Origin of the sequence: Parazoarcus communis (assembly GCF_003111645.1) — a bacterium.
GTDB classification, from domain to species: Bacteria; Pseudomonadota; Gammaproteobacteria; order Burkholderiales; family Rhodocyclaceae; genus Parazoarcus; species Parazoarcus communis_A.
Window position 1 is genome coordinate 1,774,768 of record NZ_CP022187.1, and the last position, 115,343, is coordinate 1,890,110.

At 63.6% G+C, this 115,343-nt stretch carries 105 protein-coding genes and 1 pseudogene (2 of these 106 only partly in view); 54 read left to right on the top strand and 52 right to left on the bottom strand.

Annotated elements, in window-relative coordinates:
• Window positions 1-551, top strand: the 3' portion of a protein-coding gene (locus CEW83_RS08065; protein WP_108948880.1) for a YbhB/YbcL family Raf kinase inhibitor-like protein. Its footprint begins 79 nt before the window's first position; only the last 551 of its 630 coding nucleotides appear in the window; its start codon lies beyond the left edge, outside the window; it ends in the stop codon at window positions 549-551.
• On the opposite strand, the gene ggt is transcribed toward CEW83_RS08065, so the two are convergent.
• From ggt to CEW83_RS08105, 8 genes are all read right to left on the bottom strand, one after another.
• The gene (ggt, locus tag CEW83_RS08070) at window positions 552-2,288 is read right to left on the bottom strand and encodes a gamma-glutamyltransferase (RefSeq protein WP_234419022.1); all 1,737 of its coding nucleotides are present in this window, start codon (window positions 2,286-2,288) and stop codon (window positions 552-554) included.
• Window positions 2,289-2,315: 27 nt separating this feature from the next.
• On the bottom strand, window positions 2,316-3,554 hold the full coding sequence (locus CEW83_RS08075; RefSeq protein ID WP_108948881.1) for a 6-phosphofructokinase: 1,239 nt from the start codon (window positions 3,552-3,554) through the stop codon (window positions 2,316-2,318).
• 92 nt (window positions 3,555-3,646) lie between these two features.
• Window positions 3,647-4,300: an adenylate kinase gene (gene adk / locus CEW83_RS08080; RefSeq protein ID WP_108948882.1), complete on the bottom strand. Its 654-nt coding sequence runs from the start codon at window positions 4,298-4,300 to the stop codon at window positions 3,647-3,649.
• Window positions 4,301-4,407: 107 nt separating this feature from the next.
• Window positions 4,408-5,175, bottom strand: a complete 768-nt coding sequence (kdsB, locus tag CEW83_RS08085) for a 3-deoxy-manno-octulosonate cytidylyltransferase (protein ID WP_108948883.1) — start codon at window positions 5,173-5,175, stop codon at window positions 4,408-4,410.
• Window positions 5,176-5,183: 8 nt separating this feature from the next.
• Window positions 5,184-5,372, bottom strand: coding sequence for a Trm112 family protein (locus tag CEW83_RS08090; protein ID WP_108948884.1), 189 nt, complete (start codon window positions 5,370-5,372; stop codon window positions 5,184-5,186).
• The gene (lpxK, locus tag CEW83_RS08095; protein WP_108948885.1) at window positions 5,353-6,366 is read right to left on the bottom strand and encodes a tetraacyldisaccharide 4'-kinase; all 1,014 of its coding nucleotides are present in this window, start codon (window positions 6,364-6,366) and stop codon (window positions 5,353-5,355) included. The genes CEW83_RS08090 and lpxK overlap by 20 nt, the downstream gene beginning before the upstream one ends.
• A gap of 10 nt (window positions 6,367-6,376) precedes the next feature.
• On the bottom strand, window positions 6,377-6,799 hold the full coding sequence (locus CEW83_RS08100; RefSeq protein ID WP_108948886.1) for an ExbD/TolR family protein: 423 nt from the start codon (window positions 6,797-6,799) through the stop codon (window positions 6,377-6,379).
• A gap of 9 nt (window positions 6,800-6,808) precedes the next feature.
• Complete coding sequence (locus tag CEW83_RS08105) at window positions 6,809-7,417, bottom strand: MotA/TolQ/ExbB proton channel family protein (protein WP_108948887.1); 609 nt, start codon at window positions 7,415-7,417, stop codon at window positions 6,809-6,811.
• 316 nt (window positions 7,418-7,733) lie between these two features.
• On the opposite strand from CEW83_RS08105, the gene xseA reads away from it, so the two are divergent.
• The 4 genes from xseA to tal all read left to right on the top strand — a co-directional run bounded on the left by xseA (window position 7,734) and on the right by tal (window position 11,813).
• Window positions 7,734-9,074 carry an exodeoxyribonuclease VII large subunit gene (gene xseA / locus CEW83_RS08110; protein ID WP_108948888.1) on the top strand — a complete coding sequence of 447 codons (1,341 nt, stop codon included), beginning with the start codon at window positions 7,734-7,736 and terminating at the stop codon, window positions 9,072-9,074.
• A 177-nt stretch (window positions 9,075-9,251) separates the two neighbouring features.
• Window positions 9,252-9,836, top strand: coding sequence for a superoxide dismutase (locus CEW83_RS08115; protein ID WP_108948889.1), 585 nt, complete (start codon window positions 9,252-9,254; stop codon window positions 9,834-9,836).
• Between the two features lie 108 nt (window positions 9,837-9,944).
• Entirely contained in the window at window positions 9,945-10,694 is a 750-nt protein-coding gene (locus CEW83_RS08120; RefSeq protein WP_108948890.1) for a pseudouridine synthase, read from the top strand.
• A 39-nt stretch (window positions 10,695-10,733) separates the two neighbouring features.
• Window positions 10,734-11,813 (top strand): transaldolase, encoded by a 1,080-nt coding sequence (gene tal, locus CEW83_RS08125; protein WP_108948891.1) that lies wholly within the window; start codon window positions 10,734-10,736, stop codon window positions 11,811-11,813.
• A gap of 79 nt (window positions 11,814-11,892) precedes the next feature.
• Here tal and CEW83_RS08130 read toward each other — a convergent pair whose 3' ends face one another.
• The 13 genes from CEW83_RS08130 to CEW83_RS08190 form a co-directional block, all read right to left on the bottom strand.
• Window positions 11,893-13,794 (bottom strand): chemotaxis protein CheA, encoded by a 1,902-nt coding sequence (locus CEW83_RS08130; protein WP_199915241.1) that lies wholly within the window; start codon window positions 13,792-13,794, stop codon window positions 11,893-11,895.
• Window positions 13,795-13,859: 65 nt separating this feature from the next.
• Complete coding sequence (gene cheZ, locus CEW83_RS08135; RefSeq protein ID WP_108948893.1) at window positions 13,860-14,732, bottom strand: protein phosphatase CheZ; 873 nt, start codon at window positions 14,730-14,732, stop codon at window positions 13,860-13,862.
• 32 nt (window positions 14,733-14,764) lie between these two features.
• Window positions 14,765-15,166 carry a chemotaxis response regulator CheY gene (gene cheY / locus CEW83_RS08140; protein WP_108948894.1) on the bottom strand — a complete coding sequence of 134 codons (402 nt, stop codon included), beginning with the start codon at window positions 15,164-15,166 and terminating at the stop codon, window positions 14,765-14,767.
• A gap of 27 nt (window positions 15,167-15,193) precedes the next feature.
• Window positions 15,194-16,153 (bottom strand): chemotaxis protein, encoded by a 960-nt coding sequence (locus CEW83_RS08145; RefSeq protein WP_108948895.1) that lies wholly within the window; start codon window positions 16,151-16,153, stop codon window positions 15,194-15,196.
• Window positions 16,154-16,162: 9 nt separating this feature from the next.
• On the bottom strand, window positions 16,163-17,131 hold the full coding sequence (locus CEW83_RS08150; RefSeq protein ID WP_108948896.1) for a chemotaxis protein: 969 nt from the start codon (window positions 17,129-17,131) through the stop codon (window positions 16,163-16,165).
• Between the two features lie 137 nt (window positions 17,132-17,268).
• Complete coding sequence (locus CEW83_RS08155; RefSeq protein WP_108948897.1) at window positions 17,269-18,945, bottom strand: methyl-accepting chemotaxis protein; 1,677 nt, start codon at window positions 18,943-18,945, stop codon at window positions 17,269-17,271.
• A 137-nt stretch (window positions 18,946-19,082) separates the two neighbouring features.
• The gene (locus CEW83_RS08160; RefSeq protein WP_234419023.1) at window positions 19,083-19,694 is read right to left on the bottom strand and encodes a chemotaxis protein CheB; all 612 of its coding nucleotides are present in this window, start codon (window positions 19,692-19,694) and stop codon (window positions 19,083-19,085) included.
• Window positions 19,695-19,703: 9 nt separating this feature from the next.
• The gene (locus tag CEW83_RS08165; protein ID WP_108948898.1) at window positions 19,704-20,639 is read right to left on the bottom strand and encodes a CheR family methyltransferase; all 936 of its coding nucleotides are present in this window, start codon (window positions 20,637-20,639) and stop codon (window positions 19,704-19,706) included.
• A gap of 60 nt (window positions 20,640-20,699) precedes the next feature.
• Window positions 20,700-21,719, bottom strand: a complete 1,020-nt coding sequence (gene motB, locus CEW83_RS08170) for a flagellar motor protein MotB (protein WP_108948899.1) — start codon at window positions 21,717-21,719, stop codon at window positions 20,700-20,702.
• A gap of 67 nt (window positions 21,720-21,786) precedes the next feature.
• Window positions 21,787-22,641 carry a flagellar motor stator protein MotA gene (gene motA, locus CEW83_RS08175; RefSeq protein ID WP_108948900.1) on the bottom strand — a complete coding sequence of 285 codons (855 nt, stop codon included), beginning with the start codon at window positions 22,639-22,641 and terminating at the stop codon, window positions 21,787-21,789.
• A 136-nt stretch (window positions 22,642-22,777) separates the two neighbouring features.
• Window positions 22,778-23,335, bottom strand: a complete 558-nt coding sequence (flhC, locus tag CEW83_RS08180; protein WP_108948901.1) for a flagellar transcriptional regulator FlhC — start codon at window positions 23,333-23,335, stop codon at window positions 22,778-22,780.
• 12 nt (window positions 23,336-23,347) lie between these two features.
• Window positions 23,348-23,665 (bottom strand): flagellar transcriptional regulator FlhD, encoded by a 318-nt coding sequence (flhD, locus tag CEW83_RS08185; protein WP_108948902.1) that lies wholly within the window; start codon window positions 23,663-23,665, stop codon window positions 23,348-23,350.
• A 147-nt stretch (window positions 23,666-23,812) separates the two neighbouring features.
• Window positions 23,813-25,789, bottom strand: coding sequence for a diguanylate cyclase (locus tag CEW83_RS08190; protein WP_108948903.1), 1,977 nt, complete (start codon window positions 25,787-25,789; stop codon window positions 23,813-23,815).
• A 163-nt stretch (window positions 25,790-25,952) separates the two neighbouring features.
• Here CEW83_RS08190 and CEW83_RS08195 point away from each other — a divergent pair, with 163 nt between their 5' ends.
• The 28 genes from CEW83_RS08195 to CEW83_RS08330 all read left to right on the top strand — a co-directional run bounded on the left by CEW83_RS08195 (window position 25,953) and on the right by CEW83_RS08330 (window position 60,299).
• Window positions 25,953-26,495 (top strand): NUDIX hydrolase, encoded by a 543-nt coding sequence (locus CEW83_RS08195; protein WP_108948904.1) that lies wholly within the window; start codon window positions 25,953-25,955, stop codon window positions 26,493-26,495.
• A gap of 123 nt (window positions 26,496-26,618) precedes the next feature.
• Window positions 26,619-27,254, top strand: a complete 636-nt coding sequence (locus CEW83_RS08200; protein ID WP_234419024.1) for an HNH endonuclease — start codon at window positions 26,619-26,621, stop codon at window positions 27,252-27,254.
• A 132-nt stretch (window positions 27,255-27,386) separates the two neighbouring features.
• The gene (xdhA, locus tag CEW83_RS08205) at window positions 27,387-28,955 is read left to right on the top strand and encodes a xanthine dehydrogenase small subunit (RefSeq protein WP_108948905.1); all 1,569 of its coding nucleotides are present in this window, start codon (window positions 27,387-27,389) and stop codon (window positions 28,953-28,955) included.
• Window positions 28,942-31,260 (top strand): xanthine dehydrogenase molybdopterin binding subunit, encoded by a 2,319-nt coding sequence (xdhB, locus tag CEW83_RS08210; RefSeq protein ID WP_108948906.1) that lies wholly within the window; start codon window positions 28,942-28,944, stop codon window positions 31,258-31,260. The genes xdhA and xdhB overlap by 14 nt, the downstream gene beginning before the upstream one ends.
• Window positions 31,257-32,339 carry a xanthine dehydrogenase accessory protein XdhC gene (xdhC, locus tag CEW83_RS08215; RefSeq protein WP_108948907.1) on the top strand — a complete coding sequence of 361 codons (1,083 nt, stop codon included), beginning with the start codon at window positions 31,257-31,259 and terminating at the stop codon, window positions 32,337-32,339. Before xdhB ends, xdhC begins: the two co-directional genes overlap by 4 nt.
• On the top strand, window positions 32,336-33,928 hold the full coding sequence (locus tag CEW83_RS08220; RefSeq protein WP_108951277.1) for an ABC transporter ATP-binding protein: 1,593 nt from the start codon (window positions 32,336-32,338) through the stop codon (window positions 33,926-33,928). Before xdhC ends, CEW83_RS08220 begins: the two co-directional genes overlap by 4 nt.
• On the top strand, window positions 33,915-34,979 hold the full coding sequence (locus tag CEW83_RS08225; protein WP_108948908.1) for an ABC transporter permease: 1,065 nt from the start codon (window positions 33,915-33,917) through the stop codon (window positions 34,977-34,979). Before CEW83_RS08220 ends, CEW83_RS08225 begins: the two co-directional genes overlap by 14 nt.
• A 9-nt stretch (window positions 34,980-34,988) precedes the next feature.
• The gene (locus CEW83_RS08230; RefSeq protein ID WP_108948909.1) at window positions 34,989-35,921 is read left to right on the top strand and encodes an ABC transporter permease; all 933 of its coding nucleotides are present in this window, start codon (window positions 34,989-34,991) and stop codon (window positions 35,919-35,921) included.
• 375 nt (window positions 35,922-36,296) lie between these two features.
• Entirely contained in the window at window positions 36,297-36,692 is a 396-nt protein-coding gene (locus CEW83_RS08235) for a sugar 3,4-ketoisomerase (protein WP_234419025.1), read from the top strand.
• The gene (locus tag CEW83_RS08240; protein ID WP_108948911.1) at window positions 36,689-37,549 is read left to right on the top strand and encodes a sulfotransferase family protein; all 861 of its coding nucleotides are present in this window, start codon (window positions 36,689-36,691) and stop codon (window positions 37,547-37,549) included. Before CEW83_RS08235 ends, CEW83_RS08240 begins: the two co-directional genes overlap by 4 nt.
• Before the next feature lie 109 nt (window positions 37,550-37,658).
• Complete coding sequence (locus CEW83_RS08245; RefSeq protein ID WP_108948912.1) at window positions 37,659-38,759, top strand: DegT/DnrJ/EryC1/StrS family aminotransferase; 1,101 nt, start codon at window positions 37,659-37,661, stop codon at window positions 38,757-38,759.
• Window positions 38,756-40,054 (top strand): ATP-grasp domain-containing protein, encoded by a 1,299-nt coding sequence (locus tag CEW83_RS08250; RefSeq protein WP_108948913.1) that lies wholly within the window; start codon window positions 38,756-38,758, stop codon window positions 40,052-40,054. The genes CEW83_RS08245 and CEW83_RS08250 overlap by 4 nt, the downstream gene beginning before the upstream one ends.
• 1 nt (window position 40,055) lies before the next feature.
• Window positions 40,056-40,985 (top strand): hypothetical protein, encoded by a 930-nt coding sequence (locus CEW83_RS08255; protein WP_108948914.1) that lies wholly within the window; start codon window positions 40,056-40,058, stop codon window positions 40,983-40,985.
• A complete protein-coding gene (locus tag CEW83_RS08260; RefSeq protein WP_108948915.1) occupies window positions 40,982-41,914 on the top strand; it encodes a GNAT family N-acetyltransferase in 933 nt (310 codons plus the stop codon). Before CEW83_RS08255 ends, CEW83_RS08260 begins: the two co-directional genes overlap by 4 nt.
• Window positions 41,911-42,699 (top strand): class I SAM-dependent methyltransferase, encoded by a 789-nt coding sequence (locus tag CEW83_RS08265; RefSeq protein ID WP_159099418.1) that lies wholly within the window; start codon window positions 41,911-41,913, stop codon window positions 42,697-42,699. The genes CEW83_RS08260 and CEW83_RS08265 overlap by 4 nt, the downstream gene beginning before the upstream one ends.
• Window positions 42,700-42,794: 95 nt before the next feature.
• Window positions 42,795-44,132, top strand: a complete 1,338-nt coding sequence (locus CEW83_RS08270; protein WP_234419026.1) for a hypothetical protein — start codon at window positions 42,795-42,797, stop codon at window positions 44,130-44,132.
• Window positions 44,133-44,250: 118 nt separating this feature from the next.
• Entirely contained in the window at window positions 44,251-45,852 is a 1,602-nt protein-coding gene (locus CEW83_RS08275; protein WP_108948918.1) for a class I SAM-dependent methyltransferase, read from the top strand.
• A 67-nt stretch (window positions 45,853-45,919) separates the two neighbouring features.
• Window positions 45,920-50,554, top strand: coding sequence for a glycoside hydrolase family 99-like domain-containing protein (locus tag CEW83_RS08280; protein ID WP_108948919.1), 4,635 nt, complete (start codon window positions 45,920-45,922; stop codon window positions 50,552-50,554).
• Window positions 50,555-50,835: 281 nt separating this feature from the next.
• Window positions 50,836-52,476: a flagellin gene (locus CEW83_RS08285; RefSeq protein ID WP_108948920.1), complete on the top strand. Its 1,641-nt coding sequence runs from the start codon at window positions 50,836-50,838 to the stop codon at window positions 52,474-52,476.
• A gap of 188 nt (window positions 52,477-52,664) precedes the next feature.
• Window positions 52,665-54,305, top strand: coding sequence for a flagellin (locus CEW83_RS08290; protein WP_108948921.1), 1,641 nt, complete (start codon window positions 52,665-52,667; stop codon window positions 54,303-54,305).
• Between the two features lie 77 nt (window positions 54,306-54,382).
• Window positions 54,383-54,811 (top strand): flagellar protein FlaG, encoded by a 429-nt coding sequence (locus tag CEW83_RS08295; RefSeq protein ID WP_234419027.1) that lies wholly within the window; start codon window positions 54,383-54,385, stop codon window positions 54,809-54,811.
• A 28-nt stretch (window positions 54,812-54,839) separates the two neighbouring features.
• Entirely contained in the window at window positions 54,840-56,261 is a 1,422-nt protein-coding gene (fliD, locus tag CEW83_RS08300; protein ID WP_108948922.1) for a flagellar filament capping protein FliD, read from the top strand.
• A gap of 14 nt (window positions 56,262-56,275) precedes the next feature.
• Window positions 56,276-56,680 (top strand): flagellar export chaperone FliS, encoded by a 405-nt coding sequence (gene fliS / locus CEW83_RS08305; protein WP_108948923.1) that lies wholly within the window; start codon window positions 56,276-56,278, stop codon window positions 56,678-56,680.
• 11 nt (window positions 56,681-56,691) lie between these two features.
• Window positions 56,692-57,015, top strand: a complete 324-nt coding sequence (locus CEW83_RS08310) for a flagellar protein FliT (RefSeq protein ID WP_108948924.1) — start codon at window positions 56,692-56,694, stop codon at window positions 57,013-57,015.
• 36 nt (window positions 57,016-57,051) lie between these two features.
• Complete coding sequence (locus tag CEW83_RS08315; RefSeq protein WP_108948925.1) at window positions 57,052-58,188, top strand: flagellar hook-length control protein FliK; 1,137 nt, start codon at window positions 57,052-57,054, stop codon at window positions 58,186-58,188.
• On the top strand, window positions 58,175-58,510 hold the full coding sequence (locus CEW83_RS08320) for an EscU/YscU/HrcU family type III secretion system export apparatus switch protein (RefSeq protein ID WP_108948926.1): 336 nt from the start codon (window positions 58,175-58,177) through the stop codon (window positions 58,508-58,510). The genes CEW83_RS08315 and CEW83_RS08320 overlap by 14 nt, the downstream gene beginning before the upstream one ends.
• 113 nt (window positions 58,511-58,623) lie before the next feature.
• Window positions 58,624-59,403, top strand: coding sequence for a flagellar brake protein (locus CEW83_RS08325; protein ID WP_108948927.1), 780 nt, complete (start codon window positions 58,624-58,626; stop codon window positions 59,401-59,403).
• A 116-nt stretch (window positions 59,404-59,519) separates the two neighbouring features.
• Window positions 59,520-60,299 (top strand): flagellar brake protein, encoded by a 780-nt coding sequence (locus CEW83_RS08330; protein ID WP_108948928.1) that lies wholly within the window; start codon window positions 59,520-59,522, stop codon window positions 60,297-60,299.
• Window positions 60,300-60,335: 36 nt separating this feature from the next.
• Here the strand turns inward: CEW83_RS08330 and CEW83_RS08335 are convergent, their stop codons facing one another.
• The 11 genes from CEW83_RS08335 to CEW83_RS08385 form a co-directional block, all read right to left on the bottom strand.
• The gene (locus CEW83_RS08335) at window positions 60,336-63,788 is read right to left on the bottom strand and encodes a pyruvate carboxylase (protein ID WP_108951279.1); all 3,453 of its coding nucleotides are present in this window, start codon (window positions 63,786-63,788) and stop codon (window positions 60,336-60,338) included.
• Between the two features lie 19 nt (window positions 63,789-63,807).
• Window positions 63,808-65,190 carry an NAD(P)(+) transhydrogenase (Re/Si-specific) subunit beta gene (locus CEW83_RS08340; protein ID WP_108948929.1) on the bottom strand — a complete coding sequence of 461 codons (1,383 nt, stop codon included), beginning with the start codon at window positions 65,188-65,190 and terminating at the stop codon, window positions 63,808-63,810.
• Entirely contained in the window at window positions 65,187-65,492 is a 306-nt protein-coding gene (locus CEW83_RS08345; RefSeq protein ID WP_108948930.1) for an NAD(P) transhydrogenase subunit alpha, read from the bottom strand. Before CEW83_RS08345 ends, CEW83_RS08340 begins: the two co-directional genes overlap by 4 nt.
• A gap of 11 nt (window positions 65,493-65,503) precedes the next feature.
• On the bottom strand, window positions 65,504-66,628 hold the full coding sequence (locus CEW83_RS08350) for an NAD(P) transhydrogenase subunit alpha (RefSeq protein ID WP_108948931.1): 1,125 nt from the start codon (window positions 66,626-66,628) through the stop codon (window positions 65,504-65,506).
• A gap of 91 nt (window positions 66,629-66,719) precedes the next feature.
• The gene (locus CEW83_RS08355; protein ID WP_108948932.1) at window positions 66,720-67,709 is read right to left on the bottom strand and encodes an Ldh family oxidoreductase; all 990 of its coding nucleotides are present in this window, start codon (window positions 67,707-67,709) and stop codon (window positions 66,720-66,722) included.
• A gap of 10 nt (window positions 67,710-67,719) precedes the next feature.
• Window positions 67,720-68,649: a hydroxyacid dehydrogenase gene (locus tag CEW83_RS08360; protein ID WP_199915242.1), complete on the bottom strand. Its 930-nt coding sequence runs from the start codon at window positions 68,647-68,649 to the stop codon at window positions 67,720-67,722.
• A gap of 47 nt (window positions 68,650-68,696) precedes the next feature.
• Entirely contained in the window at window positions 68,697-69,161 is a 465-nt protein-coding gene (locus CEW83_RS08365; RefSeq protein WP_108948933.1) for a tripartite tricarboxylate transporter TctB family protein, read from the bottom strand.
• Entirely contained in the window at window positions 69,148-70,656 is a 1,509-nt protein-coding gene (locus CEW83_RS08370) for a tripartite tricarboxylate transporter permease (RefSeq protein WP_108948934.1), read from the bottom strand. Before CEW83_RS08370 ends, CEW83_RS08365 begins: the two co-directional genes overlap by 14 nt.
• A gap of 56 nt (window positions 70,657-70,712) precedes the next feature.
• Window positions 70,713-71,672 (bottom strand): tripartite tricarboxylate transporter substrate binding protein, encoded by a 960-nt coding sequence (locus CEW83_RS08375; protein ID WP_199915243.1) that lies wholly within the window; start codon window positions 71,670-71,672, stop codon window positions 70,713-70,715.
• A gap of 101 nt (window positions 71,673-71,773) precedes the next feature.
• Window positions 71,774-72,943, bottom strand: a complete 1,170-nt coding sequence (locus CEW83_RS08380; protein ID WP_108948936.1) for a UxaA family hydrolase — start codon at window positions 72,941-72,943, stop codon at window positions 71,774-71,776.
• A gap of 53 nt (window positions 72,944-72,996) precedes the next feature.
• The gene (locus CEW83_RS08385) at window positions 72,997-73,278 is read right to left on the bottom strand and encodes a UxaA family hydrolase (protein WP_108948937.1); all 282 of its coding nucleotides are present in this window, start codon (window positions 73,276-73,278) and stop codon (window positions 72,997-72,999) included.
• 275 nt (window positions 73,279-73,553) lie between these two features.
• On the opposite strand from CEW83_RS08385, the gene CEW83_RS08390 reads away from it, so the two are divergent.
• Window positions 73,554-74,297 (top strand): GntR family transcriptional regulator, encoded by a 744-nt coding sequence (locus CEW83_RS08390; protein ID WP_108948938.1) that lies wholly within the window; start codon window positions 73,554-73,556, stop codon window positions 74,295-74,297.
• Between the two features lie 3 nt (window positions 74,298-74,300).
• Here the strand turns inward: CEW83_RS08390 and CEW83_RS08395 are convergent, their stop codons facing one another.
• Window positions 74,301-75,071: a GntR family transcriptional regulator gene (locus tag CEW83_RS08395; RefSeq protein ID WP_234419028.1), complete on the bottom strand. Its 771-nt coding sequence runs from the start codon at window positions 75,069-75,071 to the stop codon at window positions 74,301-74,303.
• Window positions 75,072-75,253: 182 nt separating this feature from the next.
• Between CEW83_RS08395 and CEW83_RS08400 the strand changes: the two genes are divergently transcribed.
• Both CEW83_RS08400 and CEW83_RS08405 read left to right on the top strand, forming a co-directional pair.
• Window positions 75,254-76,282 carry a YeiH family protein gene (locus tag CEW83_RS08400; protein ID WP_234419029.1) on the top strand — a complete coding sequence of 343 codons (1,029 nt, stop codon included), beginning with the start codon at window positions 75,254-75,256 and terminating at the stop codon, window positions 76,280-76,282.
• Entirely contained in the window at window positions 76,279-77,100 is an 822-nt protein-coding gene (locus CEW83_RS08405; RefSeq protein ID WP_108948940.1) for an inositol monophosphatase family protein, read from the top strand. Before CEW83_RS08400 ends, CEW83_RS08405 begins: the two co-directional genes overlap by 4 nt.
• Before the next feature lie 46 nt (window positions 77,101-77,146).
• Here CEW83_RS08405 and CEW83_RS08410 read toward each other — a convergent pair whose 3' ends face one another.
• Entirely contained in the window at window positions 77,147-78,205 is a 1,059-nt protein-coding gene (locus CEW83_RS08410) for a LacI family DNA-binding transcriptional regulator (protein WP_108948941.1), read from the bottom strand.
• Window positions 78,206-78,402: 197 nt separating this feature from the next.
• Between CEW83_RS08410 and CEW83_RS08415 the strand changes: the two genes are divergently transcribed.
• The 7 genes from CEW83_RS08415 to CEW83_RS08445 all read left to right on the top strand — a co-directional run bounded on the left by CEW83_RS08415 (window position 78,403) and on the right by CEW83_RS08445 (window position 84,939).
• Entirely contained in the window at window positions 78,403-78,681 is a 279-nt protein-coding gene (locus CEW83_RS08415) for a hypothetical protein (RefSeq protein ID WP_108948942.1), read from the top strand.
• On the top strand, window positions 78,678-79,838 hold the full coding sequence (locus CEW83_RS08420; protein WP_108948943.1) for a TRAP transporter substrate-binding protein: 1,161 nt from the start codon (window positions 78,678-78,680) through the stop codon (window positions 79,836-79,838). Before CEW83_RS08415 ends, CEW83_RS08420 begins: the two co-directional genes overlap by 4 nt.
• A gap of 11 nt (window positions 79,839-79,849) precedes the next feature.
• Window positions 79,850-80,404 (top strand): TRAP transporter small permease, encoded by a 555-nt coding sequence (locus CEW83_RS08425; protein WP_108948944.1) that lies wholly within the window; start codon window positions 79,850-79,852, stop codon window positions 80,402-80,404.
• Between the two features lie 11 nt (window positions 80,405-80,415).
• Entirely contained in the window at window positions 80,416-81,729 is a 1,314-nt protein-coding gene (locus tag CEW83_RS08430) for a TRAP transporter large permease (RefSeq protein ID WP_108948945.1), read from the top strand.
• Window positions 81,730-81,849: 120 nt separating this feature from the next.
• Complete coding sequence (hisD, locus tag CEW83_RS08435; RefSeq protein WP_108948946.1) at window positions 81,850-83,160, top strand: histidinol dehydrogenase; 1,311 nt, start codon at window positions 81,850-81,852, stop codon at window positions 83,158-83,160.
• 1 nt (window position 83,161) lies between these two features.
• On the top strand, window positions 83,162-83,923 hold the full coding sequence (locus CEW83_RS08440; protein ID WP_108948947.1) for an SDR family NAD(P)-dependent oxidoreductase: 762 nt from the start codon (window positions 83,162-83,164) through the stop codon (window positions 83,921-83,923).
• A gap of 17 nt (window positions 83,924-83,940) precedes the next feature.
• The gene (locus CEW83_RS08445) at window positions 83,941-84,939 is read left to right on the top strand and encodes a galactitol-1-phosphate 5-dehydrogenase (protein ID WP_199915245.1); all 999 of its coding nucleotides are present in this window, start codon (window positions 83,941-83,943) and stop codon (window positions 84,937-84,939) included.
• A 157-nt stretch (window positions 84,940-85,096) separates the two neighbouring features.
• Here the strand turns inward: CEW83_RS08445 and fliE are convergent, their stop codons facing one another.
• From fliE to CEW83_RS08460, 3 genes are all read right to left on the bottom strand, one after another.
• The gene (fliE, locus tag CEW83_RS08450; protein ID WP_108948948.1) at window positions 85,097-85,417 is read right to left on the bottom strand and encodes a flagellar hook-basal body complex protein FliE; all 321 of its coding nucleotides are present in this window, start codon (window positions 85,415-85,417) and stop codon (window positions 85,097-85,099) included.
• 132 nt (window positions 85,418-85,549) lie between these two features.
• The gene (locus tag CEW83_RS08455; RefSeq protein ID WP_108948949.1) at window positions 85,550-87,016 is read right to left on the bottom strand and encodes a sigma-54-dependent transcriptional regulator; all 1,467 of its coding nucleotides are present in this window, start codon (window positions 87,014-87,016) and stop codon (window positions 85,550-85,552) included.
• On the bottom strand, window positions 87,013-88,185 hold the full coding sequence (locus CEW83_RS08460; RefSeq protein WP_108951283.1) for a sensor histidine kinase: 1,173 nt from the start codon (window positions 88,183-88,185) through the stop codon (window positions 87,013-87,015). The genes CEW83_RS08455 and CEW83_RS08460 overlap by 4 nt, the downstream gene beginning before the upstream one ends.
• A gap of 162 nt (window positions 88,186-88,347) precedes the next feature.
• Between CEW83_RS08460 and fliF the strand changes: the two genes are divergently transcribed.
• From fliF to guaD, 6 genes are all read left to right on the top strand, one after another.
• Window positions 88,348-90,027, top strand: a complete 1,680-nt coding sequence (gene fliF / locus CEW83_RS08465) for a flagellar basal-body MS-ring/collar protein FliF (RefSeq protein WP_108948950.1) — start codon at window positions 88,348-88,350, stop codon at window positions 90,025-90,027.
• Window positions 90,024-91,025, top strand: a complete 1,002-nt coding sequence (gene fliG / locus CEW83_RS08470; RefSeq protein WP_108948951.1) for a flagellar motor switch protein FliG — start codon at window positions 90,024-90,026, stop codon at window positions 91,023-91,025. Before fliF ends, fliG begins: the two co-directional genes overlap by 4 nt.
• 24 nt (window positions 91,026-91,049) lie before the next feature.
• The gene (fliH, locus tag CEW83_RS08475) at window positions 91,050-91,802 is read left to right on the top strand and encodes a flagellar assembly protein FliH (RefSeq protein ID WP_108948952.1); all 753 of its coding nucleotides are present in this window, start codon (window positions 91,050-91,052) and stop codon (window positions 91,800-91,802) included.
• Entirely contained in the window at window positions 91,799-93,199 is a 1,401-nt protein-coding gene (gene fliI, locus CEW83_RS08480; protein ID WP_108951284.1) for a flagellar protein export ATPase FliI, read from the top strand. Before fliH ends, fliI begins: the two co-directional genes overlap by 4 nt.
• Window positions 93,200-93,262: 63 nt before the next feature.
• Window positions 93,263-94,351, top strand: coding sequence for a BMP family ABC transporter substrate-binding protein (locus CEW83_RS08485; RefSeq protein ID WP_108948953.1), 1,089 nt, complete (start codon window positions 93,263-93,265; stop codon window positions 94,349-94,351).
• A 129-nt stretch (window positions 94,352-94,480) separates the two neighbouring features.
• Window positions 94,481-95,797 carry a guanine deaminase gene (gene guaD, locus CEW83_RS08490; RefSeq protein WP_108948954.1) on the top strand — a complete coding sequence of 439 codons (1,317 nt, stop codon included), beginning with the start codon at window positions 94,481-94,483 and terminating at the stop codon, window positions 95,795-95,797.
• Between the two features lie 91 nt (window positions 95,798-95,888).
• Here the strand turns inward: guaD and CEW83_RS21745 are convergent, their stop codons facing one another.
• The 4 genes and pseudogenes from CEW83_RS21745 to CEW83_RS08505 all read right to left on the bottom strand — a co-directional run bounded on the left by CEW83_RS21745 (window position 95,889) and on the right by CEW83_RS08505 (window position 99,574).
• Window positions 95,889-96,242, bottom strand: a complete 354-nt coding sequence (locus CEW83_RS21745; protein ID WP_420094098.1) for a CZB domain-containing protein — start codon at window positions 96,240-96,242, stop codon at window positions 95,889-95,891.
• 114 nt (window positions 96,243-96,356) lie between these two features.
• A pseudogene (locus CEW83_RS21615) lies at window positions 96,357-97,376 on the bottom strand (methyl-accepting chemotaxis protein); the annotation flags it as partial.
• A gap of 19 nt (window positions 97,377-97,395) precedes the next feature.
• Window positions 97,396-97,923, bottom strand: a complete 528-nt coding sequence (locus tag CEW83_RS08500; RefSeq protein ID WP_234419030.1) for a PAS domain-containing protein — start codon at window positions 97,921-97,923, stop codon at window positions 97,396-97,398.
• A 199-nt stretch (window positions 97,924-98,122) separates the two neighbouring features.
• Window positions 98,123-99,574 carry a mannose-1-phosphate guanylyltransferase/mannose-6-phosphate isomerase gene (locus CEW83_RS08505; protein ID WP_108948957.1) on the bottom strand — a complete coding sequence of 484 codons (1,452 nt, stop codon included), beginning with the start codon at window positions 99,572-99,574 and terminating at the stop codon, window positions 98,123-98,125.
• Between the two features lie 261 nt (window positions 99,575-99,835).
• Here CEW83_RS08505 and cysD point away from each other — a divergent pair, with 261 nt between their 5' ends.
• Window positions 99,836-100,747, top strand: coding sequence for a sulfate adenylyltransferase subunit CysD (gene cysD / locus CEW83_RS08510; protein WP_108948958.1), 912 nt, complete (start codon window positions 99,836-99,838; stop codon window positions 100,745-100,747).
• Window positions 100,747-102,657: a sulfate adenylyltransferase subunit CysN gene (gene cysN / locus CEW83_RS08515; protein WP_108948959.1), complete on the top strand. Its 1,911-nt coding sequence runs from the start codon at window positions 100,747-100,749 to the stop codon at window positions 102,655-102,657. The genes cysD and cysN overlap by 1 nt, the downstream gene beginning before the upstream one ends.
• Window positions 102,658-102,753: 96 nt before the next feature.
• On the opposite strand, the gene rfbC is transcribed toward cysN, so the two are convergent.
• The 5 genes from rfbC to CEW83_RS08540 form a co-directional block, all read right to left on the bottom strand.
• Window positions 102,754-103,299, bottom strand: coding sequence for a dTDP-4-dehydrorhamnose 3,5-epimerase (gene rfbC, locus CEW83_RS08520; RefSeq protein WP_108948960.1), 546 nt, complete (start codon window positions 103,297-103,299; stop codon window positions 102,754-102,756).
• Window positions 103,299-104,186 (bottom strand): glucose-1-phosphate thymidylyltransferase RfbA, encoded by an 888-nt coding sequence (rfbA, locus tag CEW83_RS08525; RefSeq protein WP_108951285.1) that lies wholly within the window; start codon window positions 104,184-104,186, stop codon window positions 103,299-103,301. Before rfbA ends, rfbC begins: the two co-directional genes overlap by 1 nt.
• A gap of 88 nt (window positions 104,187-104,274) precedes the next feature.
• Entirely contained in the window at window positions 104,275-105,162 is an 888-nt protein-coding gene (gene rfbD / locus CEW83_RS08530; RefSeq protein ID WP_108948961.1) for a dTDP-4-dehydrorhamnose reductase, read from the bottom strand.
• Window positions 105,159-106,238 carry a dTDP-glucose 4,6-dehydratase gene (rfbB, locus tag CEW83_RS08535; RefSeq protein ID WP_108948962.1) on the bottom strand — a complete coding sequence of 360 codons (1,080 nt, stop codon included), beginning with the start codon at window positions 106,236-106,238 and terminating at the stop codon, window positions 105,159-105,161. Before rfbB ends, rfbD begins: the two co-directional genes overlap by 4 nt.
• Window positions 106,239-106,386: 148 nt before the next feature.
• The gene (locus CEW83_RS08540; protein ID WP_108951286.1) at window positions 106,387-107,895 is read right to left on the bottom strand and encodes an acetyl-CoA hydrolase/transferase family protein; all 1,509 of its coding nucleotides are present in this window, start codon (window positions 107,893-107,895) and stop codon (window positions 106,387-106,389) included.
• A 230-nt stretch (window positions 107,896-108,125) separates the two neighbouring features.
• Here CEW83_RS08540 and gcvA point away from each other — a divergent pair, with 230 nt between their 5' ends.
• Window positions 108,126-109,091, top strand: coding sequence for a transcriptional regulator GcvA (gene gcvA / locus CEW83_RS08545; protein WP_108948963.1), 966 nt, complete (start codon window positions 108,126-108,128; stop codon window positions 109,089-109,091).
• On the opposite strand, the gene CEW83_RS08550 is transcribed toward gcvA, so the two are convergent.
• The 5 genes from CEW83_RS08550 to CEW83_RS08570 all read right to left on the bottom strand — a co-directional run bounded on the left by CEW83_RS08550 (window position 109,062) and on the right by CEW83_RS08570 (window position 112,312).
• Window positions 109,062-109,331 carry a hypothetical protein gene (locus CEW83_RS08550; protein ID WP_108948964.1) on the bottom strand — a complete coding sequence of 90 codons (270 nt, stop codon included), beginning with the start codon at window positions 109,329-109,331 and terminating at the stop codon, window positions 109,062-109,064. The genes gcvA and CEW83_RS08550 overlap by 30 nt on opposite strands.
• Window positions 109,332-109,338: 7 nt before the next feature.
• Window positions 109,339-109,674: a helix-turn-helix domain-containing protein gene (locus tag CEW83_RS08555; RefSeq protein ID WP_159099421.1), complete on the bottom strand. Its 336-nt coding sequence runs from the start codon at window positions 109,672-109,674 to the stop codon at window positions 109,339-109,341.
• A gap of 29 nt (window positions 109,675-109,703) precedes the next feature.
• Complete coding sequence (locus CEW83_RS08560; protein WP_108948966.1) at window positions 109,704-110,051, bottom strand: hypothetical protein; 348 nt, start codon at window positions 110,049-110,051, stop codon at window positions 109,704-109,706.
• 43 nt (window positions 110,052-110,094) lie between these two features.
• Window positions 110,095-111,507, bottom strand: coding sequence for an MBL fold metallo-hydrolase RNA specificity domain-containing protein (locus CEW83_RS08565; RefSeq protein WP_108948967.1), 1,413 nt, complete (start codon window positions 111,505-111,507; stop codon window positions 110,095-110,097).
• Between the two features lie 139 nt (window positions 111,508-111,646).
• Window positions 111,647-112,312, bottom strand: coding sequence for a PEP-CTERM sorting domain-containing protein (locus CEW83_RS08570; protein ID WP_108948968.1), 666 nt, complete (start codon window positions 112,310-112,312; stop codon window positions 111,647-111,649).
• Between the two features lie 338 nt (window positions 112,313-112,650).
• On the opposite strand from CEW83_RS08570, the gene CEW83_RS08575 reads away from it, so the two are divergent.
• Together CEW83_RS08575 and CEW83_RS08580 are read left to right on the top strand one after the other, a co-directional pair.
• Window positions 112,651-113,484 (top strand): PEP-CTERM sorting domain-containing protein, encoded by an 834-nt coding sequence (locus tag CEW83_RS08575; protein ID WP_108948969.1) that lies wholly within the window; start codon window positions 112,651-112,653, stop codon window positions 113,482-113,484.
• Window positions 113,485-113,858: 374 nt separating this feature from the next.
• Window positions 113,859-114,632 carry a PEP-CTERM sorting domain-containing protein gene (locus CEW83_RS08580; protein ID WP_108948970.1) on the top strand — a complete coding sequence of 258 codons (774 nt, stop codon included), beginning with the start codon at window positions 113,859-113,861 and terminating at the stop codon, window positions 114,630-114,632.
• Window positions 114,633-114,766: 134 nt separating this feature from the next.
• Here CEW83_RS08580 and CEW83_RS08585 read toward each other — a convergent pair whose 3' ends face one another.
• Window positions 114,767-115,343 carry the 3' portion of a sugar phosphate nucleotidyltransferase gene (locus tag CEW83_RS08585; protein WP_108948971.1) on the bottom strand. The gene runs 527 nt beyond the window's last position, so 577 of the gene's 1,104 nt are visible here — the last part of the coding sequence; the start codon falls outside the window, past its right edge; it ends in the stop codon at window positions 114,767-114,769.

A 115,343-nucleotide genomic window follows, 5' to 3' on the forward strand; every position in this document is an offset into this window, starting at 1 on the left:
GCCATGTGCAGCTCGGCCAGAACCTGAACCCCCACTTGAGCTGGTCCGACGTGCCCGCGGGTACCCGGTCCTTCGCCCTCATATGCCACGACCCCGACGTCCCGAGCAGCGGAGAGGACGTCAATCAGGAAGGGAGAAGCGTTCCGGCCAGCCTGCCGCGGGTCGATTTCTTTCACTGGATCCTGGTGGACATCCCGGCACATCAGCGCGAAATCGCGCAAGGCAGCTTCTCGAGCGGCGTCACCCCCGGCGGCAAGCCCGGCCCGGACGCCGCGCACGGAACGCGTCAGGGCGTCAATAACTACACCGAGTGGTTTGCGGCTGACGAGTCGATGCGTGGCAACTACCATGGCTACGACGGTCCCTGCCCGCCGTGGAACGACGAACTGATGCACCGCTATGTATTTACGCTGTTCGCGCTCGATGTCAATCGCTGCCCGACAGAAGGCCGCTTCACGGGCCCCGAAGTCCGGGCTGCGATTGCAGGACACGTACTCGCGCAGGCCAGCATCACCGGCACCTACACATTGAACCCGTCCGTCAGCGACTGATTACAGGCCAGCGGCCATTCCTTCCCGACGAGGATCGGCCGCGCCGGCCCAGCCTTCCCCGCTGCGCAGCACCAGACTGGTCCCGCTGGTAAGTTCGCGCACCACGGCTTCATGCCCGAACAGGGCGAGCCGAGCCGCAAGCGCCTCGCCATCGGGGCGGCGCTCGACTTCGGTCGCCCCATTACGACTGGCCGCGTGCGGACGGGCAAGCACTGCATCGGGCGCCATCCCCCAGTCGACCAGACCGGTAATCGCCGACGCCACGTAATTGATGATTGCGCTGCCACCCGGCGAGCCGAGCACCGCATGCAGGCGTCCATCGGGCGCGAACACCAAGGTCGGCGCCATCGAACTGCGCGGGCGCTTGCCCGGCCCCACCCTGTTGGGGTGCAGGCCACGCGCATCCCGTGGCGCAAAGGAGAAATCGGTCAGCTGATTATTGAGCAGCATGCCCCGCACCATGCGCCGACTGCCAAAGGCGTCCTCGATCGACGCCGTCATCGACACCGCATTGCCATCGGCATCGACGATCGAGACATGCGTCGTCGACGGGCGCTCGGGCGTCGCTGCCGGCACCGGCTCATGCGCGGACGACGGATTGCCCGGCTGCGCACGACCAAGACTGCTGTCGAGCGAGATCAGCGCGGCACGCTGCGCCAGATAGCCAGGTTCGAGCAGCCTCGCAGGCGCAAGCGGCATCGACACCGGATCGCCGTACCAGGCGTCGCGATCGGCGAAAGCAAGTCGCCCGGCCTCGGCAAACAGGTGGGTGGCAAATGCGCTTTCCGGATCGATCTCTGCCAGGGGAAAACGCGTCAGCATGCCGAGCATGGCCAGCACGGTTGCACCGCCCGAGCTTGGGGGCGGCATGCCGCACACCCGCCAGCCGCGGTAGGGGCCACACACGGCTTCGCGCCCGACCACACGGTAGGCTGCGAAATCCTCAATCGACAAGGTGCCGGGATTTTCACCCGCACCCACCGCTGCAACGATGTCGGCAGCAATCTCCCCCCGATAGAATGCCTCGCCGCCCTCCTTCGCCAGCAGGCGCATGACATCGGCCAGCGCCGGGTTGCGCAAGCGCGCACCGATCGCCAGCGGCGCACCATTGCCATCGAAAAACAGCGCCTTCGCCGCGCCATCGCCCGCGAGAAAGCGGTCTTTTGCAATCAGCGCATGAAGGCGGGGCGACACGGCAAAGCCCTCGTCCGCCAGACGAATGGCAGGCTCGAAGAGCTGTGCCCACGGCAGGCGCCCATGCTGCCGATGCACCTCGGCCAGGAGCAGCGGCAGCCCGGGAACACCGACTGCGCGCCCGCCCACCGCAGCAGCGTGAAACTGCATGGGCTTGCCGGCCGCATCCAGGAACAGGGCGTCGTCGACCGCAGCCGGCGCAGTCTCACGCCCATCCCAGGCCACCATCCTCTTCTGCGCGGCATCGAAATGAAGCAGAAAACCACCGCCACCCAGCCCCGAGGACTGTGGCTCGACCACATTCAGGACCAGCGCCGCCGCGATTGCGGCATCTGCGGCAGAACCACCCGCACGCAGCACGCCCAGCGCCGCCTCGGTCGCATGAGGATTGGCCGTCACCACCATTGCATGCGGCGCATATGCGGCCGGACGCGGCTCAAAGCCGGTCGCAGCCTCGGGCTGTGCCGGCGTCTGCGCACCAAGCGGCAAAGGGGCGGCAAACAGGCTCAGCATGCCGATGCAAATACTGCGTTTGCAGCTCATGACCATGGCAAAACCTCCGGCGGAAATTCAGGCAGCGTAAGGCGGCAACTGGCGGGGAAGCAAGGGCTGGTCGATGACGTAATGCGCGGGCAGGCCATCGACGCAAGGAATGGACAGCTCACCACAGATAAGCGGCCGAATATAGCGCCGCCCGGCTTCGTTGAGCCCCATTCCGTCCGCCGCGATGAAGTCGGCGGGAAGTTTGCGTTCAAGGTTGGCGATTCCGGCCGCGTCCACCGGAACCACATCCCAGGTGTAGGGCGCGTCCGCCACACGTCGGATCGCGGCAGTCACCCCGTCCTGGCCTTCGAGGGCATAGCCGACCGCCGCACGACCGACTGCCACCGCCTGCGCATGGTCGGTTGCCGAAATCCAGTGACCGGCCGCACGCTGCAGATAATCCGGCACGGAAAAATGCTGCTTGTAACCCAGGCGCTCGTGCACCAGATGCGCAATGGCCTCGCCCGCCCCACCCAGCTGGACATAGCCTTTTGCATCCCGGTCCTGCTTCATCAGCACACCACCATCGGCACCGCGCAGCCCTTCAGCCACCGTCACCGCGCAATAGCCCAGCCGCTCCACCACGGCCTGCACCCGGGCAAGAAAGGCGACTTCGTCAAACGCAACCTCAGGCAGAAGCACGATGTGGGGAGCCTCGTCGGGTGTGCGCGCCGCCAGCGCCGTGGCTGCCGCCAGCCAGCCGACATTGCGCCCCATCACTTCCATCACGAAGACCCGGCCCTTGCGTCCGGTCATCGAGGCCACATCGCGTCCGGCCTCGCGCATCGAGGTCGCCAGGTACTTGGCCGCCGAACCGTAGCCAGGGCAGCAGTCGCTACCCTCGATGTCGTTGTCCACCGTCTTCGGCACGCCCACACAGACCAGCGGAAACGAACGCCGGCGCGCCGCGCCCGAGAGCCTGCCGATGAGGTCCATCGAGCCGTTTCCGCCGTTGTACAGCACCGCGCCGATGTCATGGGCAGCAAGCACGGCAAACAGCCGGTCGTAGAGCGCGGGCTGTTCGTCCTCCGGAGGCAGATCGAAACGACACGAACCGAAGGCGCCGCCGGGCGTATGCGCCAGCGCAACGGTATCGACGGCGGCGGTGTCGTAGATGTCTTCGGCCAGCAGACCGAGAATGCCATGACGCGCCGCCAGCACCTTGCCGATCCGGCCGGGATGCTCACGCGCAGCATCAATCACCCCTGCAGCACTGGCATTGATGACGGCGGTCACGCCACCGGACTGGGCATAAAGCAGGTTCATGGACGGCGTTTCCGAAGAAAAGGGGAGCACGAAGACAAACGCGGCCGGCACCGCAAAACGGCACCGACCGCGCTGGATACGGCAGGGACTGCTTACTTCAGGGCGTCAAAGGCGCGGGCAGTGATCTCCTCGACAGCACCCAGACCCAGGATCTTGCGAACCTTGGGCGCATTGGCGGCACCCGAGGCAGCCCAGTCGCTGTAGTAGGCGACCAGCGGCTTGGTTTGAGCGTGATAGACGTCGAGACGCTTCTTGACCGTCTCTTCCTTGTCGTCGTCACGCTGCACCAGATCCTCACCGGTCACGTCGTCCTTGCCCTCGACCTTGGGCGGGTTGTACTTGACGTGGTAGGTGCGACCCGAAGGCAGGTGGGCACGACGACCGCTCATGCGCTCTACGATTTCGCTGTCGGGAACGTCGATCTCGAGCACGAAATCGATCGGCACGCCGGCATCCTTCATCGCGTCGGCCTGCGGAATGGTGCGCGGAAAACCGTCGAACATGTAGCCGGACTTGCAGTCGTCCTGCTGCAGGCGATCCTTGACCAGACCGATGATGATGTCGTCGGACACCAGACCGCCGGCATCCATCACCTTCTTGGCCTCGATACCCAGCGGGGTTCCCGCCTTCACGGCAGCACGCAGCATGTCGCCCGTGGAGATCTGCGGAATGCCGAACTTCTCCTTGATGAAGTTGGCTTGCGTTCCCTTGCCGGCGCCCGGCGGTCCCAGAAGAATCAGTCGCATACACCCTCCCCGAAAAATGCGTCCGCCATCCGGCGGCATGGTCTTATTGGTTCAAGGCCGAAACTTAACCGACAAGTCCCGACCGGTCAAACACGATCGCGAATGCCTCAACCTGCGGAGAACACCGCCCGTACCCGGATCAGATCTTCGAGCGTATCCACGCCGGCCGCTGGTGCGGCGTCCAGGCGCAGCACCCGGATCGGGAATCCGTGCCACAGCGCGCGCAACTGCTCCAGCGCTTCCCAGTGCTCCACCGGCGCAGGCGTGAGCGATGCATAGCGCTTGAGAAATCCGACCCGGTAAGCATAGAGCCCGACATGGCGCAGCACCGGCAACTCGGGCGGCAGCACCTGGCGCGTGTCCGCCCAGGCATCGCGTGCCCACGGAATGGGCGCACGTGAAAAATACATCGCACGCTCACGCGCGTCGCACACCACCTTGACCACGTTCGGGTTGAACATCTCGTCTGCAGCATGGATCGGGTGCGCAGCAGTGGCAATCGCGGCATCGGCATCGTCGGCGAGGGCGTTCGCGACCGCAGCGATCAGCGCCGGGTCGATCAGAGGCTCGTCGCCCTGCACGTTGACCACGATGTCGTCGTCAGCCCATCCGAGCGCAGTCGCCACCTCGGCCAGGCGGTCGGTACCGCTCGGGTGGTCGGCGCGCGTCATCTGCACCTTGCCCCCGGCCGCAAGCACCGCGTCGCGCACGCCTTCATGGTCGGTTGCGATCCAGACCTCGCTTGCGCCCGCGGCACTCGCACGCTCCAGCACCCGTACCACCATCGGCTTGCCGGCGATGTCCGCCAGCGGCTTGCCCGGCAGACGGGTGGACGCGTGGCGCGCCGGCACCACGACTCGAAAAGCAGTCTTCATCGGCCGCCTCAGCGCAGGGCGTCGACGTCTTCAGCGCTCATGACACGCGCTTCCTCCTCAAGCATCACCGGGATGCCGTCGCGAATCGGGAAAGCGAGTCGATCACCCTTGCACACCAGCTCCTGGCTGCTCTTCAGGTAATCAAGCGGCCCCTTGCAAATCGGACAAACGAGAATCTCAAGCAGTCTGGCGTCCATTGTTCAGCTTCTCCAGGATGCGTTCGGCAGCACCCGAACCAATTGAGGCCTGCACCGGGAACTCCCAGGCATTGTCAGGCGCGAAAGGGGCGCATTTTACCGCATCCTTGCTCGTCATCAGTTTTGCTTCATCGGGCGCGAAGTCGAGATCGGCCGCGGTGAAGCGATGATGATCGGGAAAGGGGTGCTCAACCACGTCGAGGCCCATCGCACGCAGCTGATCGAAAAAGCGTTCCGGGCGCCCGATTCCGGCCAGCGCATGCACGCGCCGCCCTCGAAATACCGAGGCCTCGCAGGTGTCAGCCGGGCGGCGCAGCGAACGGAAACTGGCACCTTCGAGCGTCATGGAGGCCACTGCGACGCCGCCAATCGCCGCACTGACGGGCGGGGAAAGCGCACCGTGCGCAATCACCAGATCGACGTTGCGCAAGCGTCCGAGCGGCTCACGCAAGGGGCCGGCCGGCAGCAGGCGGCAATTGCCCAGCGTTGCCTGATCGACCACCGCGATCTCGACATCCCGCGCCAGCCGGTAATGCTGCATGCCGTCGTCGGACACGATGAGGTCGCATTCCGGGTGCGCTGCGAGCAGGCCCTGCGCCGCAGCCGGGCGATCCCGACCGACTGCGACCGGACAGCGGGTCAGCCTGGCCAGCAGCACCGGTTCGTCACCACACAGGCTTGGGTCGCTGTCCGCGCTCACCAGGCCGATACCCTCGACCGTACCGCCATAACCGCGCGACACGATTCCAGGAGACCATCCGGCCGCGCGCAACTGCCTGACCAGCCAGTCGACCGAGGGCGTCTTGCCGCTGCCGCCGACCGCGATATTGCCAACCACGATCACCGGCACCGGCAGGCGCACCGTGCGCAGCACGCCCATCCGGTACAGGGCTCGTCGCAGCGACGCCAGCAGACCGAACAGCAGGGACAAGGGAGACAGCAGCAGCGCCCGTCCTGAACGCTGCTGCCAGAAGGCCGGCGCCCGGGCTGCCATCGATGCCGCCTCAGCGCGGAGGCGTCTGGATGGCGAAAGTGATGTGGGCCAGACCGGCGCGCTGCGCAGCCTGCATCACATCGACCACACTCTGGTGGGCGGCCTTGGCATCGGCGTTGATCACCACCACCGGCTCCTTCTGTCCGCCCGGCCGGGCCTTGCCCAACGCTTCGGCAATCGCTTCGATGCCCTTGTCGGCCACCGGATTGCGATTGACGATGACGTCGCCCGCTGCCGTCACGGCGACGACGATCTCGTTGCTCACCGCTTCGTCGCCGGTGGCTTCGGCGGTCGGGAGGTTGATCTCAAGGCCGCTGGTCTGGGTGAAGGTCGTGGTCAGCATCAGGAAGATGATGATGACCAGCACCACGTCGATCAACGGGATGAGGTTGATCTCGGGTTCTTCATGGCGAACGGCACGACGAAAGTTCATGGTCGGTGCTCAGCCACGGCGCTCGCCATGGGCGACTTCAACCAGCTTGATCGCCTGCTGCTCCATATCGACCACGAAGTCATCGATCAGACGGCGAAAGTGGCGCCAGAAGATGGTCGCCGGAATGGCAATGATGAGGCCGAGACCCGTGGTGTACAGCGCAATCGAAATGCCCTTGGCCAGCTGTGCCGGATTGGCGCCGTTGACACCCTGCGAGGCAAAGATGTCGATCATGCCGACGATGGTCCCGAACAGGCCCAGCAGGGGGCTGATCGCGGCAATCGTGCCCAGCGTGGTGAGGAAGCGTTCGAGATCGTGCACCACGGCACGCCCCGACTCCTCGATCGACTCCTTCATGATCACCCGGGTGCTCGTCACATTGCGCAGGCCCGCCGCCAGCACACGGCCGAGCGGAGAATGGGCTGCAACGCGGCTCACCATCTCAGGCGAGCTGCCATGCTGACGCAGATCGGCAATGACGTTGTCGAGCAGGCCGGCGGGCACGACGCGCGCCCGGCGCAGGCTGACCGAACGTTCGATGATCAAAGCGACGGCAATCACCGACGCAAACAACAAGGGCCACATGGGCCAGCCGGCGGCCTGAATGATCGCGAACACGCGTATCAACCTCGAATCAGCAAAAGCGGAACTCTAGCCTTGCCGCGCAAGCAGGGCAAGCCGGCTCGCAGCCCAAGCAATCCACAGAAGCTGTGGATAAGTTTGTGGGGCATTTCTGAATCCTGCCCGCAATCCCGGTAACGGCGCGGCTTGTCTTACTCCGATGAAAATTTGTGCAACATCTTTTATCAACAAAAACAATGACTTAAAAATAAGCCTTTGTTTCATCAAGGACTTGCATGACGACGCCCGAAGTACTTGACAGGCTGTGGATTCCGCTACAATCCGGCCTCCGGAAACCGACCCTCACGCCCGCATGCCCGCAGAAATCCCAGCAGCACAGGTACTTGGCGTCTCGGCGCTCAACCGTCTTGCGCGTGAAACACTGGAAACCGGCATTCCCCTGCTCTGGGTTGGCGGAGAGGTTTCCAATCTGACCCGGGCCAGCTCGGGCCACATCTACTTCACCCTCAAGGATGCGCAGGCGCAGGTGCGGTGCGCAATGTGGCGCAACCGGGCCCAGCTGCTGGCGTTCCGCCCTGAAAACGGCATGAAGGTCGAGGCCCGGGCACTGGTCACGCTCTACGAGGCGCGCGGGGACTACCAGCTCAACGTCGAAGCCCTGCGTCCGGCGGGCATCGGCAACCTGTTCGAAGCCTTCAACCGGCTCAAGGACAAACTGTCGGCCGAGGGGCTGTTCGACCCCGAACGGCGTCGCCCCCTGCCGCGCTTTCCCCGCGGCATCGGCATTGTCACCTCGCCCGCCGCCGCCGCCCTGCGCGACGTCATCGCGACCTTGCAGCGGCGTTGCCCGCAATTGCCGCTGGTGCTCTATCCGGCACCGGTGCAGGGCGCTGACGCCCCCGCCCGGCTGCTCGAATCGCTGCAGCAGGCTGGCCGACGGGCCGGGTCCGACGGCATCGACCTCATCCTGCTGGTACGTGGCGGCGGCAGCATCGAAGATCTGTGGGCCTTCAACGACGAGGCCCTGGCGCGCGCGATCCGGGCCTGCCCGGTGCCTGTTGTCAGCGGCGTCGGCCATGAAACCGACTTCACCATTGCCGACTTTGCCGCCGACCTGCGCGCCGCCACTCCGACCGGTGCCGCGGAGCTCGCCAGCGCCGGTTATCACGCCGCACGCAGCGAATGCCAGACACTCGAGATGCGTCTGACACGCACCCTGCAGCGCAGGCTGGAAACCCTCGGACAGCAGCTGGACCGCTGCGCCCTGCGCCTGGTGCACCCGCGCGAGCGCCTGCGCCGGGCAGCAGAAACCGTGAACGGGCTGCGAAAGGGCCTGCAGCGCGCCATGCGCACCCAGCTGGAACGCAGCGCCCATCGCCAGGCCCAGTTCGCGGTCAGGCTGCAGAACCGGCGTCCGGACCCTGCCCACTCGAAGCAGCAGGTCGATCAACTCGGCGACCGGCTGCGACGAGCCGCCCGCGGCAGGCTTGACGCGCACAGTCATGGCATCGCCGCGCTCGCCGCCCACCTCCAGCATCTGGCGCCCGAGGCGGTGCTGGCCCGGGGCTACAGCATCACCCGCGACGCGGCCGGCAACATCCTGCGCTCGGCCACGACGGCCGGCATTGGCGACACCATTCATGTGCAACTGGCTGAGGGCGAACTGAGCGGAAAGATTACCGGCAAGCGCTGATCTGCCGGCGCGCACACCTTGCCGGCCAGTTTCCATGCTCCACGGATAGGCTTATGATCATGGCCCTCAGGATTGTCACTTCAGACCAATCCCGACTAGAATGGTCAGGCTTTGAATCATCGGCATTCCTCATTGACTGACCGATTGACGCTTCGACAATACCGACTGGAGAACTCGATGGAACATACTCTTCCCGCTCTGCCCTATGCCAAGGATGCCCTGGCTCCGCATATCTCTGCTGAAACCCTGGAGTTTCACTACGGCAAGCACCATCAGGCCTATGTCACCAACCTGAACAACCTGATCAAGGGTACCGAGTTCGAGAACCTCGACCTCGAGGCCATCGTCAAGAAGGCCCCCGCCGGTGGCATCTACAACAACTCCGCCCAGGTCTGGAACCACACCTTCTTCTGGAGCAGCATGAAGCCGAACGGCGGCGGCGAGCCGAGTGGCGCGCTGGCCGACGCAATCAAGGCCAAGTGGGGCTCGTTCGACGACTTCAAGAAGGCCTTTACCGCTTCGGCCGTGGGCAACTTCGGTTCGGGCTGGACCTGGCTGGTCAAGAAGGCTGACGGCGCAGTGGACATCGTCAACATGGGCGCCGCCGGCACCCCGCTGACCACCGGCGACAAGGCACTGCTCTGTATCGACGTGTGGGAACATGCCTACTACATCGACTACCGCAACCGTCGTCCGGACTTCGTGGCCACCTTCCTCGACAAGCTGGCCAACTGGGAATTCGCGGCGAAGAACTTCGCCTGATCCCTGCCGTCCCGCTCCCTTCGGGGAGTGCAGACTCGCAAAGCGATCCCGGCCTCCGGGGTCGCTTTTGTTTTCTCGGACGCCCGAAGCACAAGGCCATACCCTCCGATGCTTGACATCCTCTATCGCGACGATCACCTGATCGCGATCCACAAGCCCTCCGGCCTGCTGGTTCATCGCACCGGACTTGACGCGCGCGAGGAGCGCTTCGCGGTACAGTTGCTGCGCGACCAGATCGGCCGCCACGTCCATCCCGCTCACCGTCTCGACAAGGGCACGTCGGGCGTACTGCTGTTCGCACTCGATCGCGATACGGCCGCGCGTGCCGGCGCGCTGTTCGAGAATCAGCAGGTATCGAAACGCTATGTTGCTGTCGTGCGCGGTCATCCGCCCGCAGCCGACGTCATCGATCATCCGCTGGTGCGCCGTTTCGACCCCGCGGAGCGCAGGTCTGCGCGCGCAGAAACCTTGCCGCAGAGCGCCATCACCCGCTACCGCCGACTGGCCACGGCCGAACTGCCCTACCAGGTCGACCGCTACCCGAGCAGCCGCTATGCGCTGGTCGAGCTGGAACCCGAGACCGGCCGCCGCCATCAGCTGCGCCGCCACCTGAAACATGTCTCGCACCCGATCATTGGCGATGCAACATTTGGCAAGGGCCGCCACAACCGGCTGTTCCAGACCCTCTTCGGCAGCGACCGCCTGCTCCTTGCGTGCACCGGACTCGCCTTCCGCCACCCTTTGAGCAACACCCCATTGCAGATCGACTGCCCCCTGGCGCAGGACTTTACGAAGGTACTGACGGCACTCGGTTGGCATTTGCAGGCTGACGGACTTTCGGCCACGGGCGATTCATAGCAGAATGAGGGTCCGATCCGTCACCCGCCCGCAGGTCACATGAATCCGCTTCTGCAAGTTCGCGAACAGGGTCAGCAAATCTGGCTCGACAACCTCTCCCGCACGCTGCTCAATGAAGGGCATCTGGCACGCTTCATAGCCGAGGATGGCGTCGCTGGCGTGACGACCAACCCGGCAATCTTTTACAAGGCCATTGCCGGCGGACGATACTACGAAGACGATCTGGCGGCGCTCAAGCGCCAGCCCATCGGTGCCGAAGCGCGCTATGAACAGCTGGTGATCCCCGACGTGCAGCGCGCCTGTGACCTGCTGCTGCCACTGCACCACGAATCGCACGGCAATAAGGGCTATGTGAGCCTGGAGGTGTCACCCGACCTGGCCGACGACGCCGCAGGCACCCTGGAAGCCGGCCTGCGGCTCAAGGCTGCGGTCGATCGTCCCAACCTCCTGATCAAGGTTCCCGCAAGCGCTGCAGGACTGAAAGCGATCGAACAGCTCATCGGCGCCGGCGTCAGCGTCAACGTCACCCTGATGTTCTCGCTCGCCCATGTCGATGCGGTCGCCGCCGCCTATGTGCGTGGCCTCGAACGTCTGCGGGCCGCGGGCGGAGACGTTTCCAGCGTGATGTCGGTGGCGAGCCTGTTCCTGTCGCGGGTCGATACCCTGGTCGACAAGCAGTTGGAAGAACTCGGCGGCGAGGCGCTTGCACTCCGCGGCAAGGCTGCGGTCGCCACTGCACGCCTCGCCTACCAGCACTACCGCGCGCGCTTTCACGGTCCCGACTTTGCCGCCCTGCAGGCGGCGGGCGCCCGCCCGCAGTTCATGCTGTGGGCCAGCACCGGTACCAAGAACCCCGACTACAGCGACCTGCTGTACGTTGAGCCTCTTATTGGGCCGGAAACAGTGAATACCCTGCCTGACGCAACGCTTGACGCGCTGCGCGACCATGGCAGGGTCGGCAATACGCTGGAGCAGGACGTCGGCCTCGCGCAGGCGGCCATGGATGGCCTTGCGGCCCTCTCGATCGACATGGATGCAGTCGGTGAAAAGCTGCAGGCGGACGGCCTGCACCAGTTCGAGGAAGCGTTCTCAAAGCTGCTTGAATTGACTGCAGACTGAAGCCTGAAGCGGCGACTGCCGCTTCAGGCACTGCGCGCCGCACGGCAGCTCACGCTGGCCGCGGCGCGCAGCAGGCGGGTCAGGCCGCCGCCAGCTGCGGCAGGAGCTTCTTCACCAGCGCCGAGCGTGCCACACCGCGCTGATCGCCAGCCGCGCCCAGCACTTCCTTCATGTCGAGAATGAGGACGATCTGTCCGTTGGACAGGGTCGTCACACCGGCTACACCCTTGGGCCGGAAGTCATCGAGCGACTTGATCACGGCATCCTCGCGACCGGCAAAACTGTCGATGGCCAGAATGAACGACAGCTCGGCGGTCTGCATCAGCACGCCGTACTCCGGCGGGCGCTCCTGCTCCCAGCCCAGCAGGCCGGCAAGTGGCAGAATGGGCAGCACTTCGCCCCGCACCACCATCGTCGCCCTGCCCCCCACCTCCTGCACCTGGTCGAGCTCGATCGGCAGGATCTCGCGCACCATCGACAGCGGCACGGCAAACGGCTGTTCCCCGAGCCTGACCAGCAACACGGGCAGGATCGCCAGCGTCAGCGGCAGGCTGATGATGAAGGTCGTGCCCTTGCCCTGGGTCGAGCGGATGTCGATCGATCCGTTGAGCTTCTGGATGTTGGTTCGCACCACGTCCATTCCGACGCCGCGGCCGGATACGTCCGACACCTTGGCCGCAAGCGAGAATCCGGGCAGGAAGATGAGGTTGAAGCTCTGCCGCTCATCCATCGTATTGGCCTCCTCATCGGTGATGAGGCCTTTCTGCAAGGCCTTGGCCCGCAGCTTCTCGGCGTTCATGCCGCGACCATCGTCAGCGATCAGGATCACGATGTGATCGCCCTCCTGGCGCGCTTCGAGACGGACTTCGGACTTCTCCGGCTTGCCATTGGCCCGGCGTTCGACGCCGTCTTCGACACCATGATCGACCGCATTGCGAATGAGGTGGATGATCGGATCGGACAAGTCCTCGATCATGGTCTTGTCGATCTCGGTTTCCTCGCCGGCAAGCACGAGCTCCACATCCTTGCCGAGATTGCGCGCAAGGTCGCGCGCAATGCGCGGATATTTCTGGAACAGCCGACCGATCGGCTGCATGCGTGTTTTCATCACCGCGTTCTGCAGATCCGAAACCAGCAGGTCGAGCTGGCTCACCGCCAGGTCGAGCGCATGCAGGGTCTCGGTATCGTTGCGTCCGCTCAGGATGTCGCTGCGCAGCGCATTGAGCCGGTTCTTGGTCAGCCCGATTTCGCCCGACAGGTTCAGCACCTGGTCGAGGCGCGAGGTATCGACGCGGATCGAGTTGTCGCGCTGACGCTCGCCCTCGCGCCGCCCTGCCGGTGCGGAAGCACCTGGCCGGTCGCTCGCACGGCGTCCGACCGCACGCGTGATGACCTCTTCCGGGTCCTCCAGGGGCTGCGCAGGAATGAGCTTCGCGGCTTCCGCAGCAGGATCGGCAGCACCCTTCGGCACCACCGCGACGGCGTTGTAGAGGAGCTTCCAGTCAGGCTCGTGCGCGCTGCCGGGGTTCTCGCCCCCACCTTCGCCACCACTCTTTCTGGTCGACGCCGGCTCGACCGCCGGCACGGCCTCACCGGCAATGGCGAGTTTCAGCGCGGCAATCAGGGCCGGATCGGCTGCGGGCGGCTGGCCACCATGCTCGAGATGATTGAACATCTCGCGCACTGCGCCGGTCGCCTCGAGGATGACGTCCATCATCTCCGAGCTGACCGCGAGTTCGCCGTTGCGCAGCTTGTCGAACAGGTTCTCGGTGAGGTGGCACAGGGTCACCAGCTCGGTGGCGTTGAGAAAACCGGCGCCACCCTTGATGGTATGAAACCCGCGAAAAATATCGTTGAGCAGGTTCCGGTCGTCAGGGAAGCGCTCCAGATCGACCAGTTTGTTGTCGACACCCGACAACAGGTCTCCGGCTTCGACCAGGAAGTCCTGCAACAGATCTTCCATTCCGGCAAAGTCACTCATCGCTCTATCGCTCCCATTCACGTTCGGGCCGCCGGGTCAGAATGCCCGTGCGGCCGGCGTGCAGATCAGAAACCCAGGCTCTCGAGGAGGTCATCGACCTGCCCCTGGCTGGTCACCACGTCATCGCGGCCTTCGCTGCTTACCACCGGGCCATTCATCAGCCCGGCATTCTTTTCGTTGCGCTTCTCGGCGGGCGCAACCTCGAGCAGAACCTCGAGCAGTTGCGACTCCAGGGTCTGCGCCATGTCGACCACTTTCTTGATGACCTGGCCGGTGAGATCCTGGAAATCCTGCGCCATCATGATCTCAAGCAGCTGCGCATTCGTGGCGCGGCTGCCGTCGCTGACGGCGGACAGAAAGCCCCGGGTCTCGCCCGCCAACGCCTTGAACTCTTCGACCGAGAGTTCGTTCGCGTACAGTCGGTCCCACCTCGCGCGCAGTGCATCGGCATCGCTTTCGAGCTTGTCCTGAATCGGCTTGGCCACATCGGTAGCGTTCAGCACCCTGCTCGCCGCCTGTTCGGTCATCTGCGCGATGTAGGTCAGGCGCTGACGTGCATCGGGCATCGCCTGCGCGACCTCCTGCAGGGCAGAATCGAATCCGAGCTCGAGGAGCGAGTCGTGCACCTTGCGCGTCATCTGACCGATGCGATTGAAGACAGCTTCCGGGGCCGCTGCATCCTGCTCTGCGGCGGCAGGCGCCGGCTCCGGTAATTGCACGTCGGGCTCAGCACCCGCGGATACGTCGAATTCGGCGGCAACGGAGTCGAACAGCGCCTGCAGTTCGTCGTTGTCGTCCGTCTCGGGGGCTGCTGCCGGTGCGGGCACTGGACGCTGGAGTACGGGTTCGGGCTCGGCCTGGGTCGACGCGATGCTGTCGAACAGGGCCTGCAGTTCATCCGAATCACTCGCTTCGTCAAATTTCATCCGCTTCGCCATTTCCTGGCTCCCTATCTGGTTCGTGCTGCCCGTCAGGCAGCTGCACTCTTGCCGAGCTTCTCGAAGATTTTCTCCAGCTTCTCGGACATGGTCGCAGCAGTGAAAGGCTTGACGATGTAGCCGTTGGCTCCGGCCTGCGCGGCTGCGATGATGTTTTCCTTCTTGGCTTCGGCCGTGATCATCAGCACCGGAAGATGCTTCAGTTGCGGCGTTCGGCGGATGGTCTGCAACAGGGTCAGGCCATCCATGTTGGGCATGTTCCAGTCGGTCACGACGAAATCGAAGGGGGAGGCGCTGAGCTTTTGCAGTGCAGCCACGCCATCTTCAGCCTCGTCGACATTGGTGTAACCCAACTCCTTGAGCAGGTTGCGCACGATGCGGCGCATGGTCGAGAAATCATCCACGACCAGAAATTTCAGTTTTGGGTCAGCCATCTCATTCTCCGTTGTGCCCGTTCACGATCAAGCCTGGCGTGCGCGCTGGAGCAGCGGCCGCAAGGTCTCGGCGAGAACATCAGCGTCGAATTTTGCCACGTATGAATCCACACCGACCCTTTTCCCCATCGCCCGATTCGCTTCCGATGACAGGGAGGAGTGCATCACGACAGGAATTCCGTCGAAGCGGCCGTCGTTCTTGATATTGCGTGTCAGCACATAACCGTCCATTTCGGGCATCTCCGCATCGACCATGATGAGATCGATCTCATCACCGACGTGATGCCCCATCTGCTGGGCGTGCGCTGCCATGCCTTCCAGCCGCGTCCACGCCTCGAGCCCGTTCTGCGCATGCTTGTGGCGGACACCCAGCTTGTCGAGCACCTCGGCGATCTTGCGCCGCGCAACAGCGGAGTCATCCACGAAGAACACGTTCACGTCATCGCCACCATGCAGCGGACTGATGTTGCCGACAATCGCCTCACCGAAGGTATTGGCCAGAATGGTCTCGACATCGAGGATCGACACCAGCTTGCCATCGGCCAGCTCCGTGATCGCAGTGATGTAGTTCTGACTGTTCGACGACACGTTGTCAGGCGTACGCACCTTGTCCCATTCGACGCGGATGATGCGGTCGACCTCCTTCACCAGAAAGCCGAGGGTGCGCTTGCTGTACTCGGTCACCATCATCGAGCCGCCGAGGGCATCGCCGGGCGCACTCAGGCCGAGGATCTTGGCCAGGGACAGCACCGGAATGACGTTGCCACGCAGGGAGATCAGCCCCTCCACACCGCGCGGCATGTTGGGTGCCTTGGTGATGAAGGGCGTCTTGGACACCTCGCGCACCTTGAACACGTTGATCCCGAAGGTCTCGCTGGTACCGAGCGAAAACAGCAGGATCTCCATGCGGTTCGAGCCGGCCAGCATGGTGCGGCCGTCTACCGAATCGAGCAGGGCGGTATCTTCTTTCTGGTCGAGACTCAACATTGATTCACCTCACTTCCTGACCGGCGCCACGTTGCGGCTGATCAGGCGACGCAGCGTCTGCGACAGGCGCTGCGGTTCGAATTTGGGAACGTATTCATCCACACCGACCGACTTGCCAAGCTGCTGGTTCGACATGCCCGACAGTGAGGAATGCATTACCACCGGCACGCCCTCGAAACGCGGGTCGCCCTTGATGTTGCGGGTCAGGATATATCCGTCCATCTCGGGCATTTCGACATCGGTCAGCACCAGGCTCAGTGTATCGCTCACCTTCCGCCCGGCAGCTTCGGCCTGCGCAGCCATCAGTTTGAGCTCTTCCCACGCACGACGCCCGTTTACGGCCGAGATGTACTTCACACCGAGCACATCGAGCGTCTGGCAGATCTGCTTGCGCGCCACCGACGAATCGTCGGCGAACAGCACCAGATGTTCGCCGCCATTGTCGATTGGTGCGATGTCCTTGAACATGTGGCTGTCGTCGTAGCGGGTCGTCTCCGACAGCACCTTTTCGACATCGAGCAGCATCACCAGGCGGTTCTCCGGCAATTCGGTGACGGCGGTGACCAGGCCGCCCATGTTGGCGGTCAGCATGTCGGGCGGCACCCGCATCTGCGACCAGTCCAGGCGCAGAATGGTGTCGACCGCTTCGACCAGGAAGCCTTGGGTGTGGCCGTTGTACTCGGTTACGATCATGATGTCGCGCGGCGTGTCGGCCCCCACGCCAACGTAGCGTGCCAGATCAACCACCGGCACAAGTGCGCCGCGCAGGCTGACCATGCCCACGACCGATGCGGGCATCTCCGGCGCGGCAGTGATGGCCGGCGTACGCATGACCTCACGCACCTTGAAAACGTTGATGCCGAAAGTCTCGCGCCGGCCTGTGTTTTGATCAGTACCCAGCGTAAACAGCAGGATCTCCAGCTTGTTGGTCCCCGCAAGGCGGGTACGGGCATCGATATTCTTCAGTAACTCGGACATTTCGTTCTCCGCACGCTTGCGGCTGCTGGCCCGGTCAACGCGACCGGTAGCGCTGTTGTGTAGTGTATCGACCCGAAGGGATCAGACTTTAGCAAGAGGCCGACATTGTGCCCCGGACACCGGGGCAAGTGCAGCCTTCAAGCCTGATAGCCCATGCGAAATCCGCCCCACTGGCGGCCATTAACATACACCGGCGCCGAGATGTCGTGCATGATCTCGCCAGTATCGCGGCGATAGGTCTGGATCAGGAACTGCAGTTCATGCGCGCCACAGCGCTTGCCCACCGGATCGTCAAAGATTCGCTTGCTGCGGTTGCCGACGAAGTCCTTGTCGTAGTCCCCGGTCAGGGGCTGGGAAAAACGCGTGTTATGGGTTGGAACGTAGCCACGCCTGTCGCAGCCGATGGCGTAGATGATTTCACCGTGCTTCTGCAGGATCGCCTCCTGAACGCGGGGAAACAGCTTGTCGGTGAATGCATCGAAACGCGTCGTGTATTTCTGCGGCCGGGTATTGGGAATGGGCTGGGAGGCCTGGTCGAACAGGGCGTCGGCCGTGATCTGCCCTGCCGCAATCGCCTGCTCCATGAGCCGCCCGAGTTCGCGCGCGGCCTGCTGAACGATCGCGGGCATCATCTTGTGGGTGGCCATGGCCTTCTCGCCTTCGGCACCGAGACGGAACACGTTGCTGATCTCGTGCAGGTTGAGCGCCAGGCTGTCGAGCTCGTGCGCCTCGTCGAGCGTCTTCGCCGCACCGTCGGCATTGCGCTCGACCATGCTCATGATCTGGCGGACGTTTCCGACCACCTTGTCGGCCTCATCCCCCTGCCGGGAGATGGACTGCGCGATTTCATCCACCCGCTCCATGGTCTGCTGAGCGCCACGATTGATCTGCTCAAGGGAACTGGCCGCCTGACGCGCAAGCTCGGCGCCGGCGCGGGCCTGCTCGCTGCCCTGCTTGATGGAAACAATTGCTGCCCCGGTTTCCGTCTGGATGGCGGCGATCATCGTGCCGATCTCACTCGTGGCAGCAGACGTCCGCTCCGCCAGTTTTCTCACCTCGTCGGCGACCACCGCAAAACCCCGGCCCTGCTCGCCAGCACGCGCAGCCTCGATCGCCGCATTGAGGGCGAGCAAATTGGTCTGATCGGCAATCTCGCGGATCACCTTCACGATGCCGCTGATGGCCTGCGAGCGTTCGCCAAGCGCCGAGATCACCTGTGCGGACTGCTCCACCGAGCGGGCAATCAGGTCGATCTCGGAAGAGGCGCTGGACACCACCCGTGCGCCCTCGATCGACAACTCCCGTGCCTCCTGCGCATTCCGGGCCGTTTGCGACGCATGACCGGCGATCGCATTCACGCCGGTCGTCATCTCCTCGACTGCCTGCGCCATCTGTTCCGACGCACTGCGTTGCGACGTCGATCCCTCGGCCACGCCGGCAGCGAGCGACGACAGCGTTTCGGCCTTTTCCGCCACACGCTGGGCGTCGTAGATCACCTTGCCGACGATGCCCTGAAAGCTCGCAATAAGGCGGTTGTAGTGCTCGATGCAGTCGGACAGGGGTCCGGTCGTCGTCGCCGCACGCCGCGACAGATCGCCATCCTCGTAGGTTTTCCGCAGCGTCGCGGCAAAGTCACCGAGCGGCGAGCCGAAACGCAGCTTCAGCAGCATGGCGGCAAGCGCAGCGACCGCAACACCGACAAGCGCATGTGCAGTCATCGCAATCCACGCCGGCGCCGGGTCGATCGCGGCAACAATGCCGCCTCCGAGGCCTGCCAGCAGGCCCAGCATGATGCAAACCGACCACATCCTCATCTCCCTCTCCTCTCGCGCTCACTGCCGCATATCTCATCACAGGCCGCGCGCTTGCGGCGCAGCTTCAATGTCTTCAGCTATCGGCGCGGACCCAGCACTTCTTTAGCCCTGATCCGCAACATGACCGGAAATAGCGCTCAGGTGCCCGCGCCCTGGGCCGCAAGCCGCACCTGAATACGCCCTGCGATGTCGGTCAGACTGACGATTTCGCGCGCAGCGCCCAGCAGCGCTGCTTCGCGTGGCATGCCGTACACCACACAGGAAGCCTCATCCTGCGCGATCGTCCACGCCCCGCCCTGGGACATGCGCAGCAGGCCCGCCGCACCATCCCGCCCCATGCCGGTCAGCAGCACGCCGACGGCAGCGCGTCCAAGCACCGCTGCCGCCGAGTGAAAAAGCACATCAACCGAAGGCCGGTGCCGATTGACCGGATCGGACTTCGCCAGCTCACACTGAAAACCCGCCCCCCCGCGACGAATGCTCAGGTGCGAATGACCGGGCGCAATGTAGACGGTTCCGGGCTCGACACGCTCGCCGTGCTCGGCCTCCTTGACCCGCAGCGCACACAAGCCGTCGAGCCGGCGCGCAAAGGAGCCGGTAAACATCTCCGGCATGTGCTGGACGATCATGATCGCGGGCATGCTCGCAGGCAGCCCCGTAAGCACTTCGCGGATCGCCTCGGTGCCACCGGTCGAGGCGCCGATGAAGACGATGCTGCCACCCGCTGTTGCGCCGAAAAAGTGACTCACGCCGGCACCTCAGCGCAAGGGCGAGTCGAGCCGCACGTACACCGTGCGCCCGCGCGAACGCACGAGGTCTGCGGCGTGCATGAAACTCTCCGAGTGCCCGGCATACAACTGTCCGTCGGGGCGCAGCAGCGGAACGATGCGCTTGAGAATGCCGTACTGGGTGGGCTTGTCGAAGTAGATCATCACGTTGCGGCAGAAGATCGCATCCAGCGGTCCCTGCACCGGCCACATGGGGTCCAGCAGGTTGATGCGGCGAAAGCTGACCAGGCGGCGCAGCTCCGGGCGGATCTCGAACGTCCCGGCGTCAGCGCCACTGCGCGGGGTGAAGAACCGGCTCTTGCGCGCGTCGGACAGGCGATCGATACGATCCTGCCGGTAGATGCCCGCCTCTCCGTGCGCCAGTACCGAGGTGTCGATATCGCTGGCAAGGATCTGCACCGGCGGCGTGAGGGAGTTGAACGCCTCGCACGCTGTCATCGCCAGCGAATACGGTTCTTCCCCGGTCGAGGCTGCGTTGCACCAGATCCGGATCGTCCGCTTCTCGCCGACCTGGCGGAGCTGATCGGCGAGGATGTCGAAGTGGTGGGCTTCACGAAAGAAGGAGGTGAGGTTGGTGGTCAAGGAGTTGACGAAGGTCTCCCACTCCGCCCGGTCGCGTTCGAGTCTGGCCAGATACTGCGCAAACGTGCGATCGCCGCAACTGCGCAGACGGCGCGCGAGGCGGCTGTAGACCATGTCCTGCTTGGCCGACGACAGCGCAATGCCCGCGTGCTGATGGATCAGGGTACGGATGCGCTCGAAATCGGCCGACGTAAACTCGAACTCGCGATCGCGCGCAGCCAGGCCGGGCGCAGAGGCGGCAGGCGGGAACAGCGCGCGCCGAGGCGCATCCGGTGCGGAGCCTGCTGGCGACAAGGACCGCCGCGGCGGAGGATCGAAAACCATGCATGCACCTCTTCAAGTGCGCGCAATGAACGCACACACGGCGCTCAATGCCGCTGTTTCTTATCGTCCCAGTGCCGGGCGGATATTCGGGATGATTCCCTGCGCAGCCGATCCACTGCTGCCGTCGCGCGTCAGCGTCGCAGGATCGAGCGGCGCTGACGCGCTGACATCGAGGTTGCCACCCTCGCCGCGAATGGCGGCTTCGGTGCGCTTGTTGAGTACGATGATGCTGATGCGGCGGTTGATCGGATCGAGCGGGTCTTCCTTTCGGAGCGGAATGGTGTCGGCAAGCCCCACCACACGCACCACCTTGGCCACCTCGAGGCCACCGCTGACGAGTTCGCGGCGCGAAGCATTCGCTCGGTTGCTGGACAGTTCCCAGTTGGAGAAGCCGCGATCGCCGCCAGCATAGCGCGCCGAGTCGGTATGACCCGAGAGGCTGATGCGATTGTCCACGTCATTGAGCGCACGCCCGATCGAACGCAGCAGGTCGCGCGTATAGGGCTGAAGGTTGGCACTTGCGGAGGTAAACATCGGCCGGTTCTGTTCGTCCACCAGCTGGATGCGCAGCCCCTCCGAGGTGATGTCCATCAGGATCTGCTCCTTGAACTGCCGGAGCTGGGGGTCGGCCTCGATGATGGCTTCGATGCGCCCCTTGAGATCGACCAGCCGGGCGCGCTCGCGACGCAGCTCCGCCTCTTCGGCACCGCCATCGGCAGGATCGGACGGGGTCCGGTCGCGCGCAGCGTCAACGTTGATGGCACGGGTGCTCGGCGTATCGCCACGCTTGACCTGCCCCACCTTGCGCGACAGATCCTCGCCACCGCCCTTGATGATGCTCGAGCTGTCTCCCGAGCCCTCGCCGCCAGCCATCGCCAGCTTGAGCGGATTCTGGAAGTGATCGGCGATGCCTTCCAGGTCGCCCTGCGCGGTCGAGCCGAGCAGCCACATCAGCAGGAAGAACGCCATCATTGCGGTCACGAAGTCGGCATACGCAATCTTCCAGGCACCGCCGTGCGCGCCACCGCCGCCCTTCTTGATGCGCTTGACGATGATTGGTTGCTGGCTTTCGTCGCTCACGACTCCACCCCGACCGGAACCGGATCAGAACGCACCAGCACGAAGCCTGTTTCCGCCATGCCCTGCCTCAGCCCTTGCGGTTCTTGATTTCTTCTTCGAGTTCGGTAAAGGTCGGCCGATCGGAGGCGTACAGCACCTTGCGTCCGAACTCGACCGCCACCTGCGGTGCATAGCCGTTCATGCTCGCCAGCAGCACCACCTTCATCACCTGGTAGATCTTTCCACCCTCTTCGACCTTCTGCTCGATCTGGCTCGCAAGCGGGGCCACGAAACCGTAGGACACGAGAATACCGAGGAAGGTACCGACCAGCGCGCCGCCGATCATCTTGCCCAGCACCGCCGGCGGCTCACCCACCGAGCCCATCACGTTCACCACGCCCATCACCGCCACCACGATACCGAAGGCCGGCACCGAATCGGCGACCTTGGACACGATATGGGGCGCCACATGCGCTTCCTGGTGATGGGTCTCGATCTCCATGTCCATCAGGTTCTCGATCTCGAACGCATTCAGGTTGCCGCCCACCATCATGCGCAGGTAGTCGCACAGGAACTCGACCACATGGTGGTCCGATGTCACGCTCGGATACTTCGAAAAGATCGGGCTCGAATCCGGGTTCTCGATGTCGTTCTCGATCGACATCAGGCCTTCCTTGCGCACCTTGGCCAGGATCTCGAACAGCATCGCCAGCAAATCGACGTAAAGCGCGCGATTGTACTTTGAGCCCTTGACCGCCATGCTCAGCGAGCCCAGCGTGGCCTTGAGTGCCTTCGGCCCGTTTCCGGCCACGAAGCCGCCGATCATCAGGCCGAAAATGGCGATGTACTCAAGAGGCACCCACAGTGCGAGCAGGCTGCCGTGCACCGCATAGGTGCCGATCGACGCGGCGAGAATGATGACGTAGCCGATGATCAGAAACACTGCTTACTCCAGGCTGGAAGCACGGGTCGGTTGGGAATGCAAAATTGTAACGGCCCGCAGAGTAAAAACTTGAACTCCGGGTACGAAAAAAAGGCTGCCTCCGGATCAGGCAGCCTTTCTGTTGAAAACGGCAGCGTCAGGCCGCAACCGTATCCCTGACCTTGGTCTTGCGCACCGCCGTCCGCTTGGTCTTGCCTGCACGCGAAGGCATGTTGCACAGACCGCAGACATAGGCCTGCGTCGGGTCGTATGCATGGGCCACAAAGTGCCCGCCGCAACAGGTACAGCCCGCCATGTGCAGCAGGTCGGCATCAAAGAAGCGGACCAGGGTCCACGCGCGGGTCAGGCTGAGCACCGGCTCCATCTGCTCGGCCTCGATCTGATCGAGATAGAGATGATAGGACTTCAGGATCGCTTGGAGACCACTGACACCAGCCTTCTTCTCGAAGAAGCGATGGAAGCCCATGAACAGCGACGAGTGCACGTTGGGCTGCCAGGTCATGAACCAGTCGGTCGAAAACGGCAGCATGCCCTTGGGTGGCGACACCCCGCGAACTTCCTTGTAGATCTTGAGCAGCTTCTCGCGGCTGAGCTGGGTTTCGACCTCGAGCATCTGCATGCGCGCGCCGAGCTGCACCATTTCCACCGCGCGACGAATGTCGTCCGCTTCGTCGATAATCCGTTTGTTCTTCATTTTCTCTTCTCCTCAGGCAGCTTCCTCGGCAGCCTTGCCGGCAGCGATGATCGCTGCATGCAGACTGGAGCTTGCCTGATCGCGGCCCTCGCCCGCCATCAGGCGGCCAAGTTGCTCATCGTTGAATCGGAACTGCGGCATCAACATCTGATTGTTGGACATGCGCACGAGCTTCGCTGCGGAAAGCCCCTCTATCAGGTCGGCAAACGCCTCGCCCATGCCAAGCCTGAACATTGCCGTTTCCCGATCACTGCGCAACATCTGCTGCGCCAGCATCAGATAGGCCAGGTTCAGTTCGCGAATCTCTGCCTGAAAATCGGGGCGTTTCATGAAAAATGACTCCCTTTCAGGGACAAGCGGCTTTGAAGTTAAAGTAATTTCTGAACATCCGCAAGCTTTCCCATGCCGCAATGGGGGTCAATGCTGTTGCAAACAAACAACATCCCTTCAGCCCAGCTCATGCCAAACGGGCAAAAATCAGGCCGGTGCTTCCGGTTGCTGCACAGAGGCGACGCGATTTCGGCCCTGGCGCTTCGCCATGTAAGCACCACGGTCGGCCTGTTTGATCAGCGCATCGAGATCGGCCATCGCGCCATCACGCATCGCCACCCCGATGCTGACCGTCAGTTCAAGCGCGGGACCACCGGTCTCGATCAGCAGTGCGTCCACCGACGCACGCAAGCGCTCGGCACAGATCATGGCCGAGGTCAGCCCGGTCTCCGGACAGATCACCAGAAACTCGTCGCCACCCGTTCGACAGATCACGTCCTGCCCGCGCAAGGCCTCGCGCAAGGCATCCGCCGCCTGGCGCAGGACCATGTCGCCGACATCGTGCCCGTGCGTGTCGTTGATGAGCTTGAACCCATCGAGATCGATGATCATGCACGACAGCGGCCGGCGGTTGCGGGTAGCGGTCACCCATTCCTGGTGCATGCGATCAATGGCATAGCGACGGTTCGGGAACCCGGTCAGCGCATCGGTCAACGCCACTTCCTGCAATCGCCTGTTCGAGATCGCAAGCTCGGCGGCAAAATGCCGGACTTCCTCGCGGTCGCGCTCAAGTTCCTGCTGCAGTCTCACGACGCGCTGCCCTGCATGTAAACGTGCGGTAAGCACCTTGGGGCGGAACGGCTTGAGCAGAAAATCGTCTGCGCCTGACTCGAACGCATCGATCAGGCGATCGTCGTCATCGTTCGGCGCAAGCAGCAGGATGTACATCCGGCGCCCCACGCGGGTGGCACGCAGGGCACGAATCAGCCGTTCGCTTTCAGCACCGAACACACCACAATCGATCACCATCATGTGCGGCTGAAGCTCGACAACCGCCTCCAGCACCTGCTGCCCGGGGCGGACTTCGAACAGACGATGCCCCTCGCCGTCAAGCACTTCGCGCAACTGGTCACGACTGCTCGCCTCGTCATCCACCAGCAGGACACGCAAAGCCGCACTCGGGCTCTGCGGAGCGGCTTCAACCGCAACACTCACCTCCGGCGCTGCATCTTCGCCGGACTTCACAGCAGCGCCCGCATCGCCCCCGTCACCCGGGCACAGCTCCGAGAACTGTGGCGGCGTAACCGTGTCGATCTGCAGCAGCTTGCCCCATTCGACCCATTGGCGCGCGATGTCGCTGCAGGCACAGACGAACTCATCGCGGCTGTATCCGAGGCGCAAGGCCAGCTTCAGAACCATCCCCATCAGCGCTGGCTGATCGGCCTCTACGGCAAGGCAGATCTCCGCGACGGCCCGGGACAGCACGAGACATTGCATCATCGTCGCTTCGCGACTCTCGGGTGCGAAGGCCGCACGCTCGGTCTGTTCGAAGAAACGCACCGGCTCGGAGAAGACCGGCGGCAATCCCCAATCCACCAGCATGGCCGCACCCAGCTCGCGGTGGGTCATCGCCAGCGCCTCCCGCTCCAGATCGAGCAGACGCCGATCCGGATTGCGCTGGATCTCAAGCAGCAGGCGGCCATACTCAACCGGATACACGGTAGCCATCGCCAGCTCGCCGATCCGAGCAAGCAGCCCGACCGAGAAGGCCTCGTCGGCGGCGACCACGCGCAGACGCTGAACCAGCGTTTGCATCGACAGAGCCATGACCAGCGAAGATGACCAGAAGCGCACGTAATCAAAGCTGGCGCATGCACCCTTGCGGTAGCTCGACAGCAGCGAAAAACCGAGCGCCATCGTTCGCACCGCAGGCATGCCCAGCACCATCAGGGCTTCCTGCACCGACACGACCGAACGCCGCTGCGGCCCGGTCAGACCGTTGGCGGCCTTGATGATACGGCCCACAAAAGCGGGGTCGCCCTTGATCACCCGCGCCAGCTCTGCCACCGACACATCGTCGCTTTGCGTCATGCGAATGATCGCGAGCGCAACCCCGCGTGGGGAAGGAAGATCGCCCGTTGCCTTAAGCTGCGCAAAACGGTTCATGTCGATCGAAGGAGGCATGTTCTCGCAAGAAGTGAATTGGACCCTGATCGCTAGCATAAACGCTAACGACGATATCTTGTACAGATCGCATACACGCGGAGCGGTGCCGACCCGATGTTTCGATACCGATTGGCGCTGCGCGGGCCTGTTAGAATTGGCATCGTACACAGGAAGCCCTCCCATGAAGTTCTGCTCAAGCTGCGGTGCCGCTGTCGATTTACGCATCCCCCCGGGCGATGCCTTGCCACGCCATGTCTGCGACAACTGCGGCACGATCCACTACCAGAACCCAAAGCTGGTCGTCGGCGCGCTGGCCGAGTGGGGAGACCGCATCCTGCTGTGCCGGCGCGCGATTGAACCCTGTTATGGCAAGTGGACCTTGCCCGCGGGTTTCATGGAGAACAATGAAACCACCGCACAAGGCGCTGTGCGTGAAACGCTCGAAGAGGCCTGCGCGCGGATCGAACTGGGCGAAATGTTCACCCTGATCGACGTTCCCCATATCAGTCAGGTTCATATCGTGTATCGCGCCCGCCTGCTCGACCTCGATTTCCGCCCCGGCGAAGAGTCACTCGAAGTCGCACTGTTCGAAGAAGCGGACATTCCGTGGGACGACATTGCCTTTCGCACCATCGCTCTGAGCCTGCGACACTTCTTTGAAGACCGTCGCAGTGGCAAGTGGTCTTTCCACACCGGCAGCATCGGGCCTGCGCCAAAAACCTGAAACCCGGCCTCTGCGCGCGCTGCAGCCCCCGGGACAGCTTGCGCTGCAGGGAGTTGTCTGTTTTCATTCACAAACGTGGTGCGCCGCGTTTCGGTGCGCCCCCCCAGAGGTAACGGAGGACGCGTGCTGATCGAACATGGAGCGACGCTGCTGGGCCCGGACGGATTGGCCATTCATGAGGATGGCCAGCATCCGTGGATCCTGTCGCTCGACATGAACGGTGCCCCCTATCGCTGGATCTCGTGGCAGGCTGCATGTCACTACCATGCGCGTGATCTCGTGGCCTGGAGCATTGGCGACCATTCCTTCAGCTTCCTCGGCGGCACCTCGCGTCTCACCGGACAACGATCGCAGATCACCACCCAGAGCATCATCGCCATCAAGGGACGCACGCAGCGCCCGGCGGCGCTCACCAAGGTGCCTCCACTCAGCAACCGCGAACTGTTCCGGCGCGATCAGTTCCTCTGCGCCTACTGCGGACATCGCCTGCCGGGCAGCCAGCTCACCCGCGATCACGTGATGCCGGTTTCCCGCGGCGGCCGCGACGTGTGGATGAACGTGGTCACAGCCTGCCGGCCCTGCAACCAGCGCAAGAGCGGACGCACCCCCGAACAGGCGAGAATGGCGCTGCTTTATGCGCCCTATGTGCCGAACAAGGCCGAGTACCTGATTTTGTGCAATCGCCACATACTTGCTGACCAGATGGATTTCCTGACCCGTCATCTCCCGCGTCAGAGCAGGCTTCTCGCCATAGACTGACGGGGGTATTGCGCCAGTCTGGGGCGTTGTTTTGTGCGTCGCACCAACCTGGCGCACAAAATCCATCATTTTCAATACTTTGTATAAACAAGGGCACCGGCACGCCAGCGCCGGCGATGCTAAATTCAAGCCATGACGACAGCAGAACTTCATTTCCTCCTCGACGGTCGCGACATCCGGCTGCATCAGGTCAGCCCGACAACGACGCTGCTCAACTGGTTGCGCGAAGACGAGGGACGCACCGGCACCAAGGAAGGCTGTGCCGAAGGCGACTGTGGCGCCTGTACCGTGGTCGTTGCCGAAGCACGTGACGGCGAGCTGGTCTGGCGCAGTGTCAACGCCTGCATCCAGTTCCTGCCCACCCTGCACGGCAAGGCTTTATTCACGGTGGAAAGCCTGCGCGCGGCCAAGGGCGGCGGATCGGTGCATGGGGGCATCCGTGGCATGGGGGAAAGCCTGCGCGCGGCCAAGGGCGGGTTGCACCCGGCCCAGGCGGCAATGGTGAGCTGCCATGGCTCTCAGTGCGGGTTCTGCACACCGGGCTTCGTGATGTCGCTGTTCGGGCTGTACCAGACCGAGGCCGCACCTGACGGTGACGCCGTGGCCGACGCGCTGTCCGGCAACCTGTGCCGCTGCACCGGCTACCGCCCGATCGTGGATGCCGCACAGGAAATGTATCGGCTGCCTGCACCCGACGGCGAGTTGCCTGCGCCACAGTGGCAGAACGCAACCGACCCCGCGGCACAGGCCCTGCTCGACCGTCTCGTGCGCATGAATGCGGACGACGCCACACTCGACATCGTCCATGCGGAGGGCCGCTTCACCGCGCCGCGCGGCCTCGATGAACTTGCCAGCTGCGTCGCCACCCACCCGGACGCGACCATTCTCGCCGGCAGCACCGACGTCGGCCTGTGGGTCACCAAGCAGTTCCGCGCCCTTCCGCACCTGATCTATCTTGGCCGGGCACGCGAACTCACGCGCATTTCCGAAACCGACGGCTGGCTCGAAATTGCCGCCGCCGTGACGCTGGAAGACGCCTTCGAGGCCATCCTCCCGCACTACCCCGAACTCACCGAACTCTGGCGCCGCTTTGCCTCACGCCCGATCCGCAACGCCGGCACGCTGTGCGGCAACATCGCCAACGGCAGCCCCATCGGCGACTCGATGCCGGCACTGATCGCCATTGGCGCCGAGGTGGTGCTGCGCCACGGCGATCGCACCCGTGCGCTGCCGCTCGAAGCGCTCTATCTGGGTTATCAGAAGAAGGATCTTGCACCGGGCGAATTCGTGCAGTGCGTCAGGATTCCCCTCGCTCGCGGCCCCCTCGATGAACACCTGTTCCGCGCCTGGAAGATCTCCAAGCGTCAGGACCAGGACATCTCGGCGGTGTTCGCAGGCTTCTCGATCATTCATCATCACGGCATCGTCAGCAGCGCACGGCTCGCCTTCGGCGGCATGGCCGCAACGCCCAAGCGCGCCAGCCACGCGGAAGCCGCGCTCATCGGCCGCCCCTTCGATGCTGCGACCCTGAGCGATGCCCGCGCCGCGCTCGCACTCGACTTTCAGCCGCTGTCCGACATGCGTGCGTCTGCCGAATACCGCATGAACGTCGCGCAGAACCTGCTCACCCGCCTGCACCATGAACTCGCAGGTCATCCGACCCGCATCGACAGCGTGGAGGCCGATCATGCGCAGCACTGAAGCACGCGGCAGCGCCGGCGCTGCCCTCCCCCACGAATCGGCAGTGCTGCACGTCACCGGCAGCGCCACCTATATAGACGACCTGCCCGAACTGCGACGCACGCTGCATGCGGCAATCGGACTCGCGACCGAAGCACATGCCCGCATCCTCAGCATCGACCTGTCGGCCGTCCGCGCGGCACCGGGTGTGGTCTGTGTGCTCACCGCAGACGACATTCCCGGCCTCAACGATTTCGGCCCTGTCGTGCATGACGACCCGATCTTCGCAACCGAAGAAGTGCAGTTTCATGGCCAGGCGCTGTTCGCTGTGCTTGCCGAAGACATGCGCGCCGCCCGCGCCGCCACCCGTCTTGCCAAGGTCGAATACGACCGCCTGCCCGCGCTGCTCGGCATCGACGAAGCGCTCGAAGCCGGCACCCGGGTGCTGCCCGACGTCAGCCTCCGGCAGGGCGATGTCGATACGGCCATCGGCGCCGCGCCGCATCAACTCGAAGGCACCGTGCGCCACGGCGGGCAGGATCACTTCTACCTCGAAACCCATATCGCCTACGTCATCCCGCAGGAAGACCGGACCTTCAAGGTGCATTCGTCTAGCCAGCACCCGGGCGAAGTCCAGTTGCAGGTCGCCCACGCGCTCGGCCTGGAGGCCAAGGACGTCACCGTCGAATGCCGGCGCATGGGCGGCGGCTTCGGCGGCAAGGAAAGCCAGCCCGGGCAGATCGCCGCGATTGCCGCCATCGGCGCGCTGCGCACCGGGCGCCCGGTCAAGCTGCGCCTCGACCGCGACGACGACATGGTGCTCACCGGCAAGCGCCACGACTTCCGCATCGACTGGCATGTCGGTTTCGACGACGAGGGCCGCATTCTCGGCGTGCGTTTCCGCCAATCCACCCGTGCCGGCTATTCGGCCGACCTCACCGGTGCGATTGCCGACCGCGCGATGTTCCATGCCGACAACGCCTACTTCCTGCCCAGCGTCGCGATCGACTCCCACCGCTGCAAGACCCATACGGTATCGAACACCGCGTTTCGTGGCTTCGGCGGGCCGCAGGGCATGTTCGGCATCGAGGAAGTGATCGACGCCATTGCGCGCAAGCTCGGGCGCGACCCGCTCGACGTGCGCAAGCTCAACTACTACGGCACCACCGAGCGCAACACCACGCACTACGGCCAGGTCATCGAAGACAACGTGATCCACGAGATGACGGCTGAACTCGAAGCCGGCTGCGACTATCGCGCCCGCCGCGAAGCCATCCGCGAGTGGAACGCGAGCAGCCCGGTTGTCCGCCGCGGCATCGCCCTCACCCCGGTCAAGTTCGGCATCTCCTTCACCGCCACCCACCTCAACCAGGCCGGAGCACTGCTCAACGTGTATACCGACGGCACAGTGCTGCTCAACCACGGCGGCACCGAAATGGGCCAGGGCTTGTTTACCAAGGTGGCACAGGTCGTGGCACGCGAACTGCAGATCGACATCGACCGCATCCGCGTCACCGCCTCCGATACCGCGCGCGTGCCCAACGCCTCGGCCACTGCAGCGTCGAGCGGTGCCGACCTCAACGGCAAGGCGGCACAGGACGCTGCACGCAAGATCAAGGCACGGCTCACCGAATTTGCTGCGGCCAAGTACGCCGTGCGCGAAGACCAGGTCGAGTTCCGCGCCAATCAGATCCAAGCCGGCACCACCGTCGTCAGCTTTGCCGAGCTTGTGCATGCGGCGTGGATGGCGCGCGTCTCGCTGTCCGCGACCGGCTACTACCGCACGCCGAAGATCGCCTACGACCGCGAAACCCTGTCGGGCCGCCCGTTCTATTACTACGCCTACGGGGTTGCGTGCAGCGAGGTGGCCATCGACACGCTGACTGGCGAGTCGAAAGTGCTGCGCACCGACATCCTGCACGACGCCGGCCAGTCGCTGAACCCGGCGATCGATATCGGCCAGGTCGAAGGCGGCTTCATTCAGGGCATGGGCTGGCTGACCATGGAAGAGCTGCACTGGGACGCAAGCGGACGCCTGCGCACCCATGCGCCCTCCACCTACAAGATTCCGGCGGTCTCCGATGTCCCCAAGATCTTCAACGTCCGCCTGTGGGATCGCGCCATCAACGTCGAAGACTCAATTTTCCGCTCCAAGGCCGTCGGCGAGCCACCCTTCATGCTTGCGCTGTCGGTCTGGCATGCGATCAAGGACGCGGTGGCTGCGTCAGCCGACTACCGCGTCACCCCGATGCTCAACGCGCCGGCCACCGCCGAAGAGATCCTGTGCAGCGTGGACGACGCCCGTCAGCGGGCCCACACGCCATGACTGCCGGACGCCTGCTCGATCATCTGGCCGCCAGCCTCTGCGCCGGCGAGCCCATGGTGTGGATCGGCGTCGCGGAGACACGCGGCTCGGCACCGCGCGCCCCGGGCGCCCGCATGCTGGTCGGCATGGGCTCGAGCTTCGGCACCATCGGCGGCGGTCACCTCGAACTGCGTGCCATCGAAATTGCGCGCGGCATGATCGTCGATGACGCTGCCGGTCTTGCGACCGCGCCCAGAATCGAGCGCTTTCCGCTTGGGGCCAGCGTCGGCCAGTGCTGCGGCGGTGTGGTGCATCTTGCCTTCGACGTCGTTCGCCCGACTGAGCGTGCATGGGTCGAACAGGCACGCGCACTGGCGCACGAGGACATCGATTGGGTGCGCATCCTCAGCCTCGGGGGCGCGCCCGTGCAGGTCGCCAGCCTCGCCAGCCTGCGCGCCGACAGCCGCCATCCTGCGCTCGCCGCCAGTGCGGCCGGGCTCGCCACCCTTGCCGGCGACAGCGCCATGATCTGCTGCGACAGCCTTGGCGGCGAGCGCCACGTCATCGAACTCGTGCGCCCGGCGGAGCTGCACCTGGCCTTGTTCGGTGCGGGCCATGTCGGCCGCGCACTGATCGAAGTCCTCGCCCGCCTGCCGATCCGCGTCACCTGGATCGACCCGCGCGAGTCGGAGTTTCTGGCCTGGATGCCGCAGAATACGCGCCCCGTCCTGACCGACATGCCGGAAGCCGAAGTGCGACACCAACCTGCCAACACCGCCGTGCTGATCACCACGCACAGCCATGCGCTGGACCTGGAACTGGTGCGGACCTGGCTCGACCGCGGCGACTTCGGCTTTCTCGGCCTCATCGGCTCGACCTCCAAGCGCGCCAGCTTCGAAGCCAGGCTGCGCGCCCGCGGCTACACCGAAGCGCAACTCTCCCGCATCGTCAGCCCGGTCGGCGACCCCGCCGTCGTCGGCAAGGAACCCGAAGTCATCGCCATCGCGATTGCCGCGCAGCTCATGAGCCTGCGCAGCAAGCCACAGAACGTCCGGCACATCCGGCAAGATCATCCAGCCAAGGCATGCACGACACCATGACCCAGCAGACAAGCCCTTCCCCGGGCGCGGCGCCGCGCCTCGTACTGAGCAACATCCGCAAGGTCTACCCGACCGTGGTCGCCAACGACGGCGTCAATCTCGAAGTCGCACCCGGCGAGATTCATGCCGTTCTCGGCGAGAACGGCGCCGGCAAGTCGACGTTGATGAAGATCATCTACGGCGTCACCCGGCCCAGCTCGGGCGAGATGCAGTGGGAAGGCAAGCCCGTCACCGTCGATAGCCCGGCACATGCGCGCGAACTCGGCATCGGCATGGTGTTCCAGCACTTCTCGCTGTTCGAAACCCTGACCGTGGTCGAGAACGTCGCCCTCGCCCTGCCGGGCAAGCCCGATCTCGGCGAACTCGCGCAACGCATCGAAGAGGTCTCCAAGCGCTACGGCCTGCCGGTCGATCCGCGCCGCCATGTGCATGCCTTGTCGGTAGGCGAGCGTCAGCGGGTGGAGATCGTGCGCTGCCTGCTGCAGAACCCGCGCCTGCTGATCATGGACGAGCCGACCTCGGTGCTCACACCGCAGGCCGTGCGCAAACTGTTCGAGACCCTGCGCCAGCTCGCCGCCGAAGGCTGCTCCATTCTGTACATCAGCCACAAGCTCGACGAAATCAAGGAGCTGTGCCACACCGCCACCGTGCTGCGCGGCGGCCGCGTCACCGGCCACTGCCGCCCGGGCGAGGAAACACCTGAATCGATGGCGCGACTGATGATCGGCAAGGACCTGCCGGTGTGCGAACACGGCGCCGGCCAGGCCAGCAACGAGGTCCGCCTCCGCCTTGCCGGGCTGTCGCATTCGACACCCGACCCCTTCGCCACCGACCTGCGCGACATCCACCTCGACGTCCACGCCGGCGAGATCGTCGGCATTGCCGGCGTATCGGGCAATGGCCAGCAGGAGTTGCTGCGCGCCATCTCGGGCGAGGAACCGCTGTCGGAAAAATTCCCCGTGCAGATCCTCGGCACCGAAGCCGGTCGCATGAACCCCGGCCAGCGGCGCAAGCTTGGCATGTGCTTCGTGCCAGAAGAGCGCCTCGGCCGTGGCGCCGTGCCCACCATGTCGCTCGCCGACAACGCGATCCTGACCGCTGCGAAGTCGCAGCATTTTGTCAGCGGAGGCTTTCTGGCCTTCAGCCGCGCGCGGACCTTTGCCGAGAACTGCATCGAATCATTCAGCGTCAAGTGCGGCGGAGCGCCTTCGCCAGCCAAATCGCTCTCGGGCGGCAACCTGCAGAAATTCATCATGGGCCGCGAAATCCTGCAGGCGCCCAAGCTGCTGGTGTGCGCCCAGCCCACCTGGGGTGTCGATGTCGGCGCAGCCGCCTTCATCCGCCAGTCCATCATCGACCTGCGCAACCGAGGCTGCGCCGTGCTGGTCATCTCCGAGGAGCTGGACGAATTGTTCGAGATCTGCGACCGCATCGCGGTCATCGCCAAGGGCAGGCTGTCGCCGCTGCGCCCGACCGCTGAAACCTCCGTAGAGGATATCGGCGTGTGGATGAGCGGCCTGTGGCCTGGCTCCGAGCTCGCAACCGAAACAATTGAACAGAAAGGGGAGCTCGCTCATGCTCAGGCTTGAACCCCGCGCCGAAGTCTCGCGCCTGATGAGCTATCTGTCGCCAGTGCTGGCGGCCGTGCTCACACTGATCGCAGGCATGGCCGTCTTCTCCTCGCTGGGCAAGGATCCGGTCGAAGGTCTGCGCCTGTTCCTGATCAGCCCGGTCAAGGACCTCTACGGCGTTTCCGAACTGCTGCTCAAGGCCACGCCGCTGATGCTGTGCGCCATCGGTCTCGCAGTGGGCTTCCGCGCCAACGTATGGAACATCGGCGCCGAGGGGCAATTCATGCTCGGCACCGTCGGTGCGACCGGCATGGCCCTGTACTTTCAGGAGTCCGACAGCAGCCTCGTGCTGCCCGCAATGGTGCTCGCAGGTGCGGCCGCCGGCGCAGCCTGGGCCGCCATCCCTGCCCTGCTGAAAACGAAGTTCAACGCCAACGAGATTCTGGTGTCGCTGATGCTGGTCTACGTGGCGCAGCTGTTCGTGTCCTGGCTGGTGTTCGGGCCATGGAAAGACCCGGACGGCTTCAACTTTCCGCAGACGGCAATGTTTGCCGACCATGCGCTGCTGCCGATTCTTGTTGAAGGCACACGCCTGCACGCGGGCTTCCTGATCGCACTCACCGCGCTGGTCGCCGGCTACGCCTTCATGAACCGCAGCTACACCGGCTTCAAGATGCGGGTCGCAGGCGAAGCGGCCGAGGCCGCGCGCTATGCGGGCTTCTCTGCCAACCGCATGATCTGGATCGGCCTGCTCACCGGCGGTGCCGCTGCCGGCATTGCGGGCATGAGCGAAGTGGCCGGCCCGATGGGGCAGCTCACCGACAAGGTCAACCTGGGCTACGGCTTTGCCGCCATCATCGTGGCCTTCGTCGGCCGCCTCAACCCCTTCGGCATCCTGCTTGCCAGTCTGCTGATGGCGCTGCTGTACATCGGCGGCGAGCAGGTGCAGCAGTACATGAACCTGCCCAGCTCCATCTCGCTGGTGTTCCAGGGCCTGCTGCTGTTCTTCCTGCTGGGTTCGGACGTATTCATCCACTACCGGCTGAAGTTCGGCCGCGTTGCCGCCTGAGGATCGATCATGGACGCTTCGCTCTTCACCTCGATGCTGTTTGCCACCGTCGTGGCCGGCACCCCGCTGATCATCGTGTCACTCGGCCTGCTGGTCAATGAAAAGGCCGGCGTGCTCAACCTCGGCGCCGAAGGCATGATGGCCATGGGCGCGGTCGCCGCCTTCGCCGTCACCCACCACACCGGCAGCCCCTGGCTGGGCGTGCTCGCCGGCATGGGTGCGGGCATGGCGGTATCGCTCGTATTCGGTCTGCTCACCCTCACGCTGCAGGCCAACCAGGTGGCGTCCGGGCTCGCGCTGGCGATCTTCGGCGTCGGTCTGTCGGCCTTCATCGGCAAACCTTTCGAGTCGATCGCCCTGCCGGCGGTGCCGCCGATTCGCATCCCCTTCATCGCCGACCTGCCGCTGATCGGCGAGGCCCTCTACAACCAGCAGGCGCTGGTCTATCTGTCGTGGGCGATGTTCTGGGCCGTGGTGTGGTTCCTCTACCGCAGCCGCGCCGGCCTGGTGCTGCGCGCCGTGGGCGAATCCCCCGCCTCGGCGCACGCCATCGGTCATCCGGTCATCCTCATCCGTTATCTCGCAGTGCTCTTCGGCGGCGCCATGGCCGGCATCGGCGGCGCCTTCCTGTCGGTGTTCTACACGCCGATGTGGGTCGAAGGCATGGTCGCCGGTCGCGGCTGGATCGCACTCGCGCTGGTCGTGTTCGCCACCTGGCGCCCGCTGCGGGTCATGGTCGGCGCCTATCTGTTCGGCGGCGTCATGATCACCCAGCTCTTCATCCAGGGCTCTGGCATGCAGATCGACTTTCCCGCGCAGTTCCTGTCGTCGCTGCCTTATTGGGCGACGATCATCGTGCTGGTGGTGATCTCGCGCAATGTGAACACCATCCGGCTGAATTCACCGATGTCGCTGGGCAAGCCTTTCCGGGCCGAGGGCTAGGCGCGCAAGCGGCATTGAACAATGCGAACCCCGGACGATCGTTAACATACTCATCGTGCGGTAAGCGAGAAGCCCCACCCGTGCGCGAGAGAGTCGCAATGACAAGGCCCGTATTTACGGGCCTTGTTGTTTCTGGGACGTTCGTGCGGGCTCAAGCGGTCGGAGTTCTTGTCTGCCGCACCAAACAGGACGCCGCGACACAATGCGATATTGCGCATCAAAAGGAGAAACAGTAGCCAAAACCCATAACAGTTCGATGTATCAATCGCCCCCCCTCCCCCTTAGAATTACAACGTGCCCTGCTTGCCAGGAAGTCAATCAAAGGGTAATCGCCAAGGCCACAAGGGATGGACCATGTCACTCGATGACTGCAGGATGATCGAATTACCGAAGATTCACGACCAGCGAGGGAACCTGACATTTGTCGAGGGCGACAGACACGTTCCCTTCGATATCAAACGCGTGTACTACCTCTATGACGTGCCCGGCGGATCGGAGCGCGGCGGTCATGCTCACGGAAAGCTCCAGCAGTTCATGATCGCCATGTCGGGAAGCTTTGACGTCGTGCTCAATGATGGTGATCGCGAGCGTCGCTTCCACCTCAATCGTTCATACAACGGCATCTATATCGCACCGATGACCTGGCGCTATCTGGATAATTTCTCATCGGGCGCCGTCTGTCTGGTGCTCGCCTCAGCGTATTACGACGAAGCCGACTATTACCGCGACTATGCGTCTTTCGAGAGTGCGGCACAGGCATCACGCACATGATGAACACCTCGACTCTTCCCAACGAGGCTGACATGCGAGGTAGCCGCTTGATTATCGTCGGTGGCGCGCCGCGATCGGGCACCAGCCTGTTCCAATCCATGATGGACTCGCACAGTGATGTCTATGGCGGGCCCGAGTTTGATCACCTGACCGACATCGTCAACTTGCGCAACCGCCTGCAGCAGGGCTTGCAGTATGGTCGCATCACGCACTTCGTTGATGCGGCGCAGATCGATGACGCCATGGGGCAAATGGTGGAGTCCCTGCTCTATCCCGTCGCGGATCGCCATGGGGTCAGCCGGCTCTCCGAAAAAACACCGATGAATGTCCTTGTCTTCAAGGACCTGATGACGATACTGCCTGGCGCAAAATTCGTGCATGTCATACGCGACCCGCGTGCAGTCATCATGTCCATGTATCAGGTCGCCAAGCGCATTGACCAGGCCGGACAAACGCGGCCGCCCTTCCTGAGCAACCTGGAAGCAATGGCCTTGTATATCAATCAGTGCGTGCATGCCGGCGTTGAAGCCTGCGGGAGTCAAGCCGCCCGCGCGATCATCGTGCGCTATGAAGATCTGCTCAGCCGTACCGAGGACACGATGATGAATCTGCTGGACTTCCTCGGCCTGGCTGATGATCGTGCCGTATTGAACCCCGGGAAGGTGGCGCACGAAAGCGCGAGCCTGTTGAAGGACGGTTCCGACCCATGGGCCGGCGGGCGCAGAACGTATACCGATCCAGAGCGTGAGAATCAGGACAAGTGGCGCGAGGATCTTGACCCAAACTCAATCGAAGTACTCAACCGTCTCTTTTCCGCTGCTCCGGTTTACGCTGCACTGGGCTACAACTTCGATTGATCGAGATCCGCGTTGCGCGACCAGCGTATCGACAAACAGGCGAAAAATTCACGGCATTTGGTTGCGGACGCTTGGATCCGTTAGCCGAGTCGACTGACTGCGCACCGAGATGACGACACCTTTCTTCGACATGCAGGCGATCACCACCCCGATCGAATCCGAGTTGAGGGATGCCTTCGAGCGGGTTCTCAGCAGACATCACTTCATCCTGGGTGACGAGCTCATGGCCTTCGAACAGGAGTTCGCCCGCTACTGCGGCGTCGAACACTGCGTGGGCGTCGGCAATGGGCTCGAAGCGCTGTACCTGACACTGCAGGCCATGGGTATTGGCGCTGGGGATGAAGTCATCGTTCCGGCCCATACTTTCATCGCCACCTGGCTCGCCGTCACCTGGAGCGGCGCCCGGCCCGTACCGGTCGAATCCTGTCCATCCGGCTTCAACATCGATCCTGAACGCATTGTCGAAGCGATCACCCCCCGCACAAAAGCCATCATCGCCGTGCACCTTTATGGTGAGCCCGCCGATATGGCCGCGGTATGCAGCATCGCGGCACAGCATGGTTTGCAGGTGATCGAAGATGCTGCGCAAGCGCATGGCGCGCGCTACCACAACCGCCCCGTAGGCAGCCTCGGTGACGCGGCCGCCTTCAGTTTCTACCCGACCAAGAACCTGGGTGCGATGGGCGACGGTGGCGCCATCTGTACGAATAGCGCAGCCCTGGCTTCGCGCCTGCGCTCACTGCGCAACTATGGATCGCAGACCCGGTATCAGCATGACGAAGCTGGCTACAACTCCCGCCTCGATGAGCTTCAGGCCGCCTTTCTGCGTGTCAGGCTACGACGCCTCGATGAAGACAATCGCGCGCGCCAGTCAGTCGCCCAAGCCTACATTCAGGCATTGTCAGCGCTGACGCATATCACCGTGCCGCAGACGCCCGACTGGGCCACGCCCGTATGGCATCTTTTCGTCATTCGCTGCACACGGCGCGACGCGCTGATGAAGGCCCTGAAAACAGCGGGCATCGACACCCTGATCCACTACCCCGTCCCCCCCCATCGGCAGGGTGCCTATTCCGGCGAGAACTGGCCCGATCTGTCGATGACGGAACAGCTCTCGTCAGAAGTACTGAGTCTGCCGATGTGGCCTGGACTCGACCCTGCGCCTGTCATCGCGGCAGTGCTGCACGCAGATCAGGGGCTGGCCTCATGAAAGCGCCGCCGTGGAATGTTCTCGTGTTTCCGGCCGGGACGGAGGTCGGCCTGGAAATATTCCGATCACTCGAGCACTGCAAGGAGGTGCGGCTGTTCGGTGCCTCTGCAGCCGTGGTCAACCACGGACCTTGCGTCTTTGCGCGCTATCGCGAACTGCCATCCATAGACCATGCCGACGCATTGGACGCGCTGAAGGCACTGATCGAAGCGTGGGAAATCGACTTCATTTTCCCGGCAAATCCTCTTGTCATGGACTTTCTCGATGAGCACCGAAGCGAAATTCCGTGTGCTGTCGTGATGCCTGCCAGCGCCACCTTCAATATCGTCCGCTCCAAGTCCGCGAGCTACAAACACCTTGCGCAGCAACTGCCCGTACCTGAATTGCACGACGCGGAGCGCATCGATCGTTTTCCGGTCTATCTGAAGCCAGACCGCCTGTACGGATCGCAAGGTGGCCAGCGACTCGATAGCCGCCACGCACTCGCGGCCGCCGGCAGTCTGGAGGGCATGCTCCTCTGCGAGTACCTGCCGGGCGATGAATACACGGTCGACTGCTTCTCGAGCAGCACCGGGCAATTGCTGTTCGCCGGCCCGCGAACACGCGAGCGTATCCGCATGGGCACCTCGATGCACAGCAGGGAACCGGACAGCGAGACCCATGCAGCGTTACTTGCGCATGCACAGCAGATCCATGATGCACTGGACCTGACCGGTCCGTGGTTCTTCCAGATGAAGCGCGATGCTCAGGGCACGCTGAAACTGCTGGAGATCGATCCGCGTATCGCCGGCACCATGGCGTTTCACCGTGTGCAGGGCATCAACTTTCCGCTTCTGGGACTGCTCGACAAGGCCGGTATGAGCGTGCGCATATTGCGCAACCCGTACCGTCAGTACAGCATCGATCGGGCTCTGACGAATCGCTATCGACTGGACCTGCGCTACAGCACGGTCTATGTGGACTGGGACGACACGCTCGTCATCAAGGAGGCTCTGAACACGCAAATGCTGCAGTTTCTCTATCAATGCATCAACCAGGGAAAGCGCATCGTTCTGCTATCGAAATCACTCGCAGCCGACAAGGAAGCGCTGCTTGCCCGTTGGCGCCTGCAATCGCTCTTTGATGAAATCCACTGGTTGCGTGAAGATGAATCGAAAAGCGATTACATCTACGAAACCAACGCCATTTTCATCGACGACAGTTTCACGCAACGTGAAGAGGTTTCCACGCGTCTGGGCATCCTGACTTTTGACCCCAGCATGGTCGAAATATTGCTGGACGATCGGGGGCACTAGCATGATGCACTGGCAAAAACTCGGACAGGTCTATCACCGCCAGCAGGAGGCAGGCTGGTGGCATAGCCACACCATGGCCCCCTCCGCCATCTGCCTGAACGACGAGGTCATCCGTGTCTTCCTCGGCTGCTGGGATAGCGCGGGCATCTCCCGCATCGGCTATGTCGATGTATCGGCAGAGCGCCCCAATGAGGTCCTTGCTGTGTCCCCCAGGCCTGTTGTCGACATCGGCCGGCCGGGCTGCTTTGACGACAATGGTGTATTCCCCGGACATGCCACGCGCGTGGGCGACACGATCTACCTCTACTACACCGGCTTTCAGCTTGGCGAGAAGATCCGCTACTTCAATTTCGGCGGTCTAGCGCTGAGTCACGACGGCGGTCAAACCTTCACTCGCGCCTCCGAGGCACCCATCCTCGACCGCGCCGACGAGGGACTGAGCGTTCGCGCAGGGCAATCCATCCTGCACGAATCAGGCGCTTTCCACACGGTCTATTCCGCAGGTAGCGACTGGGTCGATGTGGGTGGCTGCCTGCGGCCGACTTACGATGTGTATTACCAGTCGTCCCCCGACGGTCTGGCGTATCAACGCGCCGGCCAGCGCATCGTGACGCACGACGCAAGCGTGGAGCACGGCCTGGGCAGGCCCCAGCTCGTCCGGCTCGGCGAGCGCTACGCCGTCCTGTACACCCGCCGCACGCTGGACATGAAATATCACTTCGGACTGTCACTCTCCGACGACTTGCAGCACTGGGAGCGCGCCGACCATCTCGCCAGCATTGCCCATGGCACAGGCTTCGATAGCGAAATGGTGTACTTCCCCTCGCTCGTCAGCGTCCCCGGAAGCGGACGACGGTTCCTGTTTTACGCCGGCAACGGATTCGGTCGCGACGGCCTCGGCGTCGCCGAACTGCATGGGGACTTCCCGTGATCGCCGCCGCCTATTCGGCAAAAGACCGCAAGCGCTGGGACACCTTTGTGCGCAACAGCCGAAACGGCACGCTGCTGTTTGACCGCGCCTACATGGAATACCACGCGGAGCGCTTTGTCGACGCCTCTCTGATCATCGACGAAGCGGATGCGACGCTGGCCCTTCTGCCCGCCAGTCGCCACGGCAATACGATCCGCTCACATGGCGGACTGACATACGGCGGCTTCATCACCGATGGTCGCATGCGGGTCGAGAAAATGCTCCGCACATTCGATGCCGCACTGGCGTTCTACGCCAGCGCCGGTATCACACGGCTTGAATACAAGGCCATTCCACATATCTACCACCGGGCACCGGCCGAGGAAGATGCCTACGCCCTGTTCCGCCGCGGTGCGCAGCTGCTCAAGCGCGAGCCCTCAGCTGCGCTGCACCTGATCGATACCGGCTTGCCCGGCAAGAAACGCAATGGCGCAGCGCGCGCAGCACAGCTTGGTTTGCGCTTTGAGCAGGTCAGCACGGCCGATGTCCTGATGACGCTGATCAACATGAATCTGCAACTGCGTCATGGCGTGAGTGCCGTTCACAGCGCTGCCGAGATGAATCGCCTGCGCGCGGCCTTCCCCCGCAGCATCGAGATCTTCCACGTCAGCGACGGAGACGGACACCTTGTGGGAGGTGCCATCGTTTATGTCGCGGGGACGGTTGCGCACACCCAATATCTCGTTGCATCCGAGGCCGGTCGCGCAAGCCGCGCAATGGACTTCCTGATTCATGCGCTCGCCACACGCTATCGCGAGCGCTGCCACTGGCTCGAGTTTGGCATCTCGACAGAAGCAGGCGGACAGGTTCTCAACGAAGGGCTGATGAGCCAGAAAGAAGAATTCGGCGCGCGTTGCGTATGCTACGACACCTACCTGATCGATCTTTGAGCCCCGCGATGAATGCATCCGTTGATCCAGCGCAATCCGACAGCTCGCACGGCGATCCCGCGATCTGTGCCTACACGGCGCACTATCTTCGCCACCAGGGCGGAGCACGTTATCCGGCCGAACATCTGGTTCGAATACTGATGGGCCGTCATCCGAGACTGGCACTGAATCAAGCGGATTATCGGGGCGCCCCATTGCTGGAGGTCGGCTGTGGCGACGGCAGAAACCTTGGGTTGTTTCATGATCTGGGCTTCAGGATTCACGCCACCGAAGTCAGCGCGGCAATTTGCGACTCAACCCGCGCTCGACTCCAGGAGGCAGGCATTCCGGCAAGCCTCGATGTCGGCACCAACGCGCGCCTGCCCTATCCCGACGCATCGTTTCGTTACCTGATTGCCTGGAACAGCTGTTACTACCTCGAGGCCGGGTCGGCCTTCGCCGACCACGTCAGGGAATATGCACGCGTACTCACGGACAAGGGCTTTCTGATCCTGTCTGTGCCGATGCCCACAAACTACATCTTCACTGACTGCGTTGCCCATGATGATGGCAGCACCACACTGACCACCGATGCTTTCGGCGTACTTCAAGGTGCCCGACTGCAGCGCTTCAGCGATGCCCAGGCCCTGCAGCAAAGTCTTGAAGCAGCATTCGCCGATTTTTCGCACGGAGAAATACGTGCCGATTGCTTCGGTGTTCAGAACGATCACTTCCTGCTCGTGTGCCGAAAATACAGCCCGAAGGGTTCTCCGCAATCACAGCAGGATCATCAGACAAGGGTCTGACCATGAATCACGATCTTCTTTCCTTCATAGCAGCCATCGAAACACTTTTCGCAAAGACTGAGGCCGATTCGGCACTCGCTGCAATCCGTGCACTGGTGGATACCGTGACCAATGACCCGGCAACCGTCGGAAGCGTGCTGTCATCGCCGGGCCTGGACGAACTCTGTCAGAAGCTCGGCGCCATGTCGCTCAACTACATCGAATCTGAGAAAATTCGCCCACCGTCTGCCGACCGCCAGGCCGACGTCATCATTCTCGCTACGGAGCTCTATAGTGTGGGGGGGCATACGCGGGTTATCGAGGACATCATCCGGGCGCAGCCGGACAAGCATCACCTGATCCTGATGACGAATTTCTTCTCGCACGATTACCAATTCGACCTGGAGCGCTTTACCAGGCTCGGGGTCGAAGTCAGCACACCCGAATCCGGTGACTACGTGAGTCGCCTCGTATGGACTCAGCTCCAACTTTGCAGCCACCCTGACGCACAGATACTGGTTTTCAACCATCACGCCGATGTGGCCGCCATTGCGGGCATACAGCCCGGCCTCAATCGCGAGGTCGTATTCTGTCACCACGCCGATCACCATCTATGTCTGGGCGCTGCGCTGGATTGGGTACGCCACGTGGACCTTTACGAAGACTTCTGCAACACCTGCCGCGCAGCCGGGATCAAGGCCGAACTCTGGCCCCTGTCTGTACCGGACATCGGTGCGCGCCCGCACGATCCCGCCTCGTTCCGCCGGACAGGCTCCCTGCTCACGGCCTGCAGCGGCCATGACGCGAAATTCATGGCACCCTATCCCTTTCACTACTGGACGGTCCTGCCGCAGGTTCTGCGACGCAGCGGAGGAAGGCATCTGCACATAGGCCCGCTGTCCGATGACATTCTGAATGCCCTGCGTGCCGAACTTGCCGCTCAAGGCGTCAGCGAAGAACGCTTCACACATATCCCGTGGGTGGAAAATCTTGGCGCAACACTCAAGGAACACGACGTGGATCTGTACATCGGCTCGTTTCCACTGGGTGGCGGACGCGCCATCATCGAGGCCATGGGCGCCGGCACCCCTATCGTCACGCATGCAAACAACATGCACCCACCGTTGGGCAGCGCCACGCTTGGCCCCCCCGGAACTTGGTGCTGGTCTTCGCCGAACGAGTTGCTTTCCATCATCGACTCGGCTTCACCAGAAGCCCTTGCCAGACACTCGCAACGTGCCCGTGAGCACTATCTGCGGACCCATTCCCCGGCAGGTTTCGAAGCCGCGGTACGTGGAGTGCGCAACGCGCCGACAACAGGCGCAGTGGCGCCTGAAGAAAACAGTGAATCGCCCAAGGTCGACCCGCTGGCGGCTTACCTTTTACGTGCGCAAGTGCGTAACGAGACCTTCCCCATCGTCTTCGATCTGCTTGCGGAGGCCGCACAACAATGAAAACCTGCGAGGTGGCGGCTTCGGTGCACGAACACCCCGTTGCCGAGGGGGGTGACCACCTGCGTGGCAAGCACCAGGGCGACATTCAGGCAGGCTTTCATCGCGATGATGTTTTGCCATGCGGCATCGCAGTAGAAACCACGATCGATGCACTCTGCTCAGACAAACTGAACACATACGATTCACTACACTTGCAAGTACCGATCTGTATCCGCGCGACGATCAGACCGCTCTGGACCTTAAAAAGGATGGCCACGATATGAACAGCAGCCCGGCAAGCGCTTCCTCTAATGGCATAGCCCCACGCTCATCGACCGATCTCGATGCGTACTCCAACGCCCGGCACTTGATCGAAAAAGGAGACGTACGTGAAGGCTTCGAGGTCTTGCAAGCGCTGGCGAACAATGGCAGCCGCTGTTGGGAGGTGTATAACGATCTGGCTGCCATGGCGCTATCGAGCGGCGATCTTGAAGTCGCATGCCTATTGTTCGAACATGCAGCGGCTCAGCCTGAAGCCCCACTGATCGTGACGCTTCGCCAAGCAACTGCAGAGGCAGCGCGCAATGATTCCAACCGGGCACTTGAGATTCTCAGTCCCGTATTGCGCGCCGAAGGCACCCATGCAGAAGTGCTTGCACTTGTCCGCGAGATTCTGAGTGCCGAAAAGCAGATCTCGCCCGTCGCCTGGGCGCGGCTCATTTCGGATCTGAGAGCACCGACACCCGCCCAACGTGAAGCCGATGTGCGACAGGCTCAGCTTGAAGAACAGAACAACCAGCTCACCGCGGAAAACCGGCGTCTGACGGCGCAAATCGATGCCCTGCGCGAGGAACTCAAGCTTGCCCCACTCGAGAAATGGAACTCCGCAGACTCTCGCGCCTGGGAGGGCGTTCACGCACTGGACGACCATCAGTGGCTCAACGTCCTGATCCGCAGCGTGACCGTTCCCGCCTACAACGGCTTCCCGCTGCCGGGCTTTCCGTCCGAAGACCTGCAGGTCGGCATGGTCGGATCGAGCAACGAAGCAGCGCTCAGGGAGGGCATGCGCTTCTACCGCGCCGTGCGCGAGCATTGTCAGCGCGATGGCGTGCGCTGGGACGGAAACGGGCGGCTACTCGATTTCGGAACGGGATGGGGACGCTACGCCCGGATTTTCATGCACGACTTCCGTCCCGAGAACCTCGTCGGCGTCGACGTGAGCGAGCAATACGTCAACGTGTGTCGTGAAAACTTTCCCTATGCCCGCTTTGAAACGGTGACGCCGCTGCCCCCGACGTCGCTTGAAGGCGACGGATTCGATCTGATCATCGCCTACTCGGTCTTTTCTCATCTCTCGGCGGCCGCTTCGGATGCGTGGATAGCCGAGTTCACCCGCATTCTGCGTCCCGGCGGAATGATTGCGATCACGACGCAGGGACGCTCACTGCTTGGCGTTTGCGAACAGATGCGTGCCGAAAAGGATTTCTCCCACCCATGGCACCGTCAGCTTGCAAATTCGTTTGTCGACCGGACCGCGTGCGAAGCCGCCTACGACAGCGGTGAGTTCCTGCATTCGGCAACCGGCTACGGCGTCGCGGGAAGTGAGGCCTTCTACGGTGAATCACTGATTCCGCGCGGTTATGTCGAACGGCACTGGACGCATGCGCTTGAACTCACGGCCTTCATTGATGACCGCAACTACCTGCCGCAGGCATTGATCGTGCTGCGCAAGCCGACCTGAAAAGCGTGTCCGGCGCGCCCTCCCGTCTGCCTGCCAGCTCAACTCTCTCTCCATAGCGACATTTCCCATGCCAAGCCAGCACCTCGATGATGTCACGCAGCCACCAACCGGTCAGCGCCCCCGTGTTCTGTTCTACGTGCGAACAAATGATCGGGAAGGACTGAATGCTGCGATCGCCCTGGTCGCGGACCCGCGACTCGACGCACGTGCCATCGTCATCGCGGACAAGCATGAGGTTCCTGCCAGTGCCGTCGAGGGGATTCGGTGGGAGATGGCCACGGATGCGCCCCGCTCGGTGCAGTTTCTTGATTCGCTCACTCACCAGCAGCCGCCGTTCTCGGTAGAAATGGCCGACATCGTTTGCCGCCTCGATTACGGCAGTGACACGCTTGGAACAATCGACCGCAAGGTCCTCAACAAGCATGCGAGTGCGTTCCTCGAACCCGAGCGGTTTCTCGCAGCTGTAGGTGCTTTTGTCGGCAATCCGCAACTCGGCATGGCCTTTCCCGCTGGCTTGCCGCGCCAAACGCTCGGCAGGCTTGTCGATGCATCGCTCGCCGGAAAACTCGCGCAAGTGCTTGCGTTGCCAAAAGAAGCAGTGGCCGAGGCAAACTATTTCGCCCACACGATCGCGCTTGTTCGCAGCTCGCTGGTCAAGTCGATCCATGAACGATATCTGGGTTCGGCAGCCCCGTTCGCGGGCAAGAAAACGCCGGAAGCACTTGAAATCGGTCTGACTGCGGTCTGTGCCGCCTTCGGACTGGAAGTGGCCGATCTGACGCCGGGGCCGCGTCCCCTGCGCGCGGAGACCCTCGCCACCTACGCCGGGCAACTGTTGCAGCAGCCGCTGTCCGACACCCGCAGCCCGCACTGGCGCCCGTTGTCCAGACGCGACGACCTTCCGCCCGAACCACCGGTCAAATTCCTCGCCTACTATCTGCCCCAGTTCCATGCCATTCCCGAGAACGACCAGTGGTGGGGCAAGGGGTTCACCGAATGGACCAATGTCGCCAAGGCCGTCCCCCGCTTCATCGGCCACCACCAACCGAGGCTTCCTCACGAGCTCGGCCACTACGACCTGAACACGCCGGGCATCATGCGCCGTCAGATCGAGCTGGCACGCGCACACGGGATTGCCGGGTTCTGCTTCTACTACTACTGGTTCAACGGTCGCACCCTGCTCGAAGCGCCGCTACGACAATTTCTGGCTGACAGCACGCTGGAAATGCCGTTTTGCCTGTGCTGGGCCAACGAAAACTGGACACGCCGCTGGGATGGACAGGAGCAGGAAGTCCTGATTGCCCAATCGCACTCGCCCCGAGACGACATTGCCTTTCTGCGCCACATCCAGCCCTATCTCGCAGATCCGCGCTATATCCGGGTCGATGGCAAGCCAATGCTGCTCGTCTATCGCGCGAGTCTGCTCGACGATGCCAAGGCGACGGCGATGCGGTGGCGCAAGGAGGCCAAAGCGCTTGGCATCGGCGATCTCTATCTGGTCGCGGTATGCTCCTTCGACATCGACGACCCGAGGCCTTTCGGTTTTGATGCGGCGGTCGGCTTTCCGCCGCATCAACTCCGCAACATGCCGCCGATCAACGGCGAACTCGACATGGTCGACCCCGGCTTCAGCGGTGAGATTCTCGACTATCGGGACACCGTGCTCGCGACCGCCCTGGCCGAATTCGGTGACGACAAACCCCGCCCATTCGCCTATTTCCCGGGGGTCATGACTGGCTGGGACAACGACGCCCGCCGACCGGGCCGCGGACGAATCTTCCATCATGCGACACCTGCAAGGTATGCCTCATGGCTGCGCCTCGCGGCCAATCAGACGCTGCGCCACAACCCGCCCGGGTTGCGCTATGTGTTCGTCAATGCCTGGAACGAATGGGCCGAAGGCGCCCACCTCGAACCCGACCGCCACTTCGGCTATGGATATCTCGCAGCCACAGCCGACACCCTGCGTACCCTTGCCACAAGCGAATCGACATTGCCGCCACAGCTTGGTAGCGCATCCGCTGCATTGCGCTATCTGCCCGAAGGGCTGGTACAGCCGCGCAACCGTGCCGAAATTGAACTGATCCGTACGGCGCTGGCACGCTTGACCAAACCGCGCATTCAGGTCGTGCTTTGGTCCGAATCGCTTGATTCCGATACGCTCGACACGCTTCAGACGCTTGCCGAGCAATGCCTCCAACCCGACGTGGTGACACTGGTCTGTGTGGATGCGGTTCCATCCCACTGGATCGATGGACCCAAGGTCGAGCAGCGGACACCGACCCGGTGGGACAACGATCTGCGATGCATCGCTGCCGAGACCGACGCGGACTGGATCCTTCCGCTCGTCGCGGGCGATCGCCTCTTCCCCCATACCTTGCTCACTCTTGCGCTGGCACTTGCACAGCGCCCCAAGGCCGCCATTCTGAGTTGCGATGCGCTGGTACACACCGGCGACGAAACACGCTCGGCCGTGCGCCTTTGGCCAACACCCACGCTCGAAACCTTGCGCTGCAGGGTCGATCAACCGGATGTTCTCGCCGTAAAGACGACGTTGCTCGCACACGTGCCAAGCGATACACCATCGCATTCCTTCCTCCCCGCCCTCCGTCTCGTTGCCATCGAAATGGGCGCCGAGCAAATGGCGCATGTACAGGAAGTCCTGCTGTGGCGCGACCACAGCCGTCATCCCGCCACAAGGGGCGATGCCGACATGCTGGCAGCAGCGCATCGGGACGCCGTGGATGCGCATTTCGCCCGCCTCGCGATGACAACCACGCTGATTCCGCTGACGGTCATCCCGGGCCTTCAGGTGCACTACCCGCCCGCCGAAAATGTTCGCGTGTCCGTCATCATTCCCACCCGCGATCAGCCCGACATCCTGAAGCGCTGCGTCGAATCGGTGTTCGAGAATACCGCCTGGCCCCACTTCGAATTGATCATCGTCGATGACGGCGGCAACGACCCCGCCGCACACGCGCTGATCGAGGGCCTCCAAGCAATCGACCCGGCGCGATTCCGGACCGTTCGCGTCGAGGGTGCCTTCAACTTCGCTGCACTATGCAATGCAGGCGCCCGAGTCGCGACGGGAGACATGCTACTGTTCCTGAACGACGACACTGCGGCGCTTCATCGCGACTGGCTCGAGATCATGCTCGGCCTCGCCAGCCATCCCGATATCGGCGCGGTGGGTGCTCGCCTCGTCTTTCCCGACGGCCGTCTGCAACACGCGGGGGTCATGTTGGGTCTGTCCGGTGCCGCCGACATGCACGACACCGGCGCATCGATGGAACACGAGGGCTGGAACGGCAACCTTCAGCACACGCAGGAGGTTGGCGCGCTGACCGCGGCCTGCATGCTCGTGCCAAGAGCCGCATTCAATGCCATTGGCGGTTTCGACGAAGCCTATGACCTGGGCTATGCCGACTTCGACCTCTGCCAGCGCCTGCGCGTGTCGGGTTACCGTTTGCTTTGGACACCCCATGCCACGCTCATGCACGACGCTGGCCACACGCTCAAGGCGCGTTTCACCACTGCGGAAGCGTCACAATGGGCTGCGGCGCGATTCACGGCTGCCCGGCAACGCTTTCTGCAGCGCTGGCACGATGCAATCGTCACCGACCCGGCCAGTCACCCTGCATTGAGTCTCGCATCCAGGCATCTTCAGATTGAATCACGCGCGGCGCTCGCGCCCGATCCGCTTTTCGCACTCGGCCTGACGAACGTCCTTGCCTTGCCGGCCGACGCAGCCGGCTCGGGACACTACCGTGTTGTTCAGCCCGCGCTCGCCGCGCACGCCAAAACGCTGGTCCGGGCGCGAGTTGCCGCCGGCTACCCCACACCGGCAGAGATTGCCCGCCTCGGCATCGACACGCTCCACACCCAGCGCCAGGTTGACGACGCCCAACTCTCCGCACTCGCCGAATTGCGGTCGACCCTGCCGCTCCGTGTCGTCATGGATTTCGACGATCTCCTGATGGAACTGCCGAGCAGCAACATCCATGCTCGCAATGTGTGGCCCGACATCAGTCGTCGCGTCCGCGAAGCCTGCCGACTGTCCGATACGGTAACGGTTTCCACCCCTGCGCTGGCGGATGCCTTTCGCGGCCTGCATGATGACGTGCGCTGCGTGCCCAACGTCCTCGACCCCGCGCTTTGGCTGCCTCGTGCCGCTTCGGAGCGTATCCGCGGCGACCGATTGCGGGTCGGCTGGGCCGGCGGCGTCAGCCACGCAGGCGATCTCGCGCTCATTCGCGACGTCGTGGCGGCGACGGCTGACAAGGTCGACTGGGTGTTCTTCGGCATGTGTCTCGAGGACATCAAGCCTCATCTGGCCGAGTTTCACGCTGGCGTGAAGTTCGCGGATTACCCGGCAAGCCTCGCGGCACTCGATCTCGACCTTGCTGTTGCCCCCCTCGCACTGAACCGCTTCAATGAGTGCAAGAGCAATTTGCGCCTGCTTGAATACGGCGCAGTCGGCGTACCGGTGCTCGCCACCGACATCGTGCCCTACCAATGCGGACTCCCGGTCACACTGCTTCCCAACACCGCCTCGCGATGGGTGACAGCCATTGTTGAACGCACCGGCGAGCGCGAAACGCTCGAGCGGGAGGGCAACGCCCTTCGTGCAGCCGTTATGCAAGCGTGGAGCAGCCCGGGCCAGCTCCCGAAATGGGTCGACTCGTGGGCCGTACCGGCTTGACGGAATGAAGCTGACACAGCCGCCCGCATTGCCGGTTACGGTTCCTTTGGGCCGACACATTGCCGCCTTGCCGGCAAACTGCTGCCGGTACTCGGCGGCAAGCCGGCAAGACTTGCCGCGAAGCCCCTGCAAAATCACTTAAGAAATTGAAATATCGAAACAATTTTCACCTGGCACGCATCTCGCTTTATCAGCCTCAGAAGGCTCGGAGACCGGAACGATATTCCTCACATCCAGCCGGTCCGAGCAACCTCCGAACCTGACTGAAGGAGATGCAAAAAATGGCACAGGTAATCAATACCAACGTTGCATCGCTCAACGCGCAACGCAACCTCAACGTTTCGCAGAACTCACTGTCGACGTCCTTGCAACGCCTCTCCTCCGGACTGCGCATCAACAGCGCCAAGGACGACGCCGCCGGTCTTGCAATCTCGGAACGTTTCACCTCGCAGATCCGCGGTCTGGACCAGGCCCGCCGCAATGCCAACGATGGCATTTCGCTGTCGCAAACGGCTGAATCCGCACTGCAATCGTCCGGCGACATCCTTCAGCGGATTCGTGAACTTGCCATCCAGTCGGCCAACGCCACGAACTCTGCGGGTGACCGCGCCGCAATCAACTCGGAAGTGCAGCAGCTGACGCAAGAACTGCAGCGCATCTCCACCAATACGGAGTTCAACGGGCAAAAGCTGCTCGATGGCTCCTTCACTTCAGCGCAATTCCAGGTTGGCGCCAACGCCAACCAGACCATCACCGCGACCTCGGGCAACTTCCAGACCAATGCTTATGGCAATTACCGCATCGGCGGGCTGGCCACATCAACCAACTCGCCAAACGGGGTCGGCGACCTCGTCGTCGGCACAGCGATCGCGGATGGCAAACTGACCACCGCGGGCGCCGACGGCAACACCTCGGTCGTCGCGGGCGATACGATCACCGTGTCGAGCGCACTCGGCAGCAAGAACATCACCTACTCGGCGGGATCGAGCGCAGAGCAGATCGCCGCCAAGATCAATCAGGCCGAAACCGGCGTCAGGGCGTCGGCAAACACGTCCTTCATCCTCGGCGCGGACGACGCGGGTGGCGGCGCAGCCGGCTTCCAGCAGAGCACCAGCTACTCCTTCCTGCTCGCAACGGATGGCAGCCCCGGCGCAGACCCGACTTCATTCACCACCGTTTCGTTCTCGGTCGGCGGCACCGCATCGGGTACGTCCGCAGGGCAGGCAAGCCAGCTCAACGCGGCGGTGCAGGCATTCAACGACGTTTCGGGCAAGACCGGATTCACGGCCAAGATCGTCGAGACTGACAACGGCCAGTTCGGCATCCAGCTCACGAGCGAGGTCGGCAAGGATATCCGGGTCATGAACGACTCGGCAAGCGGTGCGAATCTTGCGATTGAAGACATCACGGTACTCGACGGCAATACCGCCACGACCAGCACGCTGGCGACGACGCTCACTGCAGCCGGGAACGGCGGAGCATGGGCCGCAGCGAGTGGCGCATGGGTGACCGGCCAGGTCATTCTCGACTCCGACAAATCATTCTCCCTGAGTACGGGCAATGCCACGGACATCACCACGGCAGCCGGCACCTTCGGCGGTCAGCTGCAAAGCGTGGATAAGCTCGATGTCAGTACCGTGGAATCCTCGAACCGCACCCTGGCAATGGTCGATTCCGCGCTGGCGGCAGTCAATAACCAGCGCGCACGATACGGCGCACTGCAGTCCCGCTTCGAGAGCACCATCACCAACCTGCAGAGCACGTCCGAGAACCTTTCGGCCTCACGCTCGCGAATCAAGGATGCAGACTTCGCCGCGGAAACCGCCAACCTGACCCGTGCCCAGATCCTCCAGCAGGCCGGCACCGCCATGCTGGCGCAGGCCAATCAGCTGCCGCAACAGGTGCTCCAGCTGCTGCAGTAAAGTTTCCCGAAGTCGGGTCGTTCACATCATCGGGGCTGCCAAGTGCAGCCCCGAATGTTTTTCAAATCGCCTAAAGTTTTCTGGACGCGTGACGTTAATTGAAGCAAGAGCAAATGAATTGCTCGGTGCCAGCCCCGACAAGCGGACACCCTGGCGTGTGAACAACTAGCTGAACCAGGAGATCTACCATGGCCCAAGTCATCAACACCAACGTTGCCTCGCTCAATGCGCAACGTAACCTGAACACGACGTCGAGTTCGCTGCAGCAGTCGCTCACCCGCCTGTCCTCGGGTCTTCGCATCAACAGCGCCAAGGACGACGCTGCCGGCCTCGCGATTTCCGAGCGTTTCACCGCTCAGATCCGCGGCCTCGACCAGGCTCGCCGCAATGCCAACGACGGTATCTCGCTGTCGCAGACTGCTGAATCGGCACTGCAATCGTCCGGCGACATCCTCCAGCGTATCCGCGAACTCGCAGTGCAGTCGGCCAACGCCACCAACTCGTCCGGTGACCGTGCAGCAATCAACTCTGAAGTGCAGCAGCTCACGCAAGAGCTGCAGCGTATCTCCACCAACACCGAGTTCAACGGCCAGAAGCTGCTTGACGGCTCCTTCACCTCGGCGCAGTTCCAGGTCGGCGCAAATGCCAACCAGACCATCACCGCGACCTCGGGCAACTTCCAGACCAACGCATACGGCAACTACCGCATCGGCGGCCTCGCTGCCTCGACCAACTCGCCCAATGGTGTCGGCGACCTCGTGGTTGGCACCTCCAACGCGGACGGCAAACTCACAACTGCCGGCTCTGACGGCAACACCTCGGTCATTGCAGGGGACACGATCACCATCTCCAGCAGCCTGGGCAGCAAGGACATCACCTATGCCGCCGGCTCCAGCGCGGAGCAGATCGCCGCCAAGATCAACCAGGCCGAAACTGGCGTGAAGGCAACGGCAACGACCTCCTTCATCCTGGGTGCGGACGACGCTGCCAGCGGCGCTGCCGGCTTCCAGCAGAGCACCAGCTACTCATTCCTGATCGCCACCGACACGACTACCGGCGCAGATCCGACCTCCTTCACCACCGTATCGTTCTCGGTGGGTGGCACCGCGTCCGGCTCGGCTGCGGGACAAGCCAGCCAGCTCAATGCCGCCGTGCAGGCTTTCAACGACGTCTCCGGCAAGACCGGTTTCACGGCCAAGATCGTCGAAACCGACAACGGTCAGTTCGGTATCCAGCTGACCAGCGAAGCAGGCAAGGACGTGCGGATCATGAACGACTCGGCTTCGGGTGCCAACCTGACGATCGAAGACGTCACGGTCCTCGACGGAGACCAGACCACCGCAAGTACGCTGTCGACAACACTCACCGCTGCGGGCAACACCGGCGCATGGGCTGCCGCCAACGGCGCATGGGTCTCGGGCCAGGTGATTCTCGACTCGGACAAGTCCTTCACGCTGACCACCGGGAACGCAACCGATATCACCACCGCATCCGGCACCTACGGCGGCCAACTGCAAGCCATCGACAAGCTTGACGTGAGCACGGTGGAGGCGTCGAACCGCACCTTGGCGATGGTCGACTCCGCACTGGCAGCGGTCAACTCGCAACGCGCACGTTACGGCGCACTGCAGTCCCGCTTCGAGAGCACGATCAGCAACCTGCAGGCGACCTCAGAGAACCTGTCGGCATCACGTTCGCGGATTCGCGACACGGACTTCGCGGCCGAGACCTCGAACCTGACCCGTGCGCAGATCCTGCAGCAGGCTGGTACGGCAATGCTCGCACAGGCCAATGCCTTGCCGCAGAACGTGCTTTCGCTGCTCGGCTAAGCGGAGTAGCCTAACGTAATGTGCGCGGCGCGAAGTTCGCAAGAGCATCGCGCCGCATTCTCTTGAGGGAGACAATCATGAGTATCTCCGTTGTAAACAGCTCGCTGCCGCCGACAATGCAGCCCAGCGCTCGTCCACCAGGCACGGCGGATACACCTGTCGCCGGGCAGGGGCCGGGTCAGGAGATCCAAGTGCAACCGGGCGCGGAGGGCACCGCGCCTGTCGCATCAAGTGTGGAGGCCTCCACTTCGGCTGATCAGTCCAAATCACGGATGCCCTCGTCTCTAGAGGATGTCCAGCGGGCCATGGAGGAAGTCAGAAATGCAATTACTCCCGTGGCACAGGATTTGCTTTTTTCGATAGACGAGGACACCGGCAAGACCATCGTGAAAGTGGTGGACGCCAGTACCGACGAAGTCATTCGGCAAATCCCCTCGGAAGAGATCATCACCATCGCGAAGGCACTGGACAACTTGCAGGGATTGTTGCTGCAACAGAAGGCCTGAGCAGTCACACGTTCAGCAGGAGAACGAAATGGCCGGCATCACCGCAACGGGCGTAGGCTCAGGACTGGACATCGAATCGCTGGTCAGCCAGCTGATGACGATCGAAAGTCGCCCGCTGAGCATTCTTGCCAACAAGGAGGCCAGTTATCAGGCGAAACTCTCCGGATACGGCCAGATCAAGAGCGCGCTCTCCTCGCTGCAAACCGCCACGAATGCACTGGCCAAGACCGACACCTTCACGGCCGCCAAGGCGGCGGTGTCCGGCGATGGCTTCACCGCAAGTCCGAAAGCAGGCGCGGCGTCGGGCAGCTACAGCGTCGAAGTCATGCAGATGGCAAAGATCCAACGCGTGTCCACCCCGACGGATACCAGCTTCGTTCCATCCGCCGGCAAGATCACCATCGATTACGGCACCGTCACTGATTCCGGTGGGTCGAACGTCTTCGTAGACGACGTTCCCGCCCGAACCGCTTCGCTCGAGTTCGAAGGCAGCACGCTCGAGGAGCTGCGCGATGCGATCAACGGCAATTCCACGCTGGGCATCAAGGCCAGCATCGTGAACAATGGCACCGAGGATCAGCTGGTGCTGAGCGGCTCCAAGACCGGTGCCAACATGGCATTCAAGATCACCGGCGAAGGCGGCCTGGCCGACCTCAGCTTTGATCCTGCAGCGACACCTGCGCCGACCGACACCATGTACTCCGTGCAAACCGCACAGGATGCGCGGATCAAGGTCGACGGCATCGAACTCACGCGCGGCAAGAACGACATCGCGGACGTGATCGACGGCGTCACGCTGACGCTCACCAACGAACCGAGCGGCACGGTGAGCAGCCTCAAAGGCACCGTCACCATTTCTTCGGATCAGAGTGCGGCAAAAACTGCCGTGGAAGCGTTCGTCAAGGCGTACAACGACGTTGCCGACACACTGAAGAATCTGACGGTCTACAACACCGACACCAGCACCGCGTCGACACTGACGGGCGACTCGACCGCGCGCAGCATCCAGACCCAGTTGCGCGCGGCACTGGGCACCGCATTTTCAGGCTTCGGCACGGTGAGTACGCTGTCTCAGGTCGGCATCAGCTTTGCCAAGGACGGGACACTCAGCTTCGACAACGGCAAGCTCTCGAAGGCGATGAACGATCCTGAATCGGGCGTCGCATCCCTCTTTGCCGGAAAAGACGGCGTCGATGGCTTTGCAGCGAGCTTCAATTCACGTCTCGATGGCTTTCTCAACAGCGACGGCGTGCTCGCGAGCCGGACCGCAGGTATCAATGCCACGATCAAGTCGATCACAAAACAGTACGACACGCTGGAAACACGGCTTACCGCAACGGAAGCGAGATATCGCGCCCAATTCACCAAGCTCGACTCGTTGATCTCCAGCCTGAACGACACCAGCACCTATCTGACGCAGCAATTCTCGACCAAATCGTCGAATAATTAAGGACGGCGACTCTCATGTTCGGAACCTCCTATGCCAATCGAGCATCGGCTTACGCCAGAGTCAGCACAGAGACCAGCGTCGAGTCCGCGACGCCGCACAAGCTGATTCTCATGCTGTATGACGGGGCCCTCCTGTCCTTGCGGACTGCCGCAGCCGCCATGCGAAACAAGGACATCCCCACCAAGGGGGCCGCCATTTCGAAAGCGATCGACATCATCACCAACGGCCTGAAAGTCAGCCTCGATCTCGAGGCCGGGGGAGAGATCGCTGGCCGTCTCGACGCGCTGTACGAATACATGGCAGAGCGACTTCTCTACGCCAACCTTCACAACAATGAAGCGGCCCTCGACGAAGTTTGCGGGCTATTGGGCAGCATCAGGGAAGCCTGGGAGGGAATCGCCAACCAGGTGACACCCTGACGGAGCGGGCAATGTTGACACTGGAAGCGAGCAACCAACTGCTGAGTGCGTATGAGGCAATGGCCCTCGCCGCGCAGCAGAATGACTGGGACCGCCTTGCAGAGCTGGGTCGCACGGCGGAAGAGATCCGGAGGGCGGCACAAAGGGCGGCCGTACCCGTCGATCAATCGCCCGCGAGCATGGAGCAGATTGCCAAAACGGTAAGCCGCATCCTTGAACTCGACCAGGAAATCCGGATCCACGCAGAACCGGCGCTGGAGAGTACACGCAAGCTGCTTTCCGGAGCCGTACGGGACAACGCAGTCCGTAACGCGTACGGCAATCCGGGCCTGTAACGACCACCGCCGGCGATCACAAGGGGGACGACTCACATGATCCCTGCCGACCTCGCCGCCCGCCTCCGCCTGCTCAACGAAGCAAGCTTTTTCAATACCGAACCGCCGGTCGCGGGCCTTCAACGTGCGCGCGAGATCCAGGCGCAACTGCCCGAACTCATCCCGGGGCAGCGTTTCTTCGCCACCTTGCAGCGCACCCTGCCCGATGGCACCTTCCAGGCGCTCGTTGCCGGCAAGCAGGTCACACTGGCGCTCAACACCTCGGCCAAGGCCGGCGACACACTCGAACTGGTCGTTGCCGAAACCACACCCAAGGCGGTGCTCGCCCGACTGGCGAATCCCGACGCCGCTCAGGCCAACAGTTCGGCCCCTTCAACGCTGAGCCAGACCGGCAAGCTGATCAGTTTCCTGCTCACCGGACAGCCGGCCTCAAAGCCCGTCGTACTGGCAAATAACCAGCCGCTGCTGACCACCCCGCCGGCAAACGGTGCCGCGCTGGTGCCGATGCTGCGTCAGGCCGTGGCGCAGAGCGGGCTGTTCTATGAGTCGCATCAGGCGCAATGGCTGTCGGGCAAGACCGACCTCGCAGCCCTGATGCGCGAGCCGCAGGCGCAGGCCGCCGCGACGCCCGGTTCGCAGGCCGCGCAGCTTGCCGCACGCCCCGGCCCCGCATCGGGCACTGCAGCGCAAGCCGCCGGCAACGCCACAGTCGCGGCAGGCACTGCCGGGAGCGAGAATGCACGAGGCGTCGCCTCTGCGCTCGGGACGGAGGCAGCCGTCAGCAAGGCGGGCCCGGTGGCCGAGCGTACCCTGCCGGTCGTCCATCAGCAGCTCGATGCGCTGGCCACCAACCAGTATGCCTGGCACGGCTTTGCGTGGCCGGGGCAGAAGATCGAATGGATCATCGAGGACCCGCGCGGCGAAGCCGAAGGTGGTGAGGCCGAAACCCCTGCCGAATGGAACACCACACTTCGCCTCACCCTGCCCCGCCTCGGCGGCATGGAAGCGCAGCTGCATCTGACACCGGCTGGCGTCGCCTTGCGCCTGCGCGCAGACGACCCCGACGCCATCGCCGCCCTTGAGGCTGGACAGGGCGCGCTGGCCGACGCGCTTGAGGCGGTCGCCGTGCCGCTCACAGGTATGGTCGTGGAGTTGCGTGATGAGCGCGGATGAGCTCCCCGGCCGCGGCGAAGCGGTCGCCCTGACCTACTCCAGCGGCGAAGGCGCACCGCGCGTCGTCGCCAAGGGCCGCGGCCTGATCGCGCAGGAGATCATCGAGCGTGCGCGAGAAGCCGGTGTCTATGTGCACGAATCGCCCGAGCTGGTCTCCCTGCTGATGCAGGTCGATCTCGACACCCATATTCCGCCCCAGCTCTACGTCGCGGTCGCGGAGCTGCTTGCCTGGCTGTACCGTATCGAACAAGGCAATGATGCTACGCCACCGCCACCCGCACTGGCCGGCCTGATGGGCACGCCAGCCAAGAAGCCCGAGTAGCGCCTCGCAGGCACTGATTGCGCCGCACTTGAGCGCGGACAGCGCACCCCGCACCGAGTCGTGCTATAAGATCTGCGCAATACCCTCCGGAAACCGCATCCGCGTCAGAACGCATGTCCACCGATAACGCACACACCCGGGTCGAGCTCGTCCGCTCAGATGAAGAAGAAAAGTATCTGCTGCAGAGCCCCCGCGAAATCCGCCAGCTGCTGACCAGTCTAGTGACCGGTCGTGCGCTGGTAAGCGCGCAACTGACGCCCGGCAACCAATCCTTCCTGACCGCCGTACTTGGACTGGCCGACGACGATACTGCCCTGCTGCTGGACGGCAGCACGGACGAATCGATCAACACCCGCATCGAACAGGCGGCACAGATAACCTGCATCACGCAGCTCCACAACATCCGCATCCAGTTTCAGGTGGAGAACCCGGCCCGCATCCAGGTCGATGGCCGGCCTGCATTCCGTGCCCTGCTGCCCGACAGCGTGCTGCGCCTGCAACGCCGCGAGTTCTACCGCCTGCAGACGCCCGTCACGCAGTCGGTGATCTGTGAACTACCGATTGCCGGTGGCACGGGTGGCGGCATGCCGGTCGAAGTCCGGATCATCGACATCAGCAGTGGCGGCATCGCGATTGCAGTGCCGCCCTCGGACTTCGTGTTCGAGCCACACATGGAGTTTCCCGGCTGCACCCTGCGCCTGCCCGAAGCCGAGCCGATCAGGACCCGGCTGGTAGTCAGGAACCTGTTCCGGCTGGTCAATCGCAACGGAATCGAGATGCAACGCGCGGGATGCGAGTTTCTCGACCTGCCACGCAACGCCGACAGCATTATCCAGCGCTACATCCTCAAGATCGAACGCACTCGCAACGCCCGAGAACGCGGCAATTTCTGAACGCCCCTTCACGCAGGGAGAAACGCCGCGATCCGGTCGCTGGCGCACCAGCGAAGGGCGAGGCGTGCTATAAGAATTCGCATTCACAAAGGCGTATCACCCAGATCAGACAAGGCATGTCCGAAGAGATCGAAAACCAACCCGTCGCTCCGCTGCAGAATGACTCGCTCGAGAAATACCTGCTGCACGGAAAGCGCCAGATTCGCCAACTGTTGCAGGCACTGATCGACGGGCATTCGCTCATCAGCGCGCATCTGTCACCCGGCGGCCAGTCCTTTCTGACGGCGCTGGTGACGCTCTCCGACGACGAGGAGTGGGTCTTTCTCGATGTCAGCCCCGACCGCCAGATCAACGACAGGGCGTTGCAGGCCGAGCGCATGGTGTGCGTCACCCAGCTGGACAGGATCAGGATCCAGTTTTCCGTTGGCCCGCTCACCGAAATGCAACTGGACGGTCGCCCCGCTCTTGCTGCGCGCATACCCGAGCAGATGGCCCGCGTGCAGCGGCGCGAGTTCTACCGCATGCAGGTTCCGGTGACGCACGAAGTCTCCTGCAGGCTCGGCGTGAAGGCCGACGAAACCGAACCCGAACCACTCGAAGCGCGAGTACTCGACATCAGCCCGGGCGGCACCGCCTTGCAGTTGCCACTCGATACCGCGCACCTGCCGATCGGCAAGGTCATCGACGGTTGCGTGCTCAAACTGGTTGATGGCGAAGCTCTCACGGTCCGGCTCGAGGTCAGGAACAATTCGCAGCAATCGACCCGCAGCGGCGTGCTGACGCAACGCGTCGGCTTCCGCTTCGTCGAGCTGCCACGCGCTGCCGACACCAAGATTCAACGCTACATCTTCAAGACCGAACGCGAACGCAGCTCGCGCGAGCGCGGCGGACTCTGAGCCCGCCCGCGCTGCGCAAGCCGCCCCCGCCAGGGCTCACGAAAAGTCGAGCAGCAGATCCTTGGCCGCCACAACGGTGCCCGACGTGGTGTAGACCTGCTTCACCACCCCGTCGCGCTCGGCCTTGATCGACAGTTCCATCTTCATCGCTTCCAGCGTCAGCAGCATGTCGCCCTTGCTGACATGCTGGCCCGGGCGCACGGCGACCGTTCCCACCATGCCCGGCATCGGCGCACCGACCTGGTCCGGATTGGCCGGGTCGGCCTGGGGGCGCTCGACCGCATTGAAGCCGGCAACCGGCACCTTGATCAGACGCGGCTGGCCATTGAGTTCGAAGAACAGCTTCACATGGCCGTCGTCGGTGTCGCTGCGGCCGAGCAGGCGGATCACCAGGGTCTTGCCGCGGTCGATTTCGACCGAGATCTCCTCGCCCTCCACCAGACCATAGAAGAACGCAGGCGTCGGCAGCACGGAGACGTCACCGTACTGGTTGTCGTGGCGTGCAAAATCGCGGAACACCTTCGGATACATCAGCGACGAAGCGAGGTCGGTTTCCGACACCGGGCGGCCGATCTCGGTCTCGAGCGCCGCTTTTGCCTGCGCCAGATCCACATCCGGGAGGTGGTCGGCGGCACGCCCGACGACCGGCGCCAGACCGTTCAGCACCTTCTTCTGCAGGGCTTCCGGAAAGCCGTCCGGCGGGTAACCGAGCTCACCGCGGAACAACTGCACCACCGACTCGGGAAAGGCGATGTCGCGCTTCGGATCGGTGATGTCCTGCGGGCGCAACTCGTTGGTGACCATGAACAAGGCCATATCGCCGACCACCTTGGAGGACGGGGTCACCTTGACGATGTCGCCGAACAGCAAATTGACCTCGGCATAGGCATCCGCCACCTGCGGCCAGCGCTCCTCGATGCCCACCGCCCGCGCCTGTTCGCGCAGGTTGGTATATTGCCCGCCCGGCATTTCGTGACGGTAGACCTCGGAGGTGCCGGCGCGGATGTCGGGCTCGAAGGGCGCATACTGCCGGCGCACGCCCTCCCAGTAGCGTGACAGCGACTGCAGCGCACGCAGGTCGACTTTCGGATCGCGCGCTGTACCTTTGAGCGCAGCCACGATCGAGCCCAGGCTGGGCTGCGAAGTCAGGCCGCTCATCGAGTCGAGCGCCCCGTCCACCGCGTCCACCCCGGCCTCGACCGCAGCGAGCACGCTGGCAGCCGAGATGCCGCTGGTGTCGTGGGTGTGGAAGTGCAGCGGCAGCGCGGTCTCCTCGCGCAGCACCCGCACCAGCTCGGTGACCGCATTCGGGCGGCACACGCCGGCCATGTCCTTGATGCACAGGATGTTGGCGCCGGCCTTCTCGAGTGCGCGGGCCATGTCGACGTAGTACTTCAGGTTGTACTTGCTGCGCGACGAATCAAACAGGTCGCCGGTATAGCACATCACCGCCTCGCACAAGGCGCCTGCATCGCGCACCGCATCGATCGCGACCCGCATGTTGTCCACCCAGTTGAGCGAATCGAACACGCGGAACAGGTCGATGCCACCGACGCCGTCGGGTCCGCGCGCGGCCTGCTGCACAAAGTGGCGCACCACGTTGTCCGCATAGTTGGTGTAGCCAACTGCGTTCGAGCCACGCAACAGCATCTGGAACAGCACATTCGGTATCGCCTCGCGCAACAGCCCCAGGCGCTGCCACGGGTCCTCCTTCAGAAAGCGCATTGCGACGTCGAAGGTCGCGCCACCCCAGCACTCAAGCGAGAACAGATCGGCGCCCATGCGCGCGTAATGCGGGGCCACGGCGAGCATGTCGGCGGTCCGCATGCGGGTCGCGAACAGCGACTGGTGGGCGTCGCGCATCGTGGTGTCGGTGAGCAGCACGCGCGGTTCGTCGCGCATCCACTTCGAGAAGCCCTCCGCCCCCATCTCCTTGAGGCGGTCACGACTGCCGGGCGGGATCGGCGCGCCACGATCGCACGCAGGCAGGCGCGGGCGCGGGATCGGCAGCGGTGGCGCGTTGCGGCCCTTCATCTCCGGGTTGCCATTGACGATGACCTCGCCAAGGAAGTTGAGCTGTCGTGTCGCCCTGTCCTGGCGCAACGGAAAATCAAACAGCTCCGGCGTCTCGTCGATGAAGCGCGTAGTGCATTCGCCCGAGGTAAACAGCGGGTGGGCGATGACGTTCTCGAGAAAGGCGAGGTTGGTCGATACGCCGCGCACCCGGAACTCGCGCAAGGCCCGATCCATGCGGGCGCTCGCCTCGTCCGGGGTATTGCCCCACACCGTCACCTTCACCAGCAGGGAGTCGTAGAACGGGGTGATGACCGCGCCGGAATAGGCGGTACCACCGTCGAGCCGCACACCCAGGCCCGCCGCACTGCGGTAGGCCGTAATGCGGCCGTAGTCGGGGGTGAATCCGTTCTCGGGGTCTTCGGTGGTGACCCGGCACTGCAGCGCATGGCCGTGAAGGCGGATTGCCTCCTGGTCCGGGATCATGCTGTCTTCGTCGCCGATGCGCGCGCCTTCGGTGATGCGGATCTGCGCCTTGACGATATCCACGCCGGTGACCTGCTCGGTCACCGTGTGTTCGACCTGGATACGCGGATTGACCTCGATGAAGTAGAAGTCGCCGGTATCCACGTCCATCAGGAACTCGACCGTCCCGGCGTGCGAGTAGCCCACTTCACGTGCGAGCTTGAGCGCCGCTTCACACAGCTCTGCCCGGCGCCACGCATCGAGGTAGGGCGCGGGTGCGCGCTCGACCACCTTCTGGTTGCGTCGCTGCACCGAACAGTCGCGCTCGAACAGATGCACCAGCTGGCCGTGGGTATCGCCAAGCACCTGCACTTCGACGTGACGCGCACGCCGCACCAGCTTTTCGAGATAGACCTCGTCATTGCCGAAAGCCGCCGCAGCCTCGCGACGCGCGGCATCGATCGCATCGCCGAGTTCAGCCTCGGACTCAATGGCGCGCATGCCGCGACCGCCGCCACCCCAGCTCGCCTTGAGCATCAGCGGATAGCCTACCTCTGCCGCCAGGCGACGCGAGGCATCCAGGTCATACGGCAGCGCACCGGTCGCTGGCACCACCGGCACACCGGCACGCTGCGCCAGTTCGCGCGCAGAGACCTTGTTGCCGAGCTGACGCATCACCGCCGGGCTCGGGCCGATGAAGGCAATCCCGGCCGCCGCACAGGCCTCGGCGAAATCGGGGTTCTCGGACAGGAAGCCGTAGCCCGGATGGATTGCGTCCACCTTGGCCTCGCGCGCAATGCGGATGATGTCGGGGATGTCGAGGTAGGCCTGGATCGGCTTCTTGCCCGCCCCCACCTGGTAGGCCTCGTCGGCCTTGAAACGATGGAGGGCGAGGCGGTCTTCATGCGCATAGATGCCGACCGTGCGGATGTTCATCTCGCTCGCGGCACGGAACACCCGAATGGCGATTTCACTGCGGTTCGCGACCAGAATGCTGCGGATCTTCTTCATGTTTGGCTGCTCCATGTTGTCAGGCCTCCAGCGCCTTCACGTGCGTAATCACCTCACCAATGGCCTGCTGCGCACTGCCGTACAGCATGCGGCAGTTGTCCTTGTAGAACAACGCGTTTTCGATGCCTGAGTAGCCCGCGCCCTTGCCGCGCTTGACCACGATCACGTTGTGCGCCATGTCCACGTTGAGGATGGGCATGCCGTAGATCGGGCTGCTCTTGTCGGTACGCGCCACCGGGTTCACCACGTCGTTGGCACCGATCACCAGCGCCACATCGGCCTGCGGGAAGTCGGCGTTGATCTCCTCGAGGTCGAAGATCTTGTCGTAGGGCACACCGGCCTCGGCCAGCAGCACGTTCATGTGCCCCGGCATCCGCCCCGCCACCGGGTGAATGGCAAACACCACCTCCACCCCGGCCTCTTCGAGCAGCTGCGCCATCTCCCACACCTTGTGCTGCGCCCCGGCCACCGCCATGCCGTAACCGGGCACGATGACGACCTTGCTCGCGTAACGCATCACCGACGCGGCATCGAGCGCGGAGAACTCCTTCATCGTGCCTTCGATGGCCTCGCCCTCACCCTCTGCCGCCGCGCCGGTAAGCGGGGCGAAGATGATGTTCTTGATCGGGCGGTTCATCGCCTTGGCCATCAGCTGCGTGAGCAGCGTACCCGAGGCACCGACCACGATGCCGGCCACGATCAGCGCGGGGTTGCCGAGCACGAAGCCTTCGAAGCCCACGGCCAGACCGGTGAAGGCGTTCAGCAGCGAGATCACCACCGGCATGTCGGCGCCGCCGATCGGCATCACCAGCACCGTGCCGAGCGCGAGCGCGAGCACGAAGAAGATGAACACTTCAAAGCCGCTCGGTTGCGCCGAGTAGCTCACCGTCAGGCCCACGCCGAAGGTGGCCAGCGCGAGGAAGAAGTTGACGTTGTTCTGCGCCGGCAGCCGGATCGCTTTCTTCATGATCCCCTGCAGCTTGGCAAAGGCCACGCAGGAGCCGGAGAAGGCCACCGCACCGATGATCGCGCCCAGCGCCATCAGGGTGGAGGTGATGCCGTCGTGCGCTGCACCGCGCACCAGTTCGACCCCGGCAATCGCCGCCGCCGCACCGCCGCCCATGCCGTTGTAGATGGCGACCATCTGCGGCATGTCGGTCATCTTCACCGTCTTGCCGCTCCACCAGGCCACGCCGCCGCCGAGCACGATCGCGGTGACGATCAGCCCAACGTTGTGCAGCCCCGGCATGAAGAAGGTGACCACCGTGGCGCCGATCATCGCGAAGCCGGCCCAGACGATGCCGCGCCGTGCGGTCACCGGCGAGCTCATGGCCTTCAGGCCGAGGATGAACACCACCGCGGCGATGAAGTACGCCATGCTGACAAACCAGTTTGAACTCATTTCGCGCCCCCTTCCTTACGCCCACCGGGCTTGAACATGGCCAGCATGCGCTCGGTCACGATGTAGCCGCCGGCGGCGTTGGCCGCGCCGAGGAACACCGCGAAGAAGCCGATCACCAGTTGCACCGGATCTTCCGGGTCGGCGTGGCCGAGGGCGACCATGGCACCGATCAGCACCACGCCGTGCACGAAGTTCGAGCCCGACATCAGCGGCGTGTGCAGAATCACCGGCACGCGCGAGATGACTTCGTAGCCGGCAAACGCGGCCAGCATGAAAATGTAGAGTGCGGCAAAGCCTTCCATGATGTCTCTCCTTACAGACCGAGGATCTGCTTCACACCCGCGTGGCGCACTTCGCCCGCGTGGGTGAGACAGCATCCGGCCATGACTTCGTCTTCCCAGTCGAGCGCGAGCGCGCCATCCTTGATGAAGGGCGAAATGAAGTTGAACAGGTTCTTGGCGTACATCTCCGAGGCATGCACCGGCATGCGGCTGGTGATGTGGGTGGGACCGATCACGAGCACGTCGTTGATCCACACCTTCTCGCCCGCGACCGTGCCTTCGACGTTGCCGCCGCTCTCGGCGGCCATGTCGACGACCACCGCACCGGGCTTCATGCGCGCAATCATGTCCGCGCTGATGATCTGCGGTGCCCGCTTGCCCGGAATCGCGGCGGTGGTGATCAGCGCATCGCACTGGCCCACAGCCTTGGCCAGGCGCTCGGCCTGTCTGGCTTTCTCTTCGTCGGTGAGTTCGCGCGCATAGCCACCCGTGCCCGCTGCGGCCACGCCGGTGTCGACGAACTTGGCGCCGAGCGATTCGATCTGCTCACGGGTTTCGGGGCGCACGTCGTAGGCTTCGACCATGGCGCCGATCCGGCGCGCGGTGGCAATCGCCTGCAGTCCGGCCACGCCGGCACCGATCACCAGCACCTTGGCCGGGCGGATGGTGCCTGCAGCGTAGGTGAGCATGGGGAAGAACTTGGGTGAGTGGTCCGCGGCAATCAGCGCGCACTCGTAGCCGGCCACTGCGGCCTGGCTGGAGAGCGCGTCCATGCTCTGCGAGCGCGAGATGCGCGGCAGCAGTTCGAGCGCAAAGGCGGTGATCTGCTTCTCCTGCAGCAGCTTCACCCGCTCGGCGTCCGCCCACGGCTGCAGCATGCCCAGCAGCACGCTGCCCGGCTTCATCGCCGCGATCGACGCCGTCGTCGGCGGCTGCACGCACAGCACCACCTCCGCTTCGCCGAACACCGCAGCGACGTCATCGACCAGACTGACCTCGGCAAACGCTTCATCACGGAAATGCGCCGGCACGCCTGCACCGACCTGCATCACCACATGGGCACCGAGGCCCTGATATTTCTTGACCACATCCGGCACGACCGGAATGCGGCGTTCGCCGGGATGAGTCTCAGCCGGCACACCAATCTTCAACGACATGACTCCTCCCTGCCAGGCCCTGCCCGGCATCTCAACATCACATTCTGGTATTCAAGGCCCGCGCGGACAGAAGGCCCGCGCGGGGAAAAACTCAGACCAGCTGTGCGAGCAGTGCGTCGGCGACTTCAACGCCTTCGCTCATGGCCTTGAGCGCAATGCCGCGACGACGATCGCCCGGCACACGCACGCCCTCATCGACGAGCATGGCCGTCAGCAGGGTCTCGACGCGCTCCAGATAGGTGTCGGTGCCGGCCAGCGCGCCCGGATCGATCACCAGGAAAGCCTGGCCGATGCGCGGACGATTGCCTTCCTCGACGAAGAAGGAGTCGGCCTCGAAGCCGAAGGCGGCGCCGGTCAGGGAGCAGCACAGCAGTTCCACCATCATTGCCAGCATCGCCCCCTTCACCCCGCCCGCCGGGCACATCATGCCCTCAAGCCCGGCTTTCGGGTCGGTGGTGGGCTCGCCGTTCCTGTCCAGCGCCCAGCCGGTCGGGATCGACTTGCCGTCGCGTGCCGCCACCATCAGCTTGCCACGCGCAACTTCGGACAAGGCGAGGTCGATCGTGATCGGCTCCCCGTCGCGCCGCGGAAACACCGCAGCGACCGGATTGGTGCCGAACAGGGCGCGCTTGCCGCCCCAGGCCGGCATCGCCGCCGGTGAGTTGCCGAAGGCAAGACCCACCATGCCAGCGGCAGCCACGGCCTCGAGGTGCAGTGCGGCCACCCCGAAATGGTGGCTGCGGGTGATGCCGGCAAAGGCCACGCCGCACTTGCGGGCGCGCTCGATCGCCTCCCTGATCGCCAGATCGCTGGCGGGGAAAGCCAGCCCCTCTTCGGCGTCGATCAGGCAGGCGGCTGCACGCTCACTCACCACCTTCGGCTTAGCATCGCCATTGACGCGCCCATTGCGCAGATGGGCAGCGTACTGCGACACCCGCGCCAGCCCATGCGAAGCCAGCCCCTGTGCTTCGGCCGCCACCAGCGACCTCGCGGTGGACGCCGCCATGTCTGGCCCTGCTCCGGCACGCGTCAGCGCAGCGGCAGTCAGTTCGAGCAGATGATCAATCGTGTGTCTGGCCATGCGCGGCTCCTCAGTCTGCAAGAAAACGGATGACGCGCTCTGCGATCAGGCTGCTCACGCGCTCGTTGGATTCAAACGTCACCCCGCCGATGTGCGGCGTGAGGATCAGGTTGGGGACACCGGCCAGCGCCGACCCAGCGGGCAGCGGTTCGGCCTCGAACACGTCCAGCGCCGCGCCGCCAAGGTGCCCGCTGCGAAGTGCCGCAGCCAGCGCCGCCTCGTCGACAATGCCGCCGCGTGCGGTGTTGATCAGCACTGCACCCGCCTTCATCGACTGGATGCAGGCAGCGCCGAACAGGCCGCGGGTGCCGTCGGTCAGCGGTACGTGCAGGCTGACGACATCGGCCGTACTCACCAGCGCATCGAGCGCCAGCGGGGTCACGCCCGACTCCGCCCACACCGGCGCATCGTTCGCGATCATCGGGTCATGCGCCACCACCTGCATGCCGAGGCCACGGGCCAGACGTGCCGTGAGCTGACCAATGCCGCCGAAGCCCACCAGGCCCAGCGTCTTGCCTGCGGTCTCGCGCCCATTCGACATGCGGGTACGCGGCCATTCGCCGGCCGCCACCTCGCTGCTCGACAGATAGCTGCCGCGCAGCAGCACCATCGCCGTGCCAATGACGTACTCGGCCACGGCAAGGGCATTGGCACCGGTGGCCGGGATCACTTCTACCCCTGCGGCCTTGCATCGCGCCACATCGATGTTGTCCAGTCCCACGCCGAGACGGCCCACCACTTTCAGTGCCGGCGCTGCTGGCAGCATGTCGGCGCTGACCTGGGTGCGGTTGCGCACGATCAGGCCATCCGCCTGCGCCAGCGCCGCGAGCAGGGCTGCCGGCTGGTCCACCAGTTTGGGGTCATACAGCACATCGAAACGGGCGCGCAGCGTATCCACCGCACTTTCATCCATGAACTCGGAGATCACGACCTTTGTCATTTTTTCCTCTATCTCTTGCTGGGGTTGGGCGTACGAAACGGCACGAATCAGATCAGGATGCCGGGGGGCAACGGCACCTTCAGGGCAAAGCGGAACAGCAGGAACAGGCCCACGACCATCGAGCACCCGGCGCCGCAGTAGATCATCGTCATGCGCGGGGTCCAGCGATCGAAATTGGCGATCAGCAGCCCGAGCACATAACCGATCAGGCTGGTGGTCAGGAAGCCGAGCGGCTCGAGCAGCAGCGCCCAGCCCAGCATGACGCCGAACAGCGCCAGCCTGCGCATGCCGGAGCCCTGCAGCCGCGTCGCGCTCACCCCCGGCTTGCGCAGGGCAAGCACCACGTAACAGGCGCCGAGCACCATCATCAGCACCGCCACCGAGCGCGGAAACACTGCACCAAGGGTGTCGAAGTCACGCGCTGCACGCAGCACCATCACCCCGATCACGATTGCGATCACCGACGCGATCACGCCGGACACATCGCGCACTTTCACCTCATGCGTACTCATGCTTGATCTCCTTCTTGCCAAAGCGACGGGTCAGCAGCGGATACATCAGACCAATCAGGATGAACACGATGATGCCGATCGAGATCGGGCGCCCGAAGAACTCCGCCAGCGCACTGCCCTTCGCCGAACCGATCAGATAGCCCTGGACGAATCCACCTTCGGCGATGCTCCCAAGGATGAGTCCGAGCACGATCGGAGAGGCGGAGAAGCCCCAGCTCGCCATCACCCAGGCAAAGCCGCCAAGCAGCACCATCTGCAGCACTTCATGTGCGTTGTTATGCACGGCATAGCTGCCGAGAATGGTGAGGAAGGCGACCGAAGGGGCAAGCAGCGCCTTGGGAATGCCCACCAGCGACTTGAACGCATAGCGCCCGACCAGCAGACCAACCGGCAGCATCAGCACGGTGGCGATGAACAGGCCGTAGATGAAGGTGTAGACGATCTCGCTTTGCTCGCCGAACAGCTGCGGCCCGACGCGCACGCCCTGCACCAGCAGTGCGCCGAGAATCACCGCATCCGGCGGCGTGCCCGGGATGCCCAGCACCAGCGTGGGGATGAAGCCGCCACCCACCGTCGCGTTGTTGGACGACTCGGTTGCAAGCAGACCATCGGGCTCGCCGGTGCCGAATTTTTCCGGCTGTTTGGCCACGCGGCGTGCCTCCGAGTAGGCAATCAGCGAGGCGATCGAACCGCCCGCGCCAGGCAGGATGCCAACCACCGTACCGATCACCGAACTGCGCATGATGTTGAAGCGCGACTTCCAGCACTGGCGCATGCCCTCGCCCAGGCGATAGCTCGACACCCGGCTGCCGAGCCGCATGTGCGGGTCGGGCGAAGCCACGAGTTCAAGCAGCACCGGCACGCAGTACAGGCCGATCAGCGCGGAGACGATGTCGATGCCACCAAGCAGGGCCTGCGAGTCGCCGGTAAAGCGCACATCGCCACCGACCTCGGCGACGCCGATCATCGACAGCAGCAGGCCGATGCAGCCACCGATCAGCGACTTGATCAGACTGCCTTCGCTGAGCGACGCAATCAGGGTGAGACCGAAGATGGCGAGCCAGAAGTACTCGACCGGGCCGAAGCTCAGTGCGACCGAGGCCAGCGGGGGTGCGAGCAGCAGCAGGAAGGCCGCGCCCACCAGACCGCCGAACACCGAAGCCAGGCAGGCCAACGTGAGCGCGAGATCGCCATCGCCGCGCTTGGCCATCGGATAGCCGTCGAAGGTGGTGGCGATCGACGACGGCGTGCCCGGCGTCTTCAGCAGGATGGCCGAATAGGCACCACCGTAGATGGCACCGGTATAGATGGCGCCAAGCGCGATCAGCGCAACACCCGGCTCCATGCCGAAGGTGAAGGGGACCAGCACCGCAACCGCCATGGTTGCGGTCAGCCCTGGCATTGCACCGATGAGGATGCCTGCCAGCACGCCGGCGAAGGCGATCAGCAGACTCATCGGGCTCAGGGCATGAAGGAGATACTCGATTCCAGGCATGCGAACTCCTCAGACAGATGAACACGCGCAGCCCTTGCGGGCTGCGCATTGGAAGATCACTGCATCTTGATGCCAAGATCCTTGGCAGCTTCCGCGTATTCCTTGCTCATCTTGTCCATGAAGTCCTTCATCTGCTCTGGGCCGACATCGACGACGGTGAACCCGTTGTCGAGCATTTTCTCGATGAAGACAGGATCCTTGTTGATCTGACCGATCAGGCTGGCAACCTGCTTCTGCACCGCAGCCGGCGTGCTCGAAGGCACGGCGAGTCCGCGATAGACGCCACCGACCATGTCGATGCCCAGCTCACGGAAGGTCGGGCAATCCGGCATGCGCGGATGGCGCGCTTCCATGGCCACCGCGAGGCAGCGCACCTGGTCGCCCAGCTGCAGCTTCACCGTGGTGTAGCCCCAGGAGGCCGCGACCTGCTTGCCCAGCAGTGCGGTGTTGACCGCACCCGTGCCCTTGAACGGGATATAGGTGGTCTTGATGCCGGCGAGCTTGTCCAGGCGCGCCTTCGCCAGCTCGTTACCGGAGTTGGTGCCGGTGCCGCCGACAATCACCCCGCCCGGCGTCTTGCGCGCGGCAGCGAGATAGTCCGCCAGGGTCTTGTAGGGGCTGTCGGCAGTCACCAGCAGCGCATCCGGCGTGTAGTGAAACCAGTACACGTTGGTCACCTCGGCGGTGCGATAACCCACGTCCTTTTCCATCGGCTGCAGCACGATGTGCGGGAGGTTCGTCCCCATCATCGTGTAGCCGTCTGCAGTCATGCTGTTCAGTTGCGCCCAAGCTGCAGCACCGCCCGCACCGGCCTTGTACTGAATGGCCACCGACTGTCCGCCATGCTTCTTGAACAGCGGCTCCTGCAGGCGTGCTGCGATGTCCGACTCACCCCCCGGACCGAAAGGGATGATGTAGTTGATGGTCTGCTCCGGATAGGCCGCAGCGGCCCCCAGGGAAATGCTGCACAGGCTGGCGACGGTCATGCGGGTAATGGCGCTTTGAAGCTTTCTCATTATGTGTCTCCTCCATCAAGGGGTTGCGGGGGCTGTCGCCTCATGGCGAAAGCCCCCGTTGCAGCAACCGGCCTCAGCGGCCGGTGTCAGGCTTCAGTAAATCAGGCACTCTCGTACAGACGGGTCAGCACGAATTCGCGGTGTCCCAGTGCTTCGGCCGCGGTAAGGCGTCCGTTCGCGGTGCGCAGCATGCATTCAAGCAACTGGTCACCCGCGCCATCCATGTTCATTTCGCGCTGCAGCAGGCCGGAGGTATCGACGTCGATGTGCTCGCCCATGGTGCGGACGGTCCTCGGGTTTGCGCAGATCTTGATCACGGGCAGGATCGGGTTGCCGACGATGTTGCCCTGTCCGGTGGGGAAGAAATGCACCACGTAACCGGCAGCTGCACACAGCGTCACCATCTCGGCAGCAGCCGAGCTCGACTGCATGAACCACAGGCCGGGGGCGGTCGGCGTTTCGGCATAGTCGAGCACGCCATCGACCTTGCACTTCTTGCCGATTTTCTGGATGTTGCCCAGCGCCTTTTCCTCGATGGTGGTCAGACCACCGGCGATGTTGCCCTTGGTCGGCTGCGAGTCGGAGAGGTCCGAGGTCTTGTGACGGTTGATCATGTCCTGATAGCTGTTGAACAGCTTCATGAACTCTTCCTTCACGTCCGGCGTGGCACAGCGTGCGGCCACCAGATGCTCACCACCGGTCAGCTCGGAAGTCTCGCCGAACACCAAGGTCGCGCCGACACCGTAGAGCTTGTCGAAGGCATTGCCGACGGTCGGATTGGCACCGCAGCCCGAGGTCGTGTCCGACTCGCCGCACTTGGTGGACACCCACAGTTCGCTGATCGGGCACTCTTCGCGCTGCTTCTCGGAGGCAAACTGAACCAGCTCGCGGGCGGCTTTCGACGCCTTCATGATGGTCTCGTGATCGCCATTCTGCGAGATCGAGAAGCTGTGAACCGGCTTGCCGGTCTTGGCGATGCCGTCGGCAACGAGCTTGGTCCAGGCCGGCTCGATGCCGATCACGACCACTGCAGCCACGTTGGGGTTGGAACCGGTACCGATCAGGGTGCGGAAGTGCAGCTCAAGGTCGGCACCGAACTGCAGACGACCGTAAGGGTGCGGCAGGGCCATTGCGCCCTTGATGTTGTTCGCAACGGCTTCGGCTGCTGCGTTGGAAATGTCGTCCACCGGCAGGACGATGACGTGGTTGCGAACCCCGACGCGGCCGTTCTCGCGGCGATATCCGAGAAAAGTCGTTTCATTGCTGATCATTTGGCGATGCCTCTCTATGAATGGAATGGGTATGGCGCGACCTGAGCCTGGGCTTACCAGCGCTTGGTCTTGACGTTCTGAACGTGCAAGTGCTCGCCCGCCGCGATGGGGGCAACGACCTTGCCGATATCGACGCCGTACTTGATCACCGTGGCACCGACTTCCAGCTGCTGCAGCGCGATCTTGTGACCGATCGGAATGTCGCTGCGCGTCTTGATTTCCGTCATGCGGTCCTGCTCCATGATCCAGCCCGACAGCGTTGCGCCGCTCTTGACGCCCTCGACCACGATCGTGCCGACCGAGTCACCCTCTTCATGTACGACAAAATGAATCATCTCTCTTCTCCTTTGGCGATCAGTCCATGCGGACAGCAATTGCATCGTAGTACCACAATTCATCCGTGTCAACTGGGTGATATATATGAGTTGGATGTTTAGGTTAACTTTTTCGAGTGCCGATGAAATGCGGGGTCGCAACTGGCATGGCGTGAGTGCGCGGGCACACACTCATACGGATGAGATGCATCGCTCAAGCCTTGATCTCGCGCGGGATTTGGTATGATTGATGCCCCTAGTGCCATCGTGCCTACTTCATCGAGGCCGCTCCCGCCATGAACCAGATTTCACTGTCAGGCCTTCCCCTGGGCGCCCCGCTCTACCAGGAAGTGAAGCGAAAGATCATGGAATCGCTGCGCAGTGGCGAGTGGAAGCCGGGCGAGATCATTCCGTCGGAGAAGCGTCTGGGCGAACGTTTCGGGGTCAGCATCGGCACCGTGCGCAAGGCGGTCGACGAACTGGTGGCAGAAAACATCCTCATCCGGCACCAGGGGCGCGGCACCTTCGTCACCTCCCACACGCACGATCGCTATGTGTTCGCGTTTTTCCACATCATTGGGCAGGACGGGCACAAGGAATACCCGAAGGTAGAGCTGCAAGCCTTCGCCAGCATCAAGGCCGATGCCGACATGGCCCAGCGCCTTGGCATACGCACCGGGTCGAAGCTGTTCCGCCTGACCAACCGGCTGAGCATCGCCGGCAAGCCCCTGATCGTGGACGACATCCACGTCCCCGAGCGCAGCTTTCCGCATCTCACCGCAGAGACCGTACGCAACCGGCCGGGTACGCTCTATCAGCTCTACCAGGACAACTTCGCCGTCGCCGTGCTGCGCACCGAGGAGCGCCTGCGTGCCTGCCTTGCCGACGAGCGCCTGGCCTCACTGCTCGAGGTCGAAGTGGGCGCACCCTTGCTGCATATCGTCAGGCTTGCACTGTCGTTCAACGATCTCGCGGTGGAGTTGCGGCACAGCTATGTGAACACCGCACATCACGAGTATTTCGCCGAAGAGCACCAGTAAACGTCAGTCCCGGCCGCGCCCGCGATCGGCTTCATGCAGGGTGCGGGAGTACTCGTAGTGTTCGGTCTTGACGAAGGAGTGGCGCAATTCGATTGGCGTACCGTCTACCGCAAACGCCCGCCGCACGATGTGCAGCAGCGGATAACCCGGATCGACCGCCAGGTCCGCAGCCTGCTGCGCGTTGGCCACCGTCGCGCGCAAGCGCTCTTCGATACGGGTCACCGACTGCCGGAACTGCTCTTCGTATAGCTGATACAGCGTCCCGCTGCGATCGGCCACCCGCTCACGACTGATCCCGGCAAAGCGCGCCGCCGGCAGCAGAATCTCGTCGACCAGGGTCGGCACACCCTTCAGGGTCAGCAGGTTGCGAACGCGCACCACCTTGGCCCCCGGACTGATGCTCAGGCTGCGCGCGACAAAGGCGTCTGCACGCAGACTGTCGAAGTCGATCAGGTTCACGACCGGATAGATCCGCTGGCCGTCATGCCCGCAGACGTTGAAGAAGCTGAACAGATAGCGGTTGCGATCATGCGCGGTTACGAAGGTGCCGCGTCCCTGATGGCGCACCAGAACGTCGTCGTCGACCAGTTCATCCAGTGCGCGCCGGATGGTTCCCATACTGACGCCAAAGCCTTCCGACAGCTTGCGCTCCGACGGAATCGCCTGGGCCGGACGCCAGGTGCCGAGCCCGATCAGTTCGATCAGCCCGCGCTTTACCCACTTGTAGAGTGGTTCGTCGAACTTCCGCAATTCCCTGATGTGCAGTTCCATCATGTCCTCCCCCCGCCTCAATGCAACATCGACTCCGATGCTCGGAATCATCCTTCCGACACTCTACATCACCTAACTCATCTAGTTGACCTATATCTTACAATTCCGCTAGCATTGATCCCGAAATGTCATTACGCCCGATCCGCTGACCGGTCGGCCTCAAGCGCACGTCACATGGAAGGATCATGAGCACAGCCACGATGTCCAGCATTGCCGCCAACCTGCGCAGCACCACCGCGCGTATGCCGGGCCTGATGACGGCCCTCGTCATCGCGCTCGCCTCCACCTTCATCGCGGAGCACTACGGCGGCCCGCAGTTTCTCTATGCCTTGCTGGTTGGCATGGCTTTCCACTACCTGGCTGCGGAACCCAAAACGCGCATCGGCATCGATTTCGCCGCGCGCGGGGTGCTGCGCTTCGGGGTGGCCTTGCTCGGTGCGCGCATCACCGTCGGCCAGATCGCAGACCTTGGCGCCGGGCCGATCGCACTGGTGGTGGCAGGCGTGGGCGCCACGCTGCTGTTCGGTTCGCTGCTTGCGCGCCGCCTCGGACGCACCGGGCCGGAAGGCCTGCTCGGCGGCGGTGCAGTGGCAATCTGTGGCGCGTCGGCCGCGCTTGCCATCGCCGCGGCCCTGCCCAAGAACGATCAGAACCAGCGCATGACGCTGCTGACCGTGGTCACGGTCACCGCCCTGTCGACGGTGGCAATGATTGCCTACCCGCTGATCGCGAAGCTGCTCGAACTCAGCCCGGAGATGACCGCCGTGTTCTTTGGCGGTACGATTCACGATGTCGCACAGGTCGTGGGCGCGGGTTTTCTGATCTCGCCTCAGGTGGCCGAAACCGCCACCCTGGTGAAGCTGTTCCGGGTCGCATTGCTGGTGCCGGTCGTGCTCATGATCTCGCTCAGCTTCCGCCGCCAGAACAAGGACAACGATGAACCGGTCACGCTGCTCCCCCGCTTTCTCGTCGGCTTCATCATCCTCGTGCTGATCAACAGTGCCGGCCTGCTCACCACCGAAGTCAGCGACTCCCTGTCGAGCCTGTCGCGCTGGTGCCTGGTCGTGGCGATCTCCGCTCTCGGGGTCAAGACTTCCTTTGCCGAGCTGCGCACCGTCGGCTGGCAGCCGATCGCCCTGATCGTGGCCAACACGCTCTTCCTTGCACTGTGGGTGCTGGGCGGCATCTACCTGCTCGAGCACGTCATCAAATGAGCGCGCCATCCACATTCGACCGCGAGCACCTGCTCGCAGTGGCGCGCGACGCAGCGGGCGCCGCGAGCAGGATCGCACATCAGGGCTGGCTGCAGCGCGACAGCATCGAAGTGGCCGACAAGGGCGCGGGCGATGTCGTCACCTCGATAGACCTTGCGGCCGAAACCGCCGCAATCGGTATCATCCGCAGCGCCTGCCCGGATCACGCCATTCTTTCGGAGGAAGCCGGTGGCGATGGCGTCGAGTCGGATTACCTGTGGGTGATCGATCCGATCGACGGCTCGGTGAACTTCGCGCACGGGCTGGCGGACTTCGCGGTGTCGGTAGCCTGCCTTCATCGCGGGCAGGCACTGGTCGGCGTCATCGTCGATCCGGTGCGTGGCGACACCTACTCGGCCGTACGTGGCGGTGGCGCCTGGCGCAATGGCAGCCGGATACTCGTTTCATCATGCCGGGAGCTGAAACACGCCCTGCTCGGCACCGTGTTCCCCAAGCCGGGCGCAGCTGCCATGGCGGGCTATCTGCCGGCCCTGGGCGCCGCACTGAACACCGCGCAAGGCGTCAGGCGCTCGGGTTCGATGGTGCTCGATCTCGCACGCGTGGCCAGCGGCCAGCTCGACGGCTTCTGGCAGGTCGGCATGAAAGCCTGGGATCTTGCTGCAGGCAGCCTGATGATCGAGGAGGCAGGCGGCCGCCTCGACCTGCGCGGCGCGGCGTCGGTACTCGACACCCGATCCTGCATCGTCGCAGCGCCTGATCTGCTGGAAGCACTCACTCGCCTGCTCGACGGTTTCGACGGGGAAAGCAGCCGGACCTGAAACGCCTGCAGACACCCGGATTCCGTCGCCTGCCGTGACGACTGACTCAGCCGCCGTCCGCCAGCACTGGCGGGGGAGCGGTCGTACCGCGCACCACCAGCTCGGCATCCAGCTCGGTGTGGGCCGGCGGGTCCTGCCCGGCAAGGCGATCGAGCAGATAATCCGCCGCGCGCCGCCCGATATCGGCCGCCGGCACCCGGATCGTTGTCAGCGCAGGCACGAGGTTGGCCGAGATCGGCAGATCATCGAAGCCGACGATGGACAGCCTTGCGGGCACGGCGATACCCTGCGCCTGGGTCTCGAACAGCGTACCCATGGCCTGCACGTCATTACCGCAAATGACCGCGGTCGGCGGCTCCGGCAAACGCAGCAGGGTGCGCAGCGCCTCCCGCCCCTCACGCACATCGTAGGCCCGCTCCAGGAACTGACCGGGCGCAATCTCCAGCCCGCGCTTTGCCAGCGCTGCGCGCACGCCCTCCGCGCGCGCGCGCGCACGATCGTTGTGGGCCGTGAAACCCGCCACCATCGCGATGCGCCGATGCCCCAGGTCCATCAGATAGTCGGCCAGCCGATGCCCTGCACTGCGGTTGTCGAAACCGATGGTCGGATGCGGCTGGTCGGGCGAATGCACCCAGGTATTCACGTACGGCAGGCCCTTGGAGGCGAGCAGCTTGTACAGCCTGGGGTCGTGACCTTCGCCCACGAAAACGAGACCATCCACCCCCCTGACGACCAGAGCATGAACCTCGCGCGCCTCTTCGTCGCTGTCGTATTCGGACGAAGCCACCAGCAGCGTGAAACCGCGCTGCGCCAGCCGGCGCTGCAACGCGTTGATGCCACTGGCGAAGATGGCGTTGTCGAGCGTCGGGACGATTGCACCAATGGTTCGCAGGCGCCCGGAGGCCAGCGCCCGCGCCGCGCCGTCAGGCACATACCCCAGCTGCTCCACCGCCGCCATCACGCGCTGACGCATCTCGGGACGCACCTTGTCGGGCTCATTCAGCACCCGCGACACAGACGCAGTCGACACCCCGGCCGCAAGCGCCACATCCGCCAGTACAGGCCTGTCATTGCGAATCGTTTCCCGCCTGCGCCCCTCGACCATGCATGTTTCCCGTGTGTCAGAACAGTTACGAATGGTAGCGCTTTCAGCCCCCCTCCGCACCACTTCAATACCAGATAGTCATTCAGATGATACGAATGAATAGACGTGGAAATTTCTATTTGACAAAGCTGCCAATCTGCATTTAACTACACAAAAATGTAAGCGCTTACAGGCGCAATAACGAAGGAGGCAATGCAGTGCAGAACCCGTCCACACATGGGGGGCAACCCCCGCACACCCGTCTGCTGTTCCGCCTTTCGGCCGCGACCTTCATCGCATTCTGGGCCGCCATCGTCAGCGGAAAGCTGCACATGAGCTTCGGTTTCGACCAGCTCCCGCTGATCCCCGAAATCCTGCTCGCAATCCTGCTCGCACTGGGCCTTGCCATTGGCCTCGGCGCCTGCCTGCTCGAAGAACAACGGCGGGCAAACAATGCCCCCACGCTGGACACCACCACCGAAGGAGACACGAAATGAACACAAAAATCCAGAACAATGCACCGCAACAGATGGAACGCCGCCGATTCTTCCAGATGAGCGGGCGCTTCGGCTTCACCGCAGCCGTCGCCGGCGTCAGTGCCGGCGCCATGTTCTCGAACGACGCCATGGCTCAGGTTGCGAACGAGGAGCGCGAACGGGAGAGCAAATCAAAGTTCCAGGTCATCATGGCAACCGAGTACATCCTCGGTGCAAGCCGCAGCTACCCGATGATGCAGCTCGACTTCAAGGAAAACATCCAGAACTTCACCGCGGGCAAGGTCTACGTCAAGCTCTCGCCGGGCGGCCAGCTCGGGGTCGGCGGGGCGCTTGTGAGCAAGGTGCAGAACGGCACCGTTCCCATTGCGATGCACTCGATCTCCAACTTCGCGCCCTTCGCACCCGCTGTCGATCTGATCAACATCCCCTACTGGTGCGGCAACAATCAGCAGTTCGTGAATCTGGTCATGTCCGCCGAATGGCGCAACCGCGTTCATCCTGCGGTCGAGGCTCGCGGCTTCAAGCCGCTGATGTATGTCTGCATCGATCCGCGTACGGTTGCAATCCGCAAGGGCTTGCGCGACCGCCCGGTGTCGGTGCCCGACGACATCGCCGGCATCAAGTTCCGCGTCCCTTCCTCGAAGGTGCTGCAGACCTTCTACCGCCTCGCCGGCGCCAACCCGACACCGGTGGCCTGGGGCGAAACCAGCTCGGCGATGAAACAGGGCGTGGCGGATGCACTCGACCCCAGCCTGCAGGCGCTGCTGACCTTTGGCTTCGCCGACACGCTGCACTCGATCTCGACCATCCGCTCGGTACCCGATGCTCAGATCTATTCGTGCAATCTGCAGTGGTTCAATGGACTGCCGAAGGACATCCAGGCCGGCATCACCGAAGCCGCCGATGTGACCTTCCGCCAGAACCTCGCGCGTGTGCCTGCCTCCCGTGCCTATGCGATGGATCAACTGCGACAAGCCGGCGTCAAGATCCATGTGCCGAGTGCCGATGACATCAAGCAATGGGTCGCGCGTTGCGGTCACCAGCTGCCAGCCTGGGATGCAATGAAGGCCGAATTCGCGGGCTCGCTCGCCGATTTCGACAAGCTCCTCGAGGCGGCCAACACCCAGGGCCGCTACCACGTCCAGGACGTGTCGTGAGCAGCGCGGTCATGACCGCCACCGAGCACGCCAGCAGCGTGCAAGCAGCCCCGCGGGGCTGGCTTGCACGGGTCGACCGCAACGGCGAACGGTGGTTGCTGCTGTTTTTCTACGCAAGCATCATCTCCGTCATCTCGATCGACGTGGTGCGCCGTTTCGGCCTGTCCTACTCGTCCGTGTGGGGCGAAGAAGTGGCGCGCTACGCCTTCATTTACCTGACGTGGATCGCGGCTGCATTTGCCGTGCGCGACCGCGCCCACATCCGCATTGACGCCCTGGTGCAGGCACTGCCGGCCCGCGGTCGGGCGATCTCGTGGTTGCTGAGCGATTTCTTCACCCTCGTGTTCGCAGTGATCGCGCTCTACCTGTCGATCGAACCGGTGATCACGTCGATCAAGTTCGGCTCGGTGACGCCAGGCTTGCGCGTCAGTCAGGCGTGGTTCCTGGTTGCCGTCCCCTTCGGCTTCTCCTGCATCGTGCTGCGGGTGTTGCAATCGATGCGCCGCGACATCAAGGACCTGAAGGCCGGACGACCGCCCTTCGAGGGCCACAAACTGTTCGACTGAGGAGAGCCGTAATGGACTTCATGCTCATGCAAGAGGCGGCGATGACACTTGGCATCGAGTTCTACGCTGCACTTGCCCTGCTCGGCGTCCTCATCCTGATCGGTACGCCAATCTGGGTATCGCTGGGTCTGGGAACGCTGGCAATGGTGTACGCCACCGGCGTCATCCCCGTCAGCATGGTTGGCGAAGGTCTGTTCGAAGGGATCGACCACTTCGCACTGATCGCCGTGCCGCTGTTCATTCTCACCGGTGACGCGCTGGTGCGCTCGGGGCTGTCGGACAAACTCCTCGACCTGGCGGAAGCCACAGCCGGCGGAGTGCGAACCGGGCTGGGCTGTTCGACCACCCTGGGCTGCGGTTTCTTTGCCTGCATCTCGGGTTCGGATGCCGCCGGCGCTGCAGCGGTCGGACGGATGACCATCAACCGACTGGTCGAGCGTGGCTACCCGCTGCCTGCGGCCGCCGCGCTGGTGGCCTCGGGCGCCTGTACCGGCATCCTGATTCCGCCCTCGATCGCCTACATCATCATCGGCCTCGTGCTCGGCATCTCGGTGTCCACGCTGTTTCTGGCCGCGCTGATCCCCGGGATCATGATCATGTTCTCGGTGATGGTGACCAACGTCATCCTCAACCGTGTGCATGGCTTCGAGCAGGGACGCTCCTCCTTCTCGTTCCGGCGCTGGTTGCAGGCAGTCTGGGCGGCACGCTGGGCGCTGGGGGTGCCGGGCGTGATTCTGGGCGGCATCTATTCCGGCGTATTCACCCCGACGGAATCCGCGGCTGCAGCGGTCACGATCACGATGCTGATCGGCTTCCATCAGAAGCGCCTGAGTTTTGCCGACATCCCCAAGATGCTGGAAAGCTCGGCCAAGGTGTGCGGCATCATCGTGCCCATCATTGCCGTGTCCCTGCCCCTGGCGCAGATCATGGCGGTGCTCGACATTCCGCAGTCCTTCGTGCAGACCATCAGCGGGATCTCCAGCGACCCGACCATGATCATCCTGATGATGATCGGACTGCTGCTGATCACCGGCCTGTTCATGGAAACCACACCCAGCATCCTGATCATGTCGCCCCTGCTGCTGCCGCTGGCGCAGTCGCTCGGGATGAGCGAGATCCACTTCTCGATCATCATGGTCACCACCCTGGGCATCGGCTTCATCACGCCACCGTTCGGACTCAACCTGTTCGTGCTGTCGGGACTCACCGGCTGCTCGGTGATGGCGATGTCGCGCTATGCCATCCCCTACGTGCTCGGCATGCTGGTGGTGGTGTTGCTGGTGGCCTTCATTCCACAGCTTTCGATGTGGGGCATTCCAGGTTAAAGCCTGTGCCCGTTCAGGCGCCGGATGGAAGCCCGCCATCCGGTAAAAACGGGCTTGACGGAATATTTTTTTCAGGTTTAATGTAAGCGCTTACATTCATATGATCAGAGGAGACAAATCATGACCATCACCTATATCAAGAAAGCCAGCAAGACCTCCGCCACCGGCGAAGAGCAGACCCGCGACACCGTCACCACGATGCTGCGCGACATGGAAACCCGCCGCGAGGAAGCCGCGCTCGAATACTGCAAGAAGCTCGACAACTGGGACGGCGACATCATCGTCAGCCGCGCCCAGATCGAAGCCGCCAAGGACAAGGTGTCCGAGCAGCTCAAGCTCGACATCCAGTTTGCCTACGCACGCGTCAGCAGCTTCGCCCGCGCCCAGCGCGACTCGATCGGCGAGTTCGAAGTCGAGCTCAGCCCCGGCCTCTTCGCCGGCCAGAAACTGATCCCGATGGAAACCGCAGGCTGCTACGTGCCCGGCGGCCGCTACGCCCACATCGCTTCCGCCATCATGAGCGTGGCCACCGCCAAGGTTGCCGGCGTGAAGAACGTCATCGCCTGCTCGGTGCCGCGTGACAAGGACGGCATCCACCCGGCCATTCTCTATGCGATGGACCTGGCCGGCGCCGACACCATCCTGCAGATGGGCGGCGTGCAGGGCATCGCCTCGATGGCCTACGGCCTCTTCACCGGCAAGCCCGCCGACATCCTGGTCGGCCCCGGCAACAAGTTCGTTGCCGAAGCCAAGCGTCAGCTCTTCGGCCGCTGCGGTATCGACATGTTCGCCGGCCCCACCGAGATCGGCATCATCGCCGACGAAACCGCCGATCCGGACATCCTCGCCGCCGACCTCGTCGGTCAGGCCGAGCACGGCCCCGACTCTCCGGCCTGGCTATTCACCACCTCGCGCGCCATCGCCGACCAGGTGATCGCGCTGGTGCCGGGCCATATCGAGCGCCTGCCCGAAGTTCAGCGCAATGCGGCCACGATCGCCTGGCGCGATTACGGCGAAGTCATCCTGTGCGACACCCGTGAGGAAGTCGTCGAAGTCTCCGACCGTTACGCTTCCGAGCACCTTGAAGTGCAGGCCAAGGATCTCGACTGGTGGCAGGACACGCTTGGCAGCTATGGCTCGCTGTTCGTCGGCGAAGAAGCCACGGTGGCATTTGGCGACAAGTGTTCGGGCACCAACCACATCCTGCCGACCAAGGGTGCTGCGCGTTACACCGGCGGCCTGAGCGCACAGAAGTTCCTCAAGATCGTCACCCATCAGCGTCAGACCCAGGAAGCCACCCGCAGCGTCGCCGCGGCAACCGCACGCCTGTCGCGTTGCGAAGGCATGGAAGGCCATGCGCGCACCGGTGACGTCCGCCTCGCCAAGTACTATCCGGGCGAGAAGTTCCTGCTCGACATCGGGATGCAGTGACATGAGCGCCCGTTTCGATCTGAGCGGGCGCGTTGCCGCCGTCACCGGCGGCAGCTCCGGCCTCGGCCGCGCCATGGCGCGGGCGCTGGCCGGCGCGGGTGCCGACCTGGTGCTGATCGCGCGCCGCCGCGATGAACTCGAGCATGCGGCCGGTGAGATCCGCAGCGCCGGCGGACGTGCCGCCTTCGTCGTTGCCGACCTTGCCGACCCCGCCGCGCTTGGCAGCATCGCTGCACAGGCTGCCGAAGCCTTTGGGGCGCCGGACATCCTCATCAATGCCGCCGGCGTCAATCTGCGCCAGCCCATCGAGGAAGTCGGCCCCGAGGCCTGGAATCTGCACCTCGCGCTCCACCTCACCGCGCCCTTCTTCCTCGCCAAGGCCATGGCGCCCGCCATGATCGCCAAAGGCCGGGGCCGCATCATCAACCTCGCATCGCTGCAATCGCAGCGCGCCTTTCCCAACAGCGCACCTTACGGTGCGGGCAAGGGCGGCATCGTGCAGCTGACGCGCGCGATGGCCGAGGCCTGGTCGCGCCACGGCATCACGGTCAATGCAATCGCGCCCGGCTTCTTCCCCACCGAGCTCACCGCAGCGGTCTTCAACGACCCCGCACGCGCAGAGGCCAATGCCCGCCAGACCATGATCGGGCGCAATGGTGAACTCGAAGACATCGCCGGCCCCACGATCTTCTTCGCATCGGATGCATCCGCCTACGTCACCGGCCAGACCCTGTTCGTCGACGGCGGCTTCTCCGCAAAATGAACAACAAGGAAGAGACAATGAACAGCATGCGCGCGCTGGTATATACCGGCACCCGTGAAGTCGAGTACCGCGACGCGGACTTCCCCTCTCCCGGTCCGGGCGAGGCGCTGGTGAAGATCGATGCGGTCGGCATCTGCGGCTCCGACATGCACGCCTACCATGGGCATGATGCCCGTCGCGTGCCGCCGATGATCCTCGGCCACGAAGCCACAGGCATCGTCGAGCACGGCCGCCTGCGCGGGAAGCGGGTGACGATGAATCCGATCGCGTTCTGCGGCTATTGCGAATACTGCCTCAGCGGGCGCCAGAACCTGTGCGCCAACCGCACCATGATCGGCATGTCCCGCCCCGGTGCCTTCGCTCAGTACCTGACCATTCCCGAGCAGTCACTGATCGAGCTGCCCGACGACATGGACCCGGTGGCCGCCGCCCTCACCGAGCCGACAGCGACCGCCCTGCACGCGGTCCACAGGGCCATGCGCGTGTCCGAACGTCCCCTCGCCGAAGCCAGGGCGATGGTGATCGGCGCGGGCTCGATCGGCCTGCTGATCGCGCTGCTGCTCAAGCACTACGGCTGCCGCGACATCCTGATCGGCGATACCAACGCCCTGCGCCGCCAGACCGCGACCGAGGCCGACTGTGGCGAGGTCTTCGATCCATCGGCAAGCACACCGGACGAAAATCACTACGACCTCGTGTTCGACGCCGTGGGCGCCGTGGCCACCCGCAAGACCGCCATCGAAAGCATCCGCCCCGGCGGCGTCATCGTCCACGTCGGCCTGCTGCAGGGTGACGGCGACTTCAACGTGCGCAAGCTGACCCTGGCGGAAATCACCTTCATTGGCGTCTACACCTACTCGCAGACCGACCTCAAAGCCGCCGCCCAGGCACTGTACACGGGCGCACTCGGCCCACTTGACTGGGTGTCGACACAACCACTGTCCGAGGGCGCGGCCGCGTTTCAGGCCCTGCACGACGGCAGCACCCCGTCGGCAAAGATCGTGCTGATCCCGTAGCCGTCGCGCCAGCCCCGCCGCCGCACGGCACTCGCCCGATCCTGTCACGCCATCAAAGCGGCAGGATCGGGCAAACTGTTTTGCGGCTCACATGCAACAAGGGCCTGTGTCCGGATCGACTCCGGTCACAGGCCCTTGAATGCTTCAGACGTGCCGCTTACACCGGCATGTTCATGATGTCCTGGTAGGCAGTCACGAGACGGTTGCGCACCTGCACCATCTGCTGGAAGGAGAGGCTGGCCTTCTGCAGGTTCACCATCACGTCCTGCAGGTTCACGTTGGGATCGCCGGCGCTGAAGTCCTGCGCCATCGAGCGCGCTTCCTTCTGCGCAGCGCTGACGTCTTTGAGCGCGCTATTCAGCACGTCGGCAAAATCGACGCCGCCCGCAGCCTCACCGCCCTCGACAGGTTTGTTCTGGGCAGTCTGAGACACCGAGCGCAGCTCGGACAACATCTGATCAATTCCGCGGGTATCCATGATTACTCCCCCGGGTTCGGGTTACCTTGGTTCTGAGCATAGCAGAGCAATCCTCATGCCACCACCCGCGCGGTGTCGTTCCGGTCCCGGGTCAGCGCCGCGCGGAGCAGGCCACCGGCAAATCGCATCCACTCACACGTCGTGACCCTCATCCCTGTACTGCTGCAGCTTGTAGCGCAAGGTGCGCTCCGAGATGCCGAGTTTTTCCACCGTCTTCTTGCGCGAACCACCCATTTCACGCAGCGTTCCAAGAATGTGCTCGCGCTCCAGATCCTTCATGTTTGCCGGCTTGGCGGCAGCCTCGGACGGTCCCGGGGCGGCAGAAGCGGCAAAACTTGCCGCCTGATTGCCGCTTATTGCCGGTGACGACGCATAGCCGGCAACGAATCCCGGAGCAGTCGGGGCGGCAGGCGGGGCCGAAACGGCCGGTGACACCGCCGGCGCAGCGGCCGTGGGGGCAGCCTCGCCCGTCCAGTGCGGCAGACACAGGCGGATGGTCTCAGCACTCACGGTGTCGCCAGCGGTCAGAATCAGCGCCCGGTGCGCGGTGTTCTCGAGCTCGCGCACGTTACCCGGCCAGCCATAGCGCAGCAGCAGGCTTTCGGCTTCAGGCGAAAACCGTGCCTGGCGCCCGGCGCGCTGGGCATGACGCTGCAGGAAGTGACGCGCCAGCGGCACGATGTCGCCCGGCCGTTCGCGCAGCGACGGAATCCCGAGCGGGAACACGTTCAGGCGGTAGTACAAGTCCTCGCGGAAGCGCCCGGCGGCGATCTCCTTGAGCATGTCGCGGTTGCTGGTCGCGAGCACGCGGATATCGAGCGGAATCGGCTTCTTGCCGCCCACCCGCTCCACTTCGCGCTCCTGCAGCACGCGCAGCATCTTGGCCTGCAGGCCCAGCGGCATTTCCGAGATTTCGTCGAGCAGGATGGTACCGCCCTGCGCCTGCTCGAACTTGCCCGGCTGGGCGCTCTGCGCCCCGGTGAATGCGCCCTTCTCGTAGCCGAACAGCGTGGCTTCGAGCAGGTTCTCCGGGATCGCGGCGCAGTTGATGGCGACAAAGGCCGCGCGTGCGCGTGGCGAGTGGTGGTGGATATGGCGCGCAAAGACTTCCTTGCCGGTGCCGGACTCGCCGGTGAGCAGCACCGTGGCGTCGGTTTCGGCCACACGCGCGGCCAGCCCCAGCAGGTTGCGGGTGTGCGGGTCCTCGGCCACGGTGTCGTCGGCTTCGGGCTGCACCGCGGCGTAACGGCGCACGTTCTCGAGCAGCACCTCGGGCTCGAACGGCTTCATCAGAAAATCGCAGGCGCCGCCGCGCATGGCTGCCACCGCCTTGTCCACGTCGCCATAGGCCGTCATCAACAGCACCGGCAGCTGCGGCAGGCGGTTGCGGATCTCGCCCAGCAGCTGCAGGCCGTCCATGGGCTGCATGCGCAGGTCTGACACCACCAGGTTGAAGGACTGACGCTCGAGTTCGGCGAGCGCGGACGGGCCGCCGTCGACGCCGGTCACGCCATGGCCCGCCATTTCAAGCGTGAAACACACTGCATCGCGCAGTGCGTCGTCGTCCTCGACAACAAGGATGTTCAGATGTTCGATCATGATGCGCGTGCTCCGTCCGCAGTCGCGCCATTCGTGGCGCCCAGGGGCAAGGTCAGGGTAAAGGTTGTGCCGGTGCCGGGCGTGGAGCTCAGCGCGATGTCGCCGCCATGCCCGCGTGCCACGCCGCGGGCAATCGCCAGGCCAAGGCCGGTGCCCTCGGCACGGGTGGTAAAGAAGGGGTCGAACAGGCGGGTCTGCACTTCAGGCGGGATACCGCGGCCGGTGTCGCTGACCACGAAACGCACCTCCCTGCCCTGCGCTCCGTCGTCGACGAACACCTCGCAACTCACCTTGCCGCCCGGCTCGGTTGCCTGGATTGCGTTCTCCAGCAGATTCGTCAGCGCGCCACCCACGGCCTTGCGGTCGCCATGCACGGTCAGTGCACCGCATTCACAGGCGCTGGAGAACTCGATCTGCCGCGCCCGCGCCAAGGGTTCGAGAGTGTGGGCGAGCTCGGCCGCGAGATCGCAGACGCCGAAATCCTGGCGCCCGAGGCTGTCACCGCGCGCAAACAGCAGCATGTCGCGGATCAGGCGCTCCAGGTAACGCATGCGCTCGATGGCGCGCTCCGCCACCTTGGCCCGCTCCACCGGCCCGAGCTCGGGCTGGCGCAGGTTGCCGGTGTATAGCAGCGCGGCCGCGAGCGGCGTGCGCAACTGGTGGGCAAGCCCGGCCACCATCTCGCCCATCGCCGCCAGGCGTTCATTGCGCTCGGCGGCGAGGCGCATGCGGTGGGTTTCGGTGACATCGTGCAGCAGCAGGATGCGCTCCTCGCCGGACTCGAGCGCGGTTTCCGACATGGCCAGGCGCCGCGCGCCCTCTGGGCGCTCGATGGTGAGCTCGCCCGGCGTCTCGGTGGTCTGCAACGCGCCGGAGACCTCATCCCAGACCTTGCCGACGAGATTGGTTCCGAACTGAACCTCCGCCGCACGGTTGACCTGAACCACTTCGCCCGCACGGTTCACCACCACCACCCCCGCGGGCAACGCGCCCATCAGCACCGTCAGGCGCTCGGTCAGCTGCACCACCTGCCCCTGCAGGGCGTTGTAGGCGGTCGACAGTTCTTCCGACGCGCGACTGAAGAGCGCAAAGGCCTCGGCCAGCTGGGCAGCATCCAGCGGCGGGGCGGCTTCCCCTGGCGGTTGGGCGTTATCGGCGGTCGTCGGCATCATCGGCGAATGCTCCATTTTCACGACTGGCACTCTAAGTGCTGACAAGCGTATGGTAACCGGCAAACAGGCGGCAAAAAATGCCGCTTATTCATCGAAGAGGCTTGCCCGCGCGGGCAGACAATGCTGCCATCCATAAAGGGCAGCATCGGGAATTCCAAAATGGCTACAGCAGATACGATTGCCGCGACGCCTGCCAGCGCCATGAACGCGCGCTTGCAGCAGATCCTGCAGAACATCAACGCCCTGTCGCAGCAGCAGAAGCTGGCGGCAGCCGTGGCGCTCGGACTCGCCATCGCGCTGGTCGTCGGCGTGCTGATGTGGAACCGCGGCCCGGACTACGGCGTCCTGTTCTCCAACCTGGAAGAGCGCGACGGCGGCCAGATCATCGCCGCCCTGCAGCAGCAGAACGTGCCTTATCGGATGTCGAGCGATGGCCGCTCCATCCTGGTTTCGCAAGATCAGGTGCACGACGTGCGTCTGCGCCTTGCCGCCGAAGGTCTGCCCAAGGGCGGCATGGTGGGCTTCGAGCTGATGGATACGCAGAAGCTCGGCGTGTCGCAGTTCAATGAACAGGTCAATTACCAGCGCGCGCTCGAAGGTGAGCTCTCGCGCACGGTGCAGTCGATTGCCTCGGTCATGAGCGCACGGGTGCACCTGGCCATGCCCAAGCAGACCGCCTTCCTGCGTGACGACCAGAAGCCCACGGCCTCGGTAATGGTGAAACTGCGCGCCGGGCGCGTGCTCGACGCTACCCAGATCGCCGGCATCGTGCACCTGGTGTCGTCCAGCGTGCCGCGTATGAGCGAATCCGGCGTGAGCATCGTCAACCAGAACGGCGAGCTGCTCACCATGAAGTCCGACCCCCTGCGTCAGGCCGGACTCGACCCGACGCAACTGGAGTATGTGCGCGAAGTCGAAGCCAGCTTCATCCGCCGCATCGAGACCATCGTCGAACCGCTCGTGGGCAAGGGCAACTTCCGCGCTCAGGTCACCGCCGACGTCGATTTCAACCAGGTCGAGCAGACCGCGGAAACCTACAAGCCCAACCCTTCGCCCGACCAGGCCATCCGCAGCCAGCAGACCAGCGAGCAGCTCTCCCGCGACGCCGGTGCGCAGGGCGTGCCCGGCGCGCTCACCAACCAGCCCCCCGCCCCGGCCACCGCGCCAATCACTACCCCTGCCGTCGCCGGACAGACCAACGCCAACGGCACGCAGCTCGGCACCAGCAACCGCAGCGCCGTGCTCAACTACGAACTCGACCGCACGGTGCAGCACGTCAAGCAGTCGCTCGGCCAGATCAAGCGCCTGTCGGTCGCGGTGGTGGTGAACCATCGCAACACCACGCTGCCCAACGGTGACCCGCAGGTTGTTCCGCCCACCGACGAGGAGATCGCCCGCATCACCAACCTCGTCCGCGAAGCGATGGGCTACAACGAGGGACGCGGCGATACGCTCAACGTTGCGAGCAGCCCGTTCGCGATCACCGACACCGCCGAGCCCGAACTGCCGCTGTGGAAAGACCCCGAGATGCTCGATCTCGGCAAGGAAGGCCTGAAGTACCTGGTCGTGATCGCCGCCATCCTCTTTGCCTACTTCGCCGTCGTGCGCCCGCTGATGCGCACCGTCGCGCCGAAGAAGAGTGAGGAGGAGGAAGAGGCCGAAGGCATCGAGGGCGAGGAAGGCGAAGAGGATGCCACGGTCAGCCTTTCCGGCGCGGCCACCGGCGACAGCTACGAAGCCCGCCTTGCTCGTGCGCGCGAAATGGCGCGCTCCGATCCGAAGATGGTGGCCAACCTCATCAAGGAATGGATGGGCGTCAATGAGGAGGGTCGCAAGTGACCACACCCGAAGAAGGAACCGAAAAAGCTGCCCTGCTGCTGCTCACCCTGGGCCCGAACGAGGCCTCCGAGGTCCTCAAGCATCTGGGCCCGCGCGAAGTGCAGAAGCTGGGCATGAAGATGGCCACCATGCCCGCGCAGGAGCGCAGCAAGGTCGCCCCCATCCTGGAAGAGCTCGACACCCACTTCGGCAAGGGCTCGCCAATCCACGGCGACGAAGCGCAGATCCGCGAGATGCTGACCAAGGCGCTCGGCGACGAACGCGCGGCCCACATCATCTCGCGCGTGCTGCAGGGCTCGGACACCGCCGGCATCGAGAGCCTGAAGTGGATGGACGCGGCCACGGCTGCCGACCTGATCAAGAACGAGCACCCGCAGATCATCGCCACCATCCTGGTCCACCTCGAGTTCGACCAGGCCGGCGAGATCGTCAAGCATTTCAACGACCGCCTGCGTAACGACGTGATGCTGCGCATCGCCACCCTCGACGGCGTCCAGCCGACCGCGCTCAAGGAGCTCAACGAGGCCCTCAGCCGCATGCTGGCCGGCGCCTCGACGTCAAAGAAAGCGGCGATGGGCGGGATTCGCCACGCGGCGGAGATCCTCAACTTCGTCGGCTCCGGTGCCGAGACTGCGGTCATCGACAACGTGCGCGACTACGACCCGGACCTCGCGCAGAAGATTCTCGACGAGATGTTCGTGTTCGAGAACCTGCTCGACATCGACGACCGCGGCATCCAGACCGTCCTGCGCGAAGTGCAGTCCGACTCCCTCATCATCGCGCTCAAGGGCGCGGCGCCCGAACTGCGCGAGAAGATCTTCAAGAACATGTCGAGCCGCGCGGCCGACATGATGCGCGAAGACCTCGAAGCCAAGGGACCGGTGCGCCTGTCCGAGGTCGAGGCCGAGCAGAAGGAGATCCTCAAGATCGTCCGTCGCCTGGCAGAGGAAGGCCAGGTCATGATGGCGAGCAAGGGCGGCGACGATGGTTTCGTTTAACGCGGCGACCGCGAGCACACGGCCATGAGCATTTCGCGCCATCAGGCGGTAGGTGCCTACCGCCGCTGGGAGCCGACCGCATTCGATGCGGACGCCAAGGCCGCTGCCGATCCGGCCGCGCCGGAGAAGCCGCAGGCGGAACCGGAACCGGTCGCAGCGCCGGAGCCAGAACCCGCGCTCGAACCCGGTCTGCCCGAAGGCTTCCAGCTCCCCACCGCCGACGACATCGAGCGCATGCATGAAGAGGCGCGCAACTCCGGACACACTGAAGGCTTCGCCGAGGGCCGCGCCGCCGGCCAAAAGGACGGCTATGACGCGGGCTACGCCGAAGGCAAGGCGCAGGCCGAAGCCGAAGCCGAACGCCTGGCCGCGCTCGCCGACGAACTCGACACCGCCATGGCGAAAATCGACGAGGAAGTCGCAGACGAACTGCTCGCACTCGCCATCGAGATTGCACGCCAGGTGCTCCAGCACACCCTCGCAGCCCAGCCCGAGAGCGTCATCGAAACCATTCGCGCCGCGCTCCAGCAACTGCCCCAGTCCCACGCCCAGATCCGCCTGAATCCGGAAGACCTCGCCCTCGCCCGCGAACACCTCGGCGAACAGCTCAGTCATGGCGGCCACCGCCTTGTCGAAGATGACAGCATTGCCCGCGGCGGCTGCCGGGTCGAAGCATCGGGCGCACAGATCGACGCCTCCATGGACACCCGCTGGCGTCGCGTGCTCGAGAGCCTGGGCAAGGACGAGGCCGAATGGACGCCGCCGGAGGCGGAATGAAGCGCCACGGCGAAACCTGGCGCATCTTCCTGCAGGACGGCCAGCAGCTGGTCGAGGGCGTCACCCCCTTCCAGAGCGCAGGCCGCCTGACCCGCATCAACGGTCTGGTGATGGAGGCCGCCGGGCTGCGGCTGCCGCTCGGCTCGGGCTGCAAGGTGATGGTGCCCGGCGGCGGCTATGTCGAAGCCGAAGTCGTCGGCTTCAACGGCGACCGCCTGTTCATGATGCCGACCGACGACGTGTTCGGCCTCGCCCCCGGCGCCCAGGTCCTGCCGATGGAAACCAGCCAGCCGCGACTGCTCGCCGGCAAGCCGCTCGGCCCGCGCCGCCGTGCCTCCGACCGTGCCAAGCACCTGCCCGTGGGCGACGCCCTGCTCGGGCGTGTAGTCGATGGCGCGGGACGTCCGCTCGACGCGCTCGGCCCCCTGCACACGGCAGAGACCCGTTCGCTCCAGGGGCGCCCGATCAACCCGCTCAACCGTGCGCCGATTCGCGCCCCGCTCGACGTCGGCATTCGCTGCATCAACAGCCTGCTCACCATCGGCCGCGGCCAGCGTCTGGGCCTGTTCGCCGGCTCCGGCGTCGGCAAGTCGGTGCTGATCGGCATGATGGCGCGCTACACCGAAGCCGACGTGATCGTGGTCGGCCTTATCGGCGAACGCGGTCGCGAGGTGAAGGAGTTCATCGAACACAGCCTCGGGGCGGTTGGTCTCGAACGCTCGGTGGTGGTCGCGGCCCCCGCCGATACCAGCCCCCTGATGCGCCTGCAGGGCGCGGCCTACGCCACCACCATCGCGGAGTATTTTCGCGACCAGGGCAAGCAGGTGCTGCTGGTCATGGACTCGCTCACCCGTTACGCCATGGCCCAGCGCGAGATTGCGCTGGCCATTGGCGAGCCTCCGGTCACCCGCGGCTACCCGCCATCCGTCTTCGCCCGCCTGCCGGCCTTGGTCGAACGCGCGGGTAACGGCCCCGACGGCGGCGGTTCGATCACGGCCTTCTACACCGTGCTGGCCGAAGGCGACGACCAGCAGGACCCGATCGCCGACTCGGCACGCGCGATTCTGGACGGCCACATCGTGCTCACGCGCGCACTCGCCGATCAGGGCCACTACCCTGCGATCGACGTCGAGCAATCCATTTCGCGCGCCATGCACGGCATCGTTGGCGACGACCACTTCGAGAAAGTGCGTCGTTTCAAGCAGCTGTTCTCGCGCTACCAGCGCTCCCGCGACCTGATTGCCGTCGGCGCCTACCAGGCCGGGGGCGATCCGATGCTAGATCTCGCGGTCAAGGCCTACCCCAGCCTCGAAGCCTTCCTGCAACAGCGCATCGACGAGCGCGAGGACTATATCGGCGCTGTCAATAAGCTCAATCAGCTTTTCTCTGGAAACTGAGCACGCAGCACGCGCTATGATTCAGGCCAGTACTGTCTGCCAATGACCGCAAGGAGAACCTGCATGACCCAACGCCGCCACTTCATGCTTTCAGCCGCTGCACTCGCCGTTGCCGCTACCCTGCCTCTCGGCGCACTTGCAGAGGAGCCCACCAAGATCGGCTTCGTCTACGTCAGTCCGATCGGCGATGCGGGCTGGACCTTCCAGCACGACGAAGGCCGCAAGGAAATGGAAAAGGCCCTGGGCGCCAAGGTGCAAACCAAGTACGTTGAGAACGTCGCCGAAGGCGCCGACGCCGAACGCGTGATCCGTGAGTTTGCCGCCAGTGGCAACAAGGTGGTGTTCGCCACCAGCTTCGGCTACATGAACTACGTCGAGCGCGTGGCCAAGCAGTTCCCCAATGTGGCGTTCATGCACGCCACCGGCTACAAGATGGGCAAGAACTTCGGCAACTACAACGCCCGCTTCTACGAAGGCCGCTACGTGACCGGCGTCATCGCCGGCAAGATGAGCAAGACCAATGTGCTCGGCTACGTCGCCGCCTTCCCCATCCCCGAGGTCCTGCAAGGCATCAACGCCTTCACCCTTGGCGCGAAGAGCGTCAACCCCAAGGCTGAGGTGCGGGTGATCTGGACCAACGCATGGTATGACCCGGGCAAGGAGCGCGAAGCCGCCATGACCCTGATCAGCCAGGGCGCGGACATGCTGACCCACCACACCGACTCCACCGCCGTCGTGCAGTCTGCCGAAGAGAAAGGCATCTACGCCTTCGGCTACCACTCCGACATGTCTAAGTACGGCGCCAGGGCACACCTCACCGCCACCACGCACCACTGGGGTGAGTTCTACACCCGCACGGCCAAGGCTGTCGCTGACGGCACGTGGAAGCCCGAGAGCATCTGGGGCGGCTACAAGGAAGGCATGGTCAGCCTCGCACCGCTCAACCCGGCCATTCCCGCCGACGTGAAGACCCTGGTCACCGGCATCGAAGGCAAGCTCAAGGCCGGCAGCTTCCACCCCTTCACCGGACCGATCGTCGATCAGGCCGGCAAGGAGCGCCTCGCCAAGGGCGCGGTCATGGACGACGTCGCCCTGGGCAAGATGGACTTCTTCGTCGAAGGCGTGGCTTCGCGCCTGCCGAACGCGAAGTAAGTCTTCCCTCCGCTTACAGGTGCCCGCTGCGCCTGTAAGCGGTTGGTACGGGCCTGCGCACGTGCAGGCCCGCTGTGCCCCGACTGCGCATCCGCAGGTCCGCGTTCACGCTTTCATTTCCCGCGAAAAATGACCGATACCCGCCGTGTGCACGCCGTTCGCGGCGAGCTGATCCACTTCACCGCAGATCCGGCCGATGCCGGCGACGCCGCGCTCACCCACCTGCCCGACGGCGTCATGCTCATCGTCGACGGGCTCATCAGCGAGAGCGGTCCGGCCGAGGCCATGCTGGCAAAGCTGCCCGCCGATACGCGCACTACCGACTACCGCGGCAAGCTGATTCTGCCCGGCTTCGTCGACACCCACATCCATTACGCCCAGACCGACATCATCGCCAGCTATGGCGAGCAGCTGCTGGCGTGGCTGGAGAAATACACCTTCCCCACCGAGGCCCGCTTTTCCGATCCGGAGCACGCCGGCGAGGTGGCGGACTTCTTCTGCGACGAGCTGCTCAGGAACGGCACGACCACTGCTCTGGCCTTTGCCACCGTGCATCCCGCGTCCGTCGATGCCCTGTTCGAAGCCGCCCGGCAGCGCAGCATGCGCATGATCGCCGGCAAGGTGCTGATGGACCGCAACTGCCCGGACTATCTCGCCGACACGGCCGACACCGGCTACGCCGACTCGAAGGCCCTGATCGAGAAATGGCACGGCTGCGACCGCCTGCTGTACGCCGTCACACCGCGTTTCGCACCAACCTCGACCCGCGAACAGATGGCGCTTGCGGGACGCCTCTTTGCCGAGCACCCCGGCGTCTATCTGCAGTCGCATGTCGCCGAGAACCGGGGCGAGGTGGCCTGGGTCGCCGAGCTCTATCCCGAAGCACGCAGCTATCTCGATGTGTACGAACGCTACGGCCAGCTCGGCGAGCGCAGCGTATACGCGCACTGCATCTGGCTCGATGAAACCGACCGTGAGCGCATGGCGAGCACCGGCTCGGCGATGAGCTTCTGCCCCACCTCGAACCTGTTCCTGGGTTCCGGCCTGTTCGATCTCGATCGCGCCCACGCCCTCGGCGTGCGCGTCGGCATCGGCACCGACGTCGGGGGCGGCACCAGCTTCTCGATGCTGCAGACGCTCAACGAGGCCTACAAGGTGCTGCAGCTGAACGGACAGCGCCTGTCAGCCGAGCGCGCCTTCTATCTCGCCACCCTGGGCGGCGCCCGCAGCCTCTATCTCGACGACCGGATCGGCAATTTCGCATCCGGCAAGGAGGCCGATTTCGTGGTCATCGACCCCGCGGCCACACCGCTCTTTGCCCGTCGCATGGCCGCGACAACGAGCCTGTCCGAACGCCTGTTCGTGCTGATGATGCTCGGTGACGACCGCTGCGTGGCCGCAACCCACATCCTCGGTGAGTGCGCTTTCGAGGCCGGCACGGCATAGGCCCGTGACGGGCCGCATCGGCAGCGACGCCAATCACCCAAACGAAGACAGGCGCCATGAGCGCCTGTCTTCACCTGTGCTGCACCCGCGTTCAGACGCCGTGCTTTTCTTCCACCATCCGGCTGATCAGGCGGATCACGTCGTGGCTGCCTGCCTCGGCACTCTCCATCGCCGCCACGATGGCCTCGCGGGTTTCGTCTGCGTTGGCCATGTCGGACTGGATTCCCTTGAGCGCGGCGTGCACCGAACCGTGGACCCGCGCATGCGGCTTCTCCAGGTCGGCAAACGCGCGTGTCGCACCGAACAATGCCTTCCCCGAACCGTCGTAGTACCACTTTCCGAGGCGGCACTGGTGGTGATCGACGAGAATCGCGTCGGCCTCTTCACCCTCGCCCTTCGCCTCCATCGACACGTAGGCATTCTGCATGTAGATGATGTGGTCCATCTTGACCAGCGAGGCAAACGAGAAGTCCTTGGCGCGGTCGAGGTGATAAATGGTCTTCTCGGCCGATGTCGCCACCGCGGCGAAACGCTCGCGGAAGGTCGACACGTTGCCGCTGACCAATGCACTCTGCTCGCCAACCTCGGCGGTCTGCTCGACCATCGCCTCCACCCGGCTGCGAAAGCCCTCGGTAATGTGGCTGATCTCGGTCGTTGCCGCCTTGGTGCGTTCTGCCAGCTTGCGCACCTCGTCGGCCACCACCGCGAAACCGCGTCCCACTTCGCCCGCACGCGCGGCCTCGATCGCGGCATTGAGCGCCAGCAGGTTGGTCTGGTCGGTAATCTCCGAGATGATGCTCACCGCCCGGCGGATCGTCACGCTCGCCTCACCCAGCTCGCCCGCCGCTGTCGTCATGGCCTGCATGCGCTCGTTGATTCCTTCGAGCGCCGCACCGATCCGGCTCACTTCCTCGTGGCTGCGGGTTGCGCCCTGCCGGTTCTCCTCGGCAATGCCCATGACGCCGTCCATCTCGGTCGACACCTTGATCAGGTCGGACTGATTGCCCTTCAGGTTGCGCAACAGGTTAACCGTATTGAGTGCATGCAGCTGCGCCCCAAGCCGATGCTGCGCGACGAAGGCGGCATTCTCTTCCATGCCCTGGATCGCCGCGTTGATGTGCTCGAGCGAGCTCTTGAACTCGCCGGGCAGGCCATACACCAGCGCCCGGCGGTAATAGTGCCCCTCGCCCACCATGCGGAAGCAGGTGGTGATTTCCTTGAAATAGGTCTCGACCAGATCGAGAAACTCGTTGAGCTCCCACGCCACCTGACCCACCTCGCCCAGACCGGACGTATTCGTGATGCGCTGGTGAAGATCGCCGTCGCGACAGGCCAGAATGACTTTCTGCATGTAGTGCAGCGTTTCCAGCGGACGCTGGAAATGCCGCCACGCATAGAAACTGAACGCGATCGCCAACACCGGTATTACGATCACCGGACCATCGAGTCCATTCAGCCACAGCTGCCAGCCCGCCATCGCAGCGATCAGACCAACGAACACCACGCAATAGATGAGGAATTGCCGATCGAGAAAAGGCGCGCGCTTGCTCACACCTGCCCGCGAATTACCATGTTCCATGTTGCCGTCCCCTCTGCGCTCAGCCTTTGTACAGCCCGAGCACGAACTTGTCGTACGTCGTGTTCAGATCCTCGATCGTCTTGTGCAGCAGCGCCATCGACGCGTCGGGCGCGTTGGCGGCCCCCGCCTCGCGCTCGGCGCGCAGCATCGCCTCGTACAAGGGCACCACTGCCCGCACGGCATCGGCCGGAGGCGGACGCCGCACCGAGAAATAGCCCATCGCGCGGCCGCTCGCATCGAGGTCGGGCGTCACGTTGGCAAACACCCAGTAATAGGCGCCGTCCGCGGTCATGTTCTTCACCAGTCCGAAGAACTCCTGCCCACTCTTGAGCGTTTCCCACATGAAGCGGTACACCCCGCGCGGCATGTCGGGATGGCGCACGATGTTGTGCTGAACGCCGAGCAGATCGCGCTCGGCGAAATTCGCTATCCGCATGAAGGTGCGGTTGGCATAGGTAATACGCCCGGTGAGATCGGTCTTGCTCACGATCATTTCACCCGAACCCAGCACCACTTCCTGGCTGTTCGGTTCGATCTTCTTTTTCACTGCGCTCTCCCTGTCTCGAAAGCACCGCCCGACGTCATCAGGACACATGCCTTGAAGAGTTTATCGGCAGATCTGCGCAAAACTTCACAAAAAAAATCGGCGGTGCGAAAAACACCGCCGATTGCATATTCCGGCCTGCTGCGAGTGCGCGTTTCCCACCCCCGACGCGCCGCCTGAGCGCCCGCGAGCCCCCCGAAGATCAGCCTGCGACGCGGCCGTAGGTATCCTCGAAGCGCACGATGTCGTCCTCGCCCAGGTAGCTGCCCGACTGTACCTCGATGATCTCCAGCGGCACCTTGCCGGGATTCGCCAGGCGGTGAGTGTGACCCAGCGGGATGTAGGTGGATTCGTTCTCGCCCAGCAGGAAGGTACGCTCGCCGTTGGTGACCTCAGCCGTGCCCTTCACCACGATCCAGTGCTCGGCGCGGTGATGGTGCATCTGCAGGCTCAGCGTCGCGCCCGGATTCACCACGATGCGCTTGACCTGAAAGCGCTCGCCGAAGTCGATCGAGTCGTACCAGCCCCACGGGCGATACACCTTGCGGTGGCTGCGCGTCAGGCTCTTGCCCTCGGCCTTGAGCCGTTCCACGACTTTCTTCACGTCCTGGGTGCGGCTCTTGTGCGCCACCATCACCGCATCGGCGGTTTCCACCACCACCATGTCGTCGCAGCCCACCGCCGCCACCATGCGGTGCGTGGCGTGCACCAGGGTGTTGCGGCTGGATTCGAACATCACTTCGCCACGCCCGCTGTTGCCGTCGCCATCCTTCTCCGACACCGCCCACAGCGCGTCCCACGCGCCCACGTCCGACCACCCGGCCGACAGCGGCACCACCACGCCCTGGCCAAGTTCGGGCGCAGTGCCCAGCTTTTCCATCACGGCGTAGTCGATTGAATCCGACGGGCAGGCGACAAACGCGGCCTTGTCCACACGCAGGAAGTCGGCATCCACCGAACGTCCTGCAAACGCCGCATCGCAGGCTGCACTGATATCGGGGCGGAAATGCGCCATCGCCTTCAGCCACACCGAGCCCTTCATCATGAAGATGCCGCTGTTCCAGAAGTACTCGCCGCTCTCGACGTAGCGGGTGGCGGTGTCGGCATCCGGCTTTTCGACGAACTCGGCCAGCACGCGGGCGCTGTCGGTGTCACCCGCCAGCGGGCCGACGCGGATATAGCCGTAACCGGTTTCGGCGCGATCGGGCACGATGCCGAAGGTCACCAGGCGACCGGCCTCGGCCTGCGCCGCCCCTTCGGCAATGGCCTTCTGGAACGCGGCCACATCGACGATCACATGGTCGGCCGGCATCACCAGCAGCACCGGGTCCTTGCCCTCGGCCGTCGCGGCAAGCGCCGCCAGCGACAGCGCCGGCGCCGTGTTGCGGCCCACCGGCTCGAGCACGATCTGCGCCGAGCGCACACCCACCTGGCGCATCTGTTCGGCGATGATGAAACGGTATTCCTCGTTGCTCACCACCAGCGGCTGTGCGTCCACCTCGCCGCCCGCGTAGCCATTGAGCCGCACCACGGTTTCCTGCAGCAGCGAGTGATCGCTGGTCAGCGGCAGCAGCTGCTTGGGATAGGACTCACGCGACGCGGGCCACAGCCGCGTGCCGGAACCACCAGAAAGAATTACCGTCTTGATCGCCATATTCGGACACCTAGAAAACGTTCGGAATGATTCAGGCAGCATCAGCTGCACAATGCAATATCCTTGTGCGGGCAATCATACTGCAATGCAGCATTACATTGCCATGAAGAAGTACCCGCTCCTGACCAGCAAGGTGCAGCGGCGCGCAGCGCACTCACCGGACAAACCGGCGCCGAGTGCCACATAATGCACCCGGCTCCGCCCCCAGCGCGGCAGCATGACCCGGTTCCCGATTCATTCCCGACAGGCAGGTGCGCCACCATGACCCATGCAGACACCCTCACCCATCTGCAGCGACTCGAAGCCGAGAGCATCCACATCATGCGCGAAGTGGTTGCCGAGGCCGACAATCCGGTGATGCTCTACTCCATCGGCAAGGACAGTGCGGTGATGCTGCACCTGGCACGCAAGGCCTTCTTTCCCGCGCCGCCGCCGTTTCCGCTCCTGCATGTGGATACGCGCTGGAAGTTTCGCGAGATGTACGGCTTTCGCGACCGCATGGCACAGGAGAGCGGGATGGACCTCCTCGTCCACATCAACCCGGAAGGCATCGAGAAGGACATCAACCCCTTCACCCACGGCTCGGCCATCCACACCGACATCATGAAAACCGAGGGCCTGAAGCAGGCGCTGGACAAGTACGGCTTCGACGCAGCCTTCGGTGGCGCACGCCGCGACGAAGAGAAGTCGCGCGCCAAGGAGCGCGTATTCTCCTTCCGCTCCGCCCAGCACCGGTGGGACCCGAAGAACCAGCGCCCCGAACTGTGGAAGCTCTACAACACGCGCAAGCACAAGGGCGAGTCGATCCGCGTGTTCCCGATCTCGAACTGGACCGAGCTCGACATCTGGCAGTACATCCACCTCGAGGCCATCCCCATCGTGCCGCTCTACTACTCTGCCGTGCGGCCGGTGGTGGAACGCGATGGCGCGCTGATCATGGTCGACGACGAGCGCCTGCCGCTCAGGCCCGGTGAAGTCCCGATGATGAAGAGCGTCCGCTTCCGCACCCTGGGGTGCTATCCGCTGACAGGCGCGGTGGAATCCGAGGCCGACACCCTGCCTGCGATCATTCAGGAGATGCTGCTCACGCGCACGTCCGAACGTCAGGGACGCGTCATCGACCACGACTCAGCGGCGTCCATGGAAAAGAAAAAGCAGGAGGGCTACTTCTGATGGCACACGTCTCCGACCTCATCGCCAGCGACATCGAGCAATATCTCAAGCACCACGAACACAAGAGCCTGCTGCGTTTCATCACCTGCGGCAGCGTGGATGACGGCAAGAGCACCCTGATCGGGCGCCTGCTGTACGAATCGAAAATGCTGTTCGAAGACCAGCTGGCCGCCGTCGAAGCCGATTCGAAGAAATTCGGCACCCAGGGCGACAACATCGACTTTGCGCTGCTGGTCGATGGTCTGGCCGCCGAACGCGAGCAAGGCATCACCATCGACGTCGCCTACCGCTTCTTCTCCACCGACAAGCGCAAGTTCATCGTTGCCGACACGCCCGGCCATGAGCAATACACCCGCAACATGGTCACCGGCGCATCCACTGCCGACGTCGCCATTCTCATGGTCGATGCACGCAAGGGCATCCTCACCCAGACCCGGCGCCACAGCTACCTCGTCACCCTGCTCGGCATCCGTCATGTGGTGGTCGCAATCAACAAGATGGACCTGGTTGCCTACGACGAGAAGACCTATGACAGAATCGTCGAGGACTACCGCGCCTTCGCCGCCCGGATCGGCATCGAAGGGATGACCTTCATCCCGATGTCGGCCTTCAGGGGCGACAACATCATCCTCCCCAGCGACGCCATGCCCTGGTACCACGGGACGACGCTGATGGGCTACCTGGAAACCGTCGAAGTCGACGACACCCGCCTGCAGCGCACCCCCTTCCGCATGCCGGTACAGTGGGTAAACCGCCCCGATCTCGACTTCCGCGGCTTTGCCGGCACCATTGCCAGCGGCACCATCGCGCCGGGCGCGCGCATCCGCGTGCAGCCATCGGGCAAGGAGAGCTCGGTTGCCCGCATCGTCACAATGGATGGCGATCTCGCGCGGGCGGTGTCGGGACAGTCGGTCACCCTGACGCTGACCGACGAAATCGATGTCTCGCGCGGCGACGTGATGTCCGAAGCCACCGCGCCGGCCGAGATCGCCGACCAGTTCGAATGCACCATCGTCTGGATGCACGAGGAAGCACTGCTTCCCGGCCGCCCCTACCTGCTCAAGATCGGCACACGCACCGTCACCGCCACCGTCACGTCGATCAAGCACCAGATCAACGTCAACACCCTGGAGCACATCGCGGCGAAGAAGCTGGAGCTCAACGCCATCGGCGAATGCAATCTCAGCCTCGATCGTCAGATCGCCTTCGACCGCTACGCCGACAACCGCGACACCGGCGGCTTCATCCTCATCGACCGGCTCAGCAACAACACGGTGGGCGCGGGCCTGCTCAACTTCGCGCTGCGTCGCGCCCACAACCTCCACGCCCAGCATGTGGACGTCGACAAGCACGCCCGCTCGGCCATCAAGGGGCAGAAGAGCTGCGTGCTCTGGTTCACCGGGCTGTCGGGCGCGGGCAAGTCGTCGATCGCGAACATGCTGGAAAAGAAGCTGCACGCCATGGGCTGCCACACCTATCTGCTCGACGGCGACAATGTGCGCCAGGGCCTGAACAAGGATCTCGGCTTCACCGACGCCGACCGCGTCGAGAATATCCGGCGCGTGGGCGAAGTTGCGCGCCTGATGGCCGATGCAGGTCTGATCGTGCTGAGCGCCTTCATCTCGCCGTTCCGCGCCGAGCGCCGCATGGCCCGCGACCTGGTCGCCGAAGGCGAATTCGTCGAAGTCTTCGTCGATACACCGCTGGCGATTGCCGAGCAGCGTGATGTGAAGGGGCTCTACGGGAAGGCGCGCCGGGGCGAACTGAAGAACTTCACCGGCATCGACTCGCCTTACGAGGCACCCGAATCACCGGACATCCGCATCGACACCACAAGCCTGTCGATTGAAGCGGCAGCCGATCTGGTGATCGCGACCCTCGAAACAAGGGGTGTTCTGCCAAGGCACTAAGTACGTTCGCCCCCGCTCCGGGCAGCGTTGTCTGCGACCACAGCGGGGGCGAACGGCACCAGGCATGTCAGGGACTCGACACCCGGGGACTTGCGTTCAGTCGAACACCTCGGCGGCCGCGAGCGGCTTGCCTTCCTTGTCCTTGGCCGACAGCAAGGGCTCGCCATCGAAATGCCAGTCGATCCCGATCGCGGGGTCGTTCCACATGATGCAGCGCTCATGCTGGGGCGCGTAGTAATCGGTGGTCTTGTACAGGAAATCGGCCGATTCGCTCAGCACCACGAAACCGTGAGCAAAGCCTGGCGGCACCCAGAACTGGCAGTTGTTGTCTTCCGACAGCTCGGCACCGACCCACTTGCCGAAGGTGGGCGAGTTGCGGCGCACATCCACGGCCACGTCATAGACGGCGCCCCGCACCACCCGCACCAGCTTGCCCTGCGGCTGCTGCAGCTGGTAATGCAGTCCGCGCAGCACCCCACGCCCGGAGCGGGAATGGTTGTCCTGCACGAAGTCGACATCCAGCCCGGTCACTTCACGAAACGTGCGGGCATTGAAGCTTTCCAGAAAAAACCCGCGGCTGTCGCCGAACACCTTTGGCTCCAGGACCAGCACTTCGGGAATCGCAGTCTGCGTTACTTTCATCAAAACACCCTTTCTTCGAGCAGTCGCTTCAGGTACTGCCCATAGCCATTCTTTGCCAGCGGCACGGCCAGCGTCTGCAGTTGTTCGTCGTTGATCCAGCCCGCACGCCAGGCGATCTCTTCCGGGCAGGCAATCTTCAGCCCCTGCCGCTTCTCGATGGTCTGGATGAACAGCCCCGCTTCGAGCAGGCTTTCATGCGTGCCGGTGTCCAGCCAGGCGTGCCCACGGCCCATCACCTGCACGTCGAGCGCACCCCACTCGAGGTACTGCTTGTTCACGTCGGTGATCTCGAGTTCGCCACGCGGGCTGGGCGCCAGCGACTTCGCGATATCCACCACGCGCTCATCGTAGAAATAGAGCCCGGTCACCGCATAGCGGCTCTTGGGTTTGACGGGCTTCTCCTCGAGACTGATCGCGCGTCCATCTGCATTGAACTCCACCACGCCGTAGCGCTCGGGGTCGTGCACCGGGTAGGCAAACACCGTCGCCCCGTCGCCGCGCCCACCGGCACCACGCAGGTCATTGGCAAACTCGTGGCCATAGAAGAGGTTGTCGCCCAGCACCAGAGCGGACGGACCTCCGGCAAGGAACTGCTCGCCGATGATGAAAGCCTGCGCCAACCCGTCCGGGCTGGGCTGCACTGCGTAGCTCAGGCTGATGCCCCACTGGCTGCCATCGCCCAGCAGGTGCTGAAAGCGCGGCGTGTCCTGCGGCGTGGAGATGATCAGGATGTCGCGAATGCCCGCCAGCAGCAGCGTCGACAGCGGGTAATAGATCATCGGCTTGTCGTACACCGGCAACAACTGCTTGGAAACGGCCAGCGTGGCCGGATGCAACCGGGTACCGGAACCGCCCGCGAGGATGATGCCTTTGCGTTGTTCGCTCATGATTTCACAGCCTTTCAAGGGCGCGTCCGGTGAGCCCACCGTGGCGCCATTCATCAAGCGGGCGGAAGAAGTTCCTGCCCGGTGAACACTACAGCGTTTCGTCCAGCATCCGCGCCACACCGTCCTGCCATGGCGGCAGGCTCAGACCGAAGGCGGCGCTCAGCCTGGTGGTATCAAGGCGAGAGTTGAGCGGCCGTGCGGCCGGCGTGGGGTAGTCAGTGGTGGGAATCGGTGCGATCTCGCCCACCTTCAGCGCCACACCGCGCGCACGCGCAGCCTCGATCACGAATTCCGCATAGCCATGCCAGCTGGTTTCGCCAGCGGCCGCCAGGTGGTAGGTGCCCGACAGCTCAGGGCGTGCGCGCAGGCTGCGCACGGCATGGGCGCTGACGTCCGCGATCAGCTCGGCCCCCGTCGGCGCACCGATCTGGTCCGCGATCACGGTCAGGCGCTCGCGCTCGGCCGCGAGGCGCAGCATTGTCCTGGCGAAGTTGCCACCACGGGCCGCATACACCCACGATGTGCGGAAAATCAGGTGCCTGCAGCCGCTGGCGCGAATGGCCTCTTCACCATCGAGCTTGCTGCGGCCATACACCGACAGCGGGCCCGTGGCATCGTCTTCCTGCCACGGCGTGCTGCCGCTGCCGTCGAACACGTAGTCGGTGGAATAGTGCACCAGCACCGCCCCCCGGCTCACGGCCGCCTGGGCCAGCACGCCGGGCGCATCGGCATTGATGCGCTGCGCCAGTTCGGCCTCGCTCTCGGCCTTGTCCACCGCGGTATGCGCGGCGGCATTCACGATCACATCGGGCGCAACCGCGTCCACCGTCGTCCGCAGTGCAGCCGGATCCGACAGATCGCCGCTCAGTCCATCCCTGCCCTGTCGCCCGAGCGCCACCAGCTCGCCCAGCGGCGCCAGCGCACGCTGCAGCTCCCAGCCCACCTGGCCATCCTTGCCCAGCAGCAGAATCTTCATGCGTGCGAATCCTTCGCATCGCGGCCCGCGTAGTTTGCCGACACCCACTCGCGGTAGGCGCCGCTCTGCACATTGGCCACCCACTCGGGATTGGCCAGGTACCACTCGACCGTCTTGCGAATGCCGGTCTCGAATGTTTCGGCCGGGCGCCAGCCCAGCTCACGCTCGACCTTGCGCGCATCGATTGCATAGCGCCGGTCATGCCCGGGGCGGTCGGTCACATAGGTAATCAGGCGGCTGTAGCTGCCGGCCGCATCCGGCTTCAACTCGTCGAGCAGCGCGCACACGGTATGCACGATGTCGAGGTTGGGCTTCTCGTTCCAGCCCCCGATGTTGTACGTCTCGCCAAGGCGGCCGTTCTGCAGCACCGCGCGAATCGCGCTGCAGTGATCCTTTACGTACAGCCAGTCACGCACGTTCTGTCCGTCGCCGTAGATCGGCAGCGGCTTGCCCGCGAGGGCATTGACGATCATCAGCGGGATCAGTTTTTCGGGGAAATGGTAAGGACCATAGTTGTTCGAGCAATTGGTCGTCACCACCGGCAGGCCGTAGGTGTGAAACCACGCCCGCACCAGGTGATCGGACGCCGCCTTGCTCGCCGAGTACGGGCTGTTGGGCTCGTACGCATGGGTCTCCGCAAAGGGCGCCTCGTGCGCGGCGAGCGAGCCATACACCTCGTCGGTGCTCACATGATGAAAGCGGAACGCCGCCTTGGCCTCGCCTTCGAGCGCGCCCCAGTAGGCGCGCGCGGCCTCGAGCAGGGTGAAGGTGCCTTCGACGTTGGTGCGCATGAACTCGCCCGGGCCGTGGATCGAGCGATCCACGTGACTCTCGGCAGCAAAGTGCACGATCGCACGCGGCCGGTGCTCTGCCAGCAGACGATCGACCAGTTCGCGATCGCAGATGTCGCCCTGCACGAAGACGTGACGCGTGTCGCTGTCAAGCGACTTCAGTGTCTCCAGATTGCCCGCATAGGTGAGCTTGTCGAGGTTCACCACCGGCTCGCCGGTTTCGGCAATCCAGTCGAGAACGAAATTGCCGCCAATGAAGCCCGCACCGCCGGTTACCAGAATCACGCCTTTACTCCCTGATCTTCCATGCTACAAAGATACCAGAGAAATATTGCATCGCACCAATTGAAAGCGCAATTCGTTCGAACAGGCAGCATCCAATCCGGACTATTTCCCCGATTTCGAAGGCACGGCGGCGCTTTCCACACGGAATCTACATTGGCTCGCCGCGCAGCGCGCTCAGATGCCAGTTGTAGACCTCTTCCAGCAGATGCGGCGTGTGCTTGCCCGGCGACTGATCCAGCGCACGATTGTAGTAGTCGCGCAGCGCCGGCTTGAAGTTGGGGTGGGCGCAGTTCTCGATCACGGCCTTCGCACGCTGGCGCGGCGACAGCCCGCGCAGATCGGCCAGGCCCTGCTCGGTGACCAGCACCTGCACGTCGTGCTCGGTGTGATCCACGTGCGACACCATCGGCACGATGCAGGAGATCGCACCGCCCTTGGCCTGCGACGGCGTCATGAAGATCGACAGGTAGCCGTTGCGCGCAAAGTCGCCCGAGCCGCCGATACCGTTCATGATCTGCGAGCCCATCACATGGGTCGAATTCACGTTGCCGTAGATGTCGGCCTCGATCATGCCGTTCATTGCAATTACACCCAGGCGGCGGATCACCTCGGGGTGATTGCTGATCTCCTGCGCTCTCAGGATGATGCGGTCGTGATAGAAATCGAGATTTGCATTGAGCTCACCGAGCGCGTCGCTGCTGAGCGAAAACGCGGTCGCCGATGCACAGGTCAGCTTGCCCGACTTGAGCATCTCCAGCATGCCGTCCTGCAGCACCTCGGTGTAGGCGGTCAGGTTCTCGAACGGGCCATCGTTGAGGCCGGCCATCACCGCGTTGGCGATGTTGCCCACACCCGACTGCAGCGGCAGCAGGTTGGCCGGCAGGCGCCCCTTCTTCACTTCGTGCTTGAAGAACTCAAGGATGTGCCCGGCGATCAGGCGCGAGTTCTCGTCCGGCGGCGAGAACGCCGTGTTGCGATCCGGGCTGTGGGTCTCGACAATCGCCACGATCTTGCTGGGGTCGCAACGCAGATAGGGCTCGCCGATGCGATCCGACACCTTGACCAGCGGAATCGGCTTGCGGTTGGGCGGCAGCTGGGTACCGTAATAGATGTCGTGCATGCCCTCGAGGCGGCTGTTCTGCCACGAGTTCACCTCGAGAATCACCTTGTCGGCCTGATCCAGCCAGGTCTTGTTGTTACCGATCGACGACGACGGAATCAGACGACCATCCTCGAGAATGCCGCCCACTTCCACCACGGCAACGTCGAGCTTGCCGAGAAAGCCGGACCAGACGAACTGCGCAACGTGCGACAGATGGATGTCGATGTACTCCATCTCGCCGGCGTTGATACGCTTGCGGCACGCCGGATCGGACTGGTAGGGCAGACGCATCTCGATGCCATCGACAGCGGCCAATGCACCGTCGAGCTCGGGCGCCGTCGACGCCCCTGTCCATACCCCGACCCTGAACCGCTCGCCCTTGGCATTGGCGGTCGTGATGCGCTCGGCCAGCGCCGCAGGCAGCACCTTGGGATACCCCGATCCGGTGAAGCCGCTCATGCCGACGTTGGCACCGTTTTGGATAAGGCGTGCGGCCTCCGCGGCCGACATGATCTTGCTGCGCAGGGCGGAACACTGGATACGGGATTCGCTCATCGTCTGCTCTTTCAGAAGGGGCCAAAAGAAACGCGCCATGCGGTGAGGCAATGGCGCGTGCTTCGATTGCTCGAAGGGTTCCCGAGGCGTCCGAGGGAGGGGACAGCTTCGGGAGGGCAACGCTGATTCATGCGGGACGCAGTCTAGTTAGTGCTTGGTGTGCGCACAAACGACCATTTATTATTCGACGCATTAGCAGAACTTAATCATCAAACCATGATCAGGCAGCCATGAGCTACGAGCTTCCCAGTCTTGCCCTGCTGCGCACCTTCGAAGCCGCCGCCCGCCACCTGAGCTTCAAGAAGGCGGCAGACGAGATCTGCGTCACACCCGCGGCCGTGAGTCAGCAGATGAAAGCACTGGAAGATTATCTGGGCGTGCCGCTGTTCCACCGCCGGGTGCGGGCGCTGGAGCTTACCGAACATGGCAGCACCCTGCTGCCGGGTGTGCGCGACGCCTTCGAGCGCCTCGCCGTCGCGGTCGACCATACCCGGCGCGTCACCCCCGGCCCGCTCACCGTCACTGCCCCGCCCTCCTTCGCCAGCCACTGGCTGCTGCCGCGCCTGCCGCGCTTCAACGTTGCCCATCCAGACATCGAGCTGCGCCTGTCGAGCACCTCGGACACCGTCGACCACAAGGGCGAGGCCGCCGTGCTCGGCAAGCTGCATCCAGCGCGCACGGAAGTCGCCATTCTTTATGGCAAAGGTCACTATCCAGGCTATGTGGTGGTCCCGATCTTCACACCCGACTATGTGCCGGTATGCACGCCCGCGCTACAACGCGCTGCGGCACTCCAAACCCCGGCCAACCTGGCCGGACAAGTGCTCATCCACGACGACACACTGAGCGAAGACGGTCGCGACAGGCATTCAAGGTCGGGTTGGGCAGAGTGGCTTCGGCTCGCGGGCGCATCGAACATCGACAGTCGCCGGGGGCCGCATTTTTCCAACGCGGCACTTGCACTGGAAGCCGCCCAGGCCGGCCACGGCATCGCGCTCGCGCCGCGCCCGCTGATCGATTCACGCGTCGCCGAAGGCAAGCTCGTCGTTCCCTTCAACATCACCCTGCCCTCGCCCAGCACCTACTATCTGGTCATGCACGAAGCGATGCAGCACCAGCCAGCCGTCGACGCGTTTCAGCATTGGTTGCTGGCGGAAGCATCGGCGCTACAAAAGCGTCAGCTTTATCGCACCTGAACAAACAAACAGGACTGCACCGCCGCGCAGACACAGTTCGTCCCAGCGGTTCCAGCCCGTGCCCAGGTCGTCGATCTGCTCGGTGACCAGGGGGATGGTCTCCTGGTCGATGCGTGCATGGCTGTGTTCAAGGATGTCCCGCAGGCTTGCCGCCTCACGCATCAGACCGTTTACCCGGAATGCCGGACGCAGAAGCAGCAACCCGCCAATGAACGCCAGCATTTCGGCCAGCAATGCCATTGAAATCTCAGAGCACGGTGTGCAGCAACAAGGTTCGACCATCAATCACAACGGCCTTGTCATCAACGGCTGTCGCCTTGCGCGCAAACCCAATCACAACCTCCATACCCTGCGCATGTGCAAGGGTCTCGAGCTGGGAAATCGTGATGCCTCTCGGCGCCTGACCGCCCTCGTAACGGCTGATTTCAGACTGTTGAACGCCGCTGCTCGCCGCCAGGTCACGTTGCGTCAGCCCGACCGTTTCGCGCAGTTCCCGCAACAGAAGGCCCATCTTCTCGGCGGCAGTCGCACCTTCGTAGCCCTCTTGAACCAGAGGATCACGAAGAAGTTCGTCTTCCAGCATACTCAATCTCATTGCAAAACTCCTGAAGGCTATGTTCGTTGGACTGCACGAGCGATCGCGGCGTTCAAAGCGCCAGCCGAGAGGGCCTCGGCGATGAAGTCATCAAACGCGGCGACACTCAGCAGTACCAATGCCCGCCCCTTGAGCACAAACACGGCGGTAACGCCACAGCGTCCGACACAAAGACTGATCGCATACAGGCGCTCTCCGGAACGAAGATCGTGGCGCCTGAAAGCCGAATCGAGCCGCCCAGCCCGAAGTGCTTCATGGCGCTTCCTGATGAGTGCACCGACCGCTCTCGAAAAATCGCCCCTGCGCGCATTGATTGCGCACATTTCAGCTATCGCATCCTGGTGGGCGTCGCCGTCCGTCATCATTGGCCTCCGATGAGATTATGGGCTTTTTCACATCAAATACAAGTCACTCCGCATTCAGCACCACCACCCGCCGATCCGTCTCGTTCCACAAACGCTTGCCCAGCGCCCGCCGGGCCTCGTCGTCGCCGTGGATCAGGCGCACTTCGGATGGCAGATGGCGCATGCGGGTGACGAAACGGACGAGGTCGTTCTGGTCGGCGTGGGCGGAATAGCCCGACAGGGTGTGGATGGCCGCCCTGATGTCGATGCGCTCGCCGTCGAGATCGACGTAGCCGCCACGCGGCCCGTAGGTCTGGATGTCGCTGCCTGGCGTGCCTTTCGCCTGATAGCCCACGAACAGCACATCGTGGCGCGGGTCATGGAGCATGGCCTTGAGGTAGTTCAGCACCCGCCCGCCGGTACACATGCCACTGGCGGCGATGACGATGGCCGGCTCGCCGCTGCGTGCGAGCCTGCGCACGTTGGCCATGTGGGCATCGTGTCCGTCGATTGCCACCAGCTGATCGAAGGCCAGCGGCTTGCGACCGGCGCGGACACGGGCCAGCGCCTCGGCGTCCCAGAACGGTTGCAGCTCGCGATAGAGCTGGGTAAAGCGCCCGGCCAGCGGTGAATCGAGATGGATCGGCAGCTTTTCCCATGCCGCCGCGTGCGGGCCGGGCTTCCTGCGCTGGCGATGCAGGATGTCCTCGAACTCGTACAGCAACTCCTGCGTGCGACCGATGCTGAACGCTGGCACGATCACCGTGCCGCCATTGCCCAGCGCCCGCTCCACCACCGCCTGCAGGCGATCGCGTCGCGTCGCCCGGCTTTCGTGCACGCGGTCGCCGTAGGTGCTCTCCAGCACAACCACGTCCGCACGATAGGGCGGTTGCGGCGTCGGCAGCAGGGGCGCGTGCGGGGCGCCGAGGTCGCCCGAGAACAGCACCCGCACAGGGGCCTCGTCCGCACGCCGGATCTCGCACTCGACATAGGCCGAGCCCAGAATATGGCCCGCGCGTTGCAGACGGATGCGGCAACTGGCCTGCGAACTGCTGAACACTGTGTACCAGGTGCGCCAGGGCAGCGGCCGGATGCGGGACTCCAGCAGTTTGAGATAGCGCTCGACCAGTTGCCGGTCACGGCTGATACCCAGTTGGAACGCATCGGCCAGCACCACCGGCAGCAATCGCGCCGAAGGCTCGCTGCACAGGATCGGCCCCTTGAAGCCTGCCGCCAGCAACCAGGGAATACGGCCAACGTGGTCGATGTGCACATGGGTGGCGACCAGCGCCTGAATACCATCTACCGCAAACGGGATGTCCGGCTGCCCCGCGCCGGACAGGCCATCCGGCGCTGTTTCCGCCCCCTGGAACAGACCGCAATCAATCAGCAGGCTGCGCGCATCGTCAATGAACAGCTGATGGCACGACCCGGTTACGCCTCTGAAGGCGCCGTGATGAATGATGTTTGCATGCATCGCGGCATTCTAGAGGCTGCGAATACTGCGATCAATACACAATCAGCATATGCAGAAACCGGCAGCTGCACGCACGTACACCAAGACCGGGCGGTGCGACACGCAAACTGAAGCGTCATGCACCGCCCCCCACGCAAGCCTACCGATTGCGCCGGCGTGCAATGGTGCCCAGCAGGCCGAGACCGGCAAGCATCATCGCGTAGGTCTCGGGCTCGGGCACAGCAGTCACACTGGTATCGGTTCGCAGCGTGCTGACGAAACTCTCGCTATTGCTGCCGAGCGAAATCACATGCAGGCCAACACGCAGATCTCCCGAACTGATGCCAGATACCACATCCGAGAAACTCGTGCCGCTCGTGAGATCGAAGCTCACCGTGAGCGTCTCCCCCGTATTCACACCGTTTGACGGTTTCGGATTGGCTGCGCTCACGGAGAAATCGGATGAAAAACTCACCGTATTGCCCGACGGAACGTTGCTCGGGCTTCCACCCAGCGAAAAACTCACCCCGGAGGACGACAGAACCGTCGCTGACGAGAAGTTGAGCAGACCAAGGCCATCGAAGTACACGTTGGCGATCGAACCATCACCAACCGTGTTGCCGAACACAAAGGAAACCGCCCCCCCCAGGTCACTCAAAGAAAGTGACAATCCGGATTCAAAACTACTGCTAATACCAGAATTATTAGTAATACTTAAAAAACCGATATCTGTAGACGAAGCCTCGACGACCGAGGCGGATGCAATCGTCGACAGCGACAACAGGAGTGCAGCAGACAGACGCTTGGGCAGGATGGCAAGTGTCATGGCGTTCTCTCAAGAAGGGAGGATGGATTCGAGACTCAATCATTGCAGATTCTTGCTGCACTGCAATGCAATTTCTCACAGGCCCTGCATTTCTCTGAACAAGTACGGAATGCGGCGCATCACGACCAGTCAGGCATATGCTGCAGCGCACCACCAACCCGATAACTGTCGGATTTTTTTACACGCAGCAAGGCATCAGGAAGGCGACTCAAGGGCACCCGCCAGCAAACACTTGATTCGTTGGCAATTCTCCAAAAAACCAAAATATGGAACGATTTTTGCTATCTATGTCCGAACTGTCGAATTCGACATAACCGCAACATAGTGAGTGAAATCTCATGACATTCCAGAAAATCGCAGCCGCCCTCGCACTCTGCGCCTTTACGCCGCTCTCGATGGCAGCCATCATCGCCAGCGACAACTTCGACTACGCCACAGGCGAAGTCGCAGGCCAGAACGGCGGCAGCGGCTGGGCCGGTGCATGGTCTGCCAACACCGGCGTCACACAGGTCGTTACCCCGAGCACCTCACTCGGCGGCAGCAACGCCCTGCAGGTGACCGGCAACAACAACAATGCCGCCTACCGCCAGCTCAGCTCGGCCTTTTCCGGCAACAGCCTCTTCGTGGATTTCTACATCCAGCTCGACGCCGGTGTTCTGTCTGCAAATGACTTCCTGGGCCTGTGGCTCGATACCGCCAGCACGGGCGATCACACGAACCGTCCGAACATCGGCATCAAGGCCGACGGCAGCGGCACCAACGACGTCTTCGTCCGCACCAACGGCACGAATGGCGCTTTCGCAGCCAGCAGCAACATCGGCACCACCAACGACATCACCTATCACATCGTCGGCCTGCTCTCCCGCACCGCACCGGGCAACTACACGAGCTTCTCGATGTGGCTCGACCCGATGTTTGCGGACTTGAGCACGCCCGACGCCGTCATGACCGGCAACACCGGCCTGTCGCAGATCAACTACGTCGGCTTCCGCTCGGTCAACCTCGACAGCGGCGACGTGCTGCTGATCGACGGCCTCCAGCTCTCCACCACCTGGAGCGAGGCCCTGCGCATCAGCACAAGCACCACCAATGACGTACCCGAACCCGGCACCGCGGCCCTCATCGGCCTTGGCCTGCTCGGCCTGGGTCTGTCGAAGCGTCGCAAGGCCTGAACGGACGCAAGGCACAGCGCCCATCGGGGCGCACGGCATTAAGAAAAGACCGCTGCGGCGGTCTTTTTTCGTTTGGATCGGACAAGCCTTCAGTTCAGTCCCTGAACCCGCGCGGCGTCATCAGCCTGCGGCCCGCAGAATGCGAACTCAGCCGGCCTGGAGAACCGGGTATCTCTCGCGAACGCCCCTGCGCGGCGCCAGATACAGGCGTCCCCGCTCAGGGATTCACAATCCTGAAAATATCCGCGGATATCCTTCCGAGACTGAACTCAGATTCCGCATGTCATTTTCAGGTTCGCGCCGAATGACGACCAGCAAGCTGAAATCAGCGTTGTCAGCCCGCCCCCCTTCCCTCCCGACCCAAATACACGCCCATGAAAACCCTGCCCCTGCTCGCCACTGCTGCCGTACTGTCTGCGGTCGCCACCCCTTCCTTCGCCCTGGTCTACACCATGACCGACAACCTGACCGGCGCCTTCAGTGCCTCAGGCTTCCAGGACGCAAACCCGAGTACCTACAACATCAACGTCCGTGACCTCGACGGCACCGTTAACCTGTACACCCCGCCCGCCGGCAGCCACACGACCGCCATCAGCGGCAGCCTGCTGCTGAACCTCTTGCCGGGTTCGAACCCGGCCCTGTCTGCGCCGTGGGATGTCGCCTTCAGCATTCCCGCCATTGCCAACATCTTTACCGCCGTGCTGTCCGGCGTTGCAGATACCGGCGTACGCACGTTCGCCTTCCAGCCCGGCACCCCAGGTGCAAATGACGGTGTGGCAATCGGCTCCGGAACCTTCAGGCTTACCTATGATGAACAGATCGCGCCTGAGATCCAGGCCACGCTGTACGCACTGACCGGCATGGCGATGCCGTCGAACGGCGCAGGCTCGATCGACGTACTGTACAGCCTGTTTCAGGACGGCTTCGATCTCGAGATCAGCGAGACGGCCACGACCTGGCCCGGCTTCGGCGTCGCACTTGCAGCCATCAACAGCGCAGTCGGAAGCACACCCAACCTGCTGGCGGGCGACTTCTCGGTAAACCAGCTTCAGGTCAGCAGCACTCAGGTGCCGGAACCCACCACGCTGGCACTGCTTGGCATCGGCGTTGCCGGTCTGGGCACACTTCGCAGGCTCAGGCAGGCCTGACAGATCGCGCCGCTGAGCCCTGATCCCCACAGCATTTGAGTGCGCCAAGGGCAAAGAAACACCCGCATCAGCGCGTACAGCACGCACAAAAAAAGACCGCCGCGGCGGTCTTTATCATGTCAGGCGCGCAACGATCAGCCCCGCGCATCCCCCCAGCGCAGTTCGATGGAATCGTCCCCAACATAGGTGGCGTTGCCACTTCGATCAACGCAGTACTGAAAGGAGAGGATCTTCTCTTCCACCGTCTGACTTTCTCCCAGCCGCGTGTAGTCGAACAGCACACTGCGCTCAACGCGCGAACCCGCGCGCAGGTGGCAGCCACGGCCGATCCACGTGGGACCAATCACCGAAACACCCGGCTCAATGCGCACGTTCGAACCGATATAGCATGGCCCCACAATCGTCACGCTGTCCCACGCAATCGACGTGTTCAGACCCACCCACACACCCGGCTTGATCTCGCGACCGGGCATTTCCATCTGCGCCACCTCGCCACGCAGTACGCGCTGCAGCACTTCCCAGTAGTCGGTCAGACGACCGATGTCGATCCAGTTGAAGAAGCGCTTCTGCGCATAGAACGGCACGTCCTGTTCGACCAGCAACGGAAACAGCTCGCTGCCGATATCAAACTCGCGCCCCGGCGGAATCATGTCGATCACCTTGGGCTCAAAGATGTAGATGCCGGTACTGGCGAGGGTGGACAGGGCCTCT

Bases quoted from the DNA above. Each gene is read 5' to 3' on its own strand.
- ggt (WP_234419022.1), bottom strand. From the start codon at position 2,288: ATGAGCTGCAAACGCAGTATTTGCATCGGCATGCTGAGCCTGTTTGCC.
- CEW83_RS08075 (WP_108948881.1), bottom strand. From the start codon at position 3,554: ATGAACCTGCTTTATGCCCAGTCCGGTGGCGTGACCGCCGTCATCAAT.
- adk (WP_108948882.1), bottom strand. From the start codon at position 4,300: ATGCGACTGATTCTTCTGGGACCGCCGGGCGCCGGCAAGGGAACGCAA.
- kdsB (WP_108948883.1), bottom strand. From the start codon at position 5,175: ATGAAGACTGCTTTTCGAGTCGTGGTGCCGGCGCGCCACGCGTCCACC.
- CEW83_RS08090 (WP_108948884.1), bottom strand. From the start codon at position 5,372: ATGGACGCCAGACTGCTTGAGATTCTCGTTTGTCCGATTTGCAAGGGG.
- lpxK (WP_108948885.1), bottom strand. From the start codon at position 6,366: ATGGCAGCCCGGGCGCCGGCCTTCTGGCAGCAGCGTTCAGGACGGGCG.
- CEW83_RS08100 (WP_108948886.1), bottom strand. From the start codon at position 6,799: ATGAACTTTCGTCGTGCCGTTCGCCATGAAGAACCCGAGATCAACCTC.
- xseA (WP_108948888.1), top strand. From the start codon at position 7,734: ATGCCCGCAGAAATCCCAGCAGCACAGGTACTTGGCGTCTCGGCGCTC.
- CEW83_RS08115 (WP_108948889.1), top strand. From the start codon at position 9,252: ATGGAACATACTCTTCCCGCTCTGCCCTATGCCAAGGATGCCCTGGCT.
- CEW83_RS08120 (WP_108948890.1), top strand. From the start codon at position 9,945: ATGCTTGACATCCTCTATCGCGACGATCACCTGATCGCGATCCACAAG.
- tal (WP_108948891.1), top strand. From the start codon at position 10,734: ATGAATCCGCTTCTGCAAGTTCGCGAACAGGGTCAGCAAATCTGGCTC.
- CEW83_RS08130 (WP_199915241.1), bottom strand. From the start codon at position 13,794: ATGAGTGACTTTGCCGGAATGGAAGATCTGTTGCAGGACTTCCTGGTC.
- cheZ (WP_108948893.1), bottom strand. From the start codon at position 14,732: ATGGCGAAGCGGATGAAATTTGACGAAGCGAGTGATTCGGATGAACTG.
- cheY (WP_108948894.1), bottom strand. From the start codon at position 15,166: ATGGCTGACCCAAAACTGAAATTTCTGGTCGTGGATGATTTCTCGACC.
- CEW83_RS08145 (WP_108948895.1), bottom strand. From the start codon at position 16,153: ATGTTGAGTCTCGACCAGAAAGAAGATACCGCCCTGCTCGATTCGGTA.
- CEW83_RS08150 (WP_108948896.1), bottom strand. From the start codon at position 17,131: ATGTCCGAGTTACTGAAGAATATCGATGCCCGTACCCGCCTTGCGGGG.
- CEW83_RS08155 (WP_108948897.1), bottom strand. From the start codon at position 18,945: ATGAGGATGTGGTCGGTTTGCATCATGCTGGGCCTGCTGGCAGGCCTC.
- CEW83_RS08165 (WP_108948898.1), bottom strand. From the start codon at position 20,639: ATGGTTTTCGATCCTCCGCCGCGGCGGTCCTTGTCGCCAGCAGGCTCC.
- flhC (WP_108948901.1), bottom strand. From the start codon at position 23,335: ATGAAGAACAAACGGATTATCGACGAAGCGGACGACATTCGTCGCGCG.
- flhD (WP_108948902.1), bottom strand. From the start codon at position 23,665: ATGAAACGCCCCGATTTTCAGGCAGAGATTCGCGAACTGAACCTGGCC.
- CEW83_RS08190 (WP_108948903.1), bottom strand. From the start codon at position 25,789: ATGCCTCCTTCGATCGACATGAACCGTTTTGCGCAGCTTAAGGCAACG.
- CEW83_RS08195 (WP_108948904.1), top strand. From the start codon at position 25,953: ATGAAGTTCTGCTCAAGCTGCGGTGCCGCTGTCGATTTACGCATCCCC.
- xdhA (WP_108948905.1), top strand. From the start codon at position 27,387: ATGACGACAGCAGAACTTCATTTCCTCCTCGACGGTCGCGACATCCGG.
- xdhB (WP_108948906.1), top strand. From the start codon at position 28,942: ATGCGCAGCACTGAAGCACGCGGCAGCGCCGGCGCTGCCCTCCCCCAC.
- xdhC (WP_108948907.1), top strand. From the start codon at position 31,257: ATGACTGCCGGACGCCTGCTCGATCATCTGGCCGCCAGCCTCTGCGCC.
- CEW83_RS08220 (WP_108951277.1), top strand. From the start codon at position 32,336: ATGACCCAGCAGACAAGCCCTTCCCCGGGCGCGGCGCCGCGCCTCGTA.
- CEW83_RS08225 (WP_108948908.1), top strand. From the start codon at position 33,915: ATGCTCAGGCTTGAACCCCGCGCCGAAGTCTCGCGCCTGATGAGCTAT.
- CEW83_RS08230 (WP_108948909.1), top strand. From the start codon at position 34,989: ATGGACGCTTCGCTCTTCACCTCGATGCTGTTTGCCACCGTCGTGGCC.
- CEW83_RS08235 (WP_234419025.1), top strand. From the start codon at position 36,297: ATGATCGAATTACCGAAGATTCACGACCAGCGAGGGAACCTGACATTT.
- CEW83_RS08240 (WP_108948911.1), top strand. From the start codon at position 36,689: ATGATGAACACCTCGACTCTTCCCAACGAGGCTGACATGCGAGGTAGC.
- CEW83_RS08245 (WP_108948912.1), top strand. From the start codon at position 37,659: ATGACGACACCTTTCTTCGACATGCAGGCGATCACCACCCCGATCGAA.
- CEW83_RS08250 (WP_108948913.1), top strand. From the start codon at position 38,756: ATGAAAGCGCCGCCGTGGAATGTTCTCGTGTTTCCGGCCGGGACGGAG.
- CEW83_RS08255 (WP_108948914.1), top strand. From the start codon at position 40,056: ATGATGCACTGGCAAAAACTCGGACAGGTCTATCACCGCCAGCAGGAG.
- CEW83_RS08275 (WP_108948918.1), top strand. From the start codon at position 44,251: ATGCGGCATCGCAGTAGAAACCACGATCGATGCACTCTGCTCAGACAA.
- CEW83_RS08280 (WP_108948919.1), top strand. From the start codon at position 45,920: ATGCCAAGCCAGCACCTCGATGATGTCACGCAGCCACCAACCGGTCAG.
- CEW83_RS08285 (WP_108948920.1), top strand. From the start codon at position 50,836: ATGGCACAGGTAATCAATACCAACGTTGCATCGCTCAACGCGCAACGC.
- CEW83_RS08290 (WP_108948921.1), top strand. From the start codon at position 52,665: ATGGCCCAAGTCATCAACACCAACGTTGCCTCGCTCAATGCGCAACGT.
- CEW83_RS08295 (WP_234419027.1), top strand. From the start codon at position 54,383: ATGAGTATCTCCGTTGTAAACAGCTCGCTGCCGCCGACAATGCAGCCC.
- fliD (WP_108948922.1), top strand. From the start codon at position 54,840: ATGGCCGGCATCACCGCAACGGGCGTAGGCTCAGGACTGGACATCGAA.
- fliS (WP_108948923.1), top strand. From the start codon at position 56,276: ATGTTCGGAACCTCCTATGCCAATCGAGCATCGGCTTACGCCAGAGTC.
- CEW83_RS08310 (WP_108948924.1), top strand. From the start codon at position 56,692: ATGTTGACACTGGAAGCGAGCAACCAACTGCTGAGTGCGTATGAGGCA.
- CEW83_RS08315 (WP_108948925.1), top strand. From the start codon at position 57,052: ATGATCCCTGCCGACCTCGCCGCCCGCCTCCGCCTGCTCAACGAAGCA.
- CEW83_RS08320 (WP_108948926.1), top strand. From the start codon at position 58,175: ATGAGCGCGGATGAGCTCCCCGGCCGCGGCGAAGCGGTCGCCCTGACC.
- CEW83_RS08325 (WP_108948927.1), top strand. From the start codon at position 58,624: ATGTCCACCGATAACGCACACACCCGGGTCGAGCTCGTCCGCTCAGAT.
- CEW83_RS08330 (WP_108948928.1), top strand. From the start codon at position 59,520: ATGTCCGAAGAGATCGAAAACCAACCCGTCGCTCCGCTGCAGAATGAC.
- CEW83_RS08335 (WP_108951279.1), bottom strand. From the start codon at position 63,788: ATGAAGAAGATCCGCAGCATTCTGGTCGCGAACCGCAGTGAAATCGCC.
- CEW83_RS08340 (WP_108948929.1), bottom strand. From the start codon at position 65,190: ATGAGTTCAAACTGGTTTGTCAGCATGGCGTACTTCATCGCCGCGGTG.
- CEW83_RS08345 (WP_108948930.1), bottom strand. From the start codon at position 65,492: ATGGAAGGCTTTGCCGCACTCTACATTTTCATGCTGGCCGCGTTTGCC.
- CEW83_RS08350 (WP_108948931.1), bottom strand. From the start codon at position 66,628: ATGTCGTTGAAGATTGGTGTGCCGGCTGAGACTCATCCCGGCGAACGC.
- CEW83_RS08355 (WP_108948932.1), bottom strand. From the start codon at position 67,709: ATGGCCAGACACACGATTGATCATCTGCTCGAACTGACTGCCGCTGCG.
- CEW83_RS08360 (WP_199915242.1), bottom strand. From the start codon at position 68,649: ATGACAAAGGTCGTGATCTCCGAGTTCATGGATGAAAGTGCGGTGGAT.
- CEW83_RS08365 (WP_108948933.1), bottom strand. From the start codon at position 69,161: ATGAGTACGCATGAGGTGAAAGTGCGCGATGTGTCCGGCGTGATCGCG.
- CEW83_RS08370 (WP_108948934.1), bottom strand. From the start codon at position 70,656: ATGCCTGGAATCGAGTATCTCCTTCATGCCCTGAGCCCGATGAGTCTG.
- CEW83_RS08375 (WP_199915243.1), bottom strand. From the start codon at position 71,672: ATGAGAAAGCTTCAAAGCGCCATTACCCGCATGACCGTCGCCAGCCTG.
- CEW83_RS08380 (WP_108948936.1), bottom strand. From the start codon at position 72,943: ATGATCAGCAATGAAACGACTTTTCTCGGATATCGCCGCGAGAACGGC.
- CEW83_RS08385 (WP_108948937.1), bottom strand. From the start codon at position 73,278: ATGATTCATTTTGTCGTACATGAAGAGGGTGACTCGGTCGGCACGATC.
- CEW83_RS08390 (WP_108948938.1), top strand. From the start codon at position 73,554: ATGAACCAGATTTCACTGTCAGGCCTTCCCCTGGGCGCCCCGCTCTAC.
- CEW83_RS08395 (WP_234419028.1), bottom strand. From the start codon at position 75,071: ATGATGGAACTGCACATCAGGGAATTGCGGAAGTTCGACGAACCACTC.
- CEW83_RS08400 (WP_234419029.1), top strand. From the start codon at position 75,254: ATGAGCACAGCCACGATGTCCAGCATTGCCGCCAACCTGCGCAGCACC.
- CEW83_RS08405 (WP_108948940.1), top strand. From the start codon at position 76,279: ATGAGCGCGCCATCCACATTCGACCGCGAGCACCTGCTCGCAGTGGCG.
- CEW83_RS08410 (WP_108948941.1), bottom strand. From the start codon at position 78,205: ATGGTCGAGGGGCGCAGGCGGGAAACGATTCGCAATGACAGGCCTGTA.
- CEW83_RS08420 (WP_108948943.1), top strand. From the start codon at position 78,678: ATGAACACAAAAATCCAGAACAATGCACCGCAACAGATGGAACGCCGC.
- CEW83_RS08425 (WP_108948944.1), top strand. From the start codon at position 79,850: ATGACCGCCACCGAGCACGCCAGCAGCGTGCAAGCAGCCCCGCGGGGC.
- CEW83_RS08430 (WP_108948945.1), top strand. From the start codon at position 80,416: ATGGACTTCATGCTCATGCAAGAGGCGGCGATGACACTTGGCATCGAG.
- hisD (WP_108948946.1), top strand. From the start codon at position 81,850: ATGACCATCACCTATATCAAGAAAGCCAGCAAGACCTCCGCCACCGGC.
- CEW83_RS08440 (WP_108948947.1), top strand. From the start codon at position 83,162: ATGAGCGCCCGTTTCGATCTGAGCGGGCGCGTTGCCGCCGTCACCGGC.
- CEW83_RS08445 (WP_199915245.1), top strand. From the start codon at position 83,941: ATGAACAGCATGCGCGCGCTGGTATATACCGGCACCCGTGAAGTCGAG.
- fliE (WP_108948948.1), bottom strand. From the start codon at position 85,417: ATGGATACCCGCGGAATTGATCAGATGTTGTCCGAGCTGCGCTCGGTG.
- CEW83_RS08455 (WP_108948949.1), bottom strand. From the start codon at position 87,016: ATGATCGAACATCTGAACATCCTTGTTGTCGAGGACGACGACGCACTG.
- CEW83_RS08460 (WP_108951283.1), bottom strand. From the start codon at position 88,185: ATGCCGACGACCGCCGATAACGCCCAACCGCCAGGGGAAGCCGCCCCG.
- fliF (WP_108948950.1), top strand. From the start codon at position 88,348: ATGGCTACAGCAGATACGATTGCCGCGACGCCTGCCAGCGCCATGAAC.
- fliH (WP_108948952.1), top strand. From the start codon at position 91,050: ATGAGCATTTCGCGCCATCAGGCGGTAGGTGCCTACCGCCGCTGGGAG.
- fliI (WP_108951284.1), top strand. From the start codon at position 91,799: ATGAAGCGCCACGGCGAAACCTGGCGCATCTTCCTGCAGGACGGCCAG.
- CEW83_RS08485 (WP_108948953.1), top strand. From the start codon at position 93,263: ATGACCCAACGCCGCCACTTCATGCTTTCAGCCGCTGCACTCGCCGTT.
- guaD (WP_108948954.1), top strand. From the start codon at position 94,481: ATGACCGATACCCGCCGTGTGCACGCCGTTCGCGGCGAGCTGATCCAC.
- CEW83_RS21745 (WP_420094098.1), bottom strand. From the start codon at position 96,242: ATGGACCACATCATCTACATGCAGAATGCCTACGTGTCGATGGAGGCG.
- CEW83_RS08505 (WP_108948957.1), bottom strand. From the start codon at position 99,574: ATGGCGATCAAGACGGTAATTCTTTCTGGTGGTTCCGGCACGCGGCTG.
- cysD (WP_108948958.1), top strand. From the start codon at position 99,836: ATGACCCATGCAGACACCCTCACCCATCTGCAGCGACTCGAAGCCGAG.
- cysN (WP_108948959.1), top strand. From the start codon at position 100,747: ATGGCACACGTCTCCGACCTCATCGCCAGCGACATCGAGCAATATCTC.
- rfbC (WP_108948960.1), bottom strand. From the start codon at position 103,299: ATGAAAGTAACGCAGACTGCGATTCCCGAAGTGCTGGTCCTGGAGCCA.
- rfbA (WP_108951285.1), bottom strand. From the start codon at position 104,186: ATGAGCGAACAACGCAAAGGCATCATCCTCGCGGGCGGTTCCGGTACC.
- rfbD (WP_108948961.1), bottom strand. From the start codon at position 105,162: ATGAAGATTCTGCTGCTGGGCAAGGATGGCCAGGTGGGCTGGGAGCTG.
- CEW83_RS08540 (WP_108951286.1), bottom strand. From the start codon at position 107,895: ATGAGCGAATCCCGTATCCAGTGTTCCGCCCTGCGCAGCAAGATCATG.
- gcvA (WP_108948963.1), top strand. From the start codon at position 108,126: ATGAGCTACGAGCTTCCCAGTCTTGCCCTGCTGCGCACCTTCGAAGCC.
- CEW83_RS08550 (WP_108948964.1), bottom strand. From the start codon at position 109,331: ATGGCATTGCTGGCCGAAATGCTGGCGTTCATTGGCGGGTTGCTGCTT.
- CEW83_RS08555 (WP_159099421.1), bottom strand. From the start codon at position 109,674: ATGCTGGAAGACGAACTTCTTCGTGATCCTCTGGTTCAAGAGGGCTAC.
- CEW83_RS08560 (WP_108948966.1), bottom strand. From the start codon at position 110,051: ATGATGACGGACGGCGACGCCCACCAGGATGCGATAGCTGAAATGTGC.
- CEW83_RS08565 (WP_108948967.1), bottom strand. From the start codon at position 111,507: ATGCATGCAAACATCATTCATCACGGCGCCTTCAGAGGCGTAACCGGG.
- CEW83_RS08570 (WP_108948968.1), bottom strand. From the start codon at position 112,312: ATGACACTTGCCATCCTGCCCAAGCGTCTGTCTGCTGCACTCCTGTTG.
- CEW83_RS08575 (WP_108948969.1), top strand. From the start codon at position 112,651: ATGACATTCCAGAAAATCGCAGCCGCCCTCGCACTCTGCGCCTTTACG.
- CEW83_RS08580 (WP_108948970.1), top strand. From the start codon at position 113,859: ATGAAAACCCTGCCCCTGCTCGCCACTGCTGCCGTACTGTCTGCGGTC.